At 71.4% G+C, this 110,255-nt stretch carries 112 protein-coding genes, 1 tRNA gene and 1 riboswitch (2 of these 114 only partly in view); of the genes, 60 read left to right on the top strand and 53 right to left on the bottom strand.

Annotated elements, in window-relative coordinates:
- On the bottom strand, positions 1 to 592 hold the 5' portion of the coding sequence (locus HD593_RS08010; protein WP_185101558.1) for an FAD-dependent oxidoreductase. The gene continues 500 nt to the left of window position 1, outside the view; 592 of the gene's 1,092 nt are visible here — the first part of the coding sequence; the start codon lies at positions 590 to 592; the stop codon falls past the left edge of the window.
- Between the two features lie 50 nt (positions 593 to 642).
- On the opposite strand from HD593_RS08010, the gene HD593_RS08005 reads away from it, so the two are divergent.
- Together HD593_RS08005 and HD593_RS08000 are read left to right on the top strand one after the other, a co-directional pair.
- On the top strand, positions 643 to 1,206 hold the full coding sequence (locus tag HD593_RS08005; RefSeq protein ID WP_185101557.1) for a TetR-like C-terminal domain-containing protein: 564 nt from the start codon (positions 643 to 645) through the stop codon (positions 1,204 to 1,206).
- A gap of 89 nt (positions 1,207 to 1,295) precedes the next feature.
- The gene (locus HD593_RS08000; RefSeq protein WP_185101556.1) at positions 1,296 to 1,670 is read left to right on the top strand and encodes a hypothetical protein; all 375 of its coding nucleotides are present in this window, start codon (positions 1,296 to 1,298) and stop codon (positions 1,668 to 1,670) included.
- 278 nt (positions 1,671 to 1,948) lie between these two features.
- Here HD593_RS08000 and HD593_RS07995 read toward each other — a convergent pair whose 3' ends face one another.
- Positions 1,949 to 3,058 carry a glycosyltransferase gene (locus HD593_RS07995; RefSeq protein WP_312903393.1) on the bottom strand — a complete coding sequence of 370 codons (1,110 nt, stop codon included), beginning with the start codon at positions 3,056 to 3,058 and terminating at the stop codon, positions 1,949 to 1,951.
- A gap of 38 nt (positions 3,059 to 3,096) precedes the next feature.
- Here HD593_RS07995 and HD593_RS07990 point away from each other — a divergent pair, with 38 nt between their 5' ends.
- The 3 genes from HD593_RS07990 (at position 3,097) to HD593_RS07980 (ending at position 8,507) form a co-directional block, all read left to right on the top strand.
- Positions 3,097 to 3,915: a PIG-L deacetylase family protein gene (locus HD593_RS07990; protein ID WP_312903392.1), complete on the top strand. Its 819-nt coding sequence runs from the start codon at positions 3,097 to 3,099 to the stop codon at positions 3,913 to 3,915.
- Entirely contained in the window at positions 3,903 to 5,027 is a 1,125-nt protein-coding gene (locus HD593_RS07985; RefSeq protein ID WP_312903391.1) for a lysylphosphatidylglycerol synthase domain-containing protein, read from the top strand. The genes HD593_RS07990 and HD593_RS07985 overlap by 13 nt, the downstream gene beginning before the upstream one ends.
- A 78-nt stretch (positions 5,028 to 5,105) precedes the next feature.
- Positions 5,106 to 8,507, top strand: coding sequence for an ATP-binding protein (locus HD593_RS07980; RefSeq protein WP_185101554.1), 3,402 nt, complete (start codon positions 5,106 to 5,108; stop codon positions 8,505 to 8,507).
- Positions 8,508 to 8,537: 30 nt separating this feature from the next.
- On the opposite strand, the gene HD593_RS07975 is transcribed toward HD593_RS07980, so the two are convergent.
- Positions 8,538 to 9,047: a P-loop NTPase family protein gene (locus HD593_RS07975; RefSeq protein WP_185101553.1), complete on the bottom strand. Its 510-nt coding sequence runs from the start codon at positions 9,045 to 9,047 to the stop codon at positions 8,538 to 8,540.
- Between the two features lie 169 nt (positions 9,048 to 9,216).
- Here HD593_RS07975 and HD593_RS07970 point away from each other — a divergent pair, with 169 nt between their 5' ends.
- Positions 9,217 to 9,747, top strand: a complete 531-nt coding sequence (locus HD593_RS07970) for a DedA family protein (protein ID WP_185101552.1) — start codon at positions 9,217 to 9,219, stop codon at positions 9,745 to 9,747.
- A 96-nt stretch (positions 9,748 to 9,843) separates the two neighbouring features.
- On the opposite strand, the gene HD593_RS07965 is transcribed toward HD593_RS07970, so the two are convergent.
- From HD593_RS07965 to HD593_RS07955, 3 genes are all read right to left on the bottom strand, one after another.
- The gene (locus HD593_RS07965; RefSeq protein ID WP_185101551.1) at positions 9,844 to 12,234 is read right to left on the bottom strand and encodes an ATP-binding cassette domain-containing protein; all 2,391 of its coding nucleotides are present in this window, start codon (positions 12,232 to 12,234) and stop codon (positions 9,844 to 9,846) included.
- Between the two features lie 62 nt (positions 12,235 to 12,296).
- Complete coding sequence (locus HD593_RS07960; RefSeq protein ID WP_185101550.1) at positions 12,297 to 12,656, bottom strand: VOC family protein; 360 nt, start codon at positions 12,654 to 12,656, stop codon at positions 12,297 to 12,299.
- Positions 12,657 to 12,810: 154 nt separating this feature from the next.
- Positions 12,811 to 13,017 (bottom strand): YegP family protein, encoded by a 207-nt coding sequence (locus tag HD593_RS07955; protein ID WP_185101549.1) that lies wholly within the window; start codon positions 13,015 to 13,017, stop codon positions 12,811 to 12,813.
- Positions 13,018 to 13,144: 127 nt separating this feature from the next.
- Between HD593_RS07955 and HD593_RS07950 the strand changes: the two genes are divergently transcribed.
- Positions 13,145 to 13,960, top strand: coding sequence for a D-alanyl-D-alanine carboxypeptidase family protein (locus HD593_RS07950; RefSeq protein WP_185101548.1), 816 nt, complete (start codon positions 13,145 to 13,147; stop codon positions 13,958 to 13,960).
- Positions 13,961 to 13,998: 38 nt separating this feature from the next.
- Here HD593_RS07950 and HD593_RS07945 read toward each other — a convergent pair whose 3' ends face one another.
- The gene (locus tag HD593_RS07945) at positions 13,999 to 14,529 is read right to left on the bottom strand and encodes a hypothetical protein (RefSeq protein WP_185101547.1); all 531 of its coding nucleotides are present in this window, start codon (positions 14,527 to 14,529) and stop codon (positions 13,999 to 14,001) included.
- 232 nt (positions 14,530 to 14,761) lie between these two features.
- Here HD593_RS07945 and HD593_RS07940 point away from each other — a divergent pair, with 232 nt between their 5' ends.
- The gene (locus tag HD593_RS07940) at positions 14,762 to 15,058 is read left to right on the top strand and encodes a hypothetical protein (RefSeq protein WP_185101546.1); all 297 of its coding nucleotides are present in this window, start codon (positions 14,762 to 14,764) and stop codon (positions 15,056 to 15,058) included.
- A gap of 15 nt (positions 15,059 to 15,073) precedes the next feature.
- Here HD593_RS07940 and HD593_RS07935 read toward each other — a convergent pair whose 3' ends face one another.
- The 3 genes from HD593_RS07935 to HD593_RS07925 all read right to left on the bottom strand — a co-directional run bounded on the left by HD593_RS07935 (position 15,074) and on the right by HD593_RS07925 (position 16,956).
- Positions 15,074 to 15,319 (bottom strand): DUF4235 domain-containing protein, encoded by a 246-nt coding sequence (locus HD593_RS07935; RefSeq protein ID WP_185101545.1) that lies wholly within the window; start codon positions 15,317 to 15,319, stop codon positions 15,074 to 15,076.
- A 61-nt stretch (positions 15,320 to 15,380) separates the two neighbouring features.
- Complete coding sequence (locus HD593_RS07930) at positions 15,381 to 16,193, bottom strand: TrmH family RNA methyltransferase (protein ID WP_185101544.1); 813 nt, start codon at positions 16,191 to 16,193, stop codon at positions 15,381 to 15,383.
- The gene (locus HD593_RS07925) at positions 16,186 to 16,956 is read right to left on the bottom strand and encodes a DUF4184 family protein (RefSeq protein ID WP_185101543.1); all 771 of its coding nucleotides are present in this window, start codon (positions 16,954 to 16,956) and stop codon (positions 16,186 to 16,188) included. Before HD593_RS07925 ends, HD593_RS07930 begins: the two co-directional genes overlap by 8 nt.
- Before the next feature lie 147 nt (positions 16,957 to 17,103).
- On the opposite strand from HD593_RS07925, the gene HD593_RS07920 reads away from it, so the two are divergent.
- The 14 genes from HD593_RS07920 (at position 17,104) to HD593_RS07855 (ending at position 34,657) form a co-directional block, all read left to right on the top strand.
- The gene (locus HD593_RS07920; RefSeq protein ID WP_185101542.1) at positions 17,104 to 17,742 is read left to right on the top strand and encodes a cation diffusion facilitator family transporter; all 639 of its coding nucleotides are present in this window, start codon (positions 17,104 to 17,106) and stop codon (positions 17,740 to 17,742) included.
- Positions 17,743 to 18,002: 260 nt separating this feature from the next.
- A complete protein-coding gene (locus tag HD593_RS07915) occupies positions 18,003 to 19,685 on the top strand; it encodes a substrate-binding domain-containing protein (protein ID WP_185101541.1) in 1,683 nt (560 codons plus the stop codon).
- Between the two features lie 113 nt (positions 19,686 to 19,798).
- On the top strand, positions 19,799 to 21,376 hold the full coding sequence (locus tag HD593_RS07910; RefSeq protein ID WP_185101540.1) for a sigma factor: 1,578 nt from the start codon (positions 19,799 to 19,801) through the stop codon (positions 21,374 to 21,376).
- A 265-nt stretch (positions 21,377 to 21,641) separates the two neighbouring features.
- On the top strand, positions 21,642 to 22,013 hold the full coding sequence (locus HD593_RS07905) for a hypothetical protein (protein ID WP_080045753.1): 372 nt from the start codon (positions 21,642 to 21,644) through the stop codon (positions 22,011 to 22,013).
- Positions 22,010 to 23,140 carry a GNAT family N-acetyltransferase gene (locus tag HD593_RS07900; protein WP_185101539.1) on the top strand — a complete coding sequence of 377 codons (1,131 nt, stop codon included), beginning with the start codon at positions 22,010 to 22,012 and terminating at the stop codon, positions 23,138 to 23,140. Before HD593_RS07905 ends, HD593_RS07900 begins: the two co-directional genes overlap by 4 nt.
- A gap of 241 nt (positions 23,141 to 23,381) precedes the next feature.
- Positions 23,382 to 24,131 (top strand): glycosyltransferase family 2 protein, encoded by a 750-nt coding sequence (locus tag HD593_RS07895; RefSeq protein WP_312903390.1) that lies wholly within the window; start codon positions 23,382 to 23,384, stop codon positions 24,129 to 24,131.
- A gap of 13 nt (positions 24,132 to 24,144) precedes the next feature.
- On the top strand, positions 24,145 to 25,086 hold the full coding sequence (locus HD593_RS07890) for a glycosyltransferase family 2 protein (protein ID WP_185101537.1): 942 nt from the start codon (positions 24,145 to 24,147) through the stop codon (positions 25,084 to 25,086).
- Complete coding sequence (locus HD593_RS07885) at positions 25,083 to 25,886, top strand: polysaccharide deacetylase family protein (RefSeq protein WP_185101536.1); 804 nt, start codon at positions 25,083 to 25,085, stop codon at positions 25,884 to 25,886. Before HD593_RS07890 ends, HD593_RS07885 begins: the two co-directional genes overlap by 4 nt.
- Positions 25,879 to 27,195 carry a lipopolysaccharide biosynthesis protein gene (locus HD593_RS07880; protein WP_185101535.1) on the top strand — a complete coding sequence of 439 codons (1,317 nt, stop codon included), beginning with the start codon at positions 25,879 to 25,881 and terminating at the stop codon, positions 27,193 to 27,195. The genes HD593_RS07885 and HD593_RS07880 overlap by 8 nt, the downstream gene beginning before the upstream one ends.
- A 1,082-nt stretch (positions 27,196 to 28,277) precedes the next feature.
- The gene (locus HD593_RS07875; protein ID WP_221524650.1) at positions 28,278 to 30,617 is read left to right on the top strand and encodes a hypothetical protein; all 2,340 of its coding nucleotides are present in this window, start codon (positions 28,278 to 28,280) and stop codon (positions 30,615 to 30,617) included.
- 42 nt (positions 30,618 to 30,659) lie between these two features.
- Positions 30,660 to 31,862 carry a DUF418 domain-containing protein gene (locus tag HD593_RS07870; protein ID WP_185101533.1) on the top strand — a complete coding sequence of 401 codons (1,203 nt, stop codon included), beginning with the start codon at positions 30,660 to 30,662 and terminating at the stop codon, positions 31,860 to 31,862.
- Between the two features lie 33 nt (positions 31,863 to 31,895).
- Positions 31,896 to 32,528, top strand: coding sequence for a GNAT family N-acetyltransferase (locus tag HD593_RS07865; protein WP_185101532.1), 633 nt, complete (start codon positions 31,896 to 31,898; stop codon positions 32,526 to 32,528).
- A gap of 82 nt (positions 32,529 to 32,610) precedes the next feature.
- Positions 32,611 to 33,531, top strand: a complete 921-nt coding sequence (locus HD593_RS07860; protein WP_185101531.1) for an alpha/beta hydrolase — start codon at positions 32,611 to 32,613, stop codon at positions 33,529 to 33,531.
- Positions 33,524 to 34,657, top strand: a complete 1,134-nt coding sequence (locus HD593_RS07855; protein ID WP_185101530.1) for an acyltransferase family protein — start codon at positions 33,524 to 33,526, stop codon at positions 34,655 to 34,657. The genes HD593_RS07860 and HD593_RS07855 overlap by 8 nt, the downstream gene beginning before the upstream one ends.
- On the opposite strand, the gene HD593_RS07850 is transcribed toward HD593_RS07855, so the two are convergent.
- From HD593_RS07850 to HD593_RS07840, 3 genes are all read right to left on the bottom strand, one after another.
- Positions 34,621 to 35,928: a glycoside hydrolase family protein gene (locus HD593_RS07850; RefSeq protein WP_312903389.1), complete on the bottom strand. Its 1,308-nt coding sequence runs from the start codon at positions 35,926 to 35,928 to the stop codon at positions 34,621 to 34,623. The two genes, HD593_RS07855 and HD593_RS07850, sit on opposite strands and share 37 nt — an antisense overlap.
- 210 nt (positions 35,929 to 36,138) lie before the next feature.
- On the bottom strand, positions 36,139 to 36,888 hold the full coding sequence (locus HD593_RS07845; protein WP_185101529.1) for an SDR family oxidoreductase: 750 nt from the start codon (positions 36,886 to 36,888) through the stop codon (positions 36,139 to 36,141).
- 34 nt (positions 36,889 to 36,922) lie between these two features.
- On the bottom strand, positions 36,923 to 37,948 hold the full coding sequence (locus tag HD593_RS07840; protein WP_185101528.1) for a phosphotransferase family protein: 1,026 nt from the start codon (positions 37,946 to 37,948) through the stop codon (positions 36,923 to 36,925).
- Positions 37,949 to 38,101: 153 nt separating this feature from the next.
- Here HD593_RS07840 and HD593_RS07835 point away from each other — a divergent pair, with 153 nt between their 5' ends.
- Positions 38,102 to 39,184, top strand: a complete 1,083-nt coding sequence (locus HD593_RS07835) for a GNAT family N-acetyltransferase (RefSeq protein WP_185101527.1) — start codon at positions 38,102 to 38,104, stop codon at positions 39,182 to 39,184.
- On the top strand, positions 39,181 to 40,305 hold the full coding sequence (locus HD593_RS07830) for a DegT/DnrJ/EryC1/StrS family aminotransferase (protein ID WP_185101526.1): 1,125 nt from the start codon (positions 39,181 to 39,183) through the stop codon (positions 40,303 to 40,305). The genes HD593_RS07835 and HD593_RS07830 overlap by 4 nt, the downstream gene beginning before the upstream one ends.
- Here HD593_RS07830 and pdxR read toward each other — a convergent pair.
- Positions 40,283 to 41,671 carry a MocR-like pyridoxine biosynthesis transcription factor PdxR gene (gene pdxR, locus HD593_RS07825; RefSeq protein WP_185101525.1) on the bottom strand — a complete coding sequence of 463 codons (1,389 nt, stop codon included), beginning with the start codon at positions 41,669 to 41,671 and terminating at the stop codon, positions 40,283 to 40,285. The two genes, HD593_RS07830 and pdxR, sit on opposite strands and share 23 nt — an antisense overlap.
- A 71-nt stretch (positions 41,672 to 41,742) precedes the next feature.
- Between pdxR and HD593_RS07820 the strand changes: the two genes are divergently transcribed.
- The 8 genes from HD593_RS07820 (at position 41,743) to HD593_RS07785 (ending at position 50,520) form a co-directional block, all read left to right on the top strand.
- Positions 41,743 to 42,381, top strand: a complete 639-nt coding sequence (locus HD593_RS07820) for a pyridoxamine 5'-phosphate oxidase family protein (RefSeq protein ID WP_185101524.1) — start codon at positions 41,743 to 41,745, stop codon at positions 42,379 to 42,381.
- Positions 42,382 to 42,466: 85 nt separating this feature from the next.
- Positions 42,467 to 44,959 carry a protein kinase domain-containing protein gene (locus HD593_RS07815; RefSeq protein WP_185101523.1) on the top strand — a complete coding sequence of 831 codons (2,493 nt, stop codon included), beginning with the start codon at positions 42,467 to 42,469 and terminating at the stop codon, positions 44,957 to 44,959.
- Positions 44,960 to 45,066: 107 nt separating this feature from the next.
- Positions 45,067 to 46,704 carry a serine/threonine-protein kinase gene (locus HD593_RS07810; protein ID WP_185101522.1) on the top strand — a complete coding sequence of 546 codons (1,638 nt, stop codon included), beginning with the start codon at positions 45,067 to 45,069 and terminating at the stop codon, positions 46,702 to 46,704.
- Positions 46,705 to 46,726: 22 nt separating this feature from the next.
- A complete protein-coding gene (locus tag HD593_RS07805; RefSeq protein WP_185101521.1) occupies positions 46,727 to 48,169 on the top strand; it encodes a hypothetical protein in 1,443 nt (480 codons plus the stop codon).
- Between the two features lie 52 nt (positions 48,170 to 48,221).
- On the top strand, positions 48,222 to 49,331 hold the full coding sequence (locus HD593_RS60165) for a DUF2510 domain-containing protein (protein WP_221524648.1): 1,110 nt from the start codon (positions 48,222 to 48,224) through the stop codon (positions 49,329 to 49,331).
- 68 nt (positions 49,332 to 49,399) lie between these two features.
- On the top strand, positions 49,400 to 49,993 hold the full coding sequence (orn, locus tag HD593_RS07795; protein WP_185101520.1) for an oligoribonuclease: 594 nt from the start codon (positions 49,400 to 49,402) through the stop codon (positions 49,991 to 49,993).
- 68 nt (positions 49,994 to 50,061) lie between these two features.
- Positions 50,062 to 50,137: transfer RNA gene (locus tag HD593_RS07790), tRNA-His, on the top strand.
- A gap of 200 nt (positions 50,138 to 50,337) precedes the next feature.
- Entirely contained in the window at positions 50,338 to 50,520 is a 183-nt protein-coding gene (locus HD593_RS07785) for a LuxR C-terminal-related transcriptional regulator (protein ID WP_240972793.1), read from the top strand.
- 157 nt (positions 50,521 to 50,677) lie between these two features.
- Here HD593_RS07785 and HD593_RS07780 read toward each other — a convergent pair whose 3' ends face one another.
- Positions 50,678 to 51,343 (bottom strand): helix-turn-helix domain-containing protein, encoded by a 666-nt coding sequence (locus HD593_RS07780; protein WP_185101519.1) that lies wholly within the window; start codon positions 51,341 to 51,343, stop codon positions 50,678 to 50,680.
- A gap of 151 nt (positions 51,344 to 51,494) precedes the next feature.
- Here HD593_RS07780 and HD593_RS07775 point away from each other — a divergent pair, with 151 nt between their 5' ends.
- Entirely contained in the window at positions 51,495 to 52,715 is a 1,221-nt protein-coding gene (locus HD593_RS07775) for an NAD(P)/FAD-dependent oxidoreductase (RefSeq protein WP_185101518.1), read from the top strand.
- Between the two features lie 27 nt (positions 52,716 to 52,742).
- Here the strand turns inward: HD593_RS07775 and lat are convergent, their stop codons facing one another.
- From lat to HD593_RS07760, 3 genes are all read right to left on the bottom strand, one after another.
- Entirely contained in the window at positions 52,743 to 54,011 is a 1,269-nt protein-coding gene (gene lat / locus HD593_RS07770; protein ID WP_185101517.1) for an L-lysine 6-transaminase, read from the bottom strand.
- Positions 54,012 to 54,075: 64 nt separating this feature from the next.
- Positions 54,076 to 54,618, bottom strand: a complete 543-nt coding sequence (locus HD593_RS07765) for an HdeD family acid-resistance protein (protein ID WP_185101516.1) — start codon at positions 54,616 to 54,618, stop codon at positions 54,076 to 54,078.
- Positions 54,619 to 54,721: 103 nt separating this feature from the next.
- A complete protein-coding gene (locus HD593_RS07760) occupies positions 54,722 to 56,059 on the bottom strand; it encodes a serine hydrolase (protein ID WP_185101515.1) in 1,338 nt (445 codons plus the stop codon).
- 167 nt (positions 56,060 to 56,226) lie between these two features.
- Here HD593_RS07760 and HD593_RS07755 point away from each other — a divergent pair, with 167 nt between their 5' ends.
- Positions 56,227 to 57,960, top strand: a complete 1,734-nt coding sequence (locus HD593_RS07755) for a sensor histidine kinase (protein ID WP_185101514.1) — start codon at positions 56,227 to 56,229, stop codon at positions 57,958 to 57,960.
- Positions 57,953 to 58,630 (top strand): response regulator transcription factor, encoded by a 678-nt coding sequence (locus tag HD593_RS07750; RefSeq protein WP_185101513.1) that lies wholly within the window; start codon positions 57,953 to 57,955, stop codon positions 58,628 to 58,630. Before HD593_RS07755 ends, HD593_RS07750 begins: the two co-directional genes overlap by 8 nt.
- Position 58,631: 1 nt before the next feature.
- Here the strand turns inward: HD593_RS07750 and HD593_RS07745 are convergent, their stop codons facing one another.
- Genes HD593_RS07745 through HD593_RS07730 form a run of 4 tightly spaced genes read right to left on the bottom strand, consistent with a single transcriptional unit; the run spans position 58,632 to position 61,639 of the window.
- Entirely contained in the window at positions 58,632 to 59,789 is a 1,158-nt protein-coding gene (locus HD593_RS07745) for a DUF418 domain-containing protein (protein WP_185101512.1), read from the bottom strand.
- A 29-nt stretch (positions 59,790 to 59,818) separates the two neighbouring features.
- Entirely contained in the window at positions 59,819 to 60,457 is a 639-nt protein-coding gene (locus HD593_RS07740; protein ID WP_185101511.1) for a GOLPH3/VPS74 family protein, read from the bottom strand.
- Positions 60,444 to 60,689: a type II toxin-antitoxin system antitoxin gene (locus HD593_RS07735; protein WP_185111719.1), complete on the bottom strand. Its 246-nt coding sequence runs from the start codon at positions 60,687 to 60,689 to the stop codon at positions 60,444 to 60,446. Before HD593_RS07735 ends, HD593_RS07740 begins: the two co-directional genes overlap by 14 nt.
- The gene (locus tag HD593_RS07730) at positions 60,689 to 61,639 is read right to left on the bottom strand and encodes an SPFH domain-containing protein (RefSeq protein ID WP_185101510.1); all 951 of its coding nucleotides are present in this window, start codon (positions 61,637 to 61,639) and stop codon (positions 60,689 to 60,691) included. Before HD593_RS07730 ends, HD593_RS07735 begins: the two co-directional genes overlap by 1 nt.
- Before the next feature lie 149 nt (positions 61,640 to 61,788).
- Here HD593_RS07730 and HD593_RS07725 point away from each other — a divergent pair, with 149 nt between their 5' ends.
- A complete protein-coding gene (locus HD593_RS07725) occupies positions 61,789 to 62,484 on the top strand; it encodes a DUF4097 family beta strand repeat-containing protein (protein ID WP_185101509.1) in 696 nt (231 codons plus the stop codon).
- Between the two features lie 7 nt (positions 62,485 to 62,491).
- On the opposite strand, the gene trhA is transcribed toward HD593_RS07725, so the two are convergent.
- Positions 62,492 to 63,139, bottom strand: a complete 648-nt coding sequence (trhA, locus tag HD593_RS07720) for a PAQR family membrane homeostasis protein TrhA (RefSeq protein WP_185101508.1) — start codon at positions 63,137 to 63,139, stop codon at positions 62,492 to 62,494.
- Between the two features lie 63 nt (positions 63,140 to 63,202).
- The gene (locus HD593_RS07715) at positions 63,203 to 64,735 is read right to left on the bottom strand and encodes a penicillin-binding transpeptidase domain-containing protein (protein ID WP_185101507.1); all 1,533 of its coding nucleotides are present in this window, start codon (positions 64,733 to 64,735) and stop codon (positions 63,203 to 63,205) included.
- A gap of 51 nt (positions 64,736 to 64,786) precedes the next feature.
- Between HD593_RS07715 and HD593_RS07710 the strand changes: the two genes are divergently transcribed.
- On the top strand, positions 64,787 to 65,608 hold the full coding sequence (locus tag HD593_RS07710) for a spermidine synthase (RefSeq protein WP_185101506.1): 822 nt from the start codon (positions 64,787 to 64,789) through the stop codon (positions 65,606 to 65,608).
- Between the two features lie 70 nt (positions 65,609 to 65,678).
- Positions 65,679 to 66,647, top strand: coding sequence for a pirin family protein (locus tag HD593_RS07705; RefSeq protein ID WP_185101505.1), 969 nt, complete (start codon positions 65,679 to 65,681; stop codon positions 66,645 to 66,647).
- A gap of 266 nt (positions 66,648 to 66,913) precedes the next feature.
- Here the strand turns inward: HD593_RS07705 and HD593_RS07700 are convergent, their stop codons facing one another.
- From HD593_RS07700 to ngcE, 5 genes are all read right to left on the bottom strand, one after another.
- Positions 66,914 to 67,471, bottom strand: coding sequence for a superoxide dismutase family protein (locus HD593_RS07700; RefSeq protein WP_185101504.1), 558 nt, complete (start codon positions 67,469 to 67,471; stop codon positions 66,914 to 66,916).
- Between the two features lie 86 nt (positions 67,472 to 67,557).
- On the bottom strand, positions 67,558 to 67,842 hold the full coding sequence (locus HD593_RS07695; RefSeq protein WP_185101503.1) for a 4a-hydroxytetrahydrobiopterin dehydratase: 285 nt from the start codon (positions 67,840 to 67,842) through the stop codon (positions 67,558 to 67,560).
- Positions 67,843 to 67,852: 10 nt separating this feature from the next.
- A complete protein-coding gene (locus HD593_RS07690; RefSeq protein ID WP_185101502.1) occupies positions 67,853 to 68,701 on the bottom strand; it encodes a carbohydrate ABC transporter permease in 849 nt (282 codons plus the stop codon).
- Positions 68,698 to 69,612, bottom strand: coding sequence for a carbohydrate ABC transporter permease (locus tag HD593_RS07685; RefSeq protein WP_185101501.1), 915 nt, complete (start codon positions 69,610 to 69,612; stop codon positions 68,698 to 68,700). Before HD593_RS07685 ends, HD593_RS07690 begins: the two co-directional genes overlap by 4 nt.
- Before the next feature lie 3 nt (positions 69,613 to 69,615).
- The gene (gene ngcE, locus HD593_RS07680) at positions 69,616 to 71,058 is read right to left on the bottom strand and encodes an N-acetylglucosamine/diacetylchitobiose ABC transporter substrate-binding protein (protein WP_185101500.1); all 1,443 of its coding nucleotides are present in this window, start codon (positions 71,056 to 71,058) and stop codon (positions 69,616 to 69,618) included.
- A 144-nt stretch (positions 71,059 to 71,202) separates the two neighbouring features.
- Here ngcE and HD593_RS07675 point away from each other — a divergent pair, with 144 nt between their 5' ends.
- Positions 71,203 to 72,435 (top strand): alkyl sulfatase dimerization domain-containing protein, encoded by a 1,233-nt coding sequence (locus HD593_RS07675; protein WP_185101499.1) that lies wholly within the window; start codon positions 71,203 to 71,205, stop codon positions 72,433 to 72,435.
- Here HD593_RS07675 and HD593_RS07670 read toward each other — a convergent pair.
- The 3 genes from HD593_RS07670 to HD593_RS07660 are packed head-to-tail and all read right to left on the bottom strand — an operon-like array spanning position 72,432 to position 75,023.
- Entirely contained in the window at positions 72,432 to 73,328 is an 897-nt protein-coding gene (locus tag HD593_RS07670) for a hypothetical protein (protein WP_185101498.1), read from the bottom strand. The two genes, HD593_RS07675 and HD593_RS07670, sit on opposite strands and share 4 nt — an antisense overlap.
- Positions 73,325 to 73,867, bottom strand: coding sequence for an RNA polymerase sigma factor (locus HD593_RS07665; protein ID WP_185101497.1), 543 nt, complete (start codon positions 73,865 to 73,867; stop codon positions 73,325 to 73,327). The genes HD593_RS07670 and HD593_RS07665 overlap by 4 nt, the downstream gene beginning before the upstream one ends.
- Before the next feature lie 58 nt (positions 73,868 to 73,925).
- Positions 73,926 to 75,023: a serine hydrolase domain-containing protein gene (locus tag HD593_RS07660; RefSeq protein WP_185101496.1), complete on the bottom strand. Its 1,098-nt coding sequence runs from the start codon at positions 75,021 to 75,023 to the stop codon at positions 73,926 to 73,928.
- A gap of 162 nt (positions 75,024 to 75,185) precedes the next feature.
- Between HD593_RS07660 and HD593_RS07655 the strand changes: the two genes are divergently transcribed.
- Positions 75,186 to 75,872: a helix-turn-helix domain-containing protein gene (locus tag HD593_RS07655; RefSeq protein ID WP_185111718.1), complete on the top strand. Its 687-nt coding sequence runs from the start codon at positions 75,186 to 75,188 to the stop codon at positions 75,870 to 75,872.
- A 13-nt stretch (positions 75,873 to 75,885) separates the two neighbouring features.
- Here the strand turns inward: HD593_RS07655 and HD593_RS07650 are convergent, their stop codons facing one another.
- Positions 75,886 to 77,103 carry an aminotransferase class III-fold pyridoxal phosphate-dependent enzyme gene (locus tag HD593_RS07650; protein ID WP_185101495.1) on the bottom strand — a complete coding sequence of 406 codons (1,218 nt, stop codon included), beginning with the start codon at positions 77,101 to 77,103 and terminating at the stop codon, positions 75,886 to 75,888.
- Between the two features lie 11 nt (positions 77,104 to 77,114).
- Entirely contained in the window at positions 77,115 to 78,032 is a 918-nt protein-coding gene (locus HD593_RS07645) for a carbohydrate kinase family protein (RefSeq protein WP_185101494.1), read from the bottom strand.
- 46 nt (positions 78,033 to 78,078) lie between these two features.
- Here HD593_RS07645 and HD593_RS07640 point away from each other — a divergent pair, with 46 nt between their 5' ends.
- Together HD593_RS07640 and HD593_RS07635 are read left to right on the top strand one after the other, a co-directional pair.
- Entirely contained in the window at positions 78,079 to 78,663 is a 585-nt protein-coding gene (locus tag HD593_RS07640) for a TetR/AcrR family transcriptional regulator (RefSeq protein WP_185101493.1), read from the top strand.
- Between the two features lie 10 nt (positions 78,664 to 78,673).
- Positions 78,674 to 79,300 carry a class II aldolase/adducin family protein gene (locus HD593_RS07635; RefSeq protein ID WP_185101492.1) on the top strand — a complete coding sequence of 209 codons (627 nt, stop codon included), beginning with the start codon at positions 78,674 to 78,676 and terminating at the stop codon, positions 79,298 to 79,300.
- Here the strand turns inward: HD593_RS07635 and HD593_RS07630 are convergent.
- Complete coding sequence (locus tag HD593_RS07630; RefSeq protein ID WP_185101491.1) at positions 79,295 to 80,869, bottom strand: DUF885 domain-containing protein; 1,575 nt, start codon at positions 80,867 to 80,869, stop codon at positions 79,295 to 79,297. The genes HD593_RS07635 and HD593_RS07630 overlap by 6 nt on opposite strands.
- A 22-nt stretch (positions 80,870 to 80,891) precedes the next feature.
- Here HD593_RS07630 and HD593_RS07625 point away from each other — a divergent pair, with 22 nt between their 5' ends.
- Positions 80,892 to 82,100, top strand: a complete 1,209-nt coding sequence (locus tag HD593_RS07625; protein ID WP_185101490.1) for a DUF4032 domain-containing protein — start codon at positions 80,892 to 80,894, stop codon at positions 82,098 to 82,100.
- Here the strand turns inward: HD593_RS07625 and HD593_RS07620 are convergent.
- Positions 82,094 to 82,696: an NAD(P)-dependent oxidoreductase gene (locus HD593_RS07620; protein ID WP_185101489.1), complete on the bottom strand. Its 603-nt coding sequence runs from the start codon at positions 82,694 to 82,696 to the stop codon at positions 82,094 to 82,096. The genes HD593_RS07625 and HD593_RS07620 overlap by 7 nt on opposite strands.
- A 54-nt stretch (positions 82,697 to 82,750) precedes the next feature.
- On the opposite strand from HD593_RS07620, the gene HD593_RS07615 reads away from it, so the two are divergent.
- The 5 genes from HD593_RS07615 (at position 82,751) to HD593_RS07595 (ending at position 85,240) form a co-directional block, all read left to right on the top strand.
- Positions 82,751 to 83,101, top strand: coding sequence for a winged helix-turn-helix transcriptional regulator (locus HD593_RS07615; protein WP_185101488.1), 351 nt, complete (start codon positions 82,751 to 82,753; stop codon positions 83,099 to 83,101).
- Positions 83,102 to 83,238: 137 nt separating this feature from the next.
- The gene (locus HD593_RS07610; RefSeq protein WP_185101487.1) at positions 83,239 to 83,613 is read left to right on the top strand and encodes a roadblock/LC7 domain-containing protein; all 375 of its coding nucleotides are present in this window, start codon (positions 83,239 to 83,241) and stop codon (positions 83,611 to 83,613) included.
- 3 nt (positions 83,614 to 83,616) lie between these two features.
- The gene (locus tag HD593_RS07605) at positions 83,617 to 84,447 is read left to right on the top strand and encodes a hypothetical protein (RefSeq protein WP_185101486.1); all 831 of its coding nucleotides are present in this window, start codon (positions 83,617 to 83,619) and stop codon (positions 84,445 to 84,447) included.
- 29 nt (positions 84,448 to 84,476) lie between these two features.
- Positions 84,477 to 84,851, top strand: coding sequence for a roadblock/LC7 domain-containing protein (locus tag HD593_RS07600; protein WP_185101485.1), 375 nt, complete (start codon positions 84,477 to 84,479; stop codon positions 84,849 to 84,851).
- Positions 84,852 to 84,868: 17 nt separating this feature from the next.
- Positions 84,869 to 85,240: a hypothetical protein gene (locus HD593_RS07595; protein WP_185101484.1), complete on the top strand. Its 372-nt coding sequence runs from the start codon at positions 84,869 to 84,871 to the stop codon at positions 85,238 to 85,240.
- A gap of 50 nt (positions 85,241 to 85,290) precedes the next feature.
- Here HD593_RS07595 and HD593_RS07590 read toward each other — a convergent pair whose 3' ends face one another.
- The 4 genes from HD593_RS07590 to HD593_RS07575 form a co-directional block, all read right to left on the bottom strand.
- Positions 85,291 to 86,136: an alpha/beta fold hydrolase gene (locus tag HD593_RS07590; protein WP_185101483.1), complete on the bottom strand. Its 846-nt coding sequence runs from the start codon at positions 86,134 to 86,136 to the stop codon at positions 85,291 to 85,293.
- 57 nt (positions 86,137 to 86,193) lie between these two features.
- Complete coding sequence (locus HD593_RS65010) at positions 86,194 to 86,916, bottom strand: hypothetical protein (RefSeq protein ID WP_379478785.1); 723 nt, start codon at positions 86,914 to 86,916, stop codon at positions 86,194 to 86,196.
- Between the two features lie 185 nt (positions 86,917 to 87,101).
- Positions 87,102 to 87,237: riboswitch (cyclic di-AMP (ydaO/yuaA leader) on the bottom strand.
- A gap of 163 nt (positions 87,238 to 87,400) precedes the next feature.
- Positions 87,401 to 87,601, bottom strand: coding sequence for a DUF5302 domain-containing protein (locus tag HD593_RS07580; RefSeq protein ID WP_185101482.1), 201 nt, complete (start codon positions 87,599 to 87,601; stop codon positions 87,401 to 87,403).
- Between the two features lie 68 nt (positions 87,602 to 87,669).
- Positions 87,670 to 88,242 carry a class I SAM-dependent methyltransferase gene (locus HD593_RS07575; RefSeq protein ID WP_185101481.1) on the bottom strand — a complete coding sequence of 191 codons (573 nt, stop codon included), beginning with the start codon at positions 88,240 to 88,242 and terminating at the stop codon, positions 87,670 to 87,672.
- A gap of 79 nt (positions 88,243 to 88,321) precedes the next feature.
- Between HD593_RS07575 and HD593_RS07570 the strand changes: the two genes are divergently transcribed.
- From HD593_RS07570 to HD593_RS07560, 3 genes are read left to right on the top strand one after another with little or no spacing between them, the layout of a single operon-like run.
- Positions 88,322 to 89,296 carry a rod shape-determining protein gene (locus HD593_RS07570; protein ID WP_185101480.1) on the top strand — a complete coding sequence of 325 codons (975 nt, stop codon included), beginning with the start codon at positions 88,322 to 88,324 and terminating at the stop codon, positions 89,294 to 89,296.
- Positions 89,293 to 89,871, top strand: a complete 579-nt coding sequence (locus HD593_RS07565) for a DUF421 domain-containing protein (protein WP_185101479.1) — start codon at positions 89,293 to 89,295, stop codon at positions 89,869 to 89,871. Before HD593_RS07570 ends, HD593_RS07565 begins: the two co-directional genes overlap by 4 nt.
- On the top strand, positions 89,868 to 90,380 hold the full coding sequence (locus HD593_RS07560; RefSeq protein ID WP_185101478.1) for a VOC family protein: 513 nt from the start codon (positions 89,868 to 89,870) through the stop codon (positions 90,378 to 90,380). The genes HD593_RS07565 and HD593_RS07560 overlap by 4 nt, the downstream gene beginning before the upstream one ends.
- A gap of 9 nt (positions 90,381 to 90,389) precedes the next feature.
- Here HD593_RS07560 and HD593_RS07555 read toward each other — a convergent pair whose 3' ends face one another.
- Positions 90,390 to 90,659: an STAS domain-containing protein gene (locus HD593_RS07555; protein WP_185101477.1), complete on the bottom strand. Its 270-nt coding sequence runs from the start codon at positions 90,657 to 90,659 to the stop codon at positions 90,390 to 90,392.
- Between the two features lie 198 nt (positions 90,660 to 90,857).
- On the opposite strand from HD593_RS07555, the gene HD593_RS07550 reads away from it, so the two are divergent.
- On the top strand, positions 90,858 to 91,298 hold the full coding sequence (locus HD593_RS07550) for a hypothetical protein (RefSeq protein WP_185101476.1): 441 nt from the start codon (positions 90,858 to 90,860) through the stop codon (positions 91,296 to 91,298).
- Between the two features lie 136 nt (positions 91,299 to 91,434).
- Here the strand turns inward: HD593_RS07550 and HD593_RS07545 are convergent, their stop codons facing one another.
- Genes HD593_RS07545 through HD593_RS07530 form a run of 4 tightly spaced genes read right to left on the bottom strand, consistent with a single transcriptional unit; the run spans position 91,435 to position 95,013 of the window.
- Positions 91,435 to 92,649, bottom strand: coding sequence for an ABC transporter permease (locus HD593_RS07545; RefSeq protein ID WP_246546372.1), 1,215 nt, complete (start codon positions 92,647 to 92,649; stop codon positions 91,435 to 91,437).
- Entirely contained in the window at positions 92,649 to 93,338 is a 690-nt protein-coding gene (locus HD593_RS07540; RefSeq protein WP_185101475.1) for an ABC transporter ATP-binding protein, read from the bottom strand. Before HD593_RS07540 ends, HD593_RS07545 begins: the two co-directional genes overlap by 1 nt.
- Before the next feature lie 8 nt (positions 93,339 to 93,346).
- A complete protein-coding gene (locus HD593_RS07535) occupies positions 93,347 to 94,480 on the bottom strand; it encodes an efflux RND transporter periplasmic adaptor subunit (RefSeq protein ID WP_185101474.1) in 1,134 nt (377 codons plus the stop codon).
- Positions 94,481 to 94,488: 8 nt separating this feature from the next.
- Entirely contained in the window at positions 94,489 to 95,013 is a 525-nt protein-coding gene (locus tag HD593_RS07530; RefSeq protein WP_185101473.1) for a hypothetical protein, read from the bottom strand.
- Between the two features lie 198 nt (positions 95,014 to 95,211).
- Between HD593_RS07530 and HD593_RS07525 the strand changes: the two genes are divergently transcribed.
- The gene (locus tag HD593_RS07525) at positions 95,212 to 95,868 is read left to right on the top strand and encodes a response regulator transcription factor (protein WP_185101472.1); all 657 of its coding nucleotides are present in this window, start codon (positions 95,212 to 95,214) and stop codon (positions 95,866 to 95,868) included.
- A complete protein-coding gene (locus HD593_RS07520; RefSeq protein WP_312903388.1) occupies positions 95,865 to 97,097 on the top strand; it encodes a sensor histidine kinase in 1,233 nt (410 codons plus the stop codon). The genes HD593_RS07525 and HD593_RS07520 overlap by 4 nt, the downstream gene beginning before the upstream one ends.
- Here the strand turns inward: HD593_RS07520 and HD593_RS07515 are convergent.
- Complete coding sequence (locus tag HD593_RS07515) at positions 97,078 to 97,380, bottom strand: YciI family protein (protein WP_185101471.1); 303 nt, start codon at positions 97,378 to 97,380, stop codon at positions 97,078 to 97,080. The two genes, HD593_RS07520 and HD593_RS07515, sit on opposite strands and share 20 nt — an antisense overlap.
- Positions 97,381 to 97,505: 125 nt before the next feature.
- Here HD593_RS07515 and HD593_RS07510 point away from each other — a divergent pair, with 125 nt between their 5' ends.
- Positions 97,506 to 98,000 carry a hypothetical protein gene (locus HD593_RS07510; protein ID WP_185101470.1) on the top strand — a complete coding sequence of 165 codons (495 nt, stop codon included), beginning with the start codon at positions 97,506 to 97,508 and terminating at the stop codon, positions 97,998 to 98,000.
- On the opposite strand, the gene HD593_RS07505 is transcribed toward HD593_RS07510, so the two are convergent.
- The 3 genes from HD593_RS07505 to HD593_RS07495 form a co-directional block, all read right to left on the bottom strand.
- Positions 97,981 to 99,537, bottom strand: coding sequence for an MFS transporter (locus tag HD593_RS07505; protein WP_281402573.1), 1,557 nt, complete (start codon positions 99,535 to 99,537; stop codon positions 97,981 to 97,983). The genes HD593_RS07510 and HD593_RS07505 overlap by 20 nt on opposite strands.
- A complete protein-coding gene (locus HD593_RS65005) occupies positions 99,524 to 99,853 on the bottom strand; it encodes an SEC-C metal-binding domain-containing protein (protein WP_425262871.1) in 330 nt (109 codons plus the stop codon). Before HD593_RS65005 ends, HD593_RS07505 begins: the two co-directional genes overlap by 14 nt.
- A 147-nt stretch (positions 99,854 to 100,000) precedes the next feature.
- Positions 100,001 to 100,696 (bottom strand): class I SAM-dependent methyltransferase, encoded by a 696-nt coding sequence (locus HD593_RS07495; RefSeq protein ID WP_185101468.1) that lies wholly within the window; start codon positions 100,694 to 100,696, stop codon positions 100,001 to 100,003.
- A 134-nt stretch (positions 100,697 to 100,830) separates the two neighbouring features.
- On the opposite strand from HD593_RS07495, the gene HD593_RS07490 reads away from it, so the two are divergent.
- The 3 genes from HD593_RS07490 (at position 100,831) to HD593_RS07480 (ending at position 104,571) form a co-directional block, all read left to right on the top strand.
- Complete coding sequence (locus tag HD593_RS07490) at positions 100,831 to 102,561, top strand: serine/threonine protein kinase (protein ID WP_185101467.1); 1,731 nt, start codon at positions 100,831 to 100,833, stop codon at positions 102,559 to 102,561.
- On the top strand, positions 102,558 to 104,084 hold the full coding sequence (locus HD593_RS60155; RefSeq protein WP_221524645.1) for a serine/threonine protein kinase: 1,527 nt from the start codon (positions 102,558 to 102,560) through the stop codon (positions 104,082 to 104,084). The genes HD593_RS07490 and HD593_RS60155 overlap by 4 nt, the downstream gene beginning before the upstream one ends.
- Positions 104,085 to 104,154: 70 nt before the next feature.
- On the top strand, positions 104,155 to 104,571 hold the full coding sequence (locus HD593_RS07480; protein ID WP_185101466.1) for a VOC family protein: 417 nt from the start codon (positions 104,155 to 104,157) through the stop codon (positions 104,569 to 104,571).
- Here HD593_RS07480 and HD593_RS07475 read toward each other — a convergent pair.
- The 3 genes from HD593_RS07475 to HD593_RS07465 all read right to left on the bottom strand — a co-directional run bounded on the left by HD593_RS07475 (position 104,551) and on the right by HD593_RS07465 (position 106,540).
- Positions 104,551 to 105,396: an SDR family oxidoreductase gene (locus tag HD593_RS07475; protein WP_185101465.1), complete on the bottom strand. Its 846-nt coding sequence runs from the start codon at positions 105,394 to 105,396 to the stop codon at positions 104,551 to 104,553. The genes HD593_RS07480 and HD593_RS07475 overlap by 21 nt on opposite strands.
- 25 nt (positions 105,397 to 105,421) lie before the next feature.
- Positions 105,422 to 106,063, bottom strand: a complete 642-nt coding sequence (locus HD593_RS07470) for a hypothetical protein (protein WP_185101464.1) — start codon at positions 106,061 to 106,063, stop codon at positions 105,422 to 105,424.
- 69 nt (positions 106,064 to 106,132) lie between these two features.
- On the bottom strand, positions 106,133 to 106,540 hold the full coding sequence (locus HD593_RS07465; protein ID WP_185101463.1) for a RidA family protein: 408 nt from the start codon (positions 106,538 to 106,540) through the stop codon (positions 106,133 to 106,135).
- Between the two features lie 108 nt (positions 106,541 to 106,648).
- Between HD593_RS07465 and HD593_RS07460 the strand changes: the two genes are divergently transcribed.
- Both HD593_RS07460 and HD593_RS07455 read left to right on the top strand, forming a co-directional pair.
- Positions 106,649 to 107,428, top strand: coding sequence for a hypothetical protein (locus tag HD593_RS07460; protein ID WP_185101462.1), 780 nt, complete (start codon positions 106,649 to 106,651; stop codon positions 107,426 to 107,428).
- A 138-nt stretch (positions 107,429 to 107,566) separates the two neighbouring features.
- Positions 107,567 to 109,915: a right-handed parallel beta-helix repeat-containing protein gene (locus HD593_RS07455; RefSeq protein WP_185101461.1), complete on the top strand. Its 2,349-nt coding sequence runs from the start codon at positions 107,567 to 107,569 to the stop codon at positions 109,913 to 109,915.
- Between the two features lie 155 nt (positions 109,916 to 110,070).
- On the opposite strand, the gene HD593_RS07450 is transcribed toward HD593_RS07455, so the two are convergent.
- Positions 110,071 to 110,255: the 3' portion of a hypothetical protein gene (locus tag HD593_RS07450; RefSeq protein ID WP_185101460.1), read on the bottom strand. The gene runs 166 nt beyond the window's last position; 185 of the gene's 351 nt are visible here — the last part of the coding sequence; the start codon falls outside the window, past its right edge; the stop codon is at positions 110,071 to 110,073.

Here is a 110,255-nt window from a genome sequence, read left to right as displayed (position 1 = left end):
GCCCGCACAGCCCCTGCCTGCCCGCGATCATCACCGCCCGGTGGTCCTCCGTCAGCGCGGTCGGCTCGGTGGTGAACCCCTGCCAGGTGACCCAGCCGCTCAGCTTGGCCCGGTCGTTCCCCATCAGGGCCTCGCGCACCACCGAGCGGCGACCGTCGGCGCCCACCAGCACGTCGCCGCGCACGGTGCGGCCGTCCGACAGCCGTACCTCGGCCCGCTCGGGCACCACGTGCTCGGCGCGCGCGCCGTACGTCACCGGCACGCCGTCGGCGAGCAGCTCGACCAGCTCGCGCCTGCCCACGTGCACGACGGGATGGCCGTAGCGGCGCTCGGGCACGGTGAGGTCGACGGTGAGCAGCCGCCGCCCGTCGGCGGCCCACGACTCCAGGGTCTCCAGCCGCCGGCCGAGGCCGGTGTAGTCGGCCTTCAGCTCCCTCAGGATGGCCGTGCTGCCGGGCCAGAGCGAGACGGAGCCGCCGGCGGTGCGCAGCTCGGGCGCCTCCTCGTACACCTCGGCCTCGTGCCCGGCGTTGAGCAGGCCGCGCGCCAGGGCGAGCCCCGCGACGCCCGCGCCGACGACGATTACCCTCATTACGTCTCCTCATACTGAGACCCTGAATATCAGATACTAGGAGTATCACAATGTCTGCGCGCGGCCGCAAGCCCGACCCCACGGTCGACCACCGCATCAGGCAGGCCGCTGCCGGGCTGGTGCTCTCCCACGGCCTCGACTTCACCATGGACGACGTCGCCGCGGCGGCAGGCGTGGGCAGGGCGAGCGTGTTCCGCCGCTACGCCTCCAAACGCGACATGCTCCTCGAAACCCTCACAGGCCTGATGAACGCGCACGTCTCCATCCCCGACACCGGCTCGCTGGAAGGCGACCTGCGCGTGGTGGTCGCCGACACGCTCGCCCTCTGGCACCAGCCGGGCGTCGCCCGCATGGCGAGGCAGGTGTACGGCGAGGCGGGCCGCGACCCCGCGGTGGCCGAGCTCATCCGCACCTCGATGCGCACCCGGATGGAGCGCTCGTGGGTCGTCTACGAGCGCGCGATCGAGCGCGGCGAGCTCCCGCCGAACGCCGACCTGTGGATGCTGACGGACCTGTTCGCCGGCCTCGTCGCCTACCGGGGGCTCCTGGATCTTCCGCTGCCCGAGCCGGAGGAGGTCGTGCAGGTCCTGCTGCACGGCTTTACACCCGCTTGACACTCCTGGTGTTAGTGGGGTGCAAGCGGCGATCAAGTCGTGACCCATAATGTTCCCTTCGTTCGCTAAACCTACGAAGGGCACGGAACATGACTCCCCCTCGTCGTCGCCTCGCCGTTGCGGCCGCGACGCTGACTCTTGCCGCCCTCACCACCTCCTGTGGTGCGATCGGCCAGGCTGTTGACTGCACGCAGGTCAGCCAGGAGATCACCAAGATCACCAATGAGTACAGCAGCTCGCTGAGCAGTGCCGCCACCGACCCGAAGGCCATCGAGAAGGCGAGCCAGGAGACCGCCGACAAGCTCAAGACCCTCGCCGGCAAGTACGACGGCGACCTCGCGGGCGCGGTGAACGACATGGCGACCGTCTTCGAGAGCATCAAGGTCGACGACATGTCCGGCGCCACCGAGGCGATGGGCAAGCTCCCCGAGATCCAGGCCAAGGCCGTCGCGGCCTGCGGCTGATCGGCTCGCGGCCGTCGCGCGACCGCCTGTGGGGGGCAGGTCGGAGCGTACGGCCGCGTCGTGGCGGGTGGGACGGTGGTGGCGCACATGGGGGGCGCCATCTCCGAGGTCGTGGCGCAGCTTGGGGGGCGCGCCATTTCCGGGGTCGTGGCGCAGCTTGGGGGGCGCGCCACCTCCTCCCCCGCCACCGGCTTCGCGGCCACCGCGTGCGAGCACGACGCTCGCGCGCGGTGGCCGTCCGCGTTTCCGGAGGTCCGCGCCGGCCCTCTATCAAGGCACTAGCGGGTGCCTGAGGAGCTCCGCCGGTCGCGGGCCAGCTCGTACGCCTGGTCGAACCCCTCCAGCACGGTCGGCCACGACCCCGCGGCGGGCAGGGTCGCGCGGTTGTGCGCCGCGATCGACTCGCGCAGCTCCGCGTCCGTGCACAGTCGCGCCACCGCTCCGGCCAGGTCGCCGAGCGTGCGGCCGAGCAGCCCCTCGGTGCCGTCCTTGACGAAGTCGGCGACCCCGCTCTGCGCCCTGGCCACCACCGGCAGCCCGGCGGCCCGCGCCTCCAGCGCCGCGATGCCGAACGACTCGCGCGGCGCCGGCGCCACGAACACGTCGGCCGACTCCAGCACCTTCGCGATCTCCTCGCGCGTGTGCCGCCCGGGCAGGGACACCCAGCCGGTCATGCCGTGCCGGTCGAGGAAGCGCTCCATCTGCCCCCGAGCCGGCCCGTCGCCGACGATCGTGGCCCGCATGGGGATCCGGGAGGGCACGCGCGCGCGGGCCGCCTGGAGCAGCTTCAGCAGGCGCACCGGCTGCTTGCGCGGCGCCAGCCTGCCCACGGCCACGATGTGCACGCCGTCACGGGTACCGGGCTCCCGGCCGCCGGGAGGCGCCGCCCAGCCCGAGAGGTCGAGGCCGTTGGAGACCACCCGCACCGGCACCTCCGGCCCCGCCACGGCCCTGATCGGAGCCGCCGCCGCGGTGCTGACCGTGGTGGCCACCAGCCGCCACCGCTGCCAGCCGTACGCGAGCCGCAGCAGCCGGTACATCGCCCGCGTCACCGGATCCCACATGCTGTGGACGGTCACCACGCACGGCACCCCGGCACGGAACGCGGCCCGCACCCCCATCCACGCGAACGGCGAGACCGCCCCCGCGTGCACGTGCACCACGTCGGGACGCGCCGAGGTGACGCGGCGTGTGAGATGACCCACGCCGAACGGGTGCACGGGCAGGTCGAACGGCATCTTCGCGACGATCCTGTGCACCCCGGGCAGCGGCTCACCCCTGGTCGCGGTGGCCACCGACACCTCGTGCCCCGCCTCCCGCTGCATCCGCACGAGATCGGCGACCTGGACCTCGATCCCCCCGAGTCGCGGCAGGTAACAGTCACTCACGTGAAAGATCCGCACCCCTCCCAGACTAATCTGGGCGTGTGCCTCCACGTACCGCTGTGTTCTTCCACGCCCATCCCGACGACGAGGCCCTGCTGACGGCCGGCACCATGGCGATGCTCGCGGCCGAGGGACACCGCGTCGTGCTCGTGGTGGCCACGGCGGGCGAGCGCGGCCTGGCCGAGATGGAGCCGGGCGAGGCGCTGGGCGAGACCCGGCTCAAGGAGCTGTACAGGTCGGCCGCGCTGCTGGGCTGCGCCCGCGTCGAGTGCCTCGGCTACGGCGACTCGGGGCTGAGCCCCAAGGGCGGCAGCGCCGAGGAGCGGCCCGACAACGCGTTCATCGACGCCGACACCGAGGCGGCGGCCAAGGCGCTGGCCGCCATCCTCCAGGAGGAGCAGGCCGACCTGCTGGCGATCTACGATCCGGCGGGCGGCTACGGGCACCCCGACCACGTCCAGGTGCACCGGGTGGGCAAACGGGCGGCGAAGATCGCGGGAACGGAGATCGTCCTGGAGGCGACGGTCAACCGCGACCCGCTGCTGTGGCTGCTGCGGGTGGCCGGCCGGTTCTACAAGTTCCCGCCGGAGTTCGACGTACGGACGTTCGAGAGCGCGTACTCGGCGGGCGAGACGATCACCCACCGCGTGAACGTCAGGAGGTACACCAGGCAGAAGCGGGCCTCCATGGCCGCGCACGCCTCCCAGGCCAGCGGCGGCGACAGCGACCGCACGCTGGCTGTCATGCTGAAGGTCCCCCGCCCCCTCTACCGCTTCGTCTTCGGCACCGAGTGGTACGTCCGCCGCGACCTGCCCCCCGGCGCCCGCCTCACTCATCCCTTCGACCGGTGGCCCAGCTAGTACTTCAGAACGACGAGGCCGCCCGCCGCAACCCGGCAGACTGGACCCCGATGAAGAACAAGTGGCTGCAGATCGCCCTGTCCGTGCTGTCGCTCGGACTGGCCGTGCTGCTCGTGGTCTACCTCCCCCAGATCGTGCAGGCGCTCACCGGCAAGCCGGTCTCCTGGGCGGAGATCGGCAGGGTGTTCGGCACGCTCGACGCGGGCGAGATCGCGCTGATGGCCGGGTTGTGGCTGCTGAGCCTGCTGGCGTACACGTTCGTGCTGACCAACTCCCTGCCGGGGCTGAACAACCTGCAGGGGCTGACGCTCAACGCGGCGGGCAGCGCGGTCAGCAACCTGCTGCCGTTCGGCGGCGCGGTGGGCGTGGCTCTGTCGTGGGCGATGACCAAGGGCTGGGGCTTCACCAGCCGCGCCTTCGTGGTCATGACGCTGGTCAGCGGCGTGTGGAACACGTTGTTCAGGTTCGTCCTGCCGGCCGTCGGGATCATCGCGCTGCTCATGGCCGGGCAGGCGCCGAACGCGACCGTCGCCAACGCGGGCTGGACGGGCGCGGTCTCGATCATCGTGCTCTGCGTGGTGGTGGCCGTCGCGCTCTACTGGGAGCGGGCGGCCGTCTGGCTCGGCAAGGGCCTCGACGGGGTGACGCGGCTGCTGCGGCTGAAGATCCACGCGTCCGAGGCGTTCCACCGGCTGCGGGCCGACACCGCGGGGGTGGTGCGCACGCGGTGGCCCGGGCTGTCGCTCGGCATGATCTTCTTCCTCGGCTTCCAGTGGGCGATCATGGCGGTCTGCATGCAGGTGACCGGCGCCTGGCCCGGCCTGGCGCAGTCGATCGCCGTCTTCGCGCTGTCGCGCGTGCTCACCAGCGCCCTGATCACGCCCAGCGGGGCGGGGATCATGGAGGGCGGCGTGGTGCTCCTGCTGACCTCGGCCTTCGGCGTGCCGGCCGCTCCGGCGACCGCGACCGCACTGCTTTTCGGCTTCTGGACTTACACTATCGAGATCCCGTTCGGCGGCCTGGCACTGGGCGCATGGGCGCTGCTGCGCAGGCGCAACGGCCGGAACGCCGGCGCGGAGCCCCCGTCCGCGATCTCGAAGGCCACCCAGTGACAATCCCAAACCCATCGCGTGCTAATCGACCACGGGCCTTGTGCGTGATTCGCAGGCCCGCATAGCGTGGCGGCTGACATGGTGGCGTTCCGAGTTCTGGGGCCAGTCGAGGCGTACGAACACGACGACGAACTCGACCTCGGCGGGTTGCGGCAGCGGGCCGTCCTCGCCCGGCTTCTCGTGGCCAGAGGTCAGGTCGTGCCGGTTGACACGCTTCTTTACGATCTGTGGGACGACGACGCGGCCAAGGGCGCGCAGTCGGGCCTGCAGGTCTACATCTCGCGCCTGCGGCGGGTGCTGGAGCCCGGCCGCCCGCGCGGCGGGCCCAACCGGTTGCTGGTGACGGTCGCGTCCGGCTACGCCCTGCGCGTGGCGCCCGACCAGGTCGACGCGCTGCGGTTCGAGCAGCTTGTACGGGCGGCCGGCGAGCACCTCGAAGAGGGCGATCCGCAGTCGGCGCGCGACCGCCTGGAGAAGGCGCTGGGGTTGTGGCGCGGCACTCCGTACTCCGACTTCGCCGACCAGGCGTGGGCCGAGGCCGAGGTCAACCGGCTGACGGAGCTGCGCCTGGTGTCCAGGGAGCGGCACGCCGACACCGGGCTGCGGCTCGGCCTGCACGCCGAGACCGTGCCCGACCTGGAGGCGCTCACCACCGAGCACCCGCTGCGCGAGGAGGGCTGGCGGCTGCTGGCGCTCGGCCTCTACCGCTGCGGCCGGCAGGGCGACGCGCTGGCCGCGCTGCGCCGCGCCAGGAACATCCTCGCCGACGAGCTCGGCATCGACCCCGGGCCTGCGCTGCGCAAGCTGGAGTCCGACATCCTGGCCCAGGCGCCCGAGCTGGAGCTGGCACCCGCCCCCGCGCGTGCCCCGCGGCCGGCGGCGCCGGTCAGCGACACCTGGCCGCCGCGCCCCGCCACGCCGATCGAGCCGCCGCCGCTGGAGCCCGAGCCGTTCGTCGGCCGCGACGCCGAGCTGACCAGGCTGACCACGGCCGCCTCGCGCACCGGCCGGTTCCAGGTCGCGATCGTGGCCGGGGTCGCGGGCGCGGGCAAGACCACGCTGCTGCGCCAGCTCGAGAGCAGGCTGGGCGCCGACGGCTGGACCACCGCCTCCGGCGCCTGCCCCGACTCCAGCGCCACCCCGCCCGGCTGGGCCTGGGTGGAGATCCTGCGCACGCTCATCGACATGACGGGCGCCGGCGAGTACGCCCAGCTCCTCGCGCCGCTGCTCGACGACGCCGCCCCCGACCCCGACGAGGACGAGGCGTCCGGCGGGTTCAGGCTGCACCGCGCGGTCGGCGGCTACCTGGCGGGCGTGGCCCGGCGCAACCCCGTCCTGCTGACGCTGGAGGACCTGCACTGGGCCGACGACCAGACGCTCGCCCTGCTGCGCGCGCTGCCGAGCCTGCTGGCGACCAGCCGGGTGCTGCTCGTGGTGACGTGCAGGGAGAGCGAGCTGGACGACCGCCAGTCCGACGTGCTGGCCGCCCTGGCGAGACTCGGCCCCGTGCGCGTGGGGCTGTCAGGGCTCGACCCGAAGGCCGTGGCCGAGCTGGTCAAGGCCACCTGCGTACGCGAGATCGACGAGGACGCGGTCGAGTCGATCGTCGAGCGCACGGGCGGCAACCCGTTCTTCGTCCGCGAGACCGTGCGGCTGCTCGACTCCGAGGGCGCGGCCGACCGGGCCAGCGCCACCGAGGTGCTCTCGCAGGTGCCCTCGGGCGTGCGGGACGTGCTGCGGCGGCGCATCTCGCGGCTGCCCGCGGGGGCGCAGCAGATCCTGCTGCAGGCCGCGGTGATCGGCCGCGACGTCGACCTCGACGTGCTGGTCGCGGTGGCCGTGGACGAGGAGTCGGTGATCGAGGCCGTCGAGGCCGCGCTGCTGGCGGGGCTGGTGACCGAGCCGGGCCCCGGGCTGCTGCGCTTCGACCACGACCTGGTGCGCGACACGATCTACTCCGACGCCTCCAGGCTGCGCCGCACCCGGCTGCACGCCGCCGTGGCGTCGGTCATCGAGCAGCGCACGCCGTCCGACGTGGCGGCGCTGGCCCACCACTACTTCCTGGCCGACGCCGCCGACAAGGCGGTCCACTACGCGGGCCTGGCGGCCGAGCAGGCCGAGCGGCGCTTCGCGCACCGCGAGGCGGCCTCGCTGTGGGAGCAGGCCATCGCCGCGTTCGACCGTTCCCGCAGCGACGAGCAGAGCGGCGAGCAGCGGCCCGAGCGGGCCAAGGAACGCCTGCGGCTGATGCTGCGCCAGATCAGGGCCCTGGCGCTGTGCGGCGACATGCACGCCGCGCGGCTGCTGCGGCGCCAGGCCATGGACGCCGCGCTGCCGCTGGGCGACCTGGAGATCACCGCGAAGGTGGCGGCGTCGCTGGCCGTGCCGCACAAGGGCATGGCGCGCGACTTCACCCGCACCGCGTGGGAGATCGTGGACGTCACCGAGAAGGCGCTCATGGAGCTGCCGGCGGGCGAGCAGCGGCTGCGGGCGAGCCTGCTGACCACGCTGGCCCTGGAGCTGGAGGGCTCCTCCTCGCCGGAGCGGGGGCGCCAGGCGTCGCTGGAGGCGCTGGAGCTGGCCCGGCAGAGCGGCGATCCCGCGCTGATCGCGGCGGCGCTGAGCGGGCGGCTGCGGCAGTCGTACGACATCCCCGCGGTCGACTCCCGCGAGAGCATCGGCAGGGAGCTGCTGGAGGTCGCCCAGCGCTCGGGCCAGATGGCCACGCAGGCGCTGGCCCACCTGGTGCTGCTGGAGTGCGCGGCGGCCCGCGGCGAGTTCACCGTGGCCGACGAGCACGCGGCCGCTGCCGACCGCCTGGCCAAGCAGTACGACCTGTCGGCGCCCGCCGCGGTCGTCGTCTGGTACCGGGGCCAGCGGATGATGATCGCCGGCGACTACGAGGGCGCCGAGCGTGCCTACGGCGAGGCGGCCAGGATGACCGCGCGGGCGGGCATGCTGGAGGGCCGCCAGGACCTGCCGCTGATCACGAGGTTCTGCCTGCACCTGGTGGCCGGGCGGGCGGCCGACATGGTCGACCCGCTGGCCGAGGCGCACATGCGGGGCGCCAAGTGGACGCTCGACGCGTACGCGCTGGCCCTGGCCTCGGCCGGGCACCAGAAGGACGCCAGGGCCGTGGCCGCGACCCGGCCGCCGGTGCGGCCCGACTTCCTGTACGAGCTGGCGATGACCTGGCGGGCGCTGGCCGGGATGCTGCTCGACGACCGGGAGCGGATGGTCGACTGCTACGACAAGCTCAAGCCGTTCGCCGACCGGGTGGCGGGCGCGGGCACCGGCGTGGTGGCGCTGTGGCCGGTGGCGCTGACGCTCGGCGACCTGGCCATCCGGCTGGGGCAGCCTGATGCCGCGCGGGAGCACTACGAGAAGGCTCTGGAGGTGGCCGAGCGGGTGGGCGTGCCTCGCTGGGTGGAGGCGGCGCGCCAGTCGGTGGGCAGCTCGCTCGGGAACGGCCGCCCCTGATCAGCCGGTGGGCCGCTCGCTCGTGATCGGTCAGCAGCTCGCCTGGAAGCGGTCGCTCGCGATCGGGTCGGCGCCCTCGACCGTCAGCTCGACGCGGTACCAGCCCGGGTTCCCCGAGACCCGGGGGCGCCACTCGACCGTGCGCTCGGGGGCGGCGAAACCGTCGTGGTCGGCCAGGTACGTGCGCCACTCCCTGGCCGACGGGCTCCAGCGGGCCAGCCTCCAGCGGTAGGAGACGGCCGCGTCCGGGCCCGGGTTGACCACGAGGCTGCGGGCGACGTACGACTTGGCGCAGCCGGGGCCGCCGTCGGTCAGCACGCTCACGGTCACCTTGCCCGCCGTGGCGAGCTCCTCGGCCGGGGCGGTGACGGGCAGCTCGCGGGCCGACAGGGTGACCGGGGTGGCGGGCTGGGGTGTGGAGCTGGCGTTACTGTAGGCGGAGAAGCCGACGTACGCGCTGGTGAACGCCAGGGCCGCCACGAACAGCTTGGCTGCGTTGGCGGTCCCGCTGGTCAGGACGGCTGCGCTTCTCGTCGGCATCTTCAACACCCCTCTTGGCTCACCCCTAGAGTGGGCCGGGGTGGTTGAGCGCTGGTTGTCGGCCGGTTGCACCCTTTGCGGGAGCCTTGCAACCCGGTGTGGCCATCGCTTGCACCCGAGGGGTAAGGTAAGCCTGGCCTAAGGTTTGTGGAGGGGTGGTGGGCCGGACATGTGGCATGCAGCGATCGCCGTCCCCGCGCCGACCGAGCCGTTCTGGCTGGGGCTGCCGTACTGGCTCGTGGGAGCCGTCCTGATCCTGGCGCTGTTCGGGGCGTTCCAGGTGTACTACTGGGTCGGGCGCAGGCTCGGCGAGAAGCTGTACGACTCGCGCGTCGGCGTCAAGGTGGGGCGCGAGCGGATCCAGAAGATCGAGAGCGTCGTCGAGCGGTGGGGGGCGCTGGCCGTCTACGGCTGCTTCTGGGTGCCGATGCTGCGGCACACGCTGCCGTGGGTGGCGGGGGCGCTGCGCGTGTCCTACCCCTGGTACGTCGTCGCCAGCGCCCTGGGGTGCCTGACGTGGGCACCGTTGTGGTGGTTCGGTGGCACGGCGGCGGTGTTCGGGTGGCTGGAGCTGGCCAGGCGGTCGCCTGTCACGGCAGCCGTCGTGGCCGTGGTCGTGGTCGGGCTCGTCGGCTGGCTCGTGATCCGGCGCCGGCTGAAGCGCCGGCGCGCCACCGACGACAAGGCCCTGACCTCCTGACGCCCCGCCCGTCCCGCCACACGTAACGGGTGTTGCCGCCCCCTCCCATCCCCAAGGGACCCCGCCGCGTGCGGTGGGGAAGGGGCGGGCGCCCGGTCAGGTGGCGATGTAGTCGGCCAGGTGCTGCCCCGTCAGGGTGGAGCGGGCGTTCACCAGATCGGCCGGGGTGCCCTCGAAGACGATCCGGCCGCCGTCGTGCCCCGCACCGGGCCCCAGGTCGATGATCCAGTCGGCATGCGCCATGACCGCCTGGTGATGCTCGATCACGATGACCGACTTCCCGGCGTCCACGAGCCGATCCAGCAACCCGAGCAACTGCTCCACATCGGCCAGGTGCAACCCGTTCGTCGGCTCGTCGAGGACGTAGACGCCGCCCTTGTCGGCCATGTGGGTGGCCAGCTTGAGCCGCTGCCGCTCGCCGCCCGACAGCGTGGTCAGCGGCTGGCCGATGGTGAGGTAGCCGAGCCCGACGTCGGCGAGCCGTTCGAGGATGGCGTGCGCGGCCGGCGTACGGGCCTCGCCCGCGCCGAAGAACTCCTCGGCCTCCGTCACCGGCATCGCCAGCACCTCGGCGATGCTGCGCCCGCCGAGCTTGTAGTCGAGCACCGCCGCCTGGAACCGCCTGCCCTCGCACTCCTCGCAGGTGCTGGACACGCTGGCCATGATCCCCAGGTCCGTGTAGACGACGCCGGCGCCGTTGCAGGCGGGGCAGGCGCCCTCGGAGTTGGCGCTGAACAGCGCCGGCTTGACGCCGTTGGCCTTGGCGAACGCCTTGCGGATCGGCTCCAGCAGCCCCGTGTACGTGGCCGGGTTGCTCCGCCGGGAGCCCCGGATCGGGCTCTGGTCGACCGACACCACGCCCGCCCCCTTGGGGATGGACCCGTGCACGAGCGAGCTCTTGCCCGAGCCGGCGACCCCGGTGATGACGGCGAGCACCCCGAGCGGGATGTCCACGTCCACGTCCTGGAGGTTGTGCGTGGTCGCGCCGCGGATCTCCAGCGTGCCGGTGGGCTTGCGCACCGCCTGCTTCAGCGCGGCCCGGTCGTCGAGGTGGCGTCCGGTGATGGTGCCGGCGGCGCGGAGCTTCTCGACGGTGCCTTCGAAGCAGACGGTGCCGCCTGCCGCGCCGGCGCCGGGGCCGAGGTCGACGACGTGGTCGGCGATCGCGATCACCTCCGGCTTGTGCTCGACGACCAGCACCGTGTTGCCCTTGTCCCGCAGTCGCAGCAGCAGGTCGTTCATGCGCTGGATGTCGTGGGGGTGCAGGCCGGCGGTGGGCTCGTCGAAGACGTAGGTGACGTCGGTGAGCGAGGAGCCGAGGTGCCTGATCATCTTGGTGCGCTGGGCCTCGCCGCCCGACAGCGTGCCGGCGGGCCGGTCGAGCGACAGGTAGCCGAGCCCGATCTCCACGAACGACTCGAGCGTCCGCAGCAGCGCGGTGAGCAGCGGCCGCACCGACGGCTCCTCCAGACCGCGGACCCAGCCGACCAGGTCGCTGATCTGCATGGCGCAGGCGTCGGCGATGTTGATCCCGGCGATCCGCGACGACCTGGCCGCCTCGCTGAGCCGCGTGCCCTCGCACTCGGGGCAGGTCATGAACGTGACCGCCCGGTCCACGAACTCGCGGATGTGCGGCTGCATCCCCTCGCGGTCCTTGGACAGGAACGACTTCTGGATCCTCGGGATCAGCCCCTCGTAGGTGAGGTTCGAGCCTTCGACCTTCACCTTGGTCGGCTCCCGGTACAGGAAGTCCTGCATCTCCTGCTTGGTGAAGTCGCGGATGGGCTTGTTCGGGTCGAGGAAGCCCGACGCGGCGTAGGTCCGTACCGTCCACCAGCTGTCCGACTTCCAGCCGGGGATGGTGAACGCGCCCTCCGCGATCGACTTGGAGTCGTCGTAGAGCTGGGTGAGGTCGATGTCGGAGACCGTGCCGCGCCCCTCGCAGCGCGGGCACATGCCGCCCAGCCGCGTGTACGTCGCCCGCTCCGCCTTCTTGTTGCCGCGCTCGACGGTGATCGCGCCGCTGGCCCGTACCGTCGGGACGTTGAAGGAGAACGCGTTGGGCGAGCCGATGTGCGGCTGGCCGAGCCGGCTGAACAGGATGCGCAGCATCGCGTTGGCGTCGGTGGCGGTGCCGACCGTGGAGCGCGGGTCGGCGCCCATCCGCTGCTGGTCGACGATGATCGCGGTCGTCAGCCCGTCGAGCACGTCGACCTCGGGCCGCGCCAGCGTCGGCATGAAGCCCTGGACGAAGGCGCTGTACGTCTCGTTGATCATCCGCTGCGACTCGGCGGCGATGGTGTTGAACACCAGCGAGCTCTTGCCCGAACCGGACACGCCGGTGAACACGGTCAGCCTGCGCTTCGGGATCTCGATGCTGACGTCCTTGAGGTTGTTCTCGCGCGCGCCGTGCACGCGGATCAAGCCGTGGCTGTCGGCAACGTGCGGCGTGGCCGGTGGGGTGTCCGTGGTCGCATCCATGCTCATCGTGTCTCCATCCATCGGGCCCGGCCGGGGAGGCGGGCCGCTTTCACGGGCTCCGTCGGTGCTCAGCGGTCCTGGAGCACGCCGAGGACGTTGCCGTCGGGGTCGGTGAAGGTGGCCACCACGCGGCCGCCGCCCACCTCCCGCGGCTTGTCCTTGACCGTGGCGCCCGCGGCGGTCACCTCGGCCAGCTTGGCCTCGATGTCCTCGACCTGCCAGTACGCCACCGGCGCGGCCATGCCCTGCGCCGCGCCGCCCGGTACCAGCCCGATGTGCTGACCCTCGGCCTCGAACCCGACATAGTAGGACTCGTCGGTCTGGGGCGGGAAGCCGAGGAGCGCGGTGTAGACCGCCTTGGCCGCCTCGAGGTCGGATACGGGGTGCAGCACGGTCTTGATGCCCTGGGTGGTGGAAGAGTCCGCCATGGTTCACTCCTGCAGTCGGGGGCCGGTCCGGCCCGGGGTGCGGCGCCGGGCCACGAATGCCCGGCGAACGATGTATCTGCAGGTTAGGCGGGTTCCGGCGAGGGTCGCTTCTCGATTCCTGACCGGTTCGCGCCCGGTGGTGGACGAGCGGCTGTCAGTCCGCGTCCGGCGGTGCTTGCGGGCCGCTCCGGTCGTCGATGGGCGCGTCGGGGGCGTTCCTGCGTACGGTCTCGATGCCGTTCACGCAGGCCGGCTTGTTCGGGAAACCCTCGCCGACCGCCAGCGTCTGCCCGTTGTTCGCGACGAGCGCGAAGCGGTAGCCACCCTGCCCGTCCTCGCTGATGATGAATCTTCCTGCCATGGCCGTCGCCCCCCGCCATATCGGATCTATCAATGATTTACCCCCATCTGAGGGCGGCACGTGGCCCAGTCAGGCAAATGGCGCGTCCGGCTCTGTCAACATGATGGGCATGCGTATTGGGCGTTTGATGGGCTCTGTCGTGATCGCCTTGCTCGTGGGGGTCTCTTCCCCCGCCATGGCCGCCGACGAGCCGACCGTGGGGGCCAAGGCGGCGTACGTCATCGACTCCGCAGGAACGATCCACTTCGGCAAGCGGGAGACGAAGCGGGTGCCGGTGGCCAGCCTGGTCAAGATCATGACCGCGTACGTCGTGCTCAGCGAGGGCCGGCTGACCGACACGATCACGATCACCGAGACCGACGTCAAGTACGCCGCCAGGGGCGGCGCCGCCACGGCGGGACTGCGCAAGGGCGAGCGCTTCACGACCAGGGACCTGCTGTACGCGCTCATGCTGCCCTCCGGCGCCGACGCGGCCAACGCCCTGGCCCGCCACTACGGGCCCGGCAAGCCGGCGTTCATCGCCAAGATGAACCGCACGGCCCGCGCACTCGGCCTCACCGACACCCGCTACACGAACGCCGACGGCATGCCCACCCCGGCCGGCGGTTACTCCACGGCCGTCGACCAGGCCAGGCTGGCGCAGCTCGCGTTGCGGAGCAGCGTGTTCACCACCGTGGTCGGGAGCAAGGCGCACAAGGTGACCAAGACCAAGGTGCACCGGGCGCACACCTGGCGGAACACGAACAAGCTGCTCACGCGGGCCGACGACGTGCTGGGCGTGAAGACCGGCTACACGGACGCGGCCGGGTACTGCCTGCTGTTCGCCGCCGAGCGCAACGGGCTCCAGGTCGTGGGCGTGCTGCTGGACGACGGCAACGAGCGCCGCTTCTCCACGGCCGAGAAGCTGCTGGACTACGCGGGCGACCAGATCGGCCTCGCCTGACGAGGCCGCGCGTGTCCGCAGGTCAGCCGAACACGATGTCAGCCGAACACGATGCGGCCGCTTCCCGGGAGGGTGGCCATGCCCTGGGTGGCGCAGCCGAGGAGGGCCGTGGCGGGGCTGATGCCGCCCCTGACCCGCTCCTTGGCCAGCCATCCCGCCGACACGCTGCCGGTGAGCAGCGTGTCGGCGGGGCGCTGGGCCACGAGCCGGTCGGCTCTGACCCGTAGCCTCGAGGTGCCGACGGGGCGCCCGTTCGCCCCGAACCAGGTGATCACCGCGCTGCCGCGCACCTGGCGGGCGCTGGTGCAGGACGCCCGGGCGGTGGCCCGTACGCTGCCCCACCCGGAGCGCAGGAACGTGGCCGTGCCGTCGGGCGAGGTGCATCCGGTGAGCTCCAGGTGCCCGCGCGCCTGGACCGGGCGAGGCGTGAGCCCGACCTTGGGCTCGAACACCAGCGGCCGCGCCGCGGGAGTGGCGACGGCACAGCTCAGCGCGGCGGGCGCCGGTGCACCCCCGGCACTCAAGGATCCCGCCGTGGCGGTCAACGCGATGATCCAGGCCACGTTCATGGAGCCCCCGCTGCACGTGTTTCTGTAATCGATCGCTCACATTCTGCATCATCGGGCGCCCCGGCACACCGGATCCAGCCGGCCGGGTCCGTACGAGAACGGCCACAACGCCCCTGACCTGCGCACCAGCACCCGCGACCCGAACCAACCGGGAAATCCCCCGCGAAATCCGGCCTCTCACTCGTTTCCGCAGGTAGGGTGAGGCCCACACCCCTCCACAAAGGACAACCCCATGGCGGAATTCGTCGAGATCCGCATGACGATCGGGAGTCACGAGAGGGCGGCCGAGCTGGCGCACGGCATCCTCCTCGCGGGCCTGGCCACGTCGATCGACATCGCGGAAGCCCCCGGCCAGGCCGTACTCCGCGATGAGCTCGCCTGGCAGCTCACCCTCATCACGACGGACGAGCAGGTCCCGACGCTGGAGCGGCACGTCAGGGCCGCCGGAGCCGACGCCCCCGTCGACTGCCGCCCGGTGATCCACGACTTCGACGGCCACCCCGACTGGCTCACGGACGACCAGCAGTGACGGCGCCCGCCCGCCTCAGCGGCCCCGGTGCTGGAAGGTCTGCGCGCCGGCGCGGTGCACGGCGGCCTTGACCAGCCCGAAGATCGCTCCCTGCAGGGCCGCGGCGACGAGCACCTCGGTCCAGCCGCGTTCGAGGTCGTCGGCGTCCGGGGCGTCGTCCTGACCGGACGCCAGCTTCCAGGCCCGCTTGAACAGCGCGGACGCCAGCGCGCCGCCCAGCAGGCCCATCCCCAGCGACGTGGCTTTCTCTACCGGTTGCATGGCATCTCCTTACCGTGACGTGGTGTCTGCCAATGCCCCGAGCCAGCCGCCTAAACCCCGATCACCCGGCCCGGCGCATCAGACCGTGGCAGGCGATGGCCGCGGCGGCCACCACGTTCAGCGAGTCCACCCCGGCGGCCATGGCCTGCGCGCTCATCGGGATGCACACCGCCTGGTCCGCCTCCTGCAGCCAGTGGGACGACAGGCCGTCGCCCTCCGCCCCGAGCAGCAGCGCCACCCGGTCGCCCGGGTCGACGCCGTCGATGGGGGCGGCGCTCTGGTCGGGGGTGAGGGCCAGGGTGCGGTAGCCGGCGGCGCGGAGCCGGTCGAGGCCGGTGAACCAGTCGTCCATCCGCGCGTACGGGATCGAGAAGACCGCGCCCATCGAGACCTTCACCGCCCGCCGGTACAGGGGATCGGCGCACCGGGGGGACAGGATGATCGCGTCCACCCCGAGTGCCGCCGCCGACCTGAAGATGGCGCCGACGTTGCTGTGGTCGACCAGGTCCTCCAGGACCAGGAGGCGGCCGGTACCGCTCTTCAGCAAGGCTTCCATGGGCGGCAGCGGCAGGCGCTCCATCGAGGCCAGCGCTCCCCTGTGCACCTGGAAGCCCGCGATGCCCGACATGATCTCGTCGCTCACGACGTAGACGGTGGCCTCGCCGAGGACGTCCTCCAGCGAGGCCAGCCAGCGGCGGGTGGTCAGGACCGAGCGGATGGGGTAGCCGGCGCCGATGGCCCGCCTGATGACCTTCTCGCCCTCGGCGAGGAAGAGGCCGCGCTCGGCTTCGAGGCTCTTGCGCAGTTCGACGTCCCTGAGCCGGGTGTAGTCGGACAGGCGGGGGTCGGCGGCGTCGGTGACGTACTCAAGCACCTTCCGATACTGCCACGCGCCGCCTGACCTGCCAGACCACGGCGTAGCAGAGGAGGACCGCGGCCAGGCCGATCACCGTGCCCGCGCCGGTCTTGGTGATCACGGCGGCGAGGCCGAACTTCGGGTTGGGCTCGTCGATCAAGGGCCAGAACAGGGCGCCGGCCAGAACGCCGGCGCCGGCCGCCGCCAGCACGGCCCAGCGGGCGCGGCCGGTCATGCGCAACCGCTCCGGTACGGGCGCCGCCGCCAGCCGGGACAGCCCGCGCCAGCCCCACCACACCACCACGGCCAGGCCGATCGCGGAGGAGCCGTACTGCAGGAGGCGGAAGAGCCTGATCACCCCGAAGACGGACACCGACAGCCACGCGCCCCACTCGGCGGGGCCGGTGGAGTGGGTGAAGGAGTCCCAGAACACGTGGGTGGCGGCGCCGATCACGGCGCCGGCCAGCATCGGGAGCAGGCGCAGCCGGTCGGGCACGAGCAGCGCCGCGCGTCCGGCCAGGCCGGGCGGGAGCAGGGCGATCAGGGGGTCGCGCAGGACGGCGTGGAAGAGCGGCAGCAGGATCAGGACCGCGAGCGGGTCGATCGTGATCACGCCCACCCACGAGTGCGTGTCGGTGTAGTCCGGCATGAACGGCAGGAAGACCGGCAGGTCGGGCACCATGGCCCCCAGCGCGAGCGCCCACGGGTCGACGAACCTGCGGATCCGCCGCGAGCCGATCATCGGCAGCACGGCGGCGACATGGCTGGGCGTGAACGGCACGGCGTCTCCCCCTCGTGGACATCCCCCAGCGATCATTATGCGGCCCGAATTTGACCTTGCTTTGCCGGCGTACTACGAGGTCACGGGTGGTAGTGGGTACCTTACGTATCGCTGTCGACGGCCGGATAGCCGGGAGTTCGGGGGTTCATGGTGCCTGATCAGCGGATTCAGGAGCATCCGGCCGCGTCAGCCGAATGGTTGCGTGACGCGCGCACCGCGCGCTCGCTCTCCGTGGCGACGCTGGCCTGGCTGGGCGTGGAGAGCACGCTCGGCCTGGCCGCGGGCCTGGCGGCGCACTCGGTGGCGCTGATCGGGTGGGGGCTGGCGGCGTTCGTGGAGGCGGCGGCCAGCCTGATCGTGGTGTGGCGGTTCACCGGGGCGCGCACGTTGTCGCCGAGCGCGGAGAGCACCGCCAGGAAGGCGGTGGCGGTGAGCTTCTGGCTGCTGGCGCCGTATCTCGTGATTCACGTCGCGCACGACCTGGACGCGGGGCACCGGGCCGCACCGAGCGTGCTGGGGATCGTGGTGACGACGTTCAGCCTGGTCAGCATGCCGGTGCTGGGGGTGGCCAAGCGCAGGCTCGGGGCACGGCTGGCCTCGGCGGCGACCTCGGGCGAGGGCACGCAGAATCTCATCTGCGCCGCGATGGCGGCGGGGGTGCTGGCCGGGTTGTGGCTCAACACGGTCGGCTGGTGGTGGGTGGATCCGCTGGTCGCGGTGCTGCTGGCGGCCGTCGCCGTACGGGAGGGCGGGCGCGCCTGGCACGGTCACGACTGCTGCCATTGACAGAAGATCACCATCACGCTCACCGCACTTCGCGGCCACACCAGGTAATCGTCGCACCAAAAGGGCGGTTTTGCCACATAGACCGCACCGAGTATCGTTCCCGAAGTATTGCGGAGCATCTCCCGCTAGGGTCTCCGGAAGGTCACGAGAACACCTAAGAGGACATCGTGGGGCGACACCGCACAGACGATCTCGACGGCGGATACAGGGCCAGCGAACCACCACCACCGCGCAGGCGAGCCCGGCGCGGTCGCGGCAGAGTGCTCGTACCGCTCGCCGGAGCCGTCGCCCTGGCCGTGCTCCTCGGCGTGGCCGCGTTCGTCATCTTCAACCGGGACCACGACTGCTCGGGCGGCAAGCTGCCGCTGCGCGTGGTCGCCACCCCCGACATCCAGCCGGCCCTGAACAAGATCGCCGGCAACTACAACAAGGCCCTGCACTCGATCGACACCAAGTGCGTCGAGGTGACGGTGGCCAAGGAGGCGGCGGCCAGGACGGCGAACGCGCTGGCGGCGGGCAAGACCGGCGCCGACTTCTGGGTGGCCGACTCCAGCCTGCTCATGGAGAGCATCCGCAGTACCGGGGCCGGAGACGCGCTGCCGCAGGTGGAGGGGTCGATCGCGACCTCCCCCGTGGTGCTGGCGGCGGCCAAGTCGGCCGCGGCCAAGCTGTCCGGCACGCTCCAGCCGAGCTGGGTCTCCATGATCTCGGCGGCGAACGTGGCCAACGTGGACGGCCCCGGCAGGAAGGTGCGGGTGCTCGCCCTCGACCCGCAGAAGAACTCGGCGGGCCTGGCGGCCCTGCTGGCCGCGGCCGGCACCGCCAGGGAGGCCAAGCAGGACAAGGCCCTGGTCGGCGCGCTGAAGGAGCTGTCGGGCCAGCTCGCCTCCGACTCGACCGCGCTGCTGGCCAGCCTCACCGTCAAGTCGGGCAGCAGGGTGCCGGTCGGCGTCACCTCCGAGCAGGCCATCTACGCGCACAACACGAAGAAGCCCGAGTCGCCGGTCGTCGCCCTCTACCCCAAGGAGGGCACGCTCAGCCTGGACTACCCGGTCACGATCCTGACCAAGGACCCCCAGGTGCAGAAGGCCGCGGCCGACTTCAAGCAGGCCCTGACCACCGAGTCGGCCAAGAAGACCCTGCGTGACGCCGGCTTCCGCAGCACCGACGGCAAGGCGGGCGACGCGCTGACCGAGGACAAGGGCTTCACCCCCGAGACCCCGGCCGCGCTGGACCCGCCGGACGGGGCGACCGTGGCCCGCATGGTGCAGACCTGGACCCGGCTGAACCTCGGCACCCGCCTGCTCACCCTGCTCGACGTCTCCGGCACGATGGCGCTGCCCGTGCCCGGCACGAACATGACCCGCATGCAGGCCATCAACCGGATCGCCACCGAGGGCCTGGGGCTCTTCCCCCCGGGCTCCGAGATGGGCCTGTGGTCGTTCTCCACACACCTGGACGGGCAGGACAAGGACTGGAAGGAGCTCGTCTCGGTCGGGCCGCTCAGCGAGTCGATCGACGGGGCGACGCGCAAGGAGATGCTGGTCAGGACGTTCGCCACGCTCCAGGCCAAGTCCACCGGCGACACCGGCCTGAACGACACGATCAAGGCGGCCTACACGGAGCTGACCAAGACGTTCCAGGAGGACAAGGTCAACACCCTCCTGATCCTCACCGACGGCGCGGGCAACGACGATCCGGACGGCGGCGTCAAGAACGCCGAGCTCCTGGAGTTCCTGAAGAAGACCTACAACCCGAAGCGGCCGCTCACCATCCTGCTGATCGCGTTCGGCCCCGACGCCAAGAAGGGCAAGTCGCAGATGGAGGCGGTGGCCAAGGCCACGGGCGGCGAGGCGTACATCGCCGAGAACATCCTCCAGGTCCGCGACTTCTTCCTGCAGGGCATGGAGCGACGCCTCTGCATGCCGAACTGCGACGGCTGACAGCACCGGGCCCGCCATGCTCGTTGGGCATGGCGGGCGAACCTGGCCGATCGAGGCGGCGTCCTCTCCGCGTGGGGCTTGAGTGAGCGTCCTACCTGCGGGGAGGGAAATCCGTGCCTGGATGGCCGACCGTCGATCGTGCGGGCGATCAGGAGCTGGTCGAAGCTCTGCGGCGCGCGGAGACCGCCGCTACCGCCACGCTCTACGACTCCTACGCCGAACGGCTGCACGACTACGCGTACTCCCTGTCGGGCCGGAGCGACGTGGCGTCCGACTCCGTACACGACGCGCTGGTCACCGCGCAGGGCTGCGTGGCCAGGCTCAGGGAGCCCGGCCGGCTGCGCGCCTGGCTGTACGCGCTGACCAGGTTCCAGGTACGGGCCAGGATGGCACGCCGCCCCGGCACCCCGTCGGGCGGCATGCCGCTGCCCGAGCTGCCTGAGCTCGGCGAGCACGGCGACCGGGAGCTGGCCGACCTGGTCCACGAGGCGCTGGGCGAGCTGAGCGGCGGCCAGCGCGAGGTGCTGAAGCTGTCGCTGCGCCACGGCCTGACCCCGGCGGAGGTCGGCGCGGTGCTCGGGCTGACCTCCAGGCAGTCGGCCGCCAGGCTGGGCCGGGCCCGCGACCATCTGGAGATCGCCGCCGCGGCCGTGCTGCTGGCCAGGACCGGGCGGGCGCACTGCCCCGACCTGTCGGCGATGCTGGACTCCTGGGAGGGGCCGCTCACCCCGCTGCTGCGGCGCCGGTTGTCCGGGCACATCGGCGGGTGCGAGGTGTGCACCGAGGGCAGGCGCCGCAAGGTGTCGGCGGCGAAGCTGCTCGACCTGGTGCCGGTCTCCCATCCGCCGATCTCGCTGCGCCGCCGGGTGATCGACACCTGCGTCAAGCCCGAGCTGGACGACACCCGCGTCCTGATCACGGACCGGGGTGAAAGCTTCGACCGGTCGGGGTTCCCGGTGCCGGCCGACCGCCGCTCGCGCCGGCGGCCGCGGCGGCTGGCGCCGCTCATGCTGGCGGGCGCGTGCCTGCTGGCCGCTACGGGCACGGTCGTGGTGCTGAACGGCGCCGGCAGCTCGGGGACGACCACGCTGCGGCCTGTCCCCTCCCCCAGCACCTCCCTGGAGGAGGACCCCACGCCGGAGCCGGTGATCGAGGAGGAGCCCAGTTCGACCCCGTCGCCGAGCCCGAGCCGTACCCCGTCGCCCAGGATCACCTCGCCCCGGATCACGCCGCCGGCGGCCGCCCCGCGCAGGAGCAGCAGGCAGGCGCCCGCGCCCACGGCGTCGCGGCGCAGGCCCGCGCCGGACGCCCGGCTGCGGGTCACGTGCCCGCAGGCGATCGTCGGCGTCGCACGCATCGGGCTCGGCGCGCGCAACGCCGCCGTCTCCTGGGTGGCGACGGCCTCGCAGGGCCTCGACGTGCACCCGGCGAGCGGTTCGGTGCGGACGGGCGCCTCGGCCACGGTGGTGGTGACGGTCGTCGAGCCGAACGCCTCCGGCAGCGGCCGCATCACCTTCACCTCGAACGGCGGCACCGCCACGTGCTCCCTGTCCTGGCAGGGCGACGACTCCCCCGAGCAGCCGACCGACCCCCCGCCGGCCACCGAGGAGCCGACCGAGTCGCCGAGTGCCGGCGTCGCCACCACCTCGGCCCGCGAACCCGTGGAGGAGCCGGACGCGGAGTCACAGTAACTCACAGTTTTAACACGACAAACGTATATAAATCGGACCCTGACTCGTGAACCCTAGGCTACATAGGGCATTCTGGTGTGCTTGGGGACCGCGCCGGGGCATGCCGATCTCTTGACCGTGTGTCGAAGGTCACACGAGAAACCTCGGCATGCCTGTAAACCGGAGCGCGTCGCCAAGCGTCGGCATTGACGTGTCATAGCGTGGATTGGTCCCATGAATGCGATCAATCGCGCAACAACCAGCAAGAGCAGGAGAGAGACAGGAGATGCTCAAGCAGCACCGCAGAGCGCTGGCCTGGCTGGTCGCGCTCGCCTGCATCGCGGGAGCGGTCATCGCGCTGTTCGATATCGAGACACCGCTGCGCCCGTTCCTGATCTCCTTGTTCCTTCTGGTCGTGCCAGGAGCGGCAGTGGTGGGACTGTTGCGTGATCGTGACCCCCTCGCCGCGCTATCCGTAGGAGCCGCGGCGAGTCTCGTACTCAACGTGCTCCTCGCCGAGGCCATGCTGCTCTTCAACGCGTGGTCGCCCCGAGCCGGTGTCGCGACGGTCGCCGTGCTCGGAGGGTTCATGTACGTGCTTCGGGTGTTGTACCGGGGGAAGAGCATGCAGACCGAACAGGGGGCCAGGGCAAGGTGAACATCCAGGTAGTCCGGCCGGGAGAGCTCGGGGACTCCGAGCGGGCCCGATGGCGTGAGCTGCAGAAGGCCGACCGCAGTCTGGACAACCCGTTCCTGTCGGTCGAGTTCGCCGTGGCGATGGACCGCTTGCGCGACTACGTGAGGGTGGCGGTCATCTCCGACGGGAGGGGCATCCAGGGGTTCTTCCCCTACGAGCGGCACAGCTTCGGCATCGGCAAGCCGCTCGGCGGATTCCTCACCACGTGTCACGGCCTGATCTCGGTCCCCGAGCTGAAGCTCGACGCCAAGGCACTGCTGCGCGCCTGCAAGCTCAGCGTCTTCGACTTCGACCACCTGGTGGCGGGGCAGCCGACGTTCGCCGAGTACGAGTCGGACGTCCGGCCCGCGCCGGTCATGGACTTCACCGCGGGCTTCGAGGCCTGGATCGAGCAGGTCAAGGCCAACTCGCCGAAGAATCTCAAGACCGTCCGCTACAAGGAACGCAAGATGGGGCGGGAGCAGGGCGACCTGCGCCTGGAGTGGGCCTCGGCCGACCCCGAGGTGCTGCGCACGCTGCTCGCCTGGAAGTCCGACCAGTACCAGAGAACTGGCCGGGTGGACAGGTTCGCCCAGCCGTGGATCGTCGAATTGACGGACATGATGCATGCCGAGAACTCATCGGACTTCGCGGGTGTCCTGACCATGCTTTATGCCGGTGACGTACCAGTTGCCGGGCATTTCGGCCTTCGGACGGCGACCACGCTTGTAGGGTGGTTCCCCGCCTACGACACCGAGTACGCCCGCTACTCGCCGGGCATCGTCCACCACCTCCAGATGGCCGAGGCCGCCGCGAACGCGGGTCTGCACATGGTCGACATGGGCAAGGGCGGCAAGGAGTACAAGGACTGGCTGAAGAGCGGGACCCTGTACGTCGCCGAAGGCCGCGTCTCGCGTCCGTCCGCCTCCGCGGCCGTTCACTGGATGGGCCGAACTCCTTTCAACAAGGCCCGAACAATTGTCATGGATCGGCCGTCTCTCTATAAGGCGGCCGACCGTGTCCTGAAGGGCTTCGGTCGGGTGCGCACCTCGATTCAACGTCAGGAGCCATCCAACGCAGTAACCCAGGAACCAACGGGAGCGCGCTGAGCGATCCCGGAGCACACCCCCCGGCACCAGCACCAACACCCTCACACTCCACACAGGACCCTTCGATGCACCGTTCGCCGGCTTCGCCGTTCCCGCAGCACCCGGGGGTGGTTCCGTCCGGCCCGCAGAGCAGGGTCCCGGAAGGATTTCCCTCGCCATGAGTCCCGAGATAACCAAGCACAACGGCAAGGTTCACTCCTCGCCTCTGCGGTCGATGCCGCCGCCCTCGAGCTTCACCCCGGTGACGCCGCACCTGGCCATCTCCCCGACGGTCAGCGTGGTCGTGCCGGCGATGAACGAGGCGGAGAACCTGCCGCACGTCTTTGCCACCATCCCGCAGTGGGTTGACGAGATCGTGCTGGTCGACGGCAACTCCGTCGACGACACGGTGGCCGTGGCCAAGCGGCTGCGGCCGAACGTCAAAGTGGTGACCCAGACGGGCAAGGGCAAGGGCGACGCCCTGTCCGCGGGCTTCGCCGCGTGCACCAGCGACATCATCGTGATGATCGACGCCGACGGCTCGACCGACGGCCGCGAGATCATCAACTTTGTGGGCGCGCTGGTGACCGGTGCCGACTTCGTCAAGGGTTCGCGCTACGCCGCCGGGGGCGGCAGTGACGACCTGACGCTGAACCGGCGTCTTGGCAACAAGGTGCTCACGGGCATCGTGAACGTGATGTACCGCACCCAGTACACCGACCTCTGCTACGGCTACAACGCCTTCTGGGCGCGCCACCTTGATGTGCTCGACCTCGACTGCGACGGCTTCGAGGTGGAGACGCTGATGAACGTGCGCGCGGCCAAGGCCGGGCTGAAGGTGCACGAGGTGCCCAGCCACGAGCGCAACCGCATCCACGGCGAAAGCAACCTGCACGTCGTACGAGATGGCTTCCGCGTGCTCAAGACCATCCTGAAGGAGTGGCGTCGCCAGCCCACTCCGCCTCAGCCTGAGCCCGCCGCCACTCCCGCCGCTGACCGAGGCGTCGCATAAAAAAGGGATCGTTGTGAACACGTCTGTTGTCATCTGCGTCTACACCGAGGAACGGTGGGAGGACATCAGGCAGGCAGTCGAGTCGGTCGAGAACCAGACGCGCCCGGCACACGAGCTGATCCTGGTGGTCGACCACAACCCCGACCTGCACCTCAAGCTGAAGCACGAGTACCCGCAGGCCATCGTGGTGGAGAACACGCACGAGCAGGGGTTGTCCGGTGGCAAGAACACCGGCGTGGCCACGGCCAACGGTGAGATCGTCGCCTTTCTCGACGACGACGCGGTCGCCGACCCCGGGTGGCTGGAGGCTTTGGAGGAGGGCTTCCAGGAAACCGGTGTCGTCGGCGTGGGCGGCCGTACCGACCCCATCTGGGCGTCGGGGCGGCGGCCTGGCTGGTTCCCGTACGAGTTCGACTGGACGGTCGGCTGCACCTACCGCGGCATGCCCGCGGTCAGGGCGCCGATCCGCAACGTCATGGGCGGCAACGCCGCCTTCCTGCGTGACGCCGTGTCCGAGGTGGGCGGCTTCCACAGCGGCATCGGCCGCAGCGTGCAGGGACGCAAGTCGCGCCCTCTCGGGTGCGAGGAGACCGAGTTCTGCATCAGGCTGAGCCAGCGCAAGCCGGGCTCGGTCATGCTGTTCGAGCCGCGCGCGGTGATCGGGCACAAGGTGTCGAAGCAGCGCGAGCGGTTCGCCTACTTCAGGTCCAGGTGTTACGCGGAGGGCCTGTCGAAGGCCCTGGTGACGCGGGAGGTCGGCACCCAGGACGGGCTGTCCAGCGAGCGCGCGCACGCGATCAAGACGCTGCCGCTCGGCGCGCTGCGCGGGGTCGGTGAGGCCCTGCGCGGCGACGTGGGCGGGCTCGGCAGGGCCGCCGCGATCGTGATCGGGCTGGCCTGGACGACCTGGGGTTACGTCGTGGGTTCCGTACGGCTGAAGGCGGCACGATCATGATCCGCGTACCGATCCTGATGTACCACTCGGTCACCGACGCGCCCAACGACGAGACCAAGCCGCACGCCGTACGGCCCTCCGACCTGGAGGAGCAGCTCGCCTACCTGGCGGAGAGCGGCTTCACGCCGCTCACGCTGGGTGACCTGGTGGCCAGGTTCAACAAGAACAACGGGCTGTCACTGCCGGACAAGCCGATCGTGGTGACGTTCGACGACGGCTACGCCGACTTCCACAGCCGCGCGCTGCCGCTGCTGGAACGACACAACTTCCCGGCCACGGTCTTCCTGACCAGCGGCTGGGTGTCCGACGCGGGCAGGGACGCGGCGGGCCGGCCCCTCGACGACATGCTGTCGTGGGGCCAGGCCCGCGAGGCCGCGCAGACCGGCGTCGAGATCGGCGGCCACAGCCACAGCCACCCCCAGCTCGACCAGCTCCGCACCGAGGAGCTGCGGCAGGAGCTGCGCAGGAACAAGGGCCTGCTGGAGGAGAAGATCGGCACGCCGGTCGCCACCATGGCCTACCCGTACGGGTACTCCAGCGCCAGGGTCCGCCGCGAAGTGCGCAAGGCCGGATACTTCGCCGCCTGCGCCGTGAGCAACACGATCGCCGCCGATCGCCATGACATGCTCGCCATCCCCCGGTTGACGGTCGGCAAGAACACGACCATCAACATGTTCAAGCGCGCCGTCGAAGGCAACGCCGTACCTCTCATCTACATGCGCGAGCGCATCCTCACCAAGGGGTACGCGGTCGTCCGCAGGACGAGGTACGGGCTGCAGCGGGTGCGCGGAAATGTCTAGCCTCTGGGGGAAGGTGCTGCGCGACCTGCGTAACCCGCTGTTCCTGCAGGGTTACGCGCTCATGGTGAACACCGTGATCACCGGTGTGCTCGGCATGGGCTACTGGTTGCTGGCCGCGCACTTCTACTCGCCCGAGGAGTTCGGCCGCGGGCAGGCCGTGATCACGGCGATGCGGCTGTTCGCGTCGCTGACCGCGCTCGGCTTCGTGGGCGCGCTGGCCCGGTTCCTGCCGGTGGCGGGCCGCCGCACGCCCGAGCTCATCCTGCGCGGGTACGGCCTGGCCGCCGCCACGGGCGGGGTCGCGGCCCTGGGGTTCCTGCTGACGCTGCCCATGTGGGGGAAGACGTACTCGGTGCTGGCCGGGTTCGGGCCCGGGCTGTTCTTCCTGGCGTCCGTGGTGGTGTGGGCCGTGTTCACGCTGCAGGACGTGGTGCTGACCGGGCTGCGCAGGGCCACGTTCGTGCCGATGAACAACCTGGTCTTCGGCCTGGTCAAGATGGGGCTCCTGGTCGCCGTGGCCGGGGCGCTGCCGTCCGGCGGGATCTTCGTCTCGTGGGTGATCCCGACCGCGCTGGCGCTCATCCCGGTCAACTGGCTGATCTTCGGCGTCGTCGTGCCGCGGCACGTCAAGCGGGCCGATCCCGTACAGGAGCCGCCGAAGCTGCGCGAGGTCGGCCGCTTCCTGGCCGGCGACTTCCCCGGCACGCTGTCGATCCTGGCGATCGTCTACCTGGTGCCCGTGGTGGTCGCCACGCAGGTGGGCGAGGCCACGTTCGGGCGGTTCTCGATGGCGCACACGCTGGCCAGCATGATCGAGCTGCTGGCCATGAACATGGCGGTGTCGCTGACCGTCGAGGGCTCCTTCGACCGTGCCAGGCTGGCCGAGAACTGCCGGCGGGCGTTGCGGCGCGCCTTCATGATCGTCACTCCGATCATCGCGGTGGCGATACTCGGGGCGCCGCTGATCCTGACCATCTTCGGCTCGGCCTTCGCCGAGGAGGGCACGACGCTGCTGCGGCTGATGGCGCTGGCGGTGCTGCCCCGGGTGCTGATCGAGGTGTACCTGAGCGCGCTGCGGGCGCAGAGCAGGGCGCGGACGCTGGCGATCGTCCAGATCGGGCTGGCGGTGCTCGTGCTGGTGTCCACCGTGGCACTGTTCCCTCACTTCGGGGTGAACGCCGTGGGGTACGGATTGCTCTTCAGCGAGGTACTTGTCGCACTTTTGATCTTTGGAAATCTACGTAAAATTCTCAAATTCGACGAAAGCGGTAGGTCGACTGTCACCCAGGGGTCGTCCGGGGCTTCATGATGGTCAACGTGAGGCAACGGGACGGCGATGGCATGCAAACGGGGATCACGGGCTCCTCGGACGTGCGTGGGGACAAGGAGGAGTCAGACGTGCCCTTCGATCCGGAAGCTACGGGAGTCATCCCCAAGCTGACGTTCCCGCCCGCGGGCGAGGAGGCCGGCTCGGCCGAGGACTCCCCGCAGACCTCCGGCGGCGAGGAGCAGTCCCCGCCGGAGGCGGAACGCACGACGGCCATCCGGCTGCCCGCGCCCCTGCACATCGGGCATCCGCCCACGGCCGGCCCTGCCGCCGACCCCTCGGCGGCCGGCACGGTCTCCATGCCTGTGCAACCGGCGGCCGAAGGCTCCGAAGCCTCGGACGACGGCGACACCTCCCCCGGCCTCCGGCCCCAGCCCGCCAGCGGGCCTCAGCCTGCGGGCGGCACCGGCGCCAAGCCCGGCACTGGCGCCCAGCCTGCGGGCGGCACCGGCGCGAAGCCCGGCACGGGTGCTCAGCCTGCTAGCGGCACCAAGCCTGGCACCGGCGCTCAGCCTGTCTCCGGCGCCCGGCCTGCTGCGGGTGCCCAGCCCGCCAGTGGGGCGCAGCCTGCCGGTGGACAGGGTCAGCCAGGCGCCGCGCCTGCGAAGCCCGGCGCTACTCCCGCTAAGCCCGGCTCTGCCGCCGCACCTGGTGCTGGTGGCGCTGCCGCCGCCGGCGCGCCCGCCAAGGGCACGTCCGGTGGGACGTCGCCCAAGGGCACCGGCGCGTCCCCGAGTGAGGCGCGGCCGAGCAGCGGCGCGCCCGGCAAGGCACCCTCCGCAGGGGCCACTCCGACCAGCACGCCTCCCAGCGGGGCGCCGTCCGCAGGAGCGGCACCGGTGAGAGGGGCGGCCGCCGGAGCCGCCGGCGCCGGGACGCAGCCCATGAGCGCGCATCCCACGGGAGCGCCCACTACGAGCACTCCCACCACCGGCGGACCCGGTGCCGGCGCGCCGGCCACCGGTGGACCTGGCGCTGGCGGGCCCGGTACAGGCGCGCCCGGTGCCGGTGGGCCCGGTGGTGGAGGGCGGCCGGTTGGTGGGTCGCAGGGGCTGGCGAATCTTGTGCAGCCGGCCCCCGGCACCGCGCCCAGTAACGCGCCCGGGATCGCGCCGCAGGGTCCGTCGGGGCCGCAGAGGGCGCCCGAGCAGGGGCAGCAGGTCGCGTTCCAGCAGGCCCCGCCGAGGCAGGCGACGCCTGGGCAGGCACCCGCAGCGCAGGCGCCCGTAGCGCAGCGGCCCGGTAAGCCCCGCACGTTCAGGGGCAGGGTCGGGGCGCTGGTGGCGAGTGCGCCGACGTGGCTGCCCGTGCTGCTGGTCTTCGAGGGCCTGATCATGTACATCCTCGCCCTCAAGGTCCCCCCGGGCCCGCTGCGCGGCGTGGATCCGGCCGACATCGACGGCCTGGGCCTGATCTCGGCGCTGCCGACGACGGCGTTCATCGCCATCCTGATCATGATCGTGTCGTTCTTCATCACGGTCACCCAGAGCACCGACCGCAAGTTCCTGCTGCTGTTCCAGATCGCCGCCATCACGTTCGCCCTGCACGGCGCGGGCGCGCTGGTGGCCGACGAGCCGCGCTTCCCGACCGCGTACATCCATGCCGGTTTCGTGGAGTTCATCGGCAGGACCGGCGAGACGGCGATCAACATCGACGCCCGCATGGGCTGGCCGGGCTTCTTCGCGTTGTTCGCGTTCGTGACGAAGGCCGCCGGGATCACCGACCTGACGCCGATCCTGCAGTGGACGCCGCTGCTGTCGAACCTGCTCTACCTGCTGCCGTTCGTGCTGATCCTGCGCCAGGTGGTGGCGACCACGCGGGCGCGGTGGTTCGCGGCGCTGCTGTTCGTGCTGGTGCAGTGGATCGGGCAGGACTACTTCTCGCCACAGGGCTTCACGTTCGCGCTGTATCTGGCGTTCGTGGCGATCCTGCTGAGATGGTTCGGACGGGTGGAGACGCGGACGAAGCCGATCCCGCCCAAGGGGCTGCGCAAGCTGATCGGCAAGCTGGACGCGATGACGCCGGGCGAGCTGGCGAACACCGGTACGTTCAGGGCCGACAAGCTGCTCATGCTGATGATGCTGGTGGCGCTGTTCGTGGCGTCGGTGGCCTCGCACCAGATCACGCCGTTCATGATGCTGGGCGTGGTGACGGCGTTCCTGATCTTCAAGCGGACCACGCTGACCTGGGCGCTGCCGTTCTTCCTCGGGCTGGTGGTGCTGGCCTGGATCAGCTACATGACGGTGGGCTTCTGGGCCAGCCAGATCGACACGATCTTCGGCGGCCTGGGCAACATCTGGCAGAACCTGCAGACCAACACCGGCGACCGCATCGAGGGCACCGACCCCGCGCACGCGATGGTGCTGCAGGCCCGGCTGGGCATCCTCGCGGTGATCCTGGCGTGCGCGGCGGTGGGCATCTTCCGCCGGTTCCGGCGCGGGGTGTTCGACCGGTCGGCGCTGATCCTGCTGTGCGTGCCGGTGCTGGCGCTGGGGCTGCAGAGCTACGGCGGCGAGATCGGGCTGCGGATCTACATGTTCGCGCTGCCCGGCGCCTGCCTGCTGGCCGCGTACGCGTTCTTCCCGAACCTGCCGGCCGACAGCGCGGACGTGCGCGAGGAGACCGTGCCGCTGCGCAAGCGGAACGTGCGCTTCAACCCCGAGCTGACCAAGCGGATCTCGATCGTGCTGGCGGCGTGCTTCGCGGTCGTGTTCGCGTTCGCGTTCCTGCTGGCCAGGTACGGCAACGAGAAGTTCGAGCGGGTCACCACCGGCGAGGTGGCCGCCCTGCACTACGTCTACGACCACGACAAGCCCAGCGCCCGGGTGCTCTACCTGGTGCCCAAGGAGGGCCCGGAGGTCACGCCGACCCTGCCGTGGGGCGAGCGGGACGTGGAGAAGGTCAGCTTCAACCTGCAGGCGCTGGTGCACAAGGATCCGGCGCAGATCTCCGACGCGGTGCAGGCGCTGAAGGAGGCGTCCAGGAACTCGTACCTGATGGTGAGCCGGGGCCAGGTCAGCTACCTGCAGCTCAACGAGGGCTTCCCGGCCGACTGGGGCGAGAAGTTCCGGGCGGCGCTGGACAAGTCGCCCGACCTGAAGCGGGTCTACTCCAACGAGGACGCGGCGCTCTACACCTGGAAGACGTTCGTCAGAGGCACGGAGATCCCCGAGCCGAACCCCTACAAGGGCCGTGGCGACCCCACCTCGCCGTTGACGCCGGTGGGTGTCGGCGCGCTGGCCGTGACCTGGGTCGCGCTCTTCGGGTACGAGATCATCCGGCTGAACGGCCCGAACCGGGCGCCGAAGGCCCGCAAGCGCCTGCTGTTCCTGGCGATCCCGGCCTTCGCGGTGGCGCTAGCAGTGATCATCGAGCGATTCATCTATATCGCACAAAATAACTGAATTCCCAGGAAACACTCAGCTTGTGCGGGATGATGCTCTCCGATGAGGACACAGGAGACACATCCCGCCAGGCCAGACGTACGCCTCGCCACAGCGCGAATCGCCTCCGTCGACGCCTTACGGGGTTTCTCCCTGCTGGGCATCCTCGTCGTGAACATCGCCTACCTGGCCTCCGGCTACCGGATGGCCGGGATGGCGGAGCCCGCGTTCGGCTCGTCCCTGGACTGGGGCGTGCGGTGGTTCGTGACGCTGTTCCTGGAGAACAAGTTCTACCTGCTGTTCTCGTTCCTGTTCGGGTACAGCTTCACGCTGCAGGTCGACTCGGCCGGGCGGCGGGGGCGGCCGTTCGTGCCGATGTTCCTGCGGCGGCTGGCCGGGCTGTTCCTGCTCGGGCTGGCGCACGCCGTGCTGCTGTTCCCCGGGGACATCCTGACGACGTACGCCGCCGTGGGGCTGGCGCTGCTGATCTTCCGCCGGGTCCGGCCGAGGACGGCGGTGCTGCTGGCCATCGCGCTCACGTTGCTGCTGGCCCTGGCCTTCGTGCTGCTCGCGCTGCTGGCCACGGCGGGCCTGGACGTGTCGGGCCGGGTCGCCGACGGTCAGGCGCAGGCCGCCGCGTCGAACTCGGCACTCGGCGGGGTGTTCTGGCAGATCGTCTCCGAGCACCTCAGGAAGCTGTCGCTGATCATCGTGGCGCGGGTCTTCTTCCAGGGCCCCGCGGTGCTGGCGGCGTGCCTGATCGGGCTGGCGGTCGGCAAGCTGGGCGCGCTGCGCGACGTGTCCGCGTACACGGGGACGCTGCGCGCGCTGCAGTGGACCGGGTTCACGGTCGGGCTGGGCGGCGCGGTCTTCTACACGGCCTCGGTCTGGAACGGCTCGGTGCACAAGTTCTGGGGCGAGGCGGTGGACCTGGTGACGGCGCCGCTGCTGGCGGCGGCGTACGCGGCCACGTTCCTGCGCGTGCTGCCGCACGTGCCGCGGCTGGCGCGGGCGCTGGCGGCGCCCGGCAGGATGGCGCTGTCCAACTACCTGGCGCAGTCGCTGATCTGCTCGCTCATCTTCACCGGGTACGGCCTGGCGCTCGTGGACCGGGTCAGCCCGCCGCTGGAGATGCTGATCGCGCTCGGCATCTTCGTGCTCCAGGCCGGCTACAGCCGCTGGTGGCTCGGCGGGCACCGGTACGGGCCGGTGGAGTGGCTGCTGCGCTTCCTGACGTACTGGCGAAGGCCCAAAATAACCAGGTGAGGCGGGCGGCGCGGCCGGGAACAATGGGCAGGCATGCGCAACTGGCCCGTACACGACCTGCGGCTGACCACGCCCCGCCTCACGCTCCGGCTCCCCACCTTCGACGACCTCGACGAGCTGGCCGACCGTGCCGTGGAGGGCGTGCACGACCCCGGCCGGATGCCGTTCGGCGTGCCCTGGACGGACGCGCCCGCCGCCGAGCTGCCCGCGAAGGTGGTGCTCTACCACCTCGGGGTCATGGCGCGATGGCGGCCTGACGCCTGGTGCTGCAACTTCGCCGTCGTCCACGAGGGCCGGGTGATCGGCACCCAGGACGTCAAGGGGGTCGAGTTCGCGGTCACCCGCGAGGTGCACACGGGCTCGTGGCTGGGCCGCGCGTACCAGGGCATGGGGCTCGGCACGGAGATGCGCGCCGCCGTGCTGCACCTGGCGTTCGCCGGGCTCGGGGCGCTGACGGCCGTCTCCAGCGCCTTCCTGGACAACCCGGCCTCGCTCGGCGTCTCGCGCAAGCTCGGCTACCGGCCCGACGGGACGACGGTCCAGTCGATCCGCGGGCGGCGGGCGACGCAGCAGCGGCTCCGGCTCGGCCGCGAGGACTTCGACTGCCCGGTGCCGGTGGAGATCCACGGCCTGGCGGCCTGCCTGCCGCACTTCGGGCTGGAGTGACCTCGTAGTACTTCAGAGCTACGTCAAGGATCCACTCCCAGGTGGGACGCCGACGACGGGGCGCGATCCGTAGGTTCGCCGCATGTCCACCCGTTCGCCCCGCCCCACCGCGTTCACCCGGCTGCGCCGGAAACTGTTCACCGCCGTCCTGGCCGCGTCCGTGGTCGTGCCCCTGTCCGGCTCCGAGGTGCCCGCTCCCGCGCCGAACCGGCCGCCCCGGGGTATGACCGAGGCCCGGTACGCCGCCGTCCGCCAGGACATCCTGGCGGCCGAGCGGATGGCCACCGGGCACGGCCAGTCGCGCCGGGCCGCGGCGCTGCGCGCGATGGCGGAGCCGGGGCGGCGGTTCCTGTTCTTCGACGGGCGTGACGGCGGCCGCTCCGCGGAGGTCTTCGGCGACCTGGCCGGGGCCGCGCGGGTGGCCGTGCTGGTGCCCGGCTCGGACACCGGCCTCGGCACGTACGGGCGGCTGCGCGCCGGCGCGCTGGCGCTCCAGCGGGAGCTGGGCGACCGGGCCGCCGTCGTCGCCTGGCTCGGCTACCGGACCCCGGGAACGCTGGGCGCCGCCGTCCTGACCACCGGCCGCGCGGACGGGGCCGTGCCGGGGCTGCGATCGTTCGTCCACGAGCTGGGCCCCGGCAGGGTGTCGCTGCTGTGCCACTCCTACGGCGCCGTCGTCTGCGGTCGGGCCGCGGCCGGGCTGGGCGACGTGGCGAACATCGTCCTGTACGGCGCCCCCGGCACGGGCACGAGCGGCCCGCTGCGCACCTCCGCCCCCGTCTGGGCCGCCCGCGGCACCGGGGACTGGATCGCGAACGTGCCTCACGTGCGGCTCCGGCTGCCGTTCCTCACCGTGGGGCTCGGCCTGGACCCGGTCTCCCCGTCGTCCGGCGCCCGCGTCTTCGCGGCGGGCGACGGCGGCCACAGCGACTACCTGCGGCCGGGCTCCCTGTTCCTGCGCAACGTCGCCGCCATCGTGTCGGGGCGGGCCCCGCATGCGTGACCTGGTCGAACGCGTCGGCAAGGCGACCCCGGCGGATCGCGACCGCGGGCTGGACGGGCTGCGCGCGCTGTCCATCCTCGGCGTGGTGCTGGGGCACTGGCTGGTGACGGCCCTGGTGACCGACAGCGGCACCGTGCGCGCCGCCAGCCCGCTGCGGGAGCTGCCCGGGCTCGCGCCGGTCTCCTGGCTGTTCCAGACGCTGGCGGTCTTCTTCCTGGTGGGCGGGATGGTGGCGGCCCGTGGCGGGGCCGGAGCCGGCTACCGGGTGTGGCTCGGGCGGCGGCTGGCCCGCCTGTTCCGGCCGGTGGCCGCCGTGGTGCCGGTGTGGGCGGTGATCGCGGTCGCGATGCTCGCCGCCGGGGTGGGGCCGGGCACCGTGACCTCGCTGGCCAGGCTGGTGTGGTCGCCGCTGTGGTTCCTGCTGGTCCTCGCCGTGCTGACGGCCGCGACCCCGCTGGCGGCCAGATTGCGCCCGGCGTGGCCGCTCGCCGTCGTCGCGCTGGTGGACCTCGTCCGGTACGGCCTGGACGGCCCCGCCTGGCTCGGCGGCGTGAACGTGGTGGCGGGCTGGGCGGTGCCCTACTGCCTGGGTCTGTCCTGGGGCCGGAACGGCGGCCCGCCGGGGCGCGGGACCGGCTGGGCGCTGCTGCTCGGCGGGACGGGCGCCACCGCCGGGCTCGTCCTGTGGGCGGGCTACCCGGCGGCCATGGTGGGCGTGCCCGGCGCGGAGATCTCCAACCTGGACCCGCCCACCCTCGCCGCCGTCACCTTCGGCCTGGCCCAGTGCGGAGCGGCCGTGCTGCTGCTCGGCCCGCTGCGCCGGGTCCTGCGGCGACCGGCTGCCTGGGCGGCCGTCGCGCTGGCGAACCTCGCCGCGATCACGATCTTCCTCTGGCACCAGACCGCCATGATCGCCGTCACCGCCCTCGGCCTGCTCTCCGGCCAGGCCCTGCCCGGCCTGCACACCGCCCCGGACTCGGGCGGCTGGGTGGTGGCCAGGCTGGCCTGGTTGCCGGTGTTCGCCGTGGCGCTGGCGGCGTGCTGCGCGGCCTTCCGCGGCCACGAGCGGCCGCGCCGCGGCTCACGGGCTCAGGCGCCGCCGCGCCCCGACCACTTGATCTCGTAGGGCCGCAACGTGACCTGACGCCCGTCGACGGTGGCGGAGACGTCCTGGTCGGAGGTGTTCACCATCACGACCTGGCTGGCCTGGCCCAGCGCCTTCACCTTGGGGTCGGAGCTCTGCACCTCCTGCACCTCCACCCCGGCGGGGAACCACTTGGTGAACCCGCTGAGCAGCCCCGCCATGGGCAGCTCGCCGCCCACCTTGGGCGACCAGAGGCACCCGGCGCACTCCCCCTCGCCCTTCTGCTGCGGGTTCCAGTAGAGGGCGGTGGTGACCCCGCTCCTGGCGAACTCCATGAGCGCGGTGGCCTGGACGGCGGTGCGCTTGTCCTCGCTCCACTGCGCGTTCTCGGGCTCGACGTACCACTCGGCCCACCACACCGGCAGGTCGCCGCTCTCCTCGCGCAGCCACGTGGTGATGGCGCCGAACTTGGCCTGGGCGGCGAAGTCGTTGGGCACGTTGCCCTTGTCGTTGGTCATCGAGGCGCCGTCCACGACGATGAAGTCGGCGCCCTTCTTGTGCTCGATCCAGTACTTGACGGCGTCCAGCGCCCGCTGGTCCACCGTGCCCCAGGGGCCGCTCAGCTCGGACGGGCCCTCGGCGCGCGCGTTGCTCCCGATCGGCACGTACGGGCCGCCGACCTGGATGTCCTTGTTGACCTTCTTCAGCGCCGTGTACACCTTGTTGTACATCTCGGTGTACGCCTGGGCGTCCCACCGGTTGGTCGCCGGGTCCCAGAAGCCCTTGAACTCGTTCCACACCATGTAGTGCTTGACCGTGGGGTACTGCTTGGCCACCCGCACCGCGAGCTTGGCGAAGTCGTCGAAGTGCTCCCGCTCGGGGGCGACCGTGTGGTTCTTGCTCCAGTCCGTACGCCCGGCCTGCCCGCCCTTCATCCAGTCGGGCGCGCAGCAGAGCGTGATCACCGGCACGCCTCGCGAGGACGAGATGAACGTCATCCGGCGGTCGAGGTCGACGAAGTTGAGCTGCCCCGGGCTGGGCTCCGGATTGCCGACGCCCCAGCCCATGATGTGCTGGTTCTGCAGCATGGGGACCCGGCCGAGCACGCCCCTGGCCTCCTCCACGACCGCCTGCGGCTCGTTGTCGGCGCTGTACTGCGTGTGGGTGACGCCCCAGCGCGGCCAGTTCTCCAGTGCCGGGGGCTCCGAGAGCTGGGGCGCGGGCTCGGTGGGCACCTTCGTGGCCACCTCGCTGCCCTTGAACACGCTGCGCTCCTTCGTCCGGATCGCGGCGTACACCATGATGCCCGCCACCAGTACGACCGCGAGGATGCCGGCTCCAAGTGCGATCGGCCATGGCGATCGTCGGCGCGCGTGTCGGCCGTCGGTCGGAATCACTGAAGGCTCCTCATCCTCGCGAGACGTTGGGGGAACCACGAACCTACAAGGTTCGCGAACGTACAAGGGCTGGACAGCAGTCCAGCCCTCTTTACGCTAATCGTCCCGCTTGCAAGCGACTTGCGGTCAATCTTGTGGCGGCCGCTGCCCTCCGGCCGGTCCGGGAACGCCGGCGTAGCGGTAGGGGACAGGCTGCCGGCCCGGCTGCACGATGAGGAGCGTGCCGGGGGTCTCGGCGTAGAAGGCGGACTCGACGGCGGCGGCCACGTCCTCGGCGGTGAGCAGCGGGAAGCCGGCGTTGACGAACATGTCCCTGGCGTCGGCCACCAGCGGCGTGTCGGTGAAGCCGGGGCAGACCGCGCCGATGCGTACGTTCTGCGCGGCCAGCGGCTCGGCCAGCGCCCTGACCAGGCCGACGACGGCGTGCTTGGTCATCGTGTAGACCGGGTCGCCGGAGAAGGCGGTGAGCCCGGCCAGCGACGAGGTGACGACGATCGCGCCGCCGCCCGAGCGCAGGAGCAGCGGCATGGTGGCCCGTACGCCGAAGACGACGCCGTCCATGTTCACCCCGACGACCTTGCGGTAGCGGGCGAGGTCGAAGTCGGCCAGGTCCACCCGGCCGGAGATGCCGGCGTTGAGGTGGACGAGGTCGAGCCGCCCGTACCGCTGCTCGGCCAGCGCGACGGCCTCCAGCGAGGCCTCCTCGGTGCTGACGTCGGCGGCCAGCCACGCGCCGTCCAGCTCCTTGGCCAGCCGCTCGGCTCCCTCGCCGTCCAGGTCGACGAGGACGCACTTGACGCCCCCCGCCGACAGGCGCCGGGCCACGGCGGCGCCGATGCCGCTCGCGGCTCCGGTGATCAGTGCAACAGTGCTCATGACGCTCCTTGCGGGGGATGGAGAGGTCGAGTGGTCAGTGCTGGTCGAGCATCCGGTGCGCGCGGGCGATCAGGGTGGGCACGGCCGCGCCGATGCGGTCGAACCCCTCTCCAACGGTCTTACCCTGCCGGAAGCGGGCGTGGATACCCTCCACGATGACGGCGAGCTTGAAGTTGCCGAAGGCCACGTAGAACCCGAGGTCTGAAATGTCCCGTCCGGACACCTTGGTGTAGTGGGCGGCGAACTCCGCCGCGTTCATGAACCCGGGCGCCACCGTCACGTCCCCCGCCACCGGGATGCTCGCCCGCTCGTCGTCCCCGCGGTCGTGCCAGTACGTCAGCGTCAGCCCCAGGTCGGCCAGCGGGTCGCCGAGCGTGGACATCTCCCAGTCGACCACGGCCGCGATCTCCAGGTCCCCGAGCCGCAGCAGCGTGTTGTCCAGCCGGTAGTCGCCGTGCACCAGCGTGCCCGCCGCCTCGGCGGGCAGCCGCTCCCGCAGCCGCGCCACGAGCCGGTCGTAGTCGGGCAGGTCCGCCGTCTTCGACCGCTCCCACTGCTGGCACCACCGGTCGAGCTGCCTGGCCATGTACCCCTGGGGCCGTCCGAAGTCGCCGAGCCCCACCTCGCGGTAGTCCACGGCGTGGATGCCCGCCAGCACCTCGGCCAGCCGTTCCGACAGCCGCCGCGTCTGCTCGGGCGTCCGGTCGCCGAGCTGCTCCCTGCTCCGTACGGCCTCCCCCTCGACGTGCCCCATGAGGTAGAACGGCGCGCCGATCACGTCCTCGTCGCCGCAGAACGCGACGGGTTCCGGCACCGGCACGGGCGTCGGCGCGAGCGCCGAGATGACCCGCCACTCCCGGCGCATGTCGTGGGCCGTCGGGAGCACGTGGCCCAGGGGCGGGCGGCGCAGCACCAGCCGGCGCTCCCTGGCCTCGACCAGATAGGTCAGGTTCGACCGGCCGCCGGAGATCAGCGAGACGGACAGGGGCTCGCCGGCGTCGGGCACGTTCCGGCCCATCCAGGCGACCAGCTGGGGATGGTCGATGCCAGGTACGGTCATGGTCACACATTAGAACGTCACTCGGTCCTGAAGACATACTGGGAGTTCTGTAACGTTCCGGAGCTGCGGCTTTGGCATCGCGTGAGATCCTTTAGTGTGGTAGTACACCCTGGCCCTCGGCTTGCCCAGAGAGTGTGCTGACAGTAGGAGCCCATGCACGTCACCCTTGCCCTACCCCGTGAGCTGGGCGAACCCGAAGTGTGCCGCTGGCGTGCCCTGCAAGAAGCGGACACCGCCTTCGACAACCCCTTCCTGTCCCCAGAATTCACCCTTACGGTGGGCGAACTCCGAGATGTCGTACGCGTCGCCGTCATCCACGACGGCCCGGAGATCGTGGGATTCTTCCCCTTCGAGCGACATCCTCTCGGCATCGGCAAGCCGGTGGCCGCCGGGCTCACGGACGCGCAGGGGCTCGTGCACGCCAAGGACGCACGGATCCACCCGCAGTGGCTGCTGAAGCAGTGCGGGCTGGCGGTGTACGAGTTCGACCACCTCGTCTCCGGGCAGCCGCTGCTGGGAGCGCGCCACGAGCGTTACCCGTCCCCGATCATCGATCTTCGTGACGGCTGGGACAACTACACAGAGTCACTTCGCAGGCACTCGGGCAAGACGTACAAGAGCACCCTGGCCAAGTCGCGCAAGCTGCAGCGCGAGGCGGGCCCGCTGCGCCACGACTACGCGACCACCGAGGTGGAGCCCCTGCGCACGCTGCTGGGCTGGAAGACCGACCAGTACCGCCGCACCGGCCGCGCCGACCGGTTCGCGCACCCGTGGATCGTGGAGCTGGTCGAGCGGCTGCTGGCCACCCAGTCCGACAGCTTCGCCGGGGTGCTCGACATGGTGTACGTGGACGGCAGCCCGGTGGCCGGGCACTTCGGGCTGCGTACGCGGACGACGCTGGCCGGCTGGTTCCCCGCCTACGACACCCGGTTCGCCAAGTACTCCCCCGGCCTCATCCACCACCTGGCGATGGCCGAGCAGGCGGCCAAGTCCGGCATCGAGGTCATCGACATGGGGCGCGGCCAGAAGGAGTACAAGGACAAGCTCAAGAACGGCGAGCTGGAGGTGGCCGAGGGCCGGGTGGCCAGGCTCGGCCCGGCGGCGGGCGTGCACTGGGTGATGCGGGTGCCGGTACGCAAGACGCGCGCCACGGTCATGGCGAACCCGCTACTGCTCAAAACGGCGGACAAGACCTTGAAAACGTATGGAAGACTGCGTACCGTCCTACAACGGTGAAACACATCGCAGAGCGAACGGGGCGTCACTGCCTGTCGCTACCGTCCAACAGGCTCGGCCTCTACCTGGCACTACGCCACTGGTGCCTGCCCGGGCAGCGGCTGCTGATGTCACCGATCTCCGCCGACGAGATCCTCTTCCTCGTGCTGGCCGCCGGGCTGCGCCCGGTGATCGCGCCGCTGTCCCCGCGTGACGGCAACATCGACGTCTCCCGGGTGGACCTCGGCACGGTGGACGCCGTCCTGACCACCAACCTGTACGGCCTGCCCGACGACGCCCCCGCCTTCGCCGGCAAGATCCTCATCGAGGACGTGGCGCACGCCATGGAGAGCGACCTCGGCGGCCGACCGCTCGGCACGTTCGGGCACGCCTCGGTCTTCAGCCTGTCCAAGCACCCGAGCGCGGGCTCGGGCGGGGTGCTCGCCGTCGAGGACGAGTCCGACCTGCGGGCCCTGACCCGCGCCCGCGACGAGCTGCTGACCCGGGGCTCCCCCTGGGCCGACGGGTGGAGCGTGGCCACCTCCATGGCCCGCCAGGCGGCGCTGAAGCTCGACCTCGTCCGCCCCGCGCTCAAGCTCATGCGCCGCCTCGGCATGCAGGAGCCGCGCGAGGGCTACCGCATCCCGGTGCGCGCCGACGAGCTGGAGCTGGCGCTCAAGCAGGCCCCCGCGCTGCCGCCCTTCGACCCCTGGGTACGCGCCGACCTGCACCACTACCGCGCCCGCCGCGGCCGCCTGGTCCGCTGGTACCAGGAGCGGCGCGTGGCCCGGGTGCCCCGCGACCGGGCGCGGCGGCTGGCCGGCGTGCAGCGCCTGGCCGAGCTGCCCACGGTCGCCCCCGCCGTGCTCGACGACCTGAACCGGCCGCTGTTCCGGGTCCCGCTGCTGGTCCGCGACAGGGACGCGGCCATCGAGGAGCTCGAACGGCACGGCGTGTCCACGGGTTACCTGTACGACCCCGCCTACGACGACTACGCCCCCGCCTACACCGAGCACTCCCCCGACCCCGGCCCGGCCCGCTGGTGGGCCAGGCACGTGCTGCCGGTCGACCCGATGTACACCGCCCGCTCGCTGCCCATCCTGCGCCGGCTGGAGCCGCCTACGAGCGGGCCTCGCGGATGAGCCCGGCGACGATCTCGCAGCCCCGGCGGACGTCGGGCAGCGAGGCGGAGCCGTACCCGATCACCAGGCCGTGCAGCCGGGTGCGGCCGTGGTGGTGGTGCTCGGTGGAGTCGAGCACGACCCCGCGCCGGGCGGCACCCTCGACCACGCCGGGCACCAGCGCGGCGGGCAGCTCGGCCAGGACGTGCAGCCCGGCCGTGTCGCCGCGCAGGCGGCACACGGGGCCGAGGATCTCGACGACGGCCGCGCGGCGGCGCGCGTACTCCAGGCGCATCCGGCGCAGGTGCCGGTCGAGGTCGCCGCGCTCCAGGAGGGTGGCGACGGCCTGCTGGACGGGGCCGCTGGTGCGGTCGGCCACCGCCCAGCGCAGGGCGGCGATCCTGCTCACCAGCTCCGGCTCGCCCACCAGCCAGCCCACGCCCACGTCCGGGGCGAGGATCTTGGACAGCGTGCCGAGCAGCACCACCCGCGAGGGGTCGAGGCCGTAGAGCGCGGGCAGCGGGGCGACGTCGTAGCGGAACTCGGCGTCGTAGTCGTCCTCCACGATCGTCGCGCCCGTGCTGCCCGCCCAGGCCAGCAGCCGCTCCCTGCGCGGGATCGGCAGCCGGCCGCCCAGCGGGAACTGGTGGGCGGGCGTGGTGTAGAGCACGCTCAGATCCCCCGGCAGGCCGTCCACGATCACGCCGTCCTCGTCCACCGGGCACGGCACCACCTCGGCGCCCCTGGCCGCGAACACCGTGCGCGCCACCCGGTAACCCGGGTCCTCCACCCCGGCCCTGGCGCCCGGCCCGAGCAGGGCCATCGCGCAGAGGTCGAGCCCGTTGCCCGTGCCCCGGGTGACCAGGATGTTCTCGGGGCCGACGGCCATGCCCCTGGCGCGTCTGAGGTGGTCGGCGAGCAGCTCGCGCAGGCGCGGCAGTCCGTACATGTCGGGCGAGTCGCCGGGCGGCAGGTCGGCGGCCCTGCGCCAGGCCCGCCTCCACGCCGCCCGGTCGTAGTCGCGTACCCAGGGGGCGCCGGACGTGAGGTTGATCAGGTTCGCGGGTGGCGGCGTCGCCGGCACGTACGCGCCCCTGGCGGGCGGCCTGGGCGTCTGTTCCGTGCCCGCCTTGATGTCGGCCACGAACGTGCCCGATCCGTGCCGGCCGTCCAGCCAGCCCTCGGCGTAGAGCTGCTGGTACGCCTCCGTCACCACGGTCCTGCTCACCCCGAGCTGGGCGGCCAGGGCCCGCGACGACGGGAGCCGCTCCCCGGACGCGAGCGTGCCGTCCAGCATGGCGCCGCGCAGCCAGCCGGCGAGCTGCGCGGTGAGCGGTTCGGCCGAGTCGCGCTTGAGGGAGACCGGCAGGTCAACATGGGTACGCATGGAAGTGGTCTCTTGAAAGGGGCTGGTAGTGGCCCTACAGGATAGGTCCACTTCGTCGTTACCGTCGAATCATGCTCTCCACCACTCCACGCACCACGCTGGGCCGCTCGAAGGAACGCGGCAGCAGCGACAGGGACGACCTGTACGAGGTACTCGACACGGGCCTGATCTGCCACCTGGGCGTGGTGGTGAACGGCCATCCCATGGTCGTGCCCACCGGCTACGGGCGCATCGGCGACACCCTCTACCTGCACGGCTCCACCGGCGCGGCCTCCCTGCGGGCCGGCGGCGGCACCGACGTCTGCGTCACGGTCACCCACCTGGACGGCATCGTGCTGGCCCGCTCGATCTTCCACCACTCCGTCAACTACCGCTCCGCCATGATCTACGGCACGGCCCGCCTGGTGACCGACCCCGACGAGCGCATGGCGGGGCTGCGCGCCCTGGCCGAGCAGCTCGCGCCCGGCCAGTGGGACTACGTGCGCAAGCCGTCGCGCAAGGAGCTGGCCGCCACGGCCGTGCTGGCGCTGCCGCTGGAGGAGGCGTCGGTCAAGATCAGGCGCGGCGCGCCGAAGGACGAGGAGGAGGACTACGACCTTCCGGTGTGGGCCGGGGTGCTGCCCCTGGTCACGAGCTGGGGCACGCCCGAGCCGGATTCGGTGCTCCCAGAAGGTATCGAGGCACCCGTTCACATCCTCCATCGGGAGTAGTTCCATAAATCCGGAACCACCTGGAAAACCTGACTCCTTGATCGTACGTCTCATCAGGTGGGCCGGCTCCTGATGGGAGAGGCAAATGGAGTGGAGCGCTCCCGGTTATACGGAAATCAAGCAGCTCGGGACGGGCGCGAGCGGGCGCGTCGTGCTCGCCGTGCACGACGAGACCGGCGTCAAGGTCGCGATCAAGTACCTGTCCCAGGAGCTGCTGCGGGATCCTTCCGCCCTGGCCAGGTTCCAGTCGGAGGCCCGGCTGCTCACCACGCTGCGCGATCCGAACATCGCCACGATGTGGGAGTACATCCAGGACGGCGGCGGCGCGGCCATCGTGATGGAGCTGGTCAACGGCGTCTCGCTGCGCGCCCTGTTACGCGAGAGCGGGACGACCGAGCCAGAGGCCGCGCTCGTCGTGCTCAAGGGCTCGCTGCTGGGCCTGGCCAGGGCGCACGCCATGGGCCTGGTGCACCGGGACTACAAGCCCGAGAACGTGCTCGTCAGGGACGACGGGGTCAGCAAGCTCGTCGACTTCGGCATCGCGGTACGCCAGGGCACCGCCGCCCATCCGATGGGCACGCCGCCGTACATGGCGCCCGAGCTGTGGGAGGGCCGGCCCGCCTCCCCCGCCACCGACGTGTACGCGGCCACGGCCGTCTTCTTCGAGTGCCTGACCGGGCACCGGCCGTACCGGTCCACCGAGCCCAGCGTCCTGGGGTACCAGCACGTCCACGCCCCGGTGCCCTTCCACGACGCGCCCGAGCCCGTACGTGAGCTGATCAGGCGCGGGCTGGCCAAGGACCCGGCGCGGCGGCCCAACGGAGCGCTGACGTTCGTGGCGGAGCTGGAGGCCGTGGCAGCGGCGGCGTACGGGGAGGACTGGGAGGAGCGGGGCAAGCGGCGGCTGGCCGCGCTCGTGGCCCTGCTGGCCCTGCTGCTGCCCACGCCCCAGCCGCCCCAGCCCGAGACCGCCACGTCGCTGGCCAGGACCGTGTTCGACCGTGTGCGCGGCAGGACGGGCGAGACCGCGCGGCGCATGGTGCGGACGAACGCCCGGCGGCTGGCCATGGGCGGCGCGGTGAGCGCGGTGGCCGCCGCGGCGGTGGTGGTCGTCCTGACCAACAGGCAGCCGCCCGAGCAGCCGGTCGGGGCAGCGGCGGCCGTTCCGCCGAGCCGCATCGCGACCGCGCCCGTCGCGGGGACGCCGAGCACGGAGGAATCCGTTCCGCCCGAATCCTCGCCTCCCCCGGCCTCCGACCCCGAGCCCGGGATCACACCCCAGGCCGTGCCGCAGACCTCGCCGGAAGCGGACCCGCCCGGGCGGGACGAGGAGAACTCCCGTCCGCAGCCCCCGGCCGGCACCACCCGCCCCGCCACGAACCGGCCCACCACCAGTGCGCCCACCACTCCTCCCACCACACCGGTCACCACACCGCCCACCACGCCACCCACCACACCGCCGACCACGCCGCCCACCACGCCTTCGACGACGCCTCCGACCACACCGTCCACCACGCCGCCCACGACACCTCCGACCACGCCCACCACCGAGGAGCCGCCGCCGGTCACCTCGGTGCTGGCGGTGACCGTGGGCGAGATCACGATCGGCGAGAACGGCGTGGCCGCCGCCACGATCGGCCTGCGCACCAGCGGCACCGGCGCCGTCACCGCCATCGCGACCTGGACGGCGACCGGCGAGGACGGCCGCACCGAGCGCCTGCGGCTCAGCGGCGCCGGCACCTACAGTCAGCGGCTGACCTGGTCGCTGGGCGAGCGCCCGTGCGGCAAGACGGTCACGCTGACCGTCACCACCTCCCCCGCGCCCGCCGGCGGCCCCCGCTCGGCCTCCCTGACCCTGCCGGCCTGCCCGACCAGGGTGACCGCGCTGAACGTCACGCTCAACCTGCCCGCCGCCCCCGCCCGCACCGCCACCGCGCGGGTCCGGCTCGCGGCGAGCGGCACCGGCGACATCCCGGTCAGCGCCCGGTTCGCGGTCAACGGCGACCCGGTCTCCACCCGGTCCGCGACGTTGTCGGGGCGCACGTCGTACAACGAGACGTTCAGGCACGTCTTCAGGACCCGTCCGTGCGGCTCGACGCTGTCGGTGCAGGTGAGCGCGGGTGACAGGACCGACACCGCGCGCTTCTCCGTGCCCTGCCCGCCGCAGGTGCGGCGGGTCGCGATCGGCGAGGTCGGCACGAGGGGCGGGCTCAGCGCGCCGATCAGCGTCACCGCGGGCAACACCCAGCCGGTACGGCTCACCGTCAGGTTCCGGGCCGGCGAGTCCACGAACACCCGGACGGTCACCCTGTCCGGCGAGACCACCTACAACCGGACCCTCGGCTACGAGGTGCGGCTGCCCTGCGGCACGAGCTGGTCCGTGACGGCCTCCACCACGCCCACAGCGGCCAACGGCACCGCCACCCGCAGCGGCACCACGCCGAAGTGCCCGGCGGAGGAGCCCACCAAGGAGCCCACCAAGGAGCCCACCAAGGAGCCGACGAAGGAGCCCACTGAGGAGCCGACGAGGGAGCCGACGAAGGAGCCGAGCCCGGACTCCCCTGGCACCGTTGAGTGATATTTCGCCAGTTGTCGTATACCAGTAGCGGGAAAGCGGTTCCGTCTGGTTAAGCTACGGACCGTTTGATGAGGGTGGGGGCCCACAGAACTCCAGAGGAGTCCGTTATGTACGGGAATGGGCCATGGGGGGTCCCCGGCTACACCGAGGTGCGCGAGCTGGGCTCGGGCGCGGCCGGTCGGGTGGTCCTCGCCAGGCGTGACTACGACGGCGCGGAAGTCGCCATCAAGTACCTCAGCGACGAGCTGAGGGCCGACGTCGGATTCGTCGCACGGTTCCGGCACGAGGCCCGCTTATTGGCCACGCTGCAGAGCCAGCACCACGCCCGGCTGATCGACTACGTCGAGGCCGGGCAGGGCGCGGCCATCATCATGGAGCTGATCAACGGCGTCTCGCTGCGCGAGCTCCTCAGGTCGGAGGGCCCCACGGGGCCCGAGGCGGCGCTGGCCGTGCTCAAGGGCTCGCTGCTCGGCCTGGCCTCCGCGCACGCGATCGGGGTCGTGCACCGCGACTTCAAGCCCGAGAACGTCATGGTGCGCGCCGACGGCACCAGCAAGCTCGTGGACTTCGGCATCGCCGTCCGGGTCGGGGAGGACGCCAACGCCGCGGGCACGCCGCCGTACATGGCGCCCGAGCAGTGGTCGGGCGCGCCATCCGGGCCCTCCACCGACGTGTACGCGGCCACCGTCGTCTTCTTCGAGTGCCTGACCGGCATGCGGCCCTTCCGCGCGCCCAACATGGCGGCGCTGGCCCGCCAGCACCAGAGCGCGCCGCCGCCGGTCGAGGAGGTTCCCGGGCCGCTGCAGGGGCTCGTCGAGCGCGGCCTGGCCAAGGACCCGGCCGAGCGGCCGCCGTCGGCGGAGGCGTTCCTGACCGAGCTGGAGGCCGTCGCGGCCGAGGCGTACGGTCCCGACTGGGAGGAGCGCGGGCGGCGGCGCCTGGCGGCGCTGGCGGGCCTGCTGGTGCTGCTCTTCCCCAGCGCGCTGGAGGAGCCGGCCGAGACGCAGACCTCGCTCGCCGAGACCCGCTTCCCCGAGCCCACCAGGCTGCTGAGCAAGCTGCCCGCCAAGCTCGCCCTGGCGGGGGTGGGCGTCGGCGTGCTGGTCGCGGCGGTCGTGGTCATCCTCACCTCCGGGTCGGCCGAGCCGGTGCTCCAGGCGGGCACCAGCACGGTCACGCCGACCACGACGGAGGCGTTCACGCCCGAGCCCGAGGAGACGGTGCCCGAGGAGACGGGGCCCGAGGAGACCACCGAGCCCACCCTCGACCAGACCACTCCCGAACCCACCACCCCGGCGGACACGGCCACCGCCGCACCGCCGGTCGTCCAGCCGACGACCGCCAAGCCCACCAAGACGGCCACCCCCACCCCGGTGAAGACGCCGCCCAAGACGAAGAAGCCCACCCCGAGCAGCACGCCCACGCCCACGCCGACCCCCGAGCCAGAGATGAGCGGCGACGTGGAGGACCGCAAGCCCTCCACCAGGCCGAGCACCCCGAGCGCGACCCCGACCCCGGTCCCGGTGACGCCGACCCCCGCCCCGACGCGCACCAGGCCCTCGCCTTCGCAGACCCCCACGACAGAGGAGCCCGGCGGCGGGGAGGAGCCCACGTTCACGCCCGAGCAGCCGCAGGTGACCGCCGCCGGCGCAGTGCTCGCGCTGGGCCTGGTGACGACGGGCGCGCTACCGGTCACACTTGCGGTGAGGCGCCGCATGGCGGGACGCCACAGAAGGAAGCGCTAGACGCGGCCGGGGGGCAACGGCGATGGACAACCCTGGAAACGGTATCGCCGGATTCCGGCTCACCGAGCACACCTGGATGACCGAGCTCGGCAACTGGATCGACGCCATCTCGCCCGACGGCCGCAGGGCCGGCGCCCTGCTGTTCGACCCCAAGATCATCGGCCTGCCCGGCGTGCGCGACCGCGTCGTTCAGGCGGTGATGACCGATCAGCGGCTCGTGCTGGCCGGGCTGACCGGGCTGATCCCCGTGGCCGACGTGGTCGCCGCCGGCGACCAGGTGTGGCTGCTCACCGCGCAGGCGGTCAGCCCCACGCTGGCCGACCTGATGTCCGCCTCGCCCATCGACCCGAACGGCGCGGTGTCCCTGCTGGTGGAGACCGCCCAGACGCTGCTCGCGCTGCATGCGGCCGGGGTCACGCACGGCTCGGTGCACCCGGGCACGGTGGTGATCACCGCGGAGGGCGTCTCGCTGCTGTCGGAGCGCGGCCTGTCCGACGCCATCCGCGCCCGGGTCTCCCCGCGCGAGCGGGACGCGGCGGGCTGGGCCTCGCTGGCCCGTGGCCTGGCCGCCTCCTTCGGGCACACCGCGCCCGAGTCGGCCGAGCTGCTCGAACGGGGCGCGGCCACCGCCCAGACCCTGGGCCTGGGCACCGCACGCGACCTGCTGGTCAACGAGCGGGGACGGCTGCCCGGCGGCAGGATCAGCAGGGACGGCCTGGCCAGGGCGGCACGCGGGCGGTCGGCGTTCGCGCAGCCGCCGTCGTACGCGCGGCCCCCGGTCCCGACGCCGCAGGACGAGGGCGACATCGTCACGCTCCTGCGCGTACCGGGCCAGTCGGCGGGGCCACTCCGGTCCGGAGCCGGCACGCAGCTGCAGGAGCCGTTCCCCTCCGGAGCCGGCACGCAGCCGCAGGGGCAGCCGGCGGGGCCGCTCCAGTTCGGGCCCGGCGTCGGCACGCAGCCGCAGGAGCCGGAGACGCCCGCCCAGCGGATCTGGCGGGAGGGGCGCGGCGAGGCCGCCACCGTGCACCGCCCCGGTGGGCGCCTGGCCAAGGCGTCGCGGGCGCGGCGGCGCCGGACGATCCTGGCCACCGCCGTGTTCGCCGTGATCATGGCGGGGGCGATCCTGGCCTGGTTCAGGCTGGGGAGCGCGCCGGACCTGGCGGTGAAGTCGATCGACGTGGTGGCGCCGAAGAAGACGCAGGGCTGCGGCAGCGCGGTCCTGATCACCGGCACGGTCGTCACGAACGGGTCGCCCGGGCAGATCACCTATGAATGGCGTAAGAACCTGGACAAGGAAGTCGTCAAGGGCACGCTGCGCACGAAGGCCGACCAGACGTCGTACAGCGTGCCGCTGAGGTGGACCTTGGAGGGCAGGAGCAACGTCAAGGCCACCGCGACGCTGCGGATCCTCACGCCGGGGCCGGTGATCACCGACAAGGCGAGCTTCACGTACAAGTGCTGATCGCCGGCTCCGCCCATGCATACCAAAGCGGTTTCTTACTAATCTGGCGAACATGACCACGCAGACCCCCGCGGGCTGGTACCCGGACCCCTACGGAGAGCCCCAGCTCCGCTGGTGGGACGGCAACCAGTGGACGGACGCCACCCATGTGCAGGAGCAGGGTGCGGCCCAGCCCCAGCCGTCCTCCGGGCCCCAGCCCCCGTCACAACAGCAGCCGCAACAGCAGCCGCAACTCCAGCCCCAGTCCGGCCCCGGCTGGTCGGCGACGCCGGCGAACCCCACGGCCCAGTTCGGCCAGCCGACGTACGGGCAGGGCGCCTACGGCGCGCCCACGGCGCCCACCCAGCAGCAGCCGCAGTGGGGCGGCGCGCCCCTGCCCGGCCCCGGCTACGGGCCGCCGCCCAAGCAGGGCAACCCGCTGCCCTGGGTGTTCGGCGGGCTGGCGGCGCTGCTCGTGGTCGCGTTGATCGTGGTCGCCGGGATCTTCTTCGTCAACAGCGGCGACTCGGGCAACACGGCGCAGCCGAGGCAGTCCGACACGTTCGAGCCGCAGCAGCCGCCCACGAACGAGCCCCCGACGCGGCCGCAGCCTCAGCCCAGCCAGGGCGGCGAGTTCCCCCAGCCGGCCGACGGCACCGTCACCGACCCGCGCGCCGGCGTCTCCTTCCTCGTGCCGGACGACTGGACCGTCGCGGCTCCCGGCGACGTCAACAGCGGCAGCCCCGCCGACCAGCAGTGGACCGCCGGGGTGAAGGCCGTCTCGCACGACAACTACCAGGGCGAGGACGACTGGATCGGCAACGTCTACACGGGCGTGCTGAACGAGCTCTACCCGTACAGCGGCGTCTCGGGCATGGGCGACACGGCCAAGGCCGTCTTCGTGCACTTCTCCACGCAGTACTACCAGCTCGCGCACGAGAGCAAGGTCGTCGCCGACAAGGCCATGAAGATCGGCGACCGGGACGCGTGGGTGCTGCAGTTCGAGCTCGACTTCACCAAGATCTCCGAAGAGAACGACTTCAAGTGGAAGAAGGAGAACGGGGCGATCGTGCTGATGGATCGCGGCGAGGGCCAGAGCCCGGCGATCATCTACGTGAGCGTTCCCGACAATCTCGGCACGGACGTCGTCGGCAAGGTCCTCAGCTCGCTCAAGCCCGCCTGACCGGTGGCACTAGGCTGGTGGGGTAACAAGCGGGCGGATTGCTCCGAGCCGCTGGGCGAGGAGATCGTATGAGTGACTTGCTGGTCTGGATCGACTGCGAGATGACCGGGCTCGACCTGAGCCGCGACGCGCTCGTCGAGGTGGCGTGCGTCATCACCGACAGCGAGCTCAATCAGCTGGACGAGGGCGTCGACGTGGTCATCAAGCCGCCGCCCGAGTCGCTGGAGCAGATGTCGCAGGTCGTACGCGAGATGCACACCGCCTCGGGCCTGTTGCCCGAGCTGGCGGGCGGCGTGACGCTGTCCGAGGCGGAGTCGCTCGTGCTCGACTACATCCGCCGCCACGTGCCCGAGCCGAAGAAGGCGCCGCTGTGCGGCAACTCGATCGGCACGGACCGCACGTTCATCTCGCGCGACATGCCCGGGGTGGATGCGTATTTGCACTACCGGATGATCGACGTCTCGTCGATCAAGGAGCTGGTACGCCGGTGGTACCCCCGGGTCTACTTCGCCGCGCCCGAAAAGCAAGGCGGGCACCGGGCTCTGGCCGACATCACGGAGAGCATCAGGGAGCTTCGCTACTACCGTGCGGCCATCTTCGTCGGGCAGCCAGGACCCGATTCGACCACGGCCAGAGCCCTGGCTGAGCGTGTCAGCGGTTAATCGGGTGGCGTAAAGACTCCCGAATCCCGCTACACTTTTCCTGTGCCGCCACACAGCGGGCGGCCGTGGTGGGTGTAGCTCAGTTGGCAGAGCGCCAGGTTGTGGTCCTGGATGTCGAGGGTTCAAGTCCCTTCACTCACCCCACGGCGAACGGCCGGTCCCTCAGGACCGGCCGTTCGCGTTTTCTCCCGGGCAACGGCCCCAAATCATGACAATGCGGGTTATGCTCGCTGTCTAACGCTAACGCCGGCAGCACGGGGGCCATCGGCGATCTTGACAGTCTGCGCGCCCCCGGAGGCCGGATGAGAGTCGACGACGCAGCTTTCGATAGCGTGTTCACGTCCTTGAGCAAGCGCGAGGCCGAGGTCATGGACCTGATCGCCACCGGTCAGTCCAACGGGCAGATCGCGCAGCGGCTGTTTCTCAGCGAGAAAACGGTCAAGAACCACGTCAACCGGATCTACGCCAAGCTGGGTGTGGACTCCAGGGTCACGGCCATCGGGCTCTGGCGGTCGCGGCGGCAGTAGCGATCGGTGACGGCATTCACCACTCCTCGGGCACCCGACCGGCCACGAGGCCACCTCACCACGCCCCGCCGGCGCGGCGCCAGGAGGGCCCACGCGTGACGGAGAGCCGCACGCGGCCGTGGCCGGAGCGGGGCCCGCCCAGTGCGGCGCGAGTGGGTCAGCCTGGCTGGATGCGGCGGCCCGTGAGGCGGGTGGGGATGATTTTGAGGTACTGCTGCCGCTCCCCACCCGCCCACGGCTCCACCCCGGTGGCCGCCGCGGCCGCGCGTTCGTCCTCCTCCGTGACATGGTGCAGGGAGCCCTGCGCCAGCACGCTCCACCCGCCCCGGGTCAGTTCCTCGATGCGGTCCACCTCGAAGGCGACCTTGTACTCCACGTCCCGCATCCCCGTACGCAGGTCCTGGTCGGTGGTGCCGCCCGGTTCGGTGCGGAAGACGATCGCGCCGTCGCTGAGCCGGAAGTTGACCGGCAGCACCGTGGGCCCGAAGCGGCCCTCGAAGGCGATGCGGCCCACTCCTCCGGGCTCCAGCAGGCGCAGGCAGTCGGACTCGGACAGGGTGACGAGCGTGGGGTGCGGCGAGGCGGGGCCGGCGCCGGACGGGGTTTCGGTGACCTCGCCGAGCAGGCCTTCCACGGTGGTGTCCAGGGCGGCGGCGAGCCGGGTGATGGCCTCGCGGATCGAGGGCCCGTCCTCGAGGTAGGCGACGTAACCGGCGTCGATGCCGGTGCGTGCCGCGAGGTCCTCGCGTGTGAGGCCCAGTTCGTCGCGCCGCTGGGCGATGCGGCGGCCGAGGCGTTCGATGGTGGTCACTTGCTGAGACATGCGGCGATCTCCCCCTTTCCGGGTCACGGTAACCGCGTTTCGCCGCCGCGTACGGGACCGGACGTTCTGGGCGCTTCCGGCCCGGGCGTGTTTAAGAGAAGCTGGCGGTGCCATTGACATCCATGAGCCCGTTGAGGGGGAAGGAGAGATCATGGTGCAGAGAGCGCGGGTCGTCGTGGTGGGCGCGGGTTTCGCCGGGCTGGCCGCGACGAAGGAGCTGGCCAGGAGCGGGGCGCTGGTGACGCTGGTCGACCGCAACCCGTACGCGACCTTCCAGCCCCTCCTCTACCAGGTGGCGACGGCCGGGATGGGCACGGCGGACGTGTCCTACCCGATCAGGACGTTCGCCGCGAAGTGGCCGAACGTGCGGGCCCGCCGGGCGGCGTTGAGCGGGATCCTGCCGGACAAGCGGCGGGTGGAGTTCGACGACGGTGGCGCGCTCGACTACGACTATCTCGTGCTCGCCACGGGCGTCACCACCAACTGGCTGAACGTGCCGGGCGCGCCGGAGAACGCGCTGCCGATCTACTCGCTGGGCGACGCGGCGGGCCTGCGCCGGCGGCTGCAGCACTACCTGGAGGACACCGCGGCCGGGCGGCGTGAGAGCACGCACGTCGTGGTGGTCGGGGCCGGGGCGACCGGGGTCGAGACGGCGGGCACGCTGGCCGAGCTGCGGCGCAACACGCTGCCGCTGACGCATCCCGAGGTGCGGCCGGACCAGACGAGCGTGACGCTGGTCGAGCGCTTCGACTACGTGCTGGCGCCGTACAAGCCACGGCTGCGGGACGCGGCGGCGCACGCGCTGCGCAAGCGGGGCGTGGACCTGCGGCTGGGCGCCACCGTGGCCGCCGTGGAGCCGGACGCGGTACTGCTGGAGGACGGCACGCGGCTGGACAGCGACGTGACCGTGTGGGCGCTGGGCGTCACCGCGCCGCCCGAGGTGGGCTCGTGGGGCCTGGAGCAGGGCAAGGGCGGCCGGATCAAGGTGACGGACGCGCTGAACGTGCCGGGACACCCGGAGATCTTCGTGGTGGGCGACCTGGCCGGCGCGCCCCACGCGCTGCCGCAGCTCGCGCAGCCGGCGATCCAGATGGGCAAGCACGTGGGCAGGCAGATCGCCGCGATGGCCAAGGGCGGGCAGCCGCGGCCGTTCTCGTACCGGGATCCGGGGATCATGGCGACGGTCGGGAAGGCCGAGGCGGTGCTGCAGCTGGAGAACGGGCTGACGATGCGCGGGCTGCCCGCCTGGCTGGTGTGGATCTTCATCCACGTGGCATACCTGCTGGGCGGGCGCAACCGGGTCAGCGTGCTGCTGAACTTCTTCTGGCGGTACGCCGGCCCGCACCGCAGCAGGGCCAGCGTCACCCAGTAGCGCCTACAGAGCCGCCTACAGAGCCGCCTACAGAGCCGCCGACAGCGCGGCCAGGCCGTGGTCGAGGTCGGCCTCGGGGATGTTGAGCGCGGGCCGCAGCCGTACGGATCTGGGGCCGCAGGGCAGCACCAGCACGCCGTGCTCCTCCCGGAGCCGGGTCACCAGGGCGTCGCGGGCGGCCTGGTCGGGCAGGTCGAAGGCGCACATCATGCCGCGGCCCCGCACGTTCGACAGCGACTGGGGGTGCTCGGCCTCCAGCTTGGACAGGCCTTCGAGCAGCGCGTCGCCCGCGGTGGCGGCGCGGGCGATCAGCCCGTCACGCTCGATGATCTCCAGGATGCCCCGGCTGCGCACCATGTCCACCAGGCCGCCGCCCCACGTGGAGTTGATCCGGCCGCTCTGCTGGAACACGTTGTCGGGCACCTGGTCCACCCTGCGCCCCGCCATGATCCCGCCGACCTGCACCTTCTTCGCGAACGCCACGACGTCGGGCTCCAGCCCGAGCTGCTGGTACGCCCACGCGGTGCCGGTCGTGCCGCCGCCGGTCTGCACCTCGTCGAGGATGAACAGCGCGTCGTGCTGGTGGCACAGGCGCTGCATGGCCTGCAAGAACTGGGGGCGCATGTGGTTGTCGCCGCCCTCGCCCTGGATGGGCTCGGCGATGAAGCAGGCGATGTCGTACGGGTGCCGTTCGAACGCCTCCCGCGCCTGCGCCAGCGCCCGCTCCTCGGCGGCCTCGACGTCGCCGAAGTGGATGGCGGGCACGTCGATCCGCGGCCAGTCGAACTTGGGGAAGCGGTCGGTCTTGCCGGGCTCGGTGTTGGTCAGGCTCAGGGTGTAGCCGCTGCGGCCGTGGAAGGCCTTGGTCAGGTGCATGACCTTGGTGCCCAGGTCGCGCGACCTGCCCGCGGCCTCGTTGTGGCGGCTCTTCCAGTCGAAGGCGGTCTTGAGGGCGTTCTCGACGGCCAGCGCGCCGCCCTCGACGAAGAACAGGTGCGGCAGGTCGGGGTCGCCGAGCACGCGGACGAAGGTGTCGACGAAGTCCGCCAGGTGCTCGGTGTAGATGTCGGGGTTGGCCGGTTTGTTGCGGGCCACCTGGCCCAGCAGCCGGACGTGGTCGGGGTCGAAGGGCGGGTTCACGCCGAGCGGGGCCGAGGCGAAGAACGTGTAGAAGTCCAGGTAGCGGCGCCCGTCGCGGGCGTCGACCAGCCAGGAGCCGCGGCTGAGCTCAAGGTCGAGCACGAGGCGGTATCCGTCGACGAGCAGGTGGCGGGCAAGGCGGGTGTGTACGTCCATGGCACCTCCACAATGGATGTGAGCCTGGCATTCCTCTTGAGGAACACGGCCATATACATAAAATTTACGGCACACCTGCCCTTGGCGTGAAGTTCTTCACGCGCAGGGACAAGGCAATCATGGCGAGGCCGTAGAGGATCACGAAGGCGCCGATGAGCCAGACGAGGCTGAGCATGCCCGCGCCCGGCCAGATGAGCAGCAGCACACCGAAGATCACCGACAGCGCGCCGCCGACGATGAACATCCACTCGTTGTCGATGAGCTTGCGCAGGTGGATGCCGGCCACGATCTCGGAGACGCCGGTGAAGATCGCCCAGAAGGCCACGACGTAGAGCAGCGCCAGAGAGGTGATGCCCGGCCAGACGAGGGCCACGATGCCGGCGAGGATGCCGATGAGGCCGGAGATGATGAGCCAGGCCCGCGATCGCGTGCCGTGCCGGAAACCGGCGAACAGCTCGAAGAGGCCGCTGACGAGGGCGTACGCGCCGAAGAAGATCACCAGGACGAGCAGCGTGATGCCCGGCCAGATGAGGGCCAGGACGCCGAAGACGACTGCCGCCAGCCCTCTGACCAGCAGCAGCCACCATGATTGCGAGAGTTCCCCCATGCTGGTCTGCTTTCCGGCTCTTACCCGGAAAGAGACCAGCATCGGGTCAAATGTCGGTGATCCGTACGGCCACGGTGCCGGTGTCGCCCCGCCGGAGCGTGCTTCAGGATCCCGCGGCCAGCCCGAAGGCGGCACGCGCCACCCCGAGCTGCTCGTCGGTCGCCGACGGCTTGAGCGGCGCGCCGGGGTCGGACGCCGTCGTGGTGACGAAGTACGCCTTCCCCTGCGCGGTACGCGCGAGGAAGCTCACGGCCGACAGCCCCGGCTCCGACCCGCCCTTGTACCAGCGCGTCGGCCACTGCGCCGGGTCCAGCCCGATCCCGGCGTCATTGATCGACAGGACCTCGCCGATCCGCCGGTCGCCCAGCTTCACCAGGCCCGCGTACGCCCGGCAGAGCTCGTTCGGCGAGGCGAACCACTCCAGCGTGTCCAGCTCGCGCGGCTGCGGCCACGCCTGGATCTCCGACAGCGGCACCTTCGCCACGACCTTCTCCAGGTAGGCCCGCTGCCTGGCGTCGTTCAGCGACAGGTACCGCTTGGCGTGGCGCGGATACCCGGCGCCCTTGAGCACGAACAGGTCGCGCGTCGTCATGAGCGGCACGTTGCGCTCGTCGCGGACGCCCCAGGCGCGCATCGTGCGCTCGACCGCCTTGCGCCCCACCTTGTGGATCAGCAGGTCGGTGGCCGTGTTGTCGCTGATGGAGATCATCAGCCTGGCGGCCTCCAGGACCGTCACCTTGCTGCCGTCGGGACGGTCCTGGAGCTGCCCCGACGGCATGCTCTTCAGCTCCGGCGTGATCGTGAGCTCGGTGTCCCAGCGCAGGGCGCCGCTCCTGACGCGCTCGGCCACCGCCCCCAGCACGTACAGCTTGATCATGGATCCGAGAGGCCGCCGCTCGCCGGCGGCGACGGCGTGCGCGGGGCGGCACGTGCCGTCGGCGGTCAGCTCGGCCGCCAGGAAGGCGGGCCGCGGGGAGAGCTGACGCAGCCGCGTGTCCACCTCGGCCCAGGTCCGCGGGTCCGGCGCGCTGAACAGCAGGCGGGCGATCAGGCCGGCGGCGTCCACGCTGATCGAGACGTTGAACGACTCGGCGCCCACCGCGGCCTGGGCGACCAGGGAGGCGTTCCGGGACGACAGCACGCGCTCCAGCTTCATGCCCTTGAGCCCGGCCAGGGTCTGGTTGATCTGCGCGGGCGGCACGGTCTTGAGGAAGTCGGCGGTGAAGTGCCGGCCCAGCTCGCTCTCCGGGATCGGCGCGCGGGTGGCCGCGTCGAGCAGCCAGCCGAGCTGCCGGCCCGCCGGGGTGGCGGGGACCTCGGGAGCGGCGCTGACGGCGGCCTCCGTGGCCAGGGCCGGGACCGGCCCGCTGACGCAGGCCGTCATGGCGATCGCCGCCGCGGCCGCCGCGAGGATCCGGACGGGCTTCGACGGAGTGTGCATGAGAGGGGCTCCATTCACAGAGATCGGCTTCGTCTCCCCAGCGAACCCCGCCGGGCGAGTTCGCCACCACCGGGTGAGCCGCCGTTCCCGCCGGTGCGGCTGGCCGCAGGAAATATGCGGATAACCTCATAGACGCTTCCCCTGAACGCTCGTCACGATGGGGCCCTATGAGTTCCAGGCTGGTGGCCGGGCCACTGGCGTTGATCGCCGCCGGCGGGGTGGTGGCCGGCCCGCTGCTGGAGACAGGGCTGCCCGCCCCGCCCCAGCAGTGGGTGTTCATCGTGCTCGTCCTGCCGCTGCCCGTGCTGGGCTGGCTGCTGGCCGTCCGGCGGCCCGAGCTGCGCTACGGCTGGTTGCTGCTGGCCGCGGCCCTGGCGCTGGGGCTCAGCGTGTTCGGCACCGGCCTGTCGGCCCGGGGCGAGGCACACGTGGTCACCACCGCCCTCGGCTCGCTGGGCGCGGTGTTCTACGGGCTCACCTGGATCTTCGTGCCCCTGCTGTTCCCCGACGGGCGGCTGCCGTCACGCCGGTGGCGGCCGGTGGCGTGGATCTCGGGGGGCGCGATCGCCCTGCACGCCGGGGGAATCCTGGTGCTCGGCTACAACCCGTACCACCCGCCCAGCGGGCCGCCGTCGGCCACGGAGCTGGCCGGCGCGCTCGCCGGCGCCGCCGGGCAGTTCGTCACGTGGATCATGGCGGTGATCGTCTTCTGCGGCCTGGTGGTCCGGTGGCGGCGCAGCGGCCGGGCGGAGCGCGGGCAGTACGCCTGGATGGTCGGCGGCATGGTGGCGACCGCGGCGGGAGCGGTGCTGCTGTCCCTGTTCCAGTTCGGCGGGCCCCAGTACGGGGCCGCCGGGGTGGTCGGGCTCCTGGCCGTGGTGGGATCGCTTCCGGCCGCGATCGGGGTGGCGGTGGTGCGGCACCGGCTGCTCGACGTCCGCGTCGGGCTGCGCGGCTCGCGTCTGCACCTGGTGTTCGACCTGCGGCCGACGGTGGACGAGGTGCTGTCCGATCTAGGCACGGCGCTGGAGGATACGCCCGAGCCGGTGGAGCAGCTCGCCCGGCTGGCGGCGGCCGTGCGTACCGGGCTGGACCTGCGGTGGGCGGCGGTGACGCTGGCGGACGGCACCCGCGTGGTCTCGGGCGAGCAGCAGGGGCCGGCGGTGCTGGAGCTGCCGGTACGCGGCGGGCGCATCGAGTGCGGGCCCCGCGACACCGGCCCGCTGACCCGCGTGGACAGGAGGCTGCTGGAGGCGCTGGCCGTACCGGCCGGGCTGGCCATCCAGAGCGCCGGCCTGGTCACCAGGCTGGTCAACGCCCAGGAGGCCGAGCGCCGCCGCATCGAGCGCAACATCCACGACGGCGTGCAGCAGCAGCTCGTCGCCCTGATCGCCGGCCTGGAGCTGGCCAGGGCGACCGGCGCCGGCCCCGCCGTGCTCGCCGGCCTGCGCGAGCAGGCCCGCCAGACCCTCGCCGACCTGCGGGAGCTGGCCGCGGGCATCCACCCGTCCGCGCTCAGCCAGGGCGGCCTGGTGGAGGCCGTGGAGGAGCGCTGCTCGCGCCTGCCCGTACGGACGACGGTGACCTCTCCCCCGTCGCTGCGGGCCAGGCGCTTCGCCGACCAGGTCGAGGGCGCGATGTACTTCACGGTGAGCGAGGCGGTGGCGAACGCGCTCAAGCACGCGGCCGCGGCCACCATCGAGGTACGCCTGGAGCAGGACGGCGGCCGCCTGCGGGCCACCGTGGCCGACGACGGCAAGGGCTTCGACCCGGGCGCGCCGGCCCGCAGGGGGCTGGCCACGCTCGCGGACCGGCTCGACGCGCTCGGCGGGAGCCTGACGGTGGACAGCGAGCCGGGAAAGGGGACACGGGTGAACGCGTGGGTGCCGGTCGATGGGTGAGCTGATCCGTACGGTGGTGGCGGACGACCACTACCTGGTGCGCGAGGGCACCCGGCAGTTGCTGGAGATGTCGGGCGAGGTGGCGGTCGTGGGCGCGGTGGGCGACGCCGACGAGCTGCTCGACGCCGTGCGCAGGCTCGGCCCCGACGTGGTGATCACCGACATCCGGATGCCCGGAGGGGAGTGGCGGCAGGGCTTCGAGGGCATCGACGCCGCCCACCGCATCCGCTCCGCGCATCCGGGGGTGGGGGTGGTGGTGCTGTCGCAGTTCTCGGACGCGCTGTTCGCGTTCGAGCTGTTCAAGCACGGCACCGAGGGGTTCGCGTACCTGCTCAAGGACCGGGTCGGCGACCTCGACGAGCTGCTCGGGGCGATCAGGGCGGTCGCCTCCGGCGGCTCGGTCATCGACCCGAAGGTGGTCGAGGGCCTGCTGGCCAGGCGTGACGTACGGGGCCAGCAGGAGGCCCTGACCGCCAGGGAGCGGGACGTGCTGCGCGAGATGGCCCACGGCCGGACGAACTCCGCCATCGCCCGCGCCCTGCACCTGTCGATCTCCTCGGTGGAGAAGCACGTGAACTCCATCTTCACCAAGCTCGGTTTGGAGAACAGCGGCGACGTGCACCGGCGGGTGGCGGCGGTCCTGGCCTACCTGGGGCCGGATCCGTCGTGAGTCAGCGGTAGGCCAGGCGGCGCAGCAGGATCTCGGCCGGGCCCCGGTAGCCGACGCGGCGCATCAGGTCGGCGAGCAGCAGGGAGACCACCCACGTGCCGATCGCCACCAGCGTGGCGCCGGCCAGCCCGAGGTCGTCCTGAAGGCCCAGCCCGTACGGGTAGAAGATCACGAGGAACGCGATCGACTGGAAGAGGTACAGGCTCATCGAGCGCTGGCCGAGCGCCTCGACCATGGTGGTGAGCCGGTTGCGGCGCCGCCCGGCGCGGATCGCGACGAGGGCGACCAGGGCCGCCATGCCGATGCCGCCCGCGTACCCGGTGAGGGGCTGCGCCAGCACGGCCGCCCACACCGCCGCCGATGACGGGTCTGCCCACACGCCGGCCTGGATGAGGGCGGCGGGCAGGGAGCCCGCGACGGACCCGGAGATGGTGATCACGGTGGCGCGGACGAGGAAGGGGCGGTGCCGTTCGGGCTCCTCCAGGTAGCCGCGGCGCGCCGCCCACATGCCCAGCACGATGCCGGGGACGACCGCGAGGCCGCCCACGACCAGGCCGAAGGGCCAGACAGTGAGCCGCTCGGCGGCCATGGTCCAGAAGTCCTGGCCGGTCGCGGCGATGCTGCCCTTGGTCAGGGTGGAGATGCCCTGCGACATCGGGAACCACATGCCCACCCCGACGATGGCGGTGGCGGGGACGAACGTGAGCCCGGCCGTCCACAGCAGGGCCGCGTCGCGGCGCCGCAGCAGGCCCACCAGCACGACGGAGGCGAAGCCGTAGATGGCCAGGATGTCGATGGGGACCAGCAGCGCCACGTGCACGAGCCCGATCGCCACCAGCCACCATCCGCGCCGCCGCAGCAGCTTGCGGGCCGCCACCCAGTCGCCGCCCGAGCGGTCGAGCTGCCGGTTGAGCAGTTGCACCAGCGCGTACCCGAACAGGAAGGCGAACATCGGCCGCGCGTGGTTGTTGACGAAGAGGAAGTGGAAGACGTCGGTGATCGCGTTGAGCACCGCGGGACCGCGACGCACGTCGGTCAGGAACAGCGGCGCGTGCGCGAACGCGATGGCCAGCAGCATCGCGCCGCGTGCCAGGTCAGGGGCGAGGGCTCGCCCGGCGGTGGCGCGCGGGCGGGCCGGCGCCTCGTTCAGCGTGGTCATGTGTCCCCCTCGTGATAACGACATGTGCGTCAACCTCCCGCGGCCGAGCTCCTGGCCGCCTCGACGCTCTTGCGCAGCGCGGTGGCGATGGGCTCGACGGGCACCGAGAGCTGCTCGATCCGGTTCTGGTGCCTGCGCGCCTCGCCGGACCCCACGACCCCCTTCATGCGAGCCGCGCCGGCCAGCGCCGCCAGGACGCGCAGGTCCCGCTCCATCCGCCCGACCGGCTGGCCCCCGCGGATGGCCCGCCCGACGCGCTCGGCGAGCCTGCGTGACAGGTACGCCTTGCGCGGGACGATCCGCTCCACCGGGATGAACAGCACCCGGTGCCGCTCCACCCGGATCAGCCGGTCGGCGGCCAGCTCGTCACGTACCACGCGGACCGCCTTCGCGTGGTCCTTGCCGATCCAGCGCCGCCACGAGCGCGGTGGCGAGCCGGAGATCTGCTCCCAGACGATCGCCCGCAGCGAGCCCGTGCCCGCGTCGGCGGGCTCCGCCACGGCCCTGGCCTTGCCCGACTCGTCGGCCAGGCTTCCCTCCAGCAGCAGCTCGGCCAGGGCGGCGGCGCGCAGCAGGTAACCCAGCTCGCTCCGGTTCGTCAGCCGCTCCTTGCGCAGGTCGAAGGCCAGCAGGAAGGCCGAGCGCGTCAGCGTCTCATCCTGGGTCACCGGCGTCTCCATCCGCTTGCTCCTCTTCTTCTCCCTCTGAGTCCTTGCGCGGCCGGCCGCGCGGGCGCATCCGCCCCACCCCCTCGGGCAGCCGCCCCGCCTCTGACAGCGCCCTGCGCAGCAGGAACTCGATCTGGGAGTTCGTACTGCGCAGCTCGTCGGACGCCCATCTGGCCAGCGCGTCGTGGACCACCGGGTCGAGCCGCAGCAGAAGCTTCTTCCGTTCGGCCATCACTGGTAGAGCGTGCCCGTGTTCACCACGGGCTGGGTGTCGCGATCACCCACCAGCACCACGAGCAGGTTGCTGACCATGGCCGCCTTGCGCTCCTCGTCCAGCTCCACCACGTCGTGCTCGGCGAGCTTGGCCAGCGCCATCTCCACCATGCCGACGGCGCCCTCGACGATCCGCTGCCGGGCCGCCACGACCGCGCCGGCCTGCTGGCGGCGGAGCATCGCGTGGGCGATCTCCGGCGCGTACGCCAGGTGGATGATGCGCGACTCGATGACCTTCACCCCGGCCGAGGCGACCCTGGCCGCGATCTCGGTGGAGAGCTGGTCGTTGATCTCGTCGGCGTTGTCGCGCAGCGACAGCCTCGGCTCGCCGTGGGCGTCGTACGGGTAGCTGCCGGCGATGTGCCGCACCGCCGTCTCGGCCTGGATGGCCACGAACTCCACGAAGTCGTCCACCTCGAACACGGCCTGCGCGGTGTCCTGCACCTGCCAGACCACCACGGTCGCGATCTGGATGGGGTTGCCGTCGGCGTCGTTGACCTTGGTGACGTCGGTCTCGTGGTTGCGGATCCTGGTGGAGACCCGGCGGCGCACGGTGATCGGGTTGACCCATTGGAAGCCGGGGGTGCGCAGGGTGCCGACGTACCGGCCGAGGAGCTGCACCACCCTGGCCTCGCCCGGGGCCACCGCGGTGAGCCCGAACAGCATGACGAACCCGATCACGATCGCCAGCACGCCTGCGATGAGCGCCGCGAGCCCGGCCGCCACCGACCCGCCGGCCAGCAGGGCGATGCCCAGCACGAGCAGCGCGACGCCGGCCAGCCCGATCAGCGTGGCCACGCCCAGCATCGCGAAGCCGTTGGCGGCCTTGACCGGGCGCTCGTTGGTGTGGGGAGCGGGCATGTCGACCACGCCGCCGTCGAGCACGCCCCCGCTCGATGTGTCCACCATCGCCTTCCCTCCGCTATGTGTGACTTCATCTTGCTAGCAAAGTGATATCACTTTTCGGGCCGCGAGGGAAGGGGGTAGGGCTGGCACTACCGGGCATCAGGGTGGCGGCGGCAATGCCGTGCCGCGCCCGCGAACCTAGGGTTGCTGCCATGCAGAGAACGGCTTTGATCGCGGGCCTGCTGGGGCTCGCCGTCGTGCTGACCGGCTGCGGCGTCGGCGAGCACAGCGAGGACACCGTGTCGTACGACGTCACGGACCAGGTGGCGGCCCTGCACGTCGAGGCCGACTCCGGCACCGTCGAGGTGGTCGAGTCCGACCGCAGCGGCATCCGCGTGAGCGAGCGGCTGGTCTGGCGCAAGAACCAGCCCAAGGCCACCCACGAGGTACGGGGCGACACGCTGGAGCTGGCGTTCACCTGCCCCGCCACCTGGGGGTTCGGCGCGATCGGGGTGTCCTGCGAGGTGAGCTACCACGTCGAGGTGCCCAAGGGCCTGCGCGTGAAGGTGGGCAGCGACTCAGGAGACCTGACGCTGAAGAACCTGTCGGGCGAGCTGGAGGCACGCAGCGACTCGGGCGCCATCGAGGCCGGCGGGCTGACGGGCAGGCAGGTCGTCGCGCGGACGGACTCGGGCGACATGACGCTGACCTTCACCGGTCAGCCCGACAAGGTGACGACCTCCACGGACTCGGGGCGGACCGAGATCCACGTGCCGCAGGGGCCGTACGCCATCGAGGCGAGGACGGAATCGGGGGGCAAGGAGATCACCGCGAAGGCCGACCCCTCGGCCCCGCGCTCGATCGAGCTGACCAGCGACTCGGGCGACCTGGAGGTCGCGACGCCCTGACGACGGATCAGCCGTGGGAGTAGACCACGATCGACACCGCGATGTACTGCACCAGGTAGGCGGCGATCGTGAACGCGTGGAAGACCTCGTGGAAGCCGAACCAGCGGGGTGACGGGTCGGGGCGGCGCAGGCCGTAGACGAGGGCGCCGGCCGAGTAGAAGACGCCGCCCACCGCCACCAGCACGACGGCCGCCACCCCCGCGCCTTCGAGCAACTGCGGCATCACGAAGATCGCGGTCCAGCCCAGCGCCAGGTAGAGCACCGTGTAGAGCCAGCGCGGCGCGTTCATCCACAACACCCGGAACAGCACCCCGGCCAGCGCCCCGCCCCAGATCACGGACAACACCGCCACCCGGGGCGCCCCGTCGAGCGCCAGCAGGGCGAACGGGGTGTAGGTGCCCGCGATGATCAGATAGATGTTCGCATGATCGATCCTGCGCAGGAACTCCGCCAGCCGCGGGCCCAGCGTGCTGCGGTGATAGGTGGCGGAGATGCCGAACAGCAAGGCAGACGTGATGGCGTAGATCGTCGAGGCCAGGCGTGCCTGCAGGGTCGGGCCGAGCGCCACGAGCACGAAGCCGGCGATCAAGGTCACGGGCAGCGCTCCGGCGTGCAACCAGCCTCGCAGCCGCGGCTTGACGGTGATGGTCGTCATGAAACCTACGGTACCGTAGGTTGCAAAAGCCGCGAACCTGTGCCGAACGCCGGCCGGCAGAGGTTACAGCCCCTTGAAGAAGCGAGCGGCGATGGGGACGGCGGTGGACCTTCCGGACCCGCCGTGCCGGACGAAGACGCAGAAGGCCAGGTCGTCGCGGTAGCCGATGAACCAGGCATGCGACGTCTCGCCCTCCACCTCGGCCGTCCCCGTCTTGCCCGCGACGCCCTCGGGAAGCCCGGCGCCGCTGGCCGTCCCGTAGCCGGTGACGGCCGTCATCATGTCCCTGAGCGCGGCCACGACCCCCTCGTCCATCTGGACGTCCCCGTGCGGGATGCCGTCGATGCGGCGTACCTGCCCGTGGGACAGCAGCCGCGGCGAGCGCCAGGTGCCGCTCTGGACGGCGGCGGCGAGAGCGGCCATGCAGAGCGGGGTGGCGACGACCTCGCCCTGGCCGATGGCGTCGGCGGCCAGCATGTCGAGATCGTCCGTCACGGGCACGGTGCCGCAGGTGCCGCCGATCCCGGTCGCGATCGGCCGGCCGAACCCCCACTCGTCGGCCGTCCTGCTCAGCTCCTCCCCCGTCAGCCTGGTGGTCGCCTGCTCGACGAACGTGGTGTTGCAGGAGTGGGCGAAGGCGTCGGTGAAGGTGACGACGCCGCGGTCCACCTCGCCGTCGTTGCTGAAGGGCCGGTGGAACGGGATCTGGTACGTGCCGGGGCAGCCGACCTGGGCCGCCGGGTCGAGCCCGCCCTTGAGCAGCGCCGCCGCGGTGATCGTCTTGAAGGTGGAGCCGGGCGGGAACACGTCGCGCACGGCGCTGTAGTTCTCCCCCAGGCGGTCGGCCAGCGCGAGGATCTCGCCGGTGCTCGGCCGGATGACGATGATCGTGGAGTCCTCCACGCCGTCCAGCGCCCGCGCCGCCGCCGCCTGGACGGCCCGCGAGAGCGTGGTGCGCTCGACGTTCGCCTTGGGCTCGCGGTGCAGTAACGTCCGCTCCGGCTGGCCCGGCACCCTGGACACCAGCGCCCAGCCGTAGTTGACCTCCTCGAACTCGGGCTTGAGCGGGTTCAGGTACGCCTCGGCGTAGCTGTCGTTCGGGATCTTGTCGCCCTCACTGGTGACCAGCTCGGCCGCCGACGTCTCCACCTCTTCCAGCTCCAGCGTGCCGCCGTCCTTGAGCAGCGGGTGCAGCGTCTCGGGCGCCCATAACACCTTCCACGAACGGTCCCGCACGGCCAGCCGCAGCAGGCCGTCGAACGGCCAGTCGCCCAGCTCGGCGAGCCTGCGCACCCCCGAGAACGGCACCTCGGCCGCCTCGTCGCCCAGGCTGCGCACCTGGCCGGGGGCGAGCTGCAGCGACTCGACGTGCAGCTCGTCGCTCAGCTTCCTGTGCCGTACGGAGAAGTCGGACGGAGCCTGGTACACCAGCCGCTCCATCGCCGTCACGTTCCCCCGGCGCCAGGCGTCGAAGTACGCCTGGGCCGTCTCGGCGGCGCTGCCCTTGACCCGGTTCGACGCCGCGATGGCGAAGGCACCCGCCCCGACTACCGCGGCTAGCGCGATAACGAGCACAATCAGCCTTCGCCGTGCCATACGGTACTCCCAGGGAGGGGATCAGACGTGGCTCGTGGACAGCGTGAACCGATGCCTGGCCTGTACCCGGTGACGTTCGGCGAGGTCGAGCTGCTCCGGGATCTGGACAGGCAGGACGGCTGGGTGCTGTCCAAGGATGGCGTACCTCAGTCGTACGTAGATCTTCAAGACCCGACATTTCTGGAATTCGAGTATGTACGACTCATGGCGGATGTGATCGACCTTTTGCCAGATGGGCCGCTGAGCTGCGTCCACGTGGGCGGCGGCGCCTGCACGATCCCCCGCTACGTCTCCGCCACCCGCGCGGGCTCCAGGCACATCGTCGTCGAGCCCGACGGCCTGCTGGTCAACCTCGTACGCGAGCAGCTCGACCTGCGCTCGGTGCCCCGGCTCAAGGTCATCGTCGCCGGCGGCAGGGAGGGCACGGCCAAGGTCTGGGACGAGACGGCCGACCTGGTGGTGCTCGACGCGTTCACGGGCGCGACGATGCCTGTGGAGCTGGCGACGGCCGAGTACATGGGCGACCTCGCCAGGATCCTCCGCCCCGGCGGCACCCTCCTGATCAACCTGGCCGACGGCAAGGGGCTGGCGTTCGCCAAGCGCCTGCTGGCCACGGTGACGGGCACGTTCGGGCACGTGGCCCTGATGGCCGAGCCCGGCATCATGCGGGGCCGCCGCTTCGGCAACCTGATCGTGGCCGCGTCGCGGACGGAGCTCCCGCTGGAGCTGCTGTCCAGGCGGGCTGCGGGCGGCCTCACGCAGGCCCGGTGCGTGCACGGGGAGGCGCTGACCAACTTCATCGCCGGCGCCGCACCCATCAGGGACGGCGACGCGATCATCGCGCCCGTCCCGCCTCCCGCCGTCTTCGGCTGATCACCGCACTGCGGAATAGTTGAATTCTCAACTTGGTTGAGCCGGGCAGACCCGCTGGAAGGAGCGCGACATGCCCGCCGTGACCGTAGAGAACCCCCTCACCCTCCCCCGGTTGCCCGAGCCGCAGCCCGGGACGCCCGGGCGCAAGGTGCTCGCCGTCGAGACCGCGCCCAGCGGGTTCGAGGGCGAGGGCTTCCCCGTACGCCGGGCGCTGGCGGCGATCAAGCCGGAGTACCTGGACCCGTTCGTGATGATGGACCAGATGGGCGAGGTCGACTACGCGGCGGGCGAGCCCAAGGGCACGCCGTGGCACCCGCACCGGGGCTTCGAGACGGTCACGTACATGATCGACGGCGTGATGGAGCACCTCGACTCCAACGGCGGCGGCGGCACCATCACCAACGGCGACACGCAGTGGATGACCGCCGGGGCCGGGATCCTGCACAAGGAGGCGCCGCCGGAGTGGCTCGTGCAGCAGGGCGGGCTGTTCCACGGGATCCAGCTCTGGGTGAACCTGCCGGGCGCCAAGAAGATGATCGCGCCCCAGTACCAGGACATCGGCGGCTCCAGCGTCGTGCTGCTGAGCAGCCACGACGGCGGGGCGCTGGTCCGGCTCATCGCCGGGGACCTGGCCGGGCACGTGGGCCCGGGGAGCACGCAGACGCCGATCACGCTGCTGCACGCCACCGTCTCGCCGGGGGCGCGGCTGGTGCTGCCGTGGCGGCAGGACTTCAACGCCCTGGCGTACGTGCTGTCCGGGCGGGGCACCGCGGGCGCGGAGCGGCGGCCGCTGGGCGGCGGGCAGCTCGCCGTGTTCGAGGGGTTCGGGAACCGGCCGGGGCTGGCGACGCAGGCCGGGAGCATCACCCTGTCGGCGGCCAAGGAGCCGCTGGAGGTGATCGTGCTCGGCGGCGAGCCCATCGGGGAGCCGGTGGCACACTACGGGCCGTTCGTCATGAACACCAAGGCCGAGCTGGTGCAGGCGTTCGAGGACTTCAAGGCGGGTCGGCTGGGGAGCATTCCCGCCCAGCACGCCTGACCACGTCCTCCGCCCGGGGCCCGCGCGTTCTCTCCACGCGCGGGCCCTTTCCTTGTCAGGGAAGCAGGGCGTTCGAGGCGGCGGCCGTGCGGACCGCGCACCAGAGTGCCGAACGCATGCGGGCCCACGGCAGCGAGGGGCGGGGGGTGAGCGGTCCGATGAGCACGCGCGAGGTCGTCAGGGGCTACCACGACGCCCGGTACCGCGGGGACGCGGCCGCGGCGGCGGCGCTGGTGTCGGACGCCGCGATCAGGTAGGCGGGCGGCCTACTTGAGGGTCAGGCAGGCCACCCTGTCGCCGGCCTGGCCGACCTCGGGCCCCGAGGTGACGGTCGGCTTGGCGTGGATGACGAGGGAGCCGGGCAGCTTGGCACGTTCCAGCGCCCAGTCGTTGCGGGAGCTGGAGCGGCCCGCGCCCTCCTTGTCGGTGGTGAAGTCGAGCCAGACCTCGCTGGCCGCGTCGATCTGGCCGGGGTGGTGCTGGTAGTGCGGGCCGGCGTCGTCTGGCCGCTTGCCGCACGGCTTGGCGTGCAGGTGGGCACCGTAGCGGCGGTTGGGGAGCAGGCCCTCGACGACGAGCGAGGTGCGGGTCTGGCCGTCGCTGGACTCGACGGTCACGCTGGCCTGGGCGCCCTCGGGGGCCAGCTTGCGGTCGTAGGCGATGGCGCCGGGGTCCTCGGTGCCGAACTCGCCGGCGGCGTTGAGGTTGACCGTCTCGTCCGGCGCGGTCTTGACGTTCTGGACCGGGGCCGGCGGCCCCGCGCAGGCTCCCGCCAGCACGGTCGTCGCGGTCATGAGGACGAGCAGGGACGCGGGCACGCGCATGGGACCTCCCACAGGTCGAGCCCCTCCGGCAACGGGGACTCCGAGAGGGCACCCACTCTAACGAGTGATCGGCCCGCTACGTACCGTCATTCGGCTTGCGCGCCGTGTTTTGCCGCGATGTCATCGATCACGGCCGCCAGCGTGAAGTCGAGGTCGGTCAGGCCGCCCTGGTCGTGGGTGGTCAGGGTCAGGTGCAGGGCGCGCCACCGGATGTCGATGTCGGGATGGTGGTTGAGCTCCTCCGCCTTGACCGCGATCTCGTCGACGATGCGGATGGCCGTGGGGAAGTCGGGCGCGGTGACCGTGCGCTTGATCTCGTCGCCCTCGCGCCGCCATCGGGGCAGGTCGTTGAGCTTGCTCTCGACGTCCATGCCTCCCACGTTACTTCAGGGCGCCCGAGCTGAGCCCGGACTGGATCTGCCGCTGGAAGATGATGTACACGATCATGACCGGGAGGATGGTGATGGACAGGGCGGCGAACAGGCCCGGCCAGTCCGCCTCGTAGCCGGCCAGCGTGGAGATGCGGGCGATGCCCTGGGTGAGCACCCACTTGTCGGGCGCGCCCGCGAGCAGGACGAGGGGCAGCAGGTACTGGTTCCACTGGCCGAGCACGTTAAAGATGGTGATGCTGATCAGGCCCGGCCTGGCCATCGGCACCATGATCTGGAAGAACGTGCGGGTGTGCGAGGCGCCGTCGATCAGCGCGGCCTCGGCGACCGCCTCCGGCAGCGTACGGAAGAACGCCGCCAGGAAGAACACCGTGAACGGCAGCGAGTAGGCGATGTAGACCAGCACCAGCCCGACGTGGCTGTTGAGCAGCCCCACCTGCTTGACCACGAAGAACAGCGGCCCGAGCGCCAGGAAGACGGGGAACGCCAGCCCGGCCACGAAGTAGTAGTAGACGAGCCTGCTGCCGGCGAACCGGTAGCGGGCCAGCACGTACGCCGCCATCGAGCCGAACAACATCGTGCCCGCCGTGCCGAAGACGACCACGACGACGGTGTTCAGCATGTACTGCCCGATGTGCGCCTTGTCCCAGGCCCGGCCCCACGCGTCCAGCCGCAGCGCGCCGGGCAGTTGCAGCGGGTCGCCGAAGATCTCGGTGTTGCTCTTGAACGAGGCCAGGAACGTCCACAGCAGCGGCGCGATGATCAGCAGGGCCCAGACGGCCAGCGCCACGTGGGAGAGCCCGGCCAGCACGCCCGGCCGCTCCGTTTTCCTCGCGGTCACAACTCAACCCTCTCGCGCCTGGTCGTCCGCAACGTCAGCACCGCGAACGTCACGGTGAGGAAGAACAGCGCCACGCCCATCGCGGACGCGTACCCGACCTTCTGGTAGGAGAAGGCGGTGTTGTAGATCGTGATCGGCAGGATGGTCGTGGCCCCGTCGGGCTCACCCTTGTCGCCCGCCAGCACCTGGATGAGCGCGAACCCGTCGAAGGCCGCGATGCCCAGGTAGATCCAGCCGACCTGCACGGTGTCGCGCAGCAGCGGCAGCGTGATCGAGAAGAACAGCCGGACGCGGCCCGCCCCGTCGAGCGCGGCCGCCTCGAAGTAGTCCTTGGGGATGGCGGCCATGCCCGCGGAGAACAGCACCACGTAGAAGCCGACCGCCTGCCAGACCATCACCGCGATGATCGACCACAGGGCCAGGTCCGGCTCGATGAGCCAGCCGACGGGATCGAGGCCGAACCTGGCCAGCACGCCGTTGATGACGCCGTCCGCGTCGGGCCGGTAGACGGCCTGGAACAGCACGCCGACCACGGCCACGGCCAGGACCTGGGGGAAGAAGAACACCACGCGGTAGAACCCCGACCCCCAGACCCCCTGCATGCCGGCGCCGCGCGTGCCGCCGCCCAGGTTGAGCAGGAAGGCGAACAGCAGCGCGATGACGATGGTCACGAGCGGCAGCACCAGCAGCAGGATCCCGTGGTTGCGCAGGGCCCGCCAGAAGACCTCGTCCTCGAACAGCCGGCCGAAGTTGTCCAGCCCCACGTAGCGGACGATCGAGCTGTATCCGTTCCAGCTCGTCAGCGAGAGCTGGAACGCCTGCACGTAGGGGCTGATGACGAAGACCGTGTAGAGCGTGAGGGGAACGGCGAGGAATCCGGCGACGAAACCGTACTTGCGCAACCGCTCCATCTGTCACTGGCTCCGCGTCTGCTTGGCGATCGAGTCGTCCCGCTTGACGTCGTCGGCCTTCTTCTGCAGGTTGGCGCAGAACTCCTCGGGGGTGATCCGGCCGGCCATGACCACGTTGATCTGCTCGGTGCCGTAGTCGAAGAGCTCCTTGTACCAGCCTTCGAAGCGGGCCTCGGTGATGATGTTCTGGCCTGCCCTGTCCTGGGCGCGGGCGGCGCTGAGGAGGCCGGCGGGCAGGTCGACGCCCTCGGCGGCGCCGTTGACGACCGTGACGTTCTTGGTCTTCTCCGTGAAGCTGCGCGCGCCCTCCTTGGAGAGCATGATGCGCAGGTATTCGAGGCCGCCCTGCGGGTTCTTGCCCTTGGCCGCGACCACGAAGTTCTCGCCGACGCCGACCTGGATGGCGCCGTACGGCATCTTGTCGGAGCCGGTGACCTCGGGGATGGGGGCGATGGCGTACTCGAAGTCCTGCGGCTTGTCCTTGGCCATCTCGTTCTCGATCCAGGAGCCGACCGGGTAGAACAGCACCTTGTTCTGGAGCTGCTTGATCTGGGTCTGCGTGTGGTCGAGGCCGAAGTACGCCTTGTCGCCGTACCTGGTCTGGATGTCCACCCAGACGGTGACCGCCCGCTTCATCGGCTCGGCGTTCCAGGCGTTGTCCACGAGGTTGTCGAGATCGAGGATGACCTGGTTCCCGCCGATCTTCGCGGCGGTGTAGAGGACGTTCCAGAGCTGGTAGTACGGGCCCTTCTGCCCCGGGTACGCGAACAGCAGGATGCCCTCCCGCTTGGCCGTCTCGCCGAGCGCGGTGAACTCCTCCCAGGTCGCCGGCACCTTCCAGCCCTTGTCGGCGAAGAGCGCGGCGTTGTACCAGAGCGCGCGGTGCGACACGGTGTAGTTGAGCACCAGGTCCTTGCCGGACACGTTGGCGTTGACGATCACGGCCGGCGTGACCGTGTCGCGCACCTTCTTGGCGGGGTCGTCGATCGAGGGGGCGTCGAACAGCGGGGCCAGGTCGGCCAGGTGCCCCTCGGCGGCCAGCGCGGCCAGGTCCATCGACTTGGGGCCCGAGTTGTTGATCACGTCAGGGGGGTCGCCGGCTACCAGGCGCGGGCGGAGCTGGGTGCCGATCTCCTGGGTGGCCGTGTGGGTGATCGTGACGCCGGGGAACGCCTTCTTGTAGAGCTCCTCGTGCAGGTCCTTGGCGTAGGAGTCGCCGTACGCGCCGCTGAAGATGGCCACTTCGAGCGGCTTCTTGGCGTCCACGCCGAACGGGTTCCTGGGGTTCGCGGAGGCCGGGAGCGAGGTGGCGGGGGCGGCGGAGGGCTCGCCCCCTCCCGCGGTGGCGCAGGCGCTGAGCAGGCCCGCGCCAGGGCCGGCGACGAACGCGGTCATGCCGATCCGGCGTATCAGCTGGCGCCTGGTGATCTCGCCCGGGTGGGTCATGGCGGCTCCTGAATTAGGAAAGTTTCCTAAACGATTCCCCGCAACGTACGAATGTGCTCCGACAGCCGTCAAGGGGCCCCATCGAGACGTGACCTTGCCGTGACGCCTTGCCTAGAACGCCGTTCTAGAAGCAGAGTGGGTCGCATGATCGAGGAGTACGCCGACCAGGTGTGGCAGGGCGAGGCGGACGACAGCATCGTCGACGCGGGCATGACGGGGAAGGGCGTCCTGACCGTCGCCGAGGGGGTGGGCTGGTGGTCGGGATTCGGAAATGTCATCACCTTCGAAACCGGGGGTGAATTGCTGCTGTTCGACACCAGCAGCCCGTTCTCGGCGGCCCGGCTGCACGAGGACGTGCGCAAGTGGACCCGCGCGCCCCTGACCACCGCCTTCTACTCGCACGGGCACATCGACCACGTTTTCGGAACGGCACCGTTCGAGGAGGAGGGACGCCGAGCCACCATTTACGCGCATAAAGCCGTCGTCGATCGCTTCGAACGATATTTGCTGACCAACGGCTACAACTCGGTGATCAATCAGCGGCAGTTCCAGGCCCCGAACCTACGCTGGCCCGACTCCTACCGCCACCCCGACGTGACCTACACCGACACGCTGACCGTGCGGCGCGGCGACCTCACCTTCGACCTGGTGCACGCCAAGGGCGAGACCGACGACGCGACCATCGGCTACGTGCCCGAGCACCGGCTGCTGCTGCCCGGCGACCTGTTCATCTGGGTGACGCCCAACTGCGGGAACCCGCAGAAGGTGCAGCGTTACCCCCGGGAATGGGTGCACGCGCTGCGGCTGATGGCGGCCAGGGACGCCGAGATCATGCTGCCCAGCCACGGCGCCCCGATCTTCGGCCGCGACCGCATCAGGCAGGCGCTGCTGGAGACGGCGGAATGGCTCGACTCGCTCGTCACGCAGACCCTGGAACTGCTCAACGCCGGGGCCCGGCTGGACGAGATCGTGCATTCCGTACGGCCGCCCGAGCACCTTTCCGACCGGCCCTATCTGCGGGCCCGATACGACGAGCCGGAATTCGTCGTCCGCAATCTGTGGCGGCTCTACGGCGGCTGGTACGACGGAAATCCGGCGAATCTCAAACCCGCGCCCGAGGCCGTCCTGGCGAAATCCGTGGCCGAACTCGCGGGCGGCCCCGCCGCGCTCGCGGACGCCGCGCTGCGGGCCCTTTCCGACGGGGACGGGCGGCTCGCGGGACATCTCGCGGAACTCGCCGCCCTGGCGGCCCCGGACGACGCGGGCGTGCACCGCGTACGCGCGCAGGTCTTCTCCGCCAGGGCGGCGGGCGAGCTCTCGCTCATGGCCAAGGGCGTCTTCACCTGGGCGGCGGAGGAGTCGAAACGGCGCTCCTAGTCCTTCCACCAGGCGGGACGGCTCGGCCCGTCGATCTTGGGCAGCGAGTCCCTGGGCACGCCGGCGGGCGCGGCGACGTGGACGGTCACGGCGTCGGACGCGATCCGCCACGCGCCCTCGACGGGCCAGTCGTCCTTCACGTGCGCGGCGTCGACGTCGTAGCCGCCGCCGCTGCCGTCCGGGTTGAGCCACATCACCACGTAGGAGATCTTCTTGATCCCGGCCCGCTCGTAGGTGGCCCTGACCTGCGCCACCGGCTTGCCCCGGGGGTTGTAACCCTGGACCACTCCCCCGTCGGCGTAGAAGTCGGCCTGCACCGGCGTGGACCACAGCTCTCCGGGCGCGGCGGGCCGGCCGATCCCGAAGACGACCTTCCCGGTGAGGCCGACGGGCATGGAGACCCTGCCGCACCAGGCGGAGCGGCAGCCCTCCTGCCGCGTGTGGATGGTGATGCCCGTGCCCGGCGGGAACTCGCCCTCGGTGTGCGGGCCGACCAGCTTGCCCACGTCCTGCGGCGCGACGGGGGCGTTGCGCACCTCGGCGTCCAGCCCGACGGCGCGGAACGCCTCGGTGAACTTCGCGGCGTCGGCCTCCGGGTCGTTGATCTCGACCTCGATGAAGTCCTCGCCGGTCCTGAGCGAGACGGCGGCGTTGGCGTACTCGGTGGCGGGCCCGCCGAGGGGCGTCCAGACCACCAGCGCGGCGGCCAGCCCTGCCGCCAGCACGCCGAGCCCGGCGGCGCGCCGCAGCGGGACGCGCCCGCGCCTGGCGGGCTCGCGCCCGGTCGCCATGATCGACTCCATCAGCGCCCGCGCCCCCGCGCCGGACGCCTGCCCCGCGGGCTCCCCTGCCAGGTCCTCGTCCCGCACGCGGGCGAGATCGGCGATGTTCACAGCCTGCTCCCTTCGAACGCGACGGCACGCGAGTGGTGGACGCCCGCCTCGGCCAGCCTCCGGGCGAACCTCCTGCGGGCGCGATAAAGCCTGACTCGTACGACATTTGCTGATGTGCCGAGCACCTTGGCGATCTCGCCGGGGCTCAGCCGCTCCCAGGCGACCAGCGCCAGCAGCTCCCTGTCGCCCTCGGGCAGGGCCCTGAACACCTGCCCGAGCTGGGAAGGCTCCTCCCCGGGCAGCTCCGCGACGAGCGGCGAGGCGGCGAGCTGCGCGCGCAGGGCGGCGGTGCGCCGCTCGTGCCTGAGCTCGCCGCGCCGGTGGTTGGCCAGCACCTTCCTGGCCACGCCGAAGAGCCACAGCCTGGCCTCGTCCCCCCGGGGGACCGCCTCGATCCGGCGCCAGGCGACCATGAACGTCTCGGCCACGACGTCCGCCGCGTCGTCCGGGTCCGGACAGCGGCGCAGCGCGTACCCGAGCAGGAGGCGGTAGGAGGACTCGTAGAGCTCCTCGAATCGCCTCTCGGGATCTGCTCCCACTTGGGCTCCTCACTTGGGGCGTTCAACACTCAACCCCATGTCCGGAATGCCGGGAGCATTACGGGGTGGGGGAAGATTCGCCTCCGCCGAACTCGAGGTCGAGGATCGCCAGGAAGGCCGCGTAGGCCTCGGGGGACCAGTCGGTGTTCACGTGGCAGGCGACCAGGTGCGTGCCGTCGCGGCTGCCCAGGACGAGGGTGAAGGTGCCGTAGTCCGCGCCGCCGTTGCCCCACACGTGCACGCCGCTGCCGAGCTTCTGCTCGACCCACACGCCGAGCCCGTAGCGGGTGCCGGGCAGCCAGCCCGAGCCGTCGGTCGGCTCGGTGGTGAACAGCTCCGCCTGCTCTGCCGGCCGCAGTAACCGGCCGGAGAGCAGGGCCGAGAAGAACGTGAGCAGGTCGCCGGTCGTGGAGATCATGCCGCCCGCGCTCCAGCCGGTCGTCGTGTTCGACTCGGCGGCGTCGTGGAGCGGGGCCGCCGGGTCGTCGGCGTACAGCCGGGAGTAGTGCACCGGGTGCGGGCCCGGGATGACCGTCTCCGTCGTGGGCAGCGAGGTGCCGGTCAGCTCCAGCGGCCGGAGGACGAGCCGGTCCAGCACCTCGCCGTACGGCTCGCCGGTGGCCTGCTCCACCATCATGGCGGCCAGGTAGTAGTGGGTGTTGGAGTACCTGAACGCCTCGCCGGGGGCGTTGAAGGGCGGGTGCCGCAGGGCGATCCGTACCAGCTCTTCGGGGGTGAAGGTCCGGAACCGGCGCTCGTACCAGGCCTCGCCCTGGCCGCCGGCGAAGAAGTCCGGGTCCATGCTGAAGTTGAACAGGCCGGCGGTCTGGTTGAGCAGCTGCCGCAACGTGATCGCGCGGGCGTCGTACGGGCTGCCGTCGAGCAGGCCGGGCAGCCATCGCTCAAGCGTGTCGTCGAGGCCGAGCACGCCTTCGCCGGCGAGCTTGAGCGCGGTGGCGGCGGTGAACGCCTTGGCGGCGCTGCCGATCCGGAACAGCTCTCCCGGCCCGCGCTCGCGGCCGGTGCCGAGATCGGCCTTGCCCGCGACGGCGAACGAGCGGGAGCCGTCCCGCAGGACCTCGACGACGATGCCCGGTGCCACGCCCGAGGACACCGTGCCGTCCAGCACGCGCCGCACCGCCTCGTTGACTGTCATGGTGGGTGCCTCCTTTCACAGATCACAAACGCTACGTTGCGTTTGTAAAACAGTCAACGATAAATACGCTGGTAGAGCACATTGTTGCGCTGGCTATGGCGATGAACGCAACGGTCGTTGCACTGGTTGTGGTTGAATGCACACGACGAGAGGGGGCGGCAGGTGGCGGAAGGCCGGTTGACGCGTGAGGATCGCGAACAGATCGCCCGGGGCCTCGCGGAGGGCCTCGGGTTCGCCGAGATCTCCCGGCGGCTGGGCAGGCCGACGTCCACGATCAGCCGCGAGGTGAACCGCAACGGCGGCGCCGGCGGCTACCGCGCCGAGCAGGCGCACGAGGCGACGCGCGAGCGCGCCCGGCGCCCGCGCCCCAGACCGGCCGCCACCCCGGAGGCTCCGCGGGCCGGGATCCGGGAGACGGAGGACAGCCTCACCGGCGTGCTCGTCGCCTCCGGGCTGACGAGGATGTCCGCTCGGGTGCTCGCCTGCCTCTGCGTCACCGACAGCGGCGGACTCACCGCCGCCGAGCTCGTCCAGCGCCTGCGGGTGAGCCCGGCGTCGGTGTCCAAGGCGGTCGCCGAGCTGGAGGTGATGAGCCTGATCGGCCGCGAGCGGGACGAACGGCGTCGGCGGGACCGCTACGTCGTCGACAACGAGATCTGGTACCGGTCACTCCTGGCCAGCGCCCGGTTCAACACCGACATCGCCGAGGTCGCCCGCCAGGGCGCCGACGCGCTCGGCCGCGCGACCCCGGCCGGAGCCAGGATGCGCGCGATGAGCGAGTTCTTCGAGCAGGTGGGCCGCGAGACCGTCGCCGCCGCCCAGCGTTACCGCCACCTCCTCGACCTCTGAAGGGTCCCGCGGGTCAGCCGAAGTGCGCCCTGGTCTCGGCGAAGGCCTGGTCGGTGCCCTCCAGGGCAGCCGCCACGTCCGCCTCGGTGTGGGCGGCCGACATGAACCAGTTGTGCCAGGGGTGGACGTAGACGCCGTGGCGCAGGCAGGCGTCGCTCCAGTGCATGGCCACCGACAGGTCCGCGTCGCCGTCGAAGCTGAGCCACGGGATCGTCACGGGGCCCGTCTGGTTCACCGTGAAGCCGTGGGCCTTGGCCTGGGCGTACAGGCCCTCGCGCAGCTGCGAGCCGGCCCGTTCCATGGCGCCGATGCCGTCCTCGTCCCGCAGGGTCTCGATGGTGGCCTTGGCGGCGGCCATGGCCACCGCGGAGAACCAGAACGAGCCGGTCGAGTACAGCGTCTGGGCGGGGCCCCTGAGGGCGTCGGTGCCCGTGACGGCGGCGATCGGGTAGCCGTTGGCCATGGCCTTGGACCAGGCCGTCAGGTCGGGGCGGACGCCGTACGGCTCCCAGGAGCCGCGCAGGTTGATGCGGAAGCCCGCCCGCACGTCGTCGATCACCAGCGCCGCCCCGAGGCGGTCGGCCAGCGCCCGGGCGCCGCGCGCGAAGGCGGGCTCCACCAGCTCCTGGTCCTCGAACGAGTCGTGCTTGAACGGGGTGACGATGATCGCGGCCACGTCGCCCTCGACGGTCGCCGCCGCGGCCTCCAGGGACTCCAGGGAGTTGTAGGTGAACTCCACCAGGTCGGCCCGCTCGTTCGGCGTCGTGCCCGCCGGGGACGGCGTGCACCACGGGTCCGCCCCGTGGTAGGCCCCGTGCGCCATCAGCACCTTCGTCCGGCCCGTCGCGGCCCTGGCGACCATGAGGGCCTGCGTGGTGGCGTCCGTGCCGTTCTTGGAGAACATCGCCCAGTCGGCGCTCGGCACGGTGTCCACCAGCAGCTCGGCCAGCTCCACCATGATCGCGCCGGGGCCGTTGAGGCAGTCGCCGAGCGCGGCCTGGCGGGCGGCGGCCTCCTCGACGCGCGGGTGCCGGTGGCCGAGCACGACCGGGCCCCAGCTGCACATGAAGTCGAGGTACGAGCGGCCGTTGACGTCCCACTGCCGGCAGCCCTCGCCGCGTTCGAAGAACTGGGGGTAGCCGGGGGCGAAGATGGCGGCGTTGAGGTGGCCGTACATGCCGCCGGGGACGACTTTCGCGGCGCGCTGGCGGAGGTCGGCGTCTGTGGTCATGAAGCTGGGTCCTAAGTGAGGAGGTCGAGGGTGGTGGGCAGGTCGGTGAGGCCGGCGTCGGAGCCGAGGCCGGTGGCGACGCGGGCGGCGGCGGCCGTGCCCCAGCGGGCGGCCGCCGGCACGTCCTGGCCGTGCAGGAGGCCGGTGAGGAAGCCCGCGCAGTAGGCGTCGCCGCAGCCCGTGGTGTCGGAGACGTCCGTCTTGATCGCCGGTACGTGCTCCGCGCCGGCCTCGGTGACCACCAGGCTGCCCGCGGCGCCGAGCGTGACCAGCACGCCGCGCGGGCCGTCGGCCAGGAGGGCGCGGGCGGCGCTCTCGACGTCCGCGGCGCCGGTCATGAGCAGGGCCTGCGACTCGTTCGGCAGCACGTAGTCCACGTGCGGCAGGAACGCGCGGGCCAGGCCCAGCAGGTCGGGCATCTCCGAGAGCAGGTCCATCGTGACGACGGCGCCGGACGAGCGGACCTCGTCCAGCAGGGCGAAGAAGGCCGGGTCGCCGAGGCCGAACGTGACGTCCATCCCGCCCAGGTGGATGGCGCGGGCCGAGCGGAGCAGGCCCTGGTCGAGGTCGGCGAGCGTGACGCCGAGGTTCGCGCCGGGGACGTGGAAGCTGGGGCGGCCGCCGTCGGGCCGGATGGGCAGGATCGAGGCCGCCGTCTGCTCGCCCGCCCTGCGTACCAGGCGGGAGGTGTCCACGCCGCGCTTGGCCAGGATCATCAGCAGGAAGTCGCCGAGCTCGTCGTCGCCGATCGCGCCCATGGTGACCACGTCGTTGCCCAGCTTGACCAGGTCCACCGCGGTCCCGGCGGCGGCGCCCGCCGCGGTGAGGCGGATCTGGTCGACCAGCACCGTGTCCTGGCCCTGGGGGATGTGCTCGACGGGTCTGGCGAGGATGTCGACGATGTGGACGCCGACTGTGACGACGGTCATGCTCTTAAATAGACAGACGTCCGAATAAAACGTCAAGAGGTGTCCTATGCCGAAGATCGTTGATCACGATGAGCGCAGGCGTGAGGTGCTGTCGGCGGCCAGCCGGGTGATCGTCAGGGACGGCATCGACGCCGCCACCACCCGGGCCATCGCCAAGGAGGCCGGCTACTCCAACGGCGTGCTCGCGCACTACTTCGCCGACAAGGACGAGATCCTGCTGTCGGCGCTGCGGCACTCGCACCGGCGCATCAGGGAGCGGCTGACGGGCAAGGTGGCGGGGATGACGGGGCTGGCGGCGCTGCGCGAGGTGCTGCTGGACAACCTGCCGCTGGATGCCGAGCGGGCCGTTGAGACGCGGCTGGAGGTGAGCTTCTGGAGCCGGAGCCTGGCAGCCGAGCGGCTGGCCGAGGTGCAGCGGGCGGAGGCGGGCGAGCTGCGGTCGGCCGTACGTGAGCTGCTCGGGCAGGCCAGTGAGGCCGGGGAGCTGGCGGCGGACGACGACCTGGACGACGTGACCGAGCGGCTGCTCGCCCTGGTGGACGGCCTCAGCCTGCACCTCCTGCTCTACCCCGACCGGCTGGGCAGGGACGTGGCGGAACGCCTGATGCTGCAGACGCTGGAACGGCTGTAGCCTCGGGCGCATGAGCCTTCGCGAGCAGTTGTGCGAATACGGCCGGCGAGCCGTCGAGCTCGGCCTGGTCATCGGCACCTCGGGCAACCTCAGCGTCCGCGAGGGCGACCTGGTGACGGTGACGCCGTCGGGCGCCCCGCTGGACCGGCTGACGCCCGAGCTGTGCCCGGTCGTGGACCTGACGACCGGCAGACGGGTGGCGGGCGAGCTGCGGCCGTCCAGCGAGACGCCGATGCACCTGGCGATCTACCAGACCACCGACGCGCGGGCGATCGTGCACACGCACTCCGTGTTCGGCACGGTGGTGGCCACGACCATGACCGAGCTGCCGCCCGTGCACTACAACGCGCTGATGCTCGGCGGGGTGGTGAAGGTGGCCGAGTACGCCACGTACGGCACCCCCGAGCTGGCCGCGAACGTGCGCCGGGCGCTGGACGGCAAGCGGGCCGCCCTGATGGCCAACCACGGCGGGGTCACCATCGGGGCGACGCTGGAGGAGGCGTTCGAGGCCACGCGCCTGCTGGAGTGGCTGTGCGAGGTGTACGTGCGGGGGCTGAGCGTCGGCAAGCCGAACATCCTGACGGAGGATCAGCTCGCGGCCGTGATCGAGCGGACGCTCAACCCCCCTCCGCTATGACCCGGCGAGCGCGGCCTGCTCGGCCAGCCCGAGCGGGAGCCCGCCCGACCCGGCGATCCGGTCGTGGAACTCCTTGAGCGAGCCCTGGAACGACTCCCGGATGCGGTCGATCTCGATCGCGCCCGTGAGGTAGGAGGGCGCCTGCGTGGGCCAGGCGCAGTAGCGGTTCACCTCGCCCTGCGCCGTGCCGGGCGACAGCGACGCCTTGGTGGCCATGAACGTCTCGGCCTGCTCGATCGTCATGTCCTCGCAGTGCAGCGCGGTGTCCACGACGATGCGGGCGGCGCGGAAGATCCGGCAGTCGAGGTGGGCCAGCTCGGTGGCCGGGGTGTCGAAGTAGCCCTGCTCGTGCAGCATCTTCTCGACGTACAGGGCCCAGCCCTCGGTGAAGTACGGCGTCCTGAAGACCTTCCTGACCGTACGCGGATTGCCCGCCATGTACGACAGGTGCCAGTGGTGCCCCGGATAGGCCTCGTGCACGGCGATCGAGGGCATCTGGGCCCGTGAGTTCGTGCGCAGGCGCTGGCGTACCTGCTCGGGGGTGAAGTCGTCCGGCGTGTAGGGCACGAAGAAGATGCCGGTCCGCGAGGTGCTGAGCGGCGGCGGCGACAGGTAGTGGGCGACGGACAGGACCGGGCGGGTGTACTCGGCCGACGGCAGCACGTGGCACTCCTCGCCGCCGGCGAACGTCACCAGGTCGCGCTCCCTGACGAACTCGCGGGCCCGCAGCGTCTCGGCCTCGTACTCGGCGCGCATGTCGGCCAGCGTCGCCGGGTGGTCGTCCATGAGCTGCTCCATGGCGGCCCGCCAGTCCTGGGTGCCGTTGACCTGGAGCGCCACCTCGCGCATGCGCGCGTCCAGCTCCGCCCAGGCGGCCTCGCCCTTCTGGTGCAGCTCGGCGGCGCCGTACCCGAGCAGCTCGCGCTCGCGCAGCAGCGTGGAGTAGAGCCGCTCCCCCATCCGCCAGGTGCCGCCGCACTCGAAGCCGTCGAGGAAGGTGACGAGCTCGTCGAACGCCCGGGCGGCGGGCTCGGCGGCCGCGGCCAGCTCGGCGCGCAGGTTCTCGTCCTCGACCATGGACGGGATCGTGCGGGTCAGGAAGTTGCGGCCGGTGCGCGCCTGGCCGAGCCCTCGCTGGACGAGCAGCGGAGCGGCCAGGTCGGGGTCCAGGTTCGCGCGGCAGGCGGCCAGCACGCCGGGCACCTCGGCCAGGCGGAGCAGCGCCGAGGCGACCAGCTCGGGCTCGGGCTTGAGCCGGCGCTGGAACGGCGCGTACATGGAGGTGAAGATCGCTCCGAGGTAGACGCTCGGGTCGCGCCGCCACTCGGGCCAGGACGCGAGCGCGATCGAGCCTCTGAGCTGCGACAGGACGAGATCTCTGTCGATCGCGTCGTCCAGGGTGGGGGCCTCGGCGGCGGACAGGCGGTCGAGCCAGAGCACCTGCTCGCGCTCGCGGGCCTGCCAGGCGGAGGCGGTGAAATCGCCGAGGGTGTGATCGTAACCGTCGGCTCCGAGGGAGGCCGCGACGACCGGACGGTCGGAAAAGTACCACTTGAGAAACTCGTCCACCGATGCACCATATCCTGAGCAAATGCCCCTGCAGATCACTGGCGCGCTAGGCGACCCTGACCTGATCCGCCTCCCGTGGGAGACCCCTCTCGAAGACTGGCCGCAACACCATCTGGTCGATCTGCCGCGCGGTATCTCGCGGCACGTGGTGCGCTTCGCCCGGCTGTCCGGCAAGGTGTACGCGATCAAGGAGATCAGCGAGCGCTACGCCAAGCGGGAGTACCAGCTCCTGTGGGACCTGGCCAGGCTCGACGCCCCCGCCGTGGAGCCGGTCGCGTACGTCACCGGCCGCGAGAACGGGCTGGACGCGGCGCTGATCACCCGGCACCTGCAGTTCTCGCTGCCCTACCGCGCGGTCATGTCGGGCACCCTGCGCCCCGACACGCTCACCCGCCTGCTGGACGCGCTGGCCGTGCTGCTGGTGCGGCTGCACCTGAACGGGTTCTACTGGGGCGACTGCTCGCTGTCCAACACGCTGTTCCGGCGTGACGCGGGGGCGTTCGCGGCCTACCTGGTGGACGCCGAGACCGGCGAGATGCACCCGATGATCAGCGAGGGGCAGCGGCTGACCGACATCGACAACGCGCACACGAACATCTTCGGCGAGATGCTCGACCTGGAGGCCGGCGGGCTGCTGCACCCGTCTATCGACCCCATGGAGACCGCCGAGGACATCGTCGCCCGTTACCACCGCCTGTGGAACGAGATCAACGAGAGCGAGATCATCGAGGAGGTGGACTGGCACCGCGTCGAGCAGCGCATCAGGCGCCTGAACCTGCTGGGCTTCGACGTGGCCGAGATGATGGTGCGGCGCAAGGTCGGCACGGGCCGCCTGATCGTCCGCCCCAAGGTCGTGGACGCCGGTCACCACCAGCGGCGCCTGCTCCGCCTGACCGGCCTCGACGTCGAGGAGAACCAGGCCAGGCGGCTGCTCAACGACCTCGACGGGTTCCGGGTGGCCAAGGGGCTGCGGCACGAGGACGAGGCGATCGTGGCGCACCGGTGGCTGGCCGAGGTGTTCCAGCCGACCGTGGACGCCATCCCCGCCGAGCTGCGCGGGAAGCTGGAGCCCGCGCAGCTCTTCCACGAGCTCCTCGACCACCGCTGGTTCCTGTCGGAGCAGGAGGGGGCCGACGTCGGGCTGGCCGCGGCGGTGAAGTCGTACGTGGACAACGTGCTGGTGCACAAGCCCGACGAGCGGGCGCTGCTGCCCGAGGAGGCCGATCAGTAGGCCACGCTGACGCGCTGCCGGGGGTGGGCGTCCTTGTCCACCTCGTCGGCGATGGCGACGGCGAAGTCCTCGGCGGTGATGAAGCTGCGGCCCTCGGCGTCGGTCATGAGCATGTCGCCGCCGAGCCGGAAGACCCCGGTGCGCTCCCCCGGCGCGATCTCCGCCGCCGGGGAGACGAACGTCCAGTCCAGGTCCTCGACCTCGCGGAACAGGCGCAGCAGCGAGCGGCCGGCCAGCGCCTCCTTCTTGTAGGCGTCCGGGAAGCCGGGCGTGTCGACCAGGTCCTGCCCCGGGGCGACCTGGAGGCTGCCCGCGCCGCCCACGACGATCACCCGCCGCACCCCCGACGCCCGCGCGCCGTCGACGAGCGCGCGGTAGGCCGCCAGGAAGGGCGGCTCGGGGTCGCTGCCGTCGCGCGGCGGGGCGATCGCGGAGACGATCGCGTCGTGGCCCTCGGCCAGCGCGGCGGTGTCGTGGACGTCGCCCTTGACAGGGCCCTTGCGGCTGATTCCGGTGACCTCGTGGCCACGGTCGCGCAGCTCGGTGGCGATGCGGCTGCCGACCATGCCGGTCGCGCCGAACAGAAGGATCTTCATGCCGGCCACAGTATCCAACGGATACTGGTTACTTCATCGTGCTATAAGTACCTTATGGATACCGGTGATGTCTTCGACCCTAATTGCCCGACCAGGGTGGTCCTGGATCGGATCGGGGACAAATGGTCGGCACTGGTGCTGCTCTGCCTCGACGGCGGGCCCATGCGCTTCACCCGGCTCAGGACGCGGATCGGCGGGGTCACGCCCAAGGTGCTGACGCAGACGTTGCGCGCCATGGAGCAGGACGGGCTGGTGACGCGGGAGGTGTTCGCCGAGGTGCCGCCGCGGGTCGAGTACGCGCTGACGGACCTCGGGCGCTCGCTGCACGGGCCGATCTCCGTGGTGGCCGACTGGGCCGAGCGAAATGTCGCCGAGATCATGCGCTGCCGCGAGAAATTCTCATAAATCGTACGTTTTTCCGTACCAGTGGTGTTTTTCTACTCCGCGGCCGTATAAAACCTCCACACCTGTGACCGCCCGTCACGTGGACTCATCCCCGTCGCCCTACGCTGTCTGCGTTCCACCACGGTGAGGGAGGTCACGTGCTGGGAATCGACGGCTGCCTGGCGGAGGTCATGTCCATCCCGGGCGCGCTGGACGCCATGCTGGTGGACCACACGAGCGGCATGGCGGTGGCCTTCAGCACGGCCGTGGGCGTGGACGCCGACCGGTCGGCCGCCGCGCTGACCGAGGCCCTGCGCGCCACCACCGACGGCCTGGCCCGCACCTGCCCGGGCGACGTCGTCCGCATCGACGACATGCTCGTCACCACGGACAAGGGTCACCATCTGCTCCGGCTGCTGGAGACGGTGTTCGAGGGGCCGCTGGTCATCTACGTACGCCTTGACCTGGAACGATCCAACCTCGCCCTGGCCAGGCACCGCCTGCGCACCATCTCCAGCCGGCTCACGGCGTGACCCATGGCCAACAAGCTCGACACACTCCTGGCCGGGCTCGCCCGCGAGCGCTCCACGGGCGCGCTGCAGGTGGGCAGGAGCGGCACGATCTTCCTCTCGGACGGGCGCGTGACGTACATGGAGTGCGCCCAGACCCCCAGCGTGGAGCGGCTGCTCGCGGCCAGGGGGCTGATGAGCGAGGCGGCGCTGCGGCGGCTGCAGGCCGACGGCGGCTGCGAGCGACTGCTCGCCGAGGGGCCGCTCACGCCGGGCGAGCTGCAGTACGCGGTGCTCGGCGGGGTCCTGGACGCGGCCTTCTTCCTGCTGCCGGCCGGTGGGGCACGCCCCAAGTTCCGCCCGGGCGAGCGGCACTGGCTGGGCGGGCAGTGGTTCTTCGACGTGCCGGGACTGGTGCGGGAGTGCGCGCGGCGGCGGGCGCAGCTCGCCCGGATCTGGCCCTCCGCCGACGTGGACACCCTCCCGGTACGGCCGCTGCCGCGGCTGCCCGGCCACGGGGTGACGCTGAGCCGCGTCCAGTGGGAGGTCATCGTCAGGGCAGACCAGAAGGCGACCCCGCTGGAGCTGGCCAAGCAGATCGGCCGGCCGGCGTACCCGGTGCTGCTGGCGGTGCGCCGGCTGGCCGCCTCGGGGCTGCTCGCCGCACCCGACCTGCCGCAGCGGCGGGAGCACGGCGAGCGCGCGCCGCACGACCTGCCACAACGGCGGAAGCCCGGCGGGCGTCCGCCGCACGACCCGCTGGCGCCGGCCCAGCCGCTGGGCCCGCCCATGACGGGCGACCCCACCGATCTGGCGCTGCTGATGCGGCTGAAGAAGGCGCTCGAGGAGCTGTCGTGAGGTTCCCCTCACTCAGGAGGAGGCCACCTGTGGAGCTACGGCAAGAGGTTCTGGAGGAGATGGCGCTCCTGCGTGAGCGCACCCCGGACGTCCAGGGCAGCGTCGCCTGCACCGTGGACGGCCTGCAACTCGCCTGCGACCTGCCCGGGGAGCAGGGCGAGCAGGCGGCGGCGCTGGCGGCGGCGCTGCTCGCGATGAGCAGGCGGATGCTGGCCATCACCGGCCACGGGACGCTGGAGGAGACGCTCGTCTCCGGCACCGCCGGTTTCACGGCCTTCTACGCCGCCGGCCCCACCATCGTCCTCACGGTCCTGGCCGGACCCGGCGCGAACGTCGGGCTGCTGCGGCTGGAGGGCAGGAAGACGGCTGCCGCGCTGGCCGCCGTCTCGGCACGCAAGCACTGATGACAAGGAGGAAGACCATGGCCGGCATGGACGTGTCACTCAAGGAGATGATGAGCATCGACGGCTCCATCGGAGCCGCGATCGTCGATCACGGCAGCGGCATGGCGCTCGGCGCCCTCGGCGGCTCCAAGGACCTGGACCTGCAGATCGCCGCGGCCGGCAACACCGAGGTGGTCAAGGCCAAGCTGCGCACGATGGACTCGCTGGGCCTCAAGGACAACATCGAGGACATCCTGATCACGCTGAGCGGCCAGTACCACATCATCCGCCCGATCACCGGGCGCGGCGGCAAGGGCCTGTTCCTGTATCTGGCGCTCGACCGCAACCGCGCCAACCTGGCGCTGGCCCGCCACCAGCTCCGGGGCATCGAGGAGAAGCTGGAGGTCTGACGCGCGTTCCGGTGGCCCGGCCCCACCATGGGGCGGGGCCACCGGCGGCGTCAGGCGGAGGTCAGCTTGGTGATCTCGGCGACGAAGGCCGGCCAGAGCTCGCGCGGCAGGTCGTGGCCCATCCCCGGGTACGTCACCAGCCGCGCCCCCGGGATGGCCGCGGCCGTGGCCCGGCCGCCCACCACCGGGATGAGCGGGTCCGCCTCCCCGTGCAGCACCAGCGTGGGCACCTTGACCTGGCCGAGCAGCTCCGTACGGTCGCCCGACGCCATGATCGCGGCGAGCTGCCTGGCCGTGCCCGCCGGGTCGAAGCAGCGGTCGTAGGCCAGCCCGGCCATCGCCTTGATCCTGTCCTGGTCCAGCTCGTACCCCGGCGAGCCGATGGTGGACCAGGTCAGCACCGCCTGCTCCAGCACCGCCTCGCGGCTCTCGGCCGGCCGGCCCATCAGGATCGCGGCGGCGGCCTGCGTGGGCGGGGCCACGGAGGGGCCAGGCGTGGACATGACGGAGGTCAGCGTCAGCACCCGGGCGGGGTGCCTGATGGCCAGCGTCTGGGCGACCATGCCGCCCATCGAGGCTCCCACGACGTGCGCCGCCGGCCAGCCGAGCACGTCCATGAGGGCCGCGGTGTCGTCGGCCAGGTCGTCCAGCAGGTACGGCGGCGCGGCACCCCTCGCGGGCACGCCGTGCTCGTGGAAGTGCGTGGACAGGCCCGCGTCGCGGTTGTCGAACCGTACGACGTGGTGTCCCTGCTCCGCCAGGAGCTCGCAGAGCCCCTCGTCCCACTGGATGAGCTGGGCGCCGAGCCCCATGATGAGGAGCAGCGGGCGCCCGTCGGGTGAGCCGAAGCTCTCGTAGGCGATGTCGATGCCGTTCGCGGCTGCGCGGGTGGTCACGACGACCAGAATGACATTCTGGTGCTCGCTACGTAAAGAGCGGCTCGATGCTCGGGGTCAGCGTACGAGGAGCATGCGCAGGCGCTCGCCGCCGAGCAGCACGCCGCCGCCCGCGATGGCCAGCGCGCCGGCCGCCAGCAGCGTGCCGCCGGCCGTGCCCGACTCCTGCTGCTCGCCCGCGGGGGTGTCGGGGAGGCTGCCGCCGGCGGAGGTGTCCTCCTCGGCCTGCGGCGGGGTCGCCGGGTTCCTGTCACGTTCGGCCCAGGCGCCGGTCGAGAACGGCACCGGGTAGTTCTTCTTGCCCACGCCGTCACCCCACTTGGTGATGACGTAGTCGACCTCGATGTGGCCCTGGCCGCCGATGCCGTCCACGCCCAGCGTGGAGGAGTTGAACTCGCCGCCGGTCAGCTCGGCGAACGTCTTGGCGTCGAGGTCCAGCATGATGCCGCGGTTGGAGGGCGTGCCCGGCCCGCGGTCACCCACGAAGAAGGGCATCTTCTTGCCCTTGTAGACCACGTAACCCTCGGTCAGCAGCGGCCAGCTCGGGCTGGCGGCCAGCCCCTTCTGCATCGGCTTGCCACTGGCCGGCAGGCCCGTGTCGCCGGCGCGGCCGGAGGCGTCGTCCCAGAAGTACGAGGCTGTGGTCGAGCCCTTGAGCAGGATCTTCTCACCGGTGTCGGTGTCGGTGTCAGCGTGGGCGGCGGTGGTGGCGATGCTCAGCGCGCAGGTGGTGGAGGCGGTCAGCACGGCGAGGGAGCGCAGGCCAAAACGGGCAGACATGAAACAGCAAACCCTTCACTGGGGGACAGGGAGGTTGCACTCAGGGGATGAGGGCGCAGCGGGGCAGAGCGCCGCGAGGGTCGCTACGCGGAGCGCAAGATACGAGCCTTTGGGGAAGGGGGCCGCTCAGCGGGCGGCCGTCAAGACGCGGTCCGGGGGTACGACGCGCTGATGCATGGGGTAAGTTGTCCTCTCCATCACGCCTACCGGGTTAGCTGACGGGTTCGGGCGGTGGAGTTGCCCTACCGGCACGTGCCGGATTCACCCCAACGGAGGTGGTTCCCCGGTTCCCGATCGCTCGGGATTCGGCGCCAACCGGCCGTCCTTCTGGGGTAAGGACCGGGTAACCGGCTGGTAATGGCGATTACAGTAGCCACGGAAACGGACATCTGCAAACAATTCTTCATGAATCGGGCGAAAGATCTACCTCCCCGGGCAAAGTAAAAGGGGGCACGGCATGCCGTACCCCCGCGGAATTCCAGCCTCAGCCGCCGCTCTTGCGCCTGAACGATCTTTTACTCGCAGCCGGACCGTGCGCCCCGTGGATCTTGGATGGGTCGCCGCCCCTGCCACCCGCGCCCGAGCCCGCGTGCTGGTTGCGCTTGCGCTCCAGCGCCTCGCGGAACTTGCGCTTCAGCTCGTCCTCGGGAGTTTCGCTGACTTCCGGCTCCGGTGTATCCGCCATGAGGACCTCCATGGTGTTGGGGACAGTTCACAGCTTCGCACGGCCCCGCTTATGACGCGAAACCGGGCTCACTGTGAAGTGAACGACAGCAAGCGGAACACCGGGTCGGGACCGCCCGGACGGCCCTGCCCGTGGCCGACGAACCGCGACTCCCCGGCCGGCCGCAGCCCGTGCCCGGCCAGCTCGGCGACGACGAGCTCGGGCCGGTCGGCGGACTCCCCGGCGCCCGCGTGCCCGTGCGCGGCCCGCTTGTCAACGGTCGTGACGAACACTCCCCCCGGACGCAGCACGCGGGCGGCCTCGGCGAGCACCGGGCGGGCGTCGTCGAGCAGGTGCAGCAGCCAGATCGTGGTGACCGCGTCCACCGAACGGTCGCGTATCGGAAGCCTGCGCCCGTCGCCCAGCACCACGCGCACCCGCCCCGCGGCGATCCGCGCCATCCCGGCGGAGGCGTCCACGCCGAGCACCCGCAGGCCGTGACCGGCCAGCTCCCTGGTGACCAGGCCCGTGCCGCAGGCGAGGTCGAGCAGCGTGCCGGACGCGGGCACCAGGTCGAGAACGGCCCGCGCCGCCGCCTCCGCCCGCGGAAGCCCGCCGCGGGTCTCGTCGTAACGTCCGGCTTCGAGGTCGTAGTCGAGCACAGTCCCAGTAGTAACAGGTAAAGGGGATCCGTTCCGTTCGTGGTGTTGGGTTGGGACGGATCAGGAAACCAATTCCGCGATGAGACTCCTCGGTCGTGACCTGGCAATGGATCTGGGAGCGGCGAGCACGCGCATCTACGTCAAGCGCAAGGGCATCGTGCTCGACGAGCCCTCGGTCGTCATGTGCGACGACCGCACAGGCAAGATCGTCGGGTACGGCGCGGAGGCCGTCGCCGACTCGGGCGGGCGCACGCACTGGCCGGTCAGCGGCGGGCTGCCCGCCGACGCCGAACTCGCCCGGCGCATGATCAGGTACTTCCTGCGCAAGGTGCACTGGCATCCGTACGCCCGGCCGCGCCTGGTCATGGCGCTGCCCGGCGACTCCACGCCGATGGACCGCGAGGCGCTGCAGGACATCGCGTACGAGGCGGACGCCCGGACCGTGCACCTGGTCCCGCACGCGCTGGCCGCCGCGCTCGGCGCGGGCCTCTCCCCCGCCGACCGCACCGGGCACATGGTGATCGACATCGGCCGCGACGCCGCGCGGATCGCCGTGCTGTCCGGCGAGTCCGTGGTGGCGACCGGCTCGGTGCCGTACGGCGGGCAGGCCATGAACAGGGCCATCGCCCGCTTCGTGGAGCGCGAGCACGGGCTGCAGCTCGACGACGGCGAGGCCGAGTCGGCCAAGCGGCACGCGCACGACGGGCACGTGGTCGTGCGGGCCCGCGACCCCGGCACCGGCCGCGAGCGGGAGCTGACGCTGCCCGTCCAGCACATCTTCGAGGCCACCGGGCAGCCGGTCGAGTCGATCGCGCGGGCGGCGATGGAGACGGTCGAACGCTGCCCGGCCGAGCTGGCCGCCGACCTCGGGGAGCGCGGCGCGGTGCTGGTCGGCGGCGGAGCGCTGCTGCGCGGGCTCGGGCGGCGGCTGCGGGAGACGCTGTGCATGCCCGTCCGCAGGGCCGAGCGCCCGCTGGAGTGCGTGGCGCTGGGGCTGGGCCGGTGCATGGGCGAACTGGGCCTGATCGGGAGGCTCCGTGGCGGCCGTACATGATCGACGACCTGTTCCACACCGGGGTCTCGCTCGCCGACAAGGCCGTCAGGACCATCGCGGTGTACGTGGCCGTGGCGGCGCTGCTGCGCATCGGCGGCAAGCGGGGCATCGCCCAGCTCAACAACTTCGACTTCGTGGTCATGCTGCTGATGAGCAACGTCGTGCAGAACGCGATCATCGGGCCTGACAACTCGCTGGCCGGCGGCCTGGCCGGGCTGGTGATCCTGATGTCGGTGAACGCGCTCGTGGTGCGGCTGGCGGCGACGGTGCCGGCGATCGGCATGCTCGTCGAGGGCAGCCCGATCGTGCTGGCCCGCGACGGCGGTTACGTGCGCTCGGCGCTGCGGCGGCTGGGCGTGCGGCAGGCCGACGTCGACGTGGCGATCCAGCTCAGAGGCGGTACGAGCGTGGCCGACACGAGCCTGGTGCGGCTGGAGCCCGGCGGCGCCGTGCTCGTCAGGCTGCGGCCTGACGAGGAGAACGCCGAGCGGGGTGACGTGGCGGAGCTGCGTACCCGGCTCGACCGCATCGAGCGCAAGCTCGACGCTCTGGCCAGAGCAGGAGGCAGCGCATGACCGTCCGCGGCATCGACCACGTCGGGGTGACGGTGCCCGACCTCGACGCGGCCACGGAGTTCTTCGCCCGTGCGTTCGGCGCCGAAGTGCTCTACGACACCCTCCCCCGCGCGCAGGGCCCCAAGGGCGGCTGGGCCACCGAGCGGCGGCTCGGGGTGCCGCAGGGCACGGCGGAGGTCGCCGTGCGCATGCTGCGCCTGCCCAACGGGCCGGGGATCGAGCTGTTCGAGTTCAGCGGGCCGCGGCAGGGCGGGGCCGCGCTGCCGTGCGACCTGGGATGGCAGCACGTCGCCCTGTACGTGGACGACCTGGACGAGGCGCTGCGGCTGGTCGCGGAGGCGGGCGGGGTCCGGCTGTCGGAGCCGGTGCCGCTGCCGGGGCCGGAGGCGGGCGAGCGCAACCGGTTCGCCTACTGCCGGACGCCCTGGGGCGGGACGGTGGAGCTGCTGACGTATCCGGACGCGCAGCCGTACGAGAAGGACACGGACCTGCGACGCTGGCGGCCCTGAACCTGCGCGTCAGAGGCACACGCGCACGCCGGGAGCCTGGTCCCAGCCCGTCAGGGCGAGGACGCGGCGGACCACCGGGGAGACAGGGCCGAGGACCAGCTCGCGGTCCGGGGATAATCGGGCGGCGGCGACGATGATGAGGCGCATTCCCGCCACATCGATGAACGTCAGGCCGGACAGGTCCAGCCGGATGTCGTGGCTGCCCGCCAGGAGGGCCCAGTCGAGGGCGCCGCCGAGCAGGTGACGGTTGCCGCGGTCGACCTCTCCTGTGATGCGCAAGCCGAAGGGGTGCGGAACGAGGGTGACGCGTGCTCGGTCATCTGTTTCGAAGGTCATCCAGCTCCGTGGGGGCGGCCTGCCGTACAGTGTGGCTGTCTGCCCTATTAGAACCGGTTTATGCCGATGCGGGGTTGACACTCCCGTGCTTTTCGCGTGATTCACTCGTTAGCGAGCGGTGATCTTAGGTAGGGTCCACTCGTGCGCGCCCGCCGACACGCCCTGTCCGCGATGCTCATCTGTGTCGCGGCGGTTACGGCGTGCGCCGCCCCGTCCCAGCCGCCCACCCTGGAAGCGGCCAGCAGGCAGCTCGACGCCGACGCCGGTGAGCTGATCAGGGCCACCGAGCTGCGGCTGTCGGCCGTGCGGAGTGCCGACGACGACACCTGCGTGCCGGGGCAGCTACGCCATTTCGTCCAGGCGGAAAGCGATTTCGCACAGGCGGCGGACGGGTTGCTGGCGCGGTTGCGGGCCCTCGGGTACGACCAGGTCGTCGACGATCTCGACCTGCGGGACGACGACCAGGGCGTGGCGGTGCTGCGCAATCCCAGGACCCGGCTGGAGTTCGAGCTGACCGTGCTGTCCGGGGAGAAGCCCGCGGTGCGGGTGGTGGGCAAGACGACCTGCTACACGGCCGAATAGCCGCCCGGGCGGACCCGGGCGGCCTCGGAACCCGCCGGCTACGGCGTGCGCAGCCGCTCTACGGCGTGTGCAGACGCCCTACACCGTGGAGACACCCCCCTACAGCGTGGACAGCCCCTACAGCGTGGACAGCCCCCTACGGCGTGGACAGGGCCTCGGTCGGGGAGAGGCGGGAGGCGCGGATGGCCGGGTAGAGGCCGGCGACGGCGCCGATGAGCAGGGTCGCGGCGAGGCCGCCGACCGTGGCCCAGGCCGGGACGACCGAGGGCCAGCCGCTGTAGAGCGCGTACCCCATCGTCACCGCCGTCCCCAGCAGGACGCCGCCGGTGCCCCCCAGCGCCGACAGCAGCAGCGACTCGGCCAGGAACTGCGTCCTGATCTGCCCCCTGGTAGCCCCCAGCGAGCGGCGCAGGCCGATCTCGGCGCGCCGTTCCAGGACCGAGATGACCATCGTGTTGGCCACCCCGACCCCGCCCACGAGCAGGGCCACCGCGCCCACGCCCAGGAGCAGGTTGGCGAACGCCTGGCTGGTGGCCTGCTTGGCGGCCAGCGCGTCGGACGGGCGGGAGATGTCCACCTCGTTCGGCGCCTCGGGGTTGGCCGTGCCCGCCAGCACCTGGCGTACGGACTCCAGCTTGGCCTCCTCCGAGCGGGTGTAGAGCGTGGTCGGGTGACCGTCGAAGCCCAGCCGCTCCTCCGCCACCGGCCAGCCGACGAGCACGCCGCTGTCCAGGTCCGAAGCCAGCGCCACGGGCTCCAGGACGCCGACGACCGTGAACCGTACCCCGCCGACGATGATCTGGGTGTCCGGGCTCGCCGCGCCGATGCCGAGCCGCTGAGCGGTCAGGGAGCCGATCACGGCGGCGGGATAGCGTTCGGTGGCCGCGTTCAGCCAGGTCCCGCTGCGCAGGGTCGCCCCCACGGTGGCCGGCAGGTCGAGCTGGGCCGCGTACGTGGTGATCCCGCCCGTCTGGGCCTCCGGGATCTGCTCCGAGCGGTACACCTTGGCCTCGCCCACCTTGCCGATGGACGACACCGCCTCGACCGGCCCGATGCGATCGATCATCGCCTCCGCGTCCTTCGGCATCTGGGCCGCCTCGCCGGTGATCGTGGATCCCGCGGAGAGGGTGAGCAGGTTCGTGCCCAGCGCGGAGAGCTGGCGGTCGAGCTCGGCCCCCGAGGACGACGACAGCCCGACCACGCCCACCATGGCCGCGATGCCGATGGCGATGCCCAGCGCGGACAGGAACGCCCGCAGCGGCCGGGTACGCAGGCCGACCGCGCCCACCCGCATCACGTCGGCCGGCCGCATCCGGGCCGGGGAAAGGCGTGGCCGCTCGATGACCGTCATCACGCCACCCCGGATTCCGCGGGCTCTCGCGCCGAGTCGGAGATGATCTCGCCGTCGCGCATCCGTACCTGCCGGGGCAGGCTGGCGGCGATCTCCCTGTCATGCGTGATGATCACGATGGTGGTGCCGCCCGCGTTCAGCTCGTGCAGCAGCTCCATCACCCCCGCGCCCGAGACGGAGTCCAGGGCGCCCGTCGGCTCGTCGGCCAGGAGCAGCGGCGGGTCGCCCGCCACCGCCCTGGCGATGGCCACGCGCTGCCGTTCACCGCCTGACAGCTCGTGCGGCTCGTGGTCCATGCGATGCTCCAGCCCCACCCTCTTGAGCGCGCCGGCCGCGCGGCGGCGGCGCTCGGCCCTGCTCAGGCCGGTGTAGATGAGCCCGTCGGCCACGTTGTCCAGCGCCGGGACCTTCGCGGCCAGGTGGAAGGACTGGAAGACGAACCCGATCGTGGTCGCCCGCAGCGCCGAGAGCTGGTTGTCCGACAGCTTCGAGACGTCGTACCCGTCGATCTGGATGGTCCCCGACGACGGGCGGTCGAGGGTGCCGACGACGTTCAGCATGGTCGACTTCCCCGACCCGGACGGGCCGACGATGGCGACGAGCTCGCCGTGACCGATCCGCAGCGACACCGACCTCAGCGCCGCCACCCCGCCCGGATACGTCCTCGACACGTCCGTCAGAGCGATCATGGGGTACGTCATTTCGGCATCCCCACGGTCATGCCCTCGGTGAGCCCGTCCCCGGAGACCTCGACCTTGCCGCCGGCGAACAGGCCCGTCTCGACCGCGATGTACCGGGAGCTGCCACCCTCGATGACCTCCAGGCCGAACCCGCCCTCCTGCAGCGCCACCAGCGCCGCCACCGGCACCGTCAGCACGTTCTTGCGCTGCGACGCCGTGAACGTCACGTCCACCGACGCCTTGTCCAGCCCCTTGGCCGACTTGGCGTTCCCGATCGAGACCAGCGCCTCGACCCGCGTGTCCGGCTCCTCCTGCCCCTCGCCGGGCACGATGACCGTGGCCACCTCGGTGATCTTGCCGTTCACGCTCTTGCCGTCGGGCAGCGTGACCTCGACCTTGGCGCCCTTCTTGGCCATCCGCTGGTCCTCGGCCTCCAGCTGCACCGTGATCACCTTGGACGTGCCCGTGTACGTCAGCACCTTCTGGCCCGGCTGGGCCGGCTGGCCCTCCTCGGCCTCGATGCTCTCCACGCGCACCTTGCCGTCGGCGAAGACGACCTGGCCCAGCTTGACGACGCCCGTCTCGTCCAGGCCGCGGTCCTCCTGCCACTCCACGACGGCCTCGTAGGTGTCGTAGGTGAACTCGTCGTCCACCGTGAAGCCGTCGTAGCCGAGCTTGTCCAGGTTGCGCTCCAGGTTCTCGACGTCCTTGCCCTCCGAGCCGATCTTCAGGTCGCGGTAGGCGGGCGTGTCGCCGTACATGAGCGTGACGGGGTCGTTGTCCAGCCGGTAGAGCGACTTCCCGCGCGTGACCGTCGCGCCGCTCTCGGGCAGCCAGGTGATCGTGCCGGGCGCGCGGCTCACGGCCGTGGTCACCGGGCCGTAGCCGAGCTCGCCGTCGGCGTCCCTGGTGTCGTTCAGCGTCTGCCTGCTCACCGTGGCGGTGGCCGGGGGCAGGGCGCTGGCCGACCTGGTCGGGCCTGCGCCGCCCTCCAGCAGGCCCGTGCTGTTGACCGCGACGAACCCACCACCCGCCGCCGCCACTGCGATCAGGAGCCCGGCCACCAGCTTGCCCCTGCCGCGGCGGCGGCGCTGCCGGGGAGGCGTGGCCTCCGGCTCCGCCTTTCCGTCGATGGTGGACCTCTCCGTCATTGGGCCCATCAAGAACCTCCCATGCCGGCCTCAGCGGACTCCTTCTGGCACTTCTCCTGGGCGCTCTTGAAGTCGGGGTCCTCGCCGACCTCGGGGGTGATGCGCATCATGTTGCCCTCGGGGTCGGGGTAGGCCTCGACGCCGTTGTCGCGCATGCACTGGGCGAGCTTGCGCATCCGCTCCGCCTGCTTCGGGTCGCCGCCGCCCTGCCGGGTGCCGCTCGGGGCGTACTGCTTGCACGCCTCCTGGGCCGCCTGGACCTTCTCCTGCGGCGTGTTCTTGTCGAAGCGCATCGTCACCCTGCCGCCTTCCGGGTCCGGCATGTCGATGCCGTTCTCCCGCATGCACTGGGCGAACTTCAGCCCCATCGCCTGCGGATCCTCGCTCGGCGACGCGCTGGCGGCGGGCTGGTTGCCGGTGCCGGTCACGGAGGCCACGTCCGAACCGCCGCTGTCGCCCGAGCCGCAGCCCGTCAGGATCAGGGTGAGCGCGAACGGTGCCGTGACCAGCGCTCCGAAGACTCGTCGTCGCATGAAGCTCTCCTCGTCGAATGAACCGTTGGATGAACGTCGTTCGATGGGAGATGCAATAGGGGGAGGTGTTTCCTCAGCGTTTCCACCTCCACGGCCGTGGCGCGCTCGTTCTCCGCGGCCGAGGCGGGCTTATTCGGAGCAAATGCCGCCTCCGCCACACTCGGCTCTGTAAGCGGATGGAAAGGCCTGAGGTGCGCCATGCGGGTGCTGGTGGTTGAGGACGAGCCGATGCTCGCCGACGCGATTGCCGAGTGGCTGCGCGAGGAGACGCACGCGGTCGATCTGGCACACGACGGCGAGGCGGCTCTGGAGCGGATCGCGGTCAACGACTACGACGTGGTCGTGCTGGACCGGGACCTGCCGCGTGTGCACGGCGACGAGGTCTGCCGGGAGATGGTGGCCTCGGAGTGCGACGCGCGGGTGCTGATGCTCACCGCCGCCGCACAGCTCGACGACCGGGTGACCGGCCTGTCCATGGGGGCCGACGACTACCTGACCAAGCCGTTCGCCTTCCCCGAGCTGGCCGCCAGGGTGCTGGCGCTGGGCCGGCGCTCGCGGCCCGCCGCGCCGCCCGTGCTGCGCCGGGCCGGCATCACGCTCGACCCCGCGCGGCGGGAGGTGTTCAGGAACGGGCGGTTCGTCCCGCTGTCGAAGAAGGAGTTCGCCGTCCTGGCCGAGCTGCTGCGGGCCGGCGGCAACGTCGTCTCCGCCGAGCAGCTCCTGGAGAAGGCGTGGGACGAGAACGCCGACCCGTTCACCGGAGCGGTCCGGCTCACGATACTCAAGCTGCGCCGCAAGCTGGCCGACCCGCCGGTCGTGGAGACCGTGGCGGGAGTGGGGTACAGGATCGCGTGAACCTCCTGCCGCCGTCGCTGAGCAGCCGCGTCCGTCCCACGCTGCGGCTCCGGCTCACGCTGGTGTACGGGGCCGTCTTCTTCCTGGCCGGGCTGGTGCTGCTCGGCGTCACGTACCTGCTGTTCAACCAGCAGCTCGTGCGGACCTTCGACGACCGGTACACCGCCCCCTCCGAGCCCGGCCGGATCAAGCAGCTCTTCATCAAGCAGGACGGCGTCACCCTGTACGGCGACGCCGCGATGGAGTGGCTGTGGCGGCAGCAGCAGGAGCTGCGCGACGCCGCCGTGACCTCGCTGCTCGCCCAGGGGGCGATCGCGCTCGTCGTGGTCGGCGGCGCCGCCGTGGGGCTGGGCTGGTGGGTGGCCGGCCGGGTGCTGGCCCCGCTGCACCTGGTCACCGCCACCGCCCGCAAGATCGCCGCCGCCCCCATGGCCGAGCGCGGCCTGCACGAGCGGATCGCGCTGTCCGGACCCGCGGACGAGGTCAAGGACCTGGCCGACACGTTCGACACCATGGTGGAGCGGCTCGACCACTCCTTCGACGGGCAGCGCCGCTTCGTGGCCAACGCCTCCCATGAGCTGCGCACGCCGCTGACGCTCAACCGGGCGCTGGTCGAGCTGGCCATGCACCGCCGTACGGCCTCCCCCGACGTCAAGGAGCTGGGCGAGAGCCTGCTGGAGATCAACGCCCGCCACGAGCGCCTCATCAGCGGCCTGCTGCTGCTCGCCAGGTCCGAGCAGGAGGTCGCCGAACGCTCGCCCGTCGACCTGGCCGACATCGTCACCCACGTGGCCGCCCAGGCCGCCGACCAGGCCGCCGACGCCAAGGTCACCCTGTACGAGGTCGTCGCCCCCGCCCCCACCACCGGCGACGCGCTGCTGCTCGAACGGCTCGTGCACAACCTGGTCGAGAACGGCATCCGGTACAACCTCGACGACGGCACCGGGTGGGTGCGGGTCGTCAGCCGTACCGTGTCGGGGGACAAGGTGGAGGTGGAGGTGGGCAACACCGGTCCGGCCGTGCCGCCGTACGACGTGCCGCTGCTGTTCAAGCCGTTCCACCGGCAGGCGGGCGAGCGGGCCGTGACCGGGACCAGCGCCGGGCTGGGGCTGTCGATCGTCCGGTCGGTGGCCGTCGCCCACGGCGGCGACGTACGGGCGCGGCCCCGGGAGGGCGGCGGCCTGATCGTGGCCGTGTCGCTGCCGCGGGTCACCGATCGTTCCTGGTGAGCAGCTCCCGCAGGCTCTCGTGCAGCCGGCCGGGGTCCACGGTGACGATCTCGTACGCCGCCACGCCCGCCACCGCGAACGGGTCCTCCGCCGCCACCCGCTCCACCCGCTCCCGCGGCCCCGTGGCCAGGATGACGCCGCCGAGGTCGTCGGGGACGGTCTGGCCCGACAGCAGGAACGTACCGTCGGCGTGGTGCCGCTCCAGGTAGGCCACGTGACCCGGCACGTGCGGGGTCACCGCGTCGGGCCGGGCGGTGTAGCGGACGAGCAGCACGTGCAGCATGTCGTCATTTCTCCTTATATATAGAGGCGTCATAGAGAGAGGTGTCCGGGAAGGGTCCCGCGCTCATGCCGGCAGGGTTCGTCGTGACAGGCGGTACTCCCATCGATGCGCAGGAGAACGAGGCCATGCATCTCACGGTTTCCTCCCGTTATGGCGCGGCGCTGGCCGGAGTCGGCGCCGGGGTCGTGCTGCTGGTGGCGGGCTGCGGCGGCACCGGCACGCAGGCGTCATCCCCCACACCCCCGCCCACCACCACCTCCCCCACCCCCACCCCTTCACCCTCGCCGTCCGCCTCCCCTTCACCCTCGCCTTCCTCCTCCCCGGCCCCGAAGGTCACGAAGGCCGCGGACGGGCGGAAGTTGTCGGCGTGCCGGGACCTGCGGTGCGAGGTCGAGGTGAAGGGCGGGGACACGATCCGGTTCGCCGCCAAGTACGACCTCCAGGCGTTCCACGTGCAGCAGATCGCCAAGCAGACGCTGTACTTCGCCACGGCCGACAGCGAGGGCAGCGGGATAAGTGGCTACGTGGGCGGCTCGGGATCCGTCAGCACGGCGGACGCCCACATCGAGATCACGCCGCTGGGCAGCAAGCGCATGATCCTCAAGATCCGCCCGAGGTGACAGCTCCTTCCCCGCCCGCCTTCTTACTCGGACGCGCATCCCCTTCCGCAGCGGATCCCCCCGAACGCGCGACGCCCTCGGCACCGAGCGTGCCCGCACGCGCGGCCCCTTCCGCAACCGGTGTGCCCGGACGTGAACCCCCTGCCTCCGGGCCCTCTGCCACCGGCGTCCCTGCCACCGGCGTCCCTGCCACCGGCGTCCCTGCCACCGGCGTCCCTGCCGCCGGCGTCCCTGCCGCCGGCGTCCGTGCGGCCGGCGTCCGTGCGGCCGGTCGGGGGTCCGCGCGGATGCGCCAGACGGACGGCACCGACAGCGTGGCGACGCTCAGCAGCACGGTGAACACCGCGCACACCACCAGCACGGGCCGGCTGCCGAACGCGGCCGCCGCCGGGCCGGCCAGTGCCATGCCGAGCGGCGCGGCCACCAGCGAGCCGAGCAGCACCACCGACGTCGCCCGCGCCACGAACTCCTCAGGCACGTGCCGCTGGACCACAGTGGTCTGCAACACGTTGTGAACCACGACCTGCAGCCCCGCCGCGGCGCCCGCCACCACCAGCAGCCACAGATCGGCCGGACCGGCCAGCAGCGCCGGGAGCGGCGCCATGAGCAGGAAGAACACCAGAGCCGCCACCATCGGACGCGCGGGACGCCACCGGGCACCGAGCAGCCCTCCGGCCAGCCCGCCCACGGCGTACGCGATGCCGATCGCCGACCAGGCCGGCGCGCCACCCAGCTGCCGGTCGGCGACGTAGGGGCCGAGCACCAGAATCGGCGAGATCACGATCATGTTGCCCAGGGCCACGTGCACGATCCACACCCACAGCCACGTACGCCCGCGCACCTCCGCGAGTCCTCCACCGATGCTCGCCAGCAACCCGCCACCCGACTGCGATCGGCCACCCGACCCCGACCCACCGCTACCCTGCGCCCCCTCGCCCGACTCCGACCCGCCGCTCGGCTGCGGCCGGTCGCTGGTGATCGTGCGCGGCAGTGAGTACAGGTAGAACGCGCTCACCAGGAACGTCAGCGCGTCGATCAGCACCGCCCACCCCGCCCCGACCAGCGCCACCAGCGCCCCTGCCACCCCCAGCGCGACGATCGAGGCGGCGCTGCGGGAGATCGAGATGAGGGAGTTGGCCGCCTGGAGGTGCTCCCTGCCCGCCAGCGAGCCGATGAGCCCCACGGCCGCCGGATTGAAGAACGCCGACCCGGCACCGGCGACGAGCTGCAGCACCACGAGCATCCAGATCTGCGCGGTGCCCGTGATCAGCAGCACCGCCGTGGCGCCGTGCGCCGCGAAGCGGAGCAGGTCGGCGACCAGCATGATGGTACGCCGCGAGAACCGGTCGCCGGCCGCGCCGCCCACCAGGGTCAGCACGATGACGGGCAGCCGGGTGCTGAGCACGACGATCCCGAGGTCCGCCGGGGACCCTGTGAGATGCAGGACGGCGAACGCGAGCGCGAGCGGGGTCAGCGAATCACCGAACGCCGAGGCCGTCTGCCCCAGGTAGTAACGGCGGAAATCACGGATCGCCAGTGGCGAGAAGATCTCGGCGCCCCCTTCCGGCTCGCGGCCCTCCGGCCCGCGCGCCCCCGCGGGAGGGGACGCGGGCCGAGGAAGGCCACCTTGCCAGGCCCCACCGACAGAATCGGCTCACGGCCGGTCGCGAACGCAGGCTCACCGCCGGTCCCGGACGCGGGATCACCGCCAGTCGCGGACGCGGGCTCACGGCCGGTCGCGGACGTAGTAGTGGCCGAGCGTGTCGTCGTACCGGCCGGTGGGGCGGCAGCAGCGGCGGAAAGCGGCGCCCGGAGCCGCAGGGGCACGGGTCGTTGCCGCCGAGCTTCTCGATCAGCTCCTTGTCGCGGCCGATGCTGCGGTCGCCGCGCTTGACCTGCGTCTCGCTAGAGGGAACCCCCGGCGGCGCTTGCTGGTCGGCTCAAAAGGACATCTCGTCGCGGTGCATGGCGGGCCTCCTAGGTCCGTGGTGAACGCCAGGTCACGATAGGCCGCCGGTACGCCGGGACGCGACCGGTTTTTCCTGCGCGTAGTAGGAGTCGACGGCGGGCTGGCCGGTGTAGTTGGGGCCGGCCTGGTCGTCGGCGCCGAGGTAGCGGTAGGGGAGGTCGAGGGTGCGGGGGCCGGTGCAGCGGATTCTCTTCGTACGGGCGTCGTACGTAAGACCCTGCGAGCGGAGGGCGGCGGTGAGGCGGCGGCCGGCCGGAGCGCCGTCCTCCAGCCGGATGCTCGCTGTGTCGAAGTTGGCGACGAAGAGGCCGTCCTCCGCCAGCCAGGTGACGATCCTGGTCAGGAGGGTGAGTTTGTCGCCGATGTAGTGGAGGCCGTGGACGCAGGTGATGAGGTCGAAGGGCTCGTCCGGGTGCCAGGTGGTGGCGGAGGCCGTGATGAGGCGGAGGCGCGGGGGGTCGGGGCGGCAGGCGAAGAAGTCCACGAGGTCCATGCCGACGATCTCGGCGTCCCGGCCGAGGAGGTGGGTGGCCTCGCCGAGGGCGTACGCGGCTCCGCAGCACAGGTCGAGCCAGCGGGCGGGCCCGTTGGTCGCGGTGCGGCGCAGGACGGCCGGGATGTCGAGGCCGAGCTCGCGGTTGTAGCCGGGGAGGCGGCGTTCGCGGTTCATGAGGGTGTTGGCGACCACCGTCGACTGTTCCAGTTCGGCGTCCGTGGTCAGGCGCATTGCTGGCTCCTCGCTGCCGGGGCGCCGGACTGCCGGAGGATTTCGGACAAGTACTCGACTTCACTACAAATCCTGATACGGGTCGCTATCGTACGTAAAGATCCACCGCACCCGTCTCAGGAGTCACTTCTCTCATGGCGCACTCGGAACCGCTGCGGGAGGACGATCCGACGGCGGCAGGACCCTATCGGCTGCTCGGCAGGCTCGGCTCCGGCGGGCAGGGCACCGTCTACCTCGGGCAGGCGCCCGACGGGCGGGCGGTGGCGGTCAAGGTGCTGCGTGAGGGGCAGGCGGGGTTCGGCGAGCGGCTGGCCAAGGAGATCGAGGCGGCCAGGCGGGTGGAGCCGTTCTGCATCGCGCAGGTGCTCGACGCCTCGCTGGGCGGGCCCCGGCCGTACATCGTGACCGAGTACGTCGAAGGGCCGTCACTCCAGCAGGCCGGCCTGCACACGGGGGCGGACCTGCAACGCCTGGCCGTCGCCACGGCCACCGCGCTGGCCGCCATCCACCAGGCGGGCATCGTGCACCGCGACTTCAAGCCCGCGAACGTGCTGCTCGGTCCCGGCGGGCCGCGCGTCATCGACTTCGGCATCGCCAGGGCCCTGGACGATGGCGTCACGCACACCAGCGGTGTCGTGGGGACGCCCGCGTACATGGCGCCCGAGCAGCTCGCCGGGCAGGCCGTGGGTCCGGCGGCGGACGTGTTCGCGTGGGCGTCCGTCATGGTGTGGGCGGGCACGGGGACGCCGCCGTTCGGGCAGGACACGTTGCCCGCGATCATCAACCGGATCCTGCACAACGAACCCCGGCTCGGTGAGCTGGCGCAGCCGCTCCGGTCGATCGTGTACGAGTGCCTGGCCAAGGATCCGCACCGGCGGCCGAGCATGCGCGACGTGCTCCTGCGGCTGCTGAGCGGCCAGAACGCGACTCCTGGACCCGGAACGCCCCATCAGGGACCGGCCTTCGGCCCGGCACCCGGCTCCGGGCCGAGATCCGCGCCGGGTGCGGGCCTGCCGCCTGGACCACACGCGGCGCCCATGCCTGGACCGCACGCTGTGCCGATGCCGGGGCCTCACGCCGGGCCCATGCCGGGGCCTCACGCCGGGCCCATGCCGGGACCGCACGGCGTGCCCATGCCGGGGCCGTACCCAGGGCCGGGGCGGAGCGGCGGGGCGGGGCGGGGGCGGCGGGACTCGCCGCAGGGGGCGCTGGGGCGCGTCGGTGTGCCGGTGGCCGTCGCGGTGGCCGTGGTCATGGTGGTGGCGCTGGTCGGCGGGGTCGTGTGGCTGTCGCCGTGGACGGGCGAGCCGCGCTCCCAGTCGCTCGCCGCCGTCTCCCCCGAAGCGTCCGCGCCCCGAAGCCCGTCGCCCACCTCCACGAAGAAGCCGACGACACCCACCCCCCGCAAGTCCGCGCGCAAGACGCAGAGACCCACGCGCACCCCCACGCCGGAGAGCACCCCGAAGGAGACGACCGCGCCGACGACGGCCGCGAAGAGCCCCACCCCCACCCGGACCACCAAGAAGCCGGTCACCACCGCCAAGGCCAGCATCCTGGAGATCGAGCTGTTCGGCGGCCCCGGCCAGTCGAGCGCCGACGGCTGCTACATGCCGCCGATCCACTTCCAGACCAGGGTGGAATCCACCAAGCCCGGCATCTGGGTCTCCTATGCCTGGGTGGTGGACGGCAAGACCCGCGAGAGCCGCAGGTCCTGGGTCCCCGAGGACGACTACACGGCGTTCGTGACGGCCGGCCAGTACATGCTGGACGCGGGCAGCCACACGATCACCCTGCGCGTCACCTCGCCCTCCGCCACCAGCAAGAGCGTCACGATCGACGTCTGCTCCCTGGACGACTACTCATGACACCCCAGGCCATCGGCCCGTACCGGGTGGTGGAGCAGCTCGGGGAGGGCGGCCAGGGAGTGGTGTACCTGGGCGTGGCCCCCGACGGCACGCGGGTCGCCATCAAGGTGCTGCGTGACGGTGTGGCCGGTGACGGGCGTTTCGCGAAGGAGGTCGCCGCCGCGCGGCGGGTGGAGCCGTTCTGCATCGCGCAGGTGGTGGACGCCTCGCTGGGCGGGCGGCCGTACATCGTGACCGAGTACGTCGAGGGCCCCTCCCTGGCGAAGGCCGGTGTGCACGCCGGGGCGGACCTGCAGCGCCTGGCCGTCGCCACGGCCACCGCGCTGGCGGCCATCCACCGCGCCGGGGTCGTGCACCGCGACTTCAAGCCCGCGAACGTGCTGCTCGGCCGCGACGGGCCGCGCGTCATCGACTTCGGCATCGCGCGGGCCATGGACGACGCGGTGACCCGGACCAGCACGATCGTGGGGACGCCCGCGTACATGGCGCCCGAGCAGTTCCTGGGCGCGCCGGCCGGGCCGGCGGTGGACGTGTTCGCGTGGGGCTCGGTGATGGTGTACGCGGCCACCGGCGCGCCGCCGTTCGGCAACGACTCGCTGCCCGCGGTGCTCAGGAGGATCCAGTACGAGGAGCCGCGCCTGGAGGGCGTGCCGGAGCCGCTGCGGTCGATCGTGCACGCCTGCCTGGCCAAGGACCCCGCCACCCGGCCCGCCATGCAGGACGTCCTCTTCCGCCTCATCGGCGCCCCGGCCCCGAACGGCCCAAGTCAGCCACTTGAGGCGGGCGGTCCCGGCCAGGCGCCCGCCCCGGGCGGTGCCGCGCGTGGCGGCGGCTTCGCCACCGAAGCCACCCGGGAGCCGCCAGCCTGGAACGGCGGGTCGCCCGTCTCCCACGCCCGCACCGGCCCCGTCCGCGGAACCTCCCGAGACCGCCTGATCACCGGGCTCCTGGCCGGTGGCACGGCGGTAGTCGTGACCGGAGGCGCGGCGACGGCATGGTTCCTGCTGCCCGCCTCCCCCGAACCCGGCACCAGCACCGCCGCGATCACCACCACGGACGCCACCCCCACCACCCCTCACCCGGCCGGCAAGGCGAAGAAGTCGGCCAAGCCCCTGAATCCCGCCAAGACCTCGACGCCCCCCACCGTACGCACGAAGACCCCAACCGCCGGGCCCACGACGCCGAGACCGACCACCCCCCGGCCGACCACCACGAAGCAGCCCACCACCGGCGGCGTGCGGTCGGTGGCGTTCACCTACGAGGGCATCAGGCTCGGCGACTGCTGGCGATCCGACACGAACATCTGGGCCAAGGTCACCGCCTCCGGCACCTACAGCTACCGCTGGCTGGTCAACGGCCAGAACCAGGGCAGGCAGCAGGGCACCTCGTCCTCCAAGCCCCTCCTCCCGTCGATCACCTGGAAGCAGGGCGGCACGTACCAGGTGGTGTTCGAGGTCGTCACCCCCAACCCCAGCCGCAAGAGCGTCACGGTCGAGATCTGCGACTTCGACGAGGGCTGGTGACAAGGCGCCCGGCGTACGGACGCGACCTCCCGGGTACTCAAGTGATCACCGACCCCGGAAGGACCCCAGCATGGATCTCCCCCGCTTCCACCTCGCCGTCCCCGTGGACGACCTGGACGCCGCCCGCCACTTCTACGGCGAGCTGATCGGCTGTGCGCAGGGCCGCAGCTCCGACCGCTGGATCGACTGGAACCTGCACGGCCACCAGTTCGTCACCCACCTCGCCCCGGCACGCGCCGAGCGGGTGCACAACCCGGTGGACGGCCACGACGTGCCGGTCCCGCACTTCGGGCTGATCCTGACAATTCCGGAATTCCACAAACTGGCCGACCGGTTCCGCGAGGCGGGCACCGCGTTCGTCATCGAGCCGTACCTGCGCTTCGAGGGCCTGCCCGGCGAGCAGTGGACGATGTTCCTGCTGGACCCGGCGGGGAACGCGCTGGAGTTCAAGGCGTTCGCCGACGATTCACAGGTGTTCGCGGTCTAGGAGTTCCGCCAGGCTGGTGGCCGGATGCCCGGTGAGTGCGGGGATATCGCCGGTGACCCCTTCGAGCTCCCCTGCCGCGATCGCCAGGTACGTCGACACCCACGCCTCCACCTGCCATCCGGGCGCGCCGAAGATCTCCCGGGACGCGTACGCCTCCGGCACCGTCTCGGCGTGATAGGTGACGTCCCGCCCGGTCGCCGCGCCGATCGTGGCGGCGACCTCGTCCAGCGTCAACGCCTGCGGCCCGGTCAGGTGGTAGGTGACCCCTTCGTGCTCCTTCGGCCCCAGCAGCACGCCGGCCGCCGCCTCCGCGATGTCGTCCTGCGCCACGGCCGCCACCCGGCCCTGCCCGGCCGGTCCCCTGATCACGCCGTCGTTGCCCGCCATGCCGGGCAGGAAGTCGGCGTACAGGTTGTCGCGCAGGAAGGTGAAGGTCAGGCCGCTCTCGCGGATGTACTGCTCGGTCGCCCAGTGGTCGCGTGCCAGCGTGAACGTCGCCTCAGGGGACGCGCCGTAGAACGAGACGTACACGAGATGGGAGACGCGGGCGTCGCGGGCGGCGTCCACGAACGTACGGTGCTGGCCGAGGCGGTCGGCGCTCTCCGACGCCGACACGAACAGCACGGTCGAGGCCCCGTCGAGCGCCTGCCGCATCGCCGCGCGATCCCCGTACGAGGCGTCGGCGGCCGTGGCGCGGTCGAGGCGCGGGGCGCGCCCGGTGGCGTGCCGGGAGACGAGCCGCTGCTCGGCACCGGCGGCGGCGAGCAGCGCGGCGACCCGGCCGCCCAGCCGCCCGGTGGCGCCGGTGGTGACGATGAACGACATAACGGCACCCTAGCCGGGGCACCACTCAGAGCCCGAATGCCGCGCGCGTCCAGCGGTACTGGGCGTCCAGGAGCTCGCCCAGCAGGTCGTAGAGCGTTCCCTCGGGGGACTCGCCCACCCGTTCGGGGCGGGCGTGCTCGCCGGACGGGCACCGCTCGGCCAGGAGGATCACGCGGCTGTCCGCCCGGTCAACCCCCAGCCCCACCAGCGCCTCCCGCGCGCCCGCGCACGCCTCCGCGTCGCCCTCGCGGTAGTAGCCCTCGGCGAGGTTCTCCCACAGGGCGCGGGCGGGCGCGCTCTGCTCGGGGCTGAAGGCCCGGCCCGCGAAGACGACCACCATGGCGTCCACCCGCAGCACCGCCGCGCTGCGCCGGTGCACGTCGTCGTACGTGCCCTCGGGCGGCACCGGCTGCGCCCGCAACGACTCGGCGAGGAAGCGCAGCACGGTGCCGAGGTCGTGCTCCGCCACCCTGGGGTCCATCTCGTACTCGATGAACCCGGCCAGGGGGAACGGCGGATCGGGCAGCGTGTTGTAACCGAGGAAGAGCCTGGGCAGGCCGGGCGCCTCGCCGGGGTCGAGCGGTGCCGTCAGCGCTCCGTGCGCCACCCTGCCGAGCGCGCCGCACCCGTGATCGGGCAGACCGTCGGCCGACCGAAACATACTCATGAGCGTAGTGTGGCAGCCGCATTACTCACCGTATAGAGACGCCTGCGAAACTGCGATCGGCAGGAGCGGTCACGAGGGGGCGATCACCGCCACCGCCTCGACCTCGACGAGCTGGTCGCTGTAGCCGAGCACGGTGACGCCGAGCAGCGTGCTCGGGACGTCGTGCTCCCCCATGTACTCCCGGTACACCTGCCACGCCTTCACCAGGTCTTCCTGGCGGGTGGAGGCCACGTACACGGTGGTCTTGACGAGGTCGGTCAGCGAGGCGCCGGCGCCTTCGAGTGCCGTGACGAGGTTGCGCATCACCTGGTGCGCCTGGCCTGCGTAGTCGCCTACGGCGACCGTCTTGCCGTCGAGGTCGAGGGGGCAGGCGCCCGCGACCCAGATCGAGCGTACGGGGGCGTCCACGGTGGCGGCATATGCGTACTCGACCTGTGCGAGCTGGTCGTTGCGGATGAGTCGAACACCTGATGTCATGGCTGTTCTTCCTATCACTCAGCAAGCTGGGAAGCTTCCGGTTTTTTCGCCACTTACGCCGGCGCCGATACCATCCTTGATGCACCCCCAGCCCGAGGGAGAGCCGCCGTGCGTGTCCACCTGGCCGCCTTAGCCGCCGCCACGATCCTCCCGTTCGCCGCCTCACCCGCCGAGGCGGCCGCCACCGTGGTGTACGAGTGCACCACCACGGCCACGAGCGAGAAGCAGGAGGTCAGCCTCGACGTCGAGCTGACCGTGCCCGCGCAGGCCACCGTGGACCAGCAGCTGACGATCGGGTGGAGCGGCGCGTTCGTCACGGGCAAGGAGCTGGTGGCCCCCGCCACGGGCATGGAGGGCGAGCTCAAGATGTACGTGTACGCCGGCATCAGCGGCATCGACGACCTGACCTCGGCCACCGGCGTCGCCGACCTCGGCATGGTCATCCCCGGCGAGCCCGTCGCGATCCCCCCGACGGCCACGATGACGACCACCCCCCGCAAGCCCGGCAGCGGCACGGTGCACGCGGCCTCCATCAACTTCGGCCTGACGCCCCAGGACCGCCTCGTCGAGTGCGTGGTGAAGGGTTCGGCCACGGAGTACCCGCTCACCGTCACCGGCGCCGACGGCTCGACCCCCTCCGACAGCACGACCCCGACAGGCAGCACGACCCCGACCGACAGCACCACCCCGGAGGACGACGGCTCGGACGGGAACGAGCCGGACAGCACGCCCACGACCACCTCCAGCGACATCCCGTCCGGCGGCGTCGACACCGGTGCCGGCGGGATGGCGGGCCCTGACGGCCGGGCCCTGATGCTGACCGGCCTCGTGGTCATGCTCGCCGCCATCGTGGGTCTCCGCCTGCGCAGGCCCCGCTCCCGGGCGTAAGGAGCCCCACCGCGCCCCTGCGGCGTGCACTGGTCAAACCATTGAACTCTGGCGTCTCCGGCATTACGGTGCCACAGAAGCGACTTTCCGCCTGTCTGTAATATTGTATCGATTGCCACTGACGAGGTCTGCCCCAGCATGCCAAGAAAAGCGATGATCCCCCTGCTGGCAGCGGCTCTGACGGCCGGCGTCAGCACGTACCCGGCCGCCGCCGCCCCACCCGCCAAGAACATCGTGTACGTCGCCAAGACCGGCGACGACCAGGCGACCGGGACGGAGAAGGACCCGTTCGCCACGATTGAACGCGCCCGCGACGCGCTCGCGGGCAGGACCAGCGCGCGCAACCCCGGCACCGTCTACATCCGCGAGGGCGTGTACCAGACGTCCAGGACGATCGAGGTGACCGGCGCGGCCCAGTCGTACGTCACCTACGCCGCCTACCCCGGCGAGCAGGTGGAGCTGGCCGGGGTCACCACGCTCGCCCCGGACCGGTTCCGCAGGCTCGGTGACGTCCCGGCGGGCGAGGCCAAGTGGTCGTCGAAGTCCCGCGTCCCGGCCGCCGCCGCGCCCAGCGTCTTCGTGTACGACTTAGGCGCGGAGAACATCCCCGCCGGAACGCTCAACAAGAACGGCTTCAACTGGAAGCCGCAGCCCTACGCCCCCGCCCTGATCACCGACGACGTCACGCAGACGCTCGCGCAGTACCCCAACGGTGACGCGAAGCTCGGCCGCGACCACCTCACCGTGAAGGAAGCCCCCAAGGGCGCCCGCGACTACTTCTCGGACAAGACCGCCGACGGCACGACCATGCCGTACGAGGAGATGCTCAAGCTCCCCGGCCCCGTCTACACGGTCAAGGACCCCGAGCTGGCCGCCCGCTACGAGAAGTGGGCCGGCACCGACCACACCACCGCGGAGACCGACGGCTGGCTGTCCGGATATTTCGGCAACAACTACGCCAACGACCGCCTGCGCATCGACGCGGTCGGCGGCGGCGACATCAGGACCGGCTACCCGACCATGTACGTCGCCACCGACAAGTGGTCGTCGTTCGTGGCCCAGAACGTGCTGAGCGAGCTGGACGCCGAGGGCGAGTACTACATCGACCGCCACCAGGGCCACAACACGCTCTACTACTACCCGCCCGGCGGCACCGTCGAGGGCAAGGAGATCAGCCTCACCTCCTTCGACGCCCCGTTCTTCGAGCTGGAGAACGTCAGGAACGTCACCCTCAAGGGCCTGAAGCTGAACGGCACGACGGGCACCGGCGTGCGCCTGCTGGACGCGGAGTCGTGCACCATCGACGGCCTGGAGATCCTCAACGTCAGCATGGACGCGGTCGCGATCGGCCAGGCCAACGACGCCATCACGGCCATCGCCGAGTACCGCACCAGCCGCGGCGGCCACCGCAACCGCGTGGTCGACAGCAGGCTGCACGACCTGGGCGGCGGCGGCGTCTTCACGGCCGGAGGCGACCGCGACTCGCTCGAACGCGGCGGCCACGTGGTCGAGCACAACGAGATCTACGACTTCTCGAAGCTGGCCACGTACACGCCGGCGGGGTACATGTACGGCGTCGGCAACACCTTCCGCCGCAACCACGTCCATGACGCGCCGCACATGGCGATCCAGATCATGGGCAACGACATGGAGATCAGCCACAACAGGTTCGAGCGGCTGGTGACGCACGCCTCCGACCAGGGCGTGATCTACTCGGGCCGCGACTACACGTATCTGAACAACGTGGTGGCGTACAACCTGTTCAAGGACATCGGCGCGGACGGCAACCAGGCCATCTACATGGACGACGGGATGACCGGCATGGTCGTCCACCACAACGTCTTCGACAACGTCCAGCACGGCCTGTTCTACCAGTCCGGTCACAGCAACGTCGCCTCGGACAACGTGTTCAAGGACGTCAAGTACCTCGGCCACGACAAGCTCTACCACGAGGGCGGCAAGCGGCTTCCCGTGGCGAACCAGAAGGTCGTGGTCGAGCGCTTCAACGACATGCTGAAGGCCGGCGACGGCACCGGCTTCACCAACACCCGCGAGAACATCGACAGGTGGTACCGCCGCTACGGCAAGCAGTACCCGAACATCCGCGACTGGTACGTCCCGGCCGACTCCCAGGGCCGGCCGTGCACGGCGGTCGGCACCACGGAGTGCACCGACGAGTACGTCTGGAGCAACCCGAACTCCGTCTACGTCCCCGCGAACAACGTGCTGACGCGGTCGGTGAGCATCGGCACGGGCGACTTCGCCTACACCGACGACGCGGGCGGGCTGAGCAACCAGACCTTCAACCCGGACTTCGACTCCTACAACGTCAAGCGGGCCACTCCCGCCGAGTTCGCCTTCGACCCGGCCACGGGCAGGTTCGACGCGCGGGCCACGCCGCTCAACGACGCGGAGGGCTTCGGGCGCACGTGGGTGAAGGAGTGGAACAGGAACTTCGGCCTGGAGGGGATCGGGCCGCGGAAGTGAGCTGAAAGACGTCGGGCACCCTCGCCGAGGGTGCCCGATCGTGAAGTGCGCCGCCAGGGACTCGAACCCCGGACCCGCTGATCAAGAGTGGCTCTCGTGTCGGATGCTCACGGAATGTGCCCGACGGTAATGACGAGCCTTGCCGCGGCCCACCGTTAAGAACGTGCCCACGCCGTTGGCGTGCGGTAAGCGCTGAACAGGTCCTCCCACCCAGTCCTGCGCGAAGTGTTCACGCTGCCCAGAATCGAGCGGCGCCGCGTGATCGCCGGCACGTGGATCGCGATCCGACCCCGCCCTCGGGGCTCGTACGCGTCGCTGTGCGGGTCGCTGCCGGCGGCCG

This window comes from Nonomuraea rubra, from assembly GCF_014207985.1.
Lineage (GTDB): Bacteria > Actinomycetota > Actinomycetes > Streptosporangiales > Streptosporangiaceae > Nonomuraea > Nonomuraea rubra.
The sequence above is the reverse complement of the archived record's forward strand: the minus strand, read 5'-3'. Positions and strand labels throughout refer to the sequence as shown.

What these genes read in the sequence shown, in the direction of transcription:
- HD593_RS08005 (WP_185101557.1), top strand. Translation starts at nt 643, where the DNA reads ATGTCTGCGCGCGGCCGCAAGCCCGACCCCACGGTCGACCACCGCATC.
- HD593_RS08000 (WP_185101556.1), top strand. Translation starts at nt 1,296, where the DNA reads ATGACTCCCCCTCGTCGTCGCCTCGCCGTTGCGGCCGCGACGCTGACT.
- HD593_RS07980 (WP_185101554.1), top strand. Translation starts at nt 5,106, where the DNA reads ATGGTGGCGTTCCGAGTTCTGGGGCCAGTCGAGGCGTACGAACACGAC.
- HD593_RS07975 (WP_185101553.1), bottom strand. Translation starts at nt 9,047, where the DNA reads ATGCCGACGAGAAGCGCAGCCGTCCTGACCAGCGGGACCGCCAACGCA.
- HD593_RS07970 (WP_185101552.1), top strand. Translation starts at nt 9,217, where the DNA reads ATGTGGCATGCAGCGATCGCCGTCCCCGCGCCGACCGAGCCGTTCTGG.
- HD593_RS07965 (WP_185101551.1), bottom strand. Translation starts at nt 12,234, where the DNA reads ATGAGCATGGATGCGACCACGGACACCCCACCGGCCACGCCGCACGTT.
- HD593_RS07960 (WP_185101550.1), bottom strand. Translation starts at nt 12,656, where the DNA reads ATGGCGGACTCTTCCACCACCCAGGGCATCAAGACCGTGCTGCACCCC.
- HD593_RS07955 (WP_185101549.1), bottom strand. Translation starts at nt 13,017, where the DNA reads ATGGCAGGAAGATTCATCATCAGCGAGGACGGGCAGGGTGGCTACCGC.
- HD593_RS07950 (WP_185101548.1), top strand. Translation starts at nt 13,145, where the DNA reads ATGGGCTCTGTCGTGATCGCCTTGCTCGTGGGGGTCTCTTCCCCCGCC.
- HD593_RS07945 (WP_185101547.1), bottom strand. Translation starts at nt 14,529, where the DNA reads ATGAACGTGGCCTGGATCATCGCGTTGACCGCCACGGCGGGATCCTTG.
- HD593_RS07940 (WP_185101546.1), top strand. Translation starts at nt 14,762, where the DNA reads ATGGCGGAATTCGTCGAGATCCGCATGACGATCGGGAGTCACGAGAGG.
- HD593_RS07935 (WP_185101545.1), bottom strand. Translation starts at nt 15,319, where the DNA reads ATGCAACCGGTAGAGAAAGCCACGTCGCTGGGGATGGGCCTGCTGGGC.
- HD593_RS07920 (WP_185101542.1), top strand. Translation starts at nt 17,104, where the DNA reads ATGGTGCCTGATCAGCGGATTCAGGAGCATCCGGCCGCGTCAGCCGAA.
- HD593_RS07905 (WP_080045753.1), top strand. Translation starts at nt 21,642, where the DNA reads ATGCTCAAGCAGCACCGCAGAGCGCTGGCCTGGCTGGTCGCGCTCGCC.
- HD593_RS07885 (WP_185101536.1), top strand. Translation starts at nt 25,083, where the DNA reads ATGATCCGCGTACCGATCCTGATGTACCACTCGGTCACCGACGCGCCC.
- HD593_RS07880 (WP_185101535.1), top strand. Translation starts at nt 25,879, where the DNA reads ATGTCTAGCCTCTGGGGGAAGGTGCTGCGCGACCTGCGTAACCCGCTG.
- HD593_RS07870 (WP_185101533.1), top strand. Translation starts at nt 30,660, where the DNA reads ATGAGGACACAGGAGACACATCCCGCCAGGCCAGACGTACGCCTCGCC.
- HD593_RS07865 (WP_185101532.1), top strand. Translation starts at nt 31,896, where the DNA reads ATGCGCAACTGGCCCGTACACGACCTGCGGCTGACCACGCCCCGCCTC.
- HD593_RS07860 (WP_185101531.1), top strand. Translation starts at nt 32,611, where the DNA reads ATGTCCACCCGTTCGCCCCGCCCCACCGCGTTCACCCGGCTGCGCCGG.
- HD593_RS07855 (WP_185101530.1), top strand. Translation starts at nt 33,524, where the DNA reads ATGCGTGACCTGGTCGAACGCGTCGGCAAGGCGACCCCGGCGGATCGC.
- HD593_RS07845 (WP_185101529.1), bottom strand. Translation starts at nt 36,888, where the DNA reads ATGAGCACTGTTGCACTGATCACCGGAGCCGCGAGCGGCATCGGCGCC.
- HD593_RS07840 (WP_185101528.1), bottom strand. Translation starts at nt 37,948, where the DNA reads ATGACCGTACCTGGCATCGACCATCCCCAGCTGGTCGCCTGGATGGGC.
- HD593_RS07835 (WP_185101527.1), top strand. Translation starts at nt 38,102, where the DNA reads ATGCACGTCACCCTTGCCCTACCCCGTGAGCTGGGCGAACCCGAAGTG.
- pdxR (WP_185101525.1), bottom strand. Translation starts at nt 41,671, where the DNA reads ATGCGTACCCATGTTGACCTGCCGGTCTCCCTCAAGCGCGACTCGGCC.
- HD593_RS07820 (WP_185101524.1), top strand. Translation starts at nt 41,743, where the DNA reads ATGCTCTCCACCACTCCACGCACCACGCTGGGCCGCTCGAAGGAACGC.
- HD593_RS07815 (WP_185101523.1), top strand. Translation starts at nt 42,467, where the DNA reads ATGGAGTGGAGCGCTCCCGGTTATACGGAAATCAAGCAGCTCGGGACG.
- HD593_RS07810 (WP_185101522.1), top strand. Translation starts at nt 45,067, where the DNA reads ATGTACGGGAATGGGCCATGGGGGGTCCCCGGCTACACCGAGGTGCGC.
- HD593_RS07805 (WP_185101521.1), top strand. Translation starts at nt 46,727, where the DNA reads ATGGACAACCCTGGAAACGGTATCGCCGGATTCCGGCTCACCGAGCAC.
- HD593_RS60165 (WP_221524648.1), top strand. Translation starts at nt 48,222, where the DNA reads ATGACCACGCAGACCCCCGCGGGCTGGTACCCGGACCCCTACGGAGAG.
- orn (WP_185101520.1), top strand. Translation starts at nt 49,400, where the DNA reads ATGAGTGACTTGCTGGTCTGGATCGACTGCGAGATGACCGGGCTCGAC.
- HD593_RS07780 (WP_185101519.1), bottom strand. Translation starts at nt 51,343, where the DNA reads ATGTCTCAGCAAGTGACCACCATCGAACGCCTCGGCCGCCGCATCGCC.
- HD593_RS07775 (WP_185101518.1), top strand. Translation starts at nt 51,495, where the DNA reads ATGGTGCAGAGAGCGCGGGTCGTCGTGGTGGGCGCGGGTTTCGCCGGG.
- lat (WP_185101517.1), bottom strand. Translation starts at nt 54,011, where the DNA reads ATGGACGTACACACCCGCCTTGCCCGCCACCTGCTCGTCGACGGATAC.
- HD593_RS07765 (WP_185101516.1), bottom strand. Translation starts at nt 54,618, where the DNA reads ATGGGGGAACTCTCGCAATCATGGTGGCTGCTGCTGGTCAGAGGGCTG.
- HD593_RS07760 (WP_185101515.1), bottom strand. Translation starts at nt 56,059, where the DNA reads ATGCACACTCCGTCGAAGCCCGTCCGGATCCTCGCGGCGGCCGCGGCG.
- HD593_RS07755 (WP_185101514.1), top strand. Translation starts at nt 56,227, where the DNA reads ATGAGTTCCAGGCTGGTGGCCGGGCCACTGGCGTTGATCGCCGCCGGC.
- HD593_RS07750 (WP_185101513.1), top strand. Translation starts at nt 57,953, where the DNA reads ATGGGTGAGCTGATCCGTACGGTGGTGGCGGACGACCACTACCTGGTG.
- HD593_RS07745 (WP_185101512.1), bottom strand. Translation starts at nt 59,789, where the DNA reads ATGACCACGCTGAACGAGGCGCCGGCCCGCCCGCGCGCCACCGCCGGG.
- HD593_RS07735 (WP_185111719.1), bottom strand. Translation starts at nt 60,689, where the DNA reads ATGGCCGAACGGAAGAAGCTTCTGCTGCGGCTCGACCCGGTGGTCCAC.
- HD593_RS07730 (WP_185101510.1), bottom strand. Translation starts at nt 61,639, where the DNA reads ATGGTGGACACATCGAGCGGGGGCGTGCTCGACGGCGGCGTGGTCGAC.
- HD593_RS07725 (WP_185101509.1), top strand. Translation starts at nt 61,789, where the DNA reads ATGCAGAGAACGGCTTTGATCGCGGGCCTGCTGGGGCTCGCCGTCGTG.
- trhA (WP_185101508.1), bottom strand. Translation starts at nt 63,139, where the DNA reads ATGACGACCATCACCGTCAAGCCGCGGCTGCGAGGCTGGTTGCACGCC.
- HD593_RS07715 (WP_185101507.1), bottom strand. Translation starts at nt 64,735, where the DNA reads ATGGCACGGCGAAGGCTGATTGTGCTCGTTATCGCGCTAGCCGCGGTA.
- HD593_RS07710 (WP_185101506.1), top strand. Translation starts at nt 64,787, where the DNA reads ATGCCTGGCCTGTACCCGGTGACGTTCGGCGAGGTCGAGCTGCTCCGG.
- HD593_RS07705 (WP_185101505.1), top strand. Translation starts at nt 65,679, where the DNA reads ATGCCCGCCGTGACCGTAGAGAACCCCCTCACCCTCCCCCGGTTGCCC.
- HD593_RS07700 (WP_185101504.1), bottom strand. Translation starts at nt 67,471, where the DNA reads ATGCGCGTGCCCGCGTCCCTGCTCGTCCTCATGACCGCGACGACCGTG.
- HD593_RS07695 (WP_185101503.1), bottom strand. Translation starts at nt 67,842, where the DNA reads ATGGACGTCGAGAGCAAGCTCAACGACCTGCCCCGATGGCGGCGCGAG.
- HD593_RS07685 (WP_185101501.1), bottom strand. Translation starts at nt 69,612, where the DNA reads ATGGAGCGGTTGCGCAAGTACGGTTTCGTCGCCGGATTCCTCGCCGTT.
- ngcE (WP_185101500.1), bottom strand. Translation starts at nt 71,058, where the DNA reads ATGACCCACCCGGGCGAGATCACCAGGCGCCAGCTGATACGCCGGATC.
- HD593_RS07675 (WP_185101499.1), top strand. Translation starts at nt 71,203, where the DNA reads ATGATCGAGGAGTACGCCGACCAGGTGTGGCAGGGCGAGGCGGACGAC.
- HD593_RS07660 (WP_185101496.1), bottom strand. Translation starts at nt 75,023, where the DNA reads ATGACAGTCAACGAGGCGGTGCGGCGCGTGCTGGACGGCACGGTGTCC.
- HD593_RS07650 (WP_185101495.1), bottom strand. Translation starts at nt 77,103, where the DNA reads ATGACCACAGACGCCGACCTCCGCCAGCGCGCCGCGAAAGTCGTCCCC.
- HD593_RS07645 (WP_185101494.1), bottom strand. Translation starts at nt 78,032, where the DNA reads ATGACCGTCGTCACAGTCGGCGTCCACATCGTCGACATCCTCGCCAGA.
- HD593_RS07640 (WP_185101493.1), top strand. Translation starts at nt 78,079, where the DNA reads ATGCCGAAGATCGTTGATCACGATGAGCGCAGGCGTGAGGTGCTGTCG.
- HD593_RS07635 (WP_185101492.1), top strand. Translation starts at nt 78,674, where the DNA reads ATGAGCCTTCGCGAGCAGTTGTGCGAATACGGCCGGCGAGCCGTCGAG.
- HD593_RS07625 (WP_185101490.1), top strand. Translation starts at nt 80,892, where the DNA reads ATGCCCCTGCAGATCACTGGCGCGCTAGGCGACCCTGACCTGATCCGC.
- HD593_RS07620 (WP_185101489.1), bottom strand. Translation starts at nt 82,696, where the DNA reads ATGAAGATCCTTCTGTTCGGCGCGACCGGCATGGTCGGCAGCCGCATC.
- HD593_RS07615 (WP_185101488.1), top strand. Translation starts at nt 82,751, where the DNA reads ATGGATACCGGTGATGTCTTCGACCCTAATTGCCCGACCAGGGTGGTC.
- HD593_RS07605 (WP_185101486.1), top strand. Translation starts at nt 83,617, where the DNA reads ATGGCCAACAAGCTCGACACACTCCTGGCCGGGCTCGCCCGCGAGCGC.
- HD593_RS07595 (WP_185101484.1), top strand. Translation starts at nt 84,869, where the DNA reads ATGGCCGGCATGGACGTGTCACTCAAGGAGATGATGAGCATCGACGGC.
- HD593_RS65010 (WP_379478785.1), bottom strand. Translation starts at nt 86,916, where the DNA reads ATGTCTGCCCGTTTTGGCCTGCGCTCCCTCGCCGTGCTGACCGCCTCC.
- HD593_RS07580 (WP_185101482.1), bottom strand. Translation starts at nt 87,601, where the DNA reads ATGGCGGATACACCGGAGCCGGAAGTCAGCGAAACTCCCGAGGACGAG.
- HD593_RS07570 (WP_185101480.1), top strand. Translation starts at nt 88,322, where the DNA reads ATGAGACTCCTCGGTCGTGACCTGGCAATGGATCTGGGAGCGGCGAGC.
- HD593_RS07565 (WP_185101479.1), top strand. Translation starts at nt 89,293, where the DNA reads ATGATCGACGACCTGTTCCACACCGGGGTCTCGCTCGCCGACAAGGCC.
- HD593_RS07560 (WP_185101478.1), top strand. Translation starts at nt 89,868, where the DNA reads ATGACCGTCCGCGGCATCGACCACGTCGGGGTGACGGTGCCCGACCTC.
- HD593_RS07545 (WP_246546372.1), bottom strand. Translation starts at nt 92,649, where the DNA reads ATGACGGTCATCGAGCGGCCACGCCTTTCCCCGGCCCGGATGCGGCCG.
- HD593_RS07540 (WP_185101475.1), bottom strand. Translation starts at nt 93,338, where the DNA reads ATGATCGCTCTGACGGACGTGTCGAGGACGTATCCGGGCGGGGTGGCG.
- HD593_RS07535 (WP_185101474.1), bottom strand. Translation starts at nt 94,480, where the DNA reads ATGACGGAGAGGTCCACCATCGACGGAAAGGCGGAGCCGGAGGCCACG.
- HD593_RS07530 (WP_185101473.1), bottom strand. Translation starts at nt 95,013, where the DNA reads ATGCGACGACGAGTCTTCGGAGCGCTGGTCACGGCACCGTTCGCGCTC.
- HD593_RS07525 (WP_185101472.1), top strand. Translation starts at nt 95,212, where the DNA reads ATGCGGGTGCTGGTGGTTGAGGACGAGCCGATGCTCGCCGACGCGATT.
- HD593_RS07515 (WP_185101471.1), bottom strand. Translation starts at nt 97,380, where the DNA reads ATGCTGCACGTGCTGCTCGTCCGCTACACCGCCCGGCCCGACGCGGTG.
- HD593_RS07510 (WP_185101470.1), top strand. Translation starts at nt 97,506, where the DNA reads ATGCATCTCACGGTTTCCTCCCGTTATGGCGCGGCGCTGGCCGGAGTC.
- HD593_RS07495 (WP_185101468.1), bottom strand. Translation starts at nt 100,696, where the DNA reads ATGCGCCTGACCACGGACGCCGAACTGGAACAGTCGACGGTGGTCGCC.
- HD593_RS07490 (WP_185101467.1), top strand. Translation starts at nt 100,831, where the DNA reads ATGGCGCACTCGGAACCGCTGCGGGAGGACGATCCGACGGCGGCAGGA.
- HD593_RS60155 (WP_221524645.1), top strand. Translation starts at nt 102,558, where the DNA reads ATGACACCCCAGGCCATCGGCCCGTACCGGGTGGTGGAGCAGCTCGGG.
- HD593_RS07480 (WP_185101466.1), top strand. Translation starts at nt 104,155, where the DNA reads ATGGATCTCCCCCGCTTCCACCTCGCCGTCCCCGTGGACGACCTGGAC.
- HD593_RS07475 (WP_185101465.1), bottom strand. Translation starts at nt 105,396, where the DNA reads ATGTCGTTCATCGTCACCACCGGCGCCACCGGGCGGCTGGGCGGCCGG.
- HD593_RS07470 (WP_185101464.1), bottom strand. Translation starts at nt 106,063, where the DNA reads ATGAGTATGTTTCGGTCGGCCGACGGTCTGCCCGATCACGGGTGCGGC.
- HD593_RS07465 (WP_185101463.1), bottom strand. Translation starts at nt 106,540, where the DNA reads ATGACATCAGGTGTTCGACTCATCCGCAACGACCAGCTCGCACAGGTC.
- HD593_RS07455 (WP_185101461.1), top strand. Translation starts at nt 107,567, where the DNA reads ATGCCAAGAAAAGCGATGATCCCCCTGCTGGCAGCGGCTCTGACGGCC.